At 70.2% G+C, this 112,085-nt stretch carries 103 protein-coding genes; 38 read left to right on the forward strand and 65 right to left on the reverse strand.

Annotation, left to right across the window (positions count from 1 at the left end; genetic code table 11):
• Nucleotides 1-640: 640 nt before the first annotated feature.
• The gene (locus AB0J64_RS17230; protein ID WP_364027496.1) at nucleotides 641-1,084 is read right to left on the reverse strand and encodes a MarR family transcriptional regulator; all 444 of its coding nucleotides are present in this window, start codon (nucleotides 1,082-1,084) and stop codon (nucleotides 641-643) included.
• A gap of 76 nt (nucleotides 1,085-1,160) precedes the next feature.
• On the opposite strand from AB0J64_RS17230, the gene AB0J64_RS17235 reads away from it, so the two are divergent.
• Entirely contained in the window at nucleotides 1,161-1,544 is a 384-nt protein-coding gene (locus tag AB0J64_RS17235) for a PPOX class F420-dependent oxidoreductase (RefSeq protein ID WP_344995007.1), read from the forward strand.
• A gap of 25 nt (nucleotides 1,545-1,569) precedes the next feature.
• Nucleotides 1,570-3,003: a glycosyltransferase family 39 protein gene (locus tag AB0J64_RS17240; RefSeq protein ID WP_364027503.1), complete on the forward strand. Its 1,434-nt coding sequence runs from the start codon at nucleotides 1,570-1,572 to the stop codon at nucleotides 3,001-3,003.
• Nucleotides 3,004-3,050: 47 nt separating this feature from the next.
• On the opposite strand, the gene tyrS is transcribed toward AB0J64_RS17240, so the two are convergent.
• On the reverse strand, nucleotides 3,051-4,316 hold the full coding sequence (gene tyrS / locus AB0J64_RS17245; protein WP_364027506.1) for a tyrosine--tRNA ligase: 1,266 nt from the start codon (nucleotides 4,314-4,316) through the stop codon (nucleotides 3,051-3,053).
• A gap of 92 nt (nucleotides 4,317-4,408) precedes the next feature.
• Between tyrS and AB0J64_RS17250 the strand changes: the two genes are divergently transcribed.
• Nucleotides 4,409-4,810: a PH domain-containing protein gene (locus AB0J64_RS17250; protein ID WP_364027508.1), complete on the forward strand. Its 402-nt coding sequence runs from the start codon at nucleotides 4,409-4,411 to the stop codon at nucleotides 4,808-4,810.
• Here the strand turns inward: AB0J64_RS17250 and AB0J64_RS17255 are convergent.
• The 9 genes from AB0J64_RS17255 to argC all read right to left on the reverse strand — a co-directional run bounded on the left by AB0J64_RS17255 (nucleotide 4,750) and on the right by argC (nucleotide 13,879).
• A complete protein-coding gene (locus AB0J64_RS17255; protein ID WP_364027510.1) occupies nucleotides 4,750-5,505 on the reverse strand; it encodes a DNA-3-methyladenine glycosylase in 756 nt (251 codons plus the stop codon). The two genes, AB0J64_RS17250 and AB0J64_RS17255, sit on opposite strands and share 61 nt — an antisense overlap.
• Nucleotides 5,487-6,908 (reverse strand): argininosuccinate lyase, encoded by a 1,422-nt coding sequence (argH, locus tag AB0J64_RS17260; RefSeq protein ID WP_364027513.1) that lies wholly within the window; start codon nucleotides 6,906-6,908, stop codon nucleotides 5,487-5,489. Before argH ends, AB0J64_RS17255 begins: the two co-directional genes overlap by 19 nt.
• Before the next feature lie 106 nt (nucleotides 6,909-7,014).
• On the reverse strand, nucleotides 7,015-8,214 hold the full coding sequence (locus AB0J64_RS17265) for an argininosuccinate synthase (RefSeq protein WP_364027516.1): 1,200 nt from the start codon (nucleotides 8,212-8,214) through the stop codon (nucleotides 7,015-7,017).
• A 36-nt stretch (nucleotides 8,215-8,250) separates the two neighbouring features.
• Nucleotides 8,251-8,745, reverse strand: coding sequence for an arginine repressor (locus AB0J64_RS17270; RefSeq protein ID WP_357621126.1), 495 nt, complete (start codon nucleotides 8,743-8,745; stop codon nucleotides 8,251-8,253).
• Between the two features lie 8 nt (nucleotides 8,746-8,753).
• Nucleotides 8,754-9,677 (reverse strand): ornithine carbamoyltransferase, encoded by a 924-nt coding sequence (argF, locus tag AB0J64_RS17275; protein WP_364027519.1) that lies wholly within the window; start codon nucleotides 9,675-9,677, stop codon nucleotides 8,754-8,756.
• On the reverse strand, nucleotides 9,674-10,840 hold the full coding sequence (locus AB0J64_RS17280) for an acetylornithine transaminase (RefSeq protein WP_364027522.1): 1,167 nt from the start codon (nucleotides 10,838-10,840) through the stop codon (nucleotides 9,674-9,676). Before AB0J64_RS17280 ends, argF begins: the two co-directional genes overlap by 4 nt.
• Complete coding sequence (gene argB, locus AB0J64_RS17285; protein WP_364027525.1) at nucleotides 10,840-11,712, reverse strand: acetylglutamate kinase; 873 nt, start codon at nucleotides 11,710-11,712, stop codon at nucleotides 10,840-10,842. Before argB ends, AB0J64_RS17280 begins: the two co-directional genes overlap by 1 nt.
• Nucleotides 11,709-12,860 (reverse strand): bifunctional glutamate N-acetyltransferase/amino-acid acetyltransferase ArgJ, encoded by a 1,152-nt coding sequence (gene argJ, locus AB0J64_RS17290; RefSeq protein ID WP_364027528.1) that lies wholly within the window; start codon nucleotides 12,858-12,860, stop codon nucleotides 11,709-11,711. Before argJ ends, argB begins: the two co-directional genes overlap by 4 nt.
• Nucleotides 12,857-13,879 carry an N-acetyl-gamma-glutamyl-phosphate reductase gene (gene argC / locus AB0J64_RS17295; RefSeq protein WP_364027531.1) on the reverse strand — a complete coding sequence of 341 codons (1,023 nt, stop codon included), beginning with the start codon at nucleotides 13,877-13,879 and terminating at the stop codon, nucleotides 12,857-12,859. The genes argJ and argC overlap by 4 nt, the downstream gene beginning before the upstream one ends.
• Nucleotides 13,880-14,025: 146 nt before the next feature.
• Between argC and AB0J64_RS17300 the strand changes: the two genes are divergently transcribed.
• On the forward strand, nucleotides 14,026-14,562 hold the full coding sequence (locus AB0J64_RS17300; RefSeq protein ID WP_364027534.1) for a hypothetical protein: 537 nt from the start codon (nucleotides 14,026-14,028) through the stop codon (nucleotides 14,560-14,562).
• 4 nt (nucleotides 14,563-14,566) lie between these two features.
• Here the strand turns inward: AB0J64_RS17300 and AB0J64_RS17305 are convergent, their stop codons facing one another.
• From AB0J64_RS17305 to AB0J64_RS17325, 5 genes are all read right to left on the reverse strand, one after another.
• Nucleotides 14,567-16,606, reverse strand: coding sequence for a bifunctional aldolase/short-chain dehydrogenase (locus tag AB0J64_RS17305; RefSeq protein WP_364027537.1), 2,040 nt, complete (start codon nucleotides 16,604-16,606; stop codon nucleotides 14,567-14,569).
• 6 nt (nucleotides 16,607-16,612) lie between these two features.
• Complete coding sequence (gene rhaI / locus AB0J64_RS17310) at nucleotides 16,613-17,770, reverse strand: L-rhamnose isomerase (RefSeq protein WP_364027540.1); 1,158 nt, start codon at nucleotides 17,768-17,770, stop codon at nucleotides 16,613-16,615.
• A 10-nt stretch (nucleotides 17,771-17,780) separates the two neighbouring features.
• Nucleotides 17,781-18,098 carry an L-rhamnose mutarotase gene (locus AB0J64_RS17315; RefSeq protein ID WP_364027543.1) on the reverse strand — a complete coding sequence of 106 codons (318 nt, stop codon included), beginning with the start codon at nucleotides 18,096-18,098 and terminating at the stop codon, nucleotides 17,781-17,783.
• 121 nt (nucleotides 18,099-18,219) lie between these two features.
• Nucleotides 18,220-20,916: a twin-arginine translocation signal domain-containing protein gene (locus AB0J64_RS17320; RefSeq protein WP_364027546.1), complete on the reverse strand. Its 2,697-nt coding sequence runs from the start codon at nucleotides 20,914-20,916 to the stop codon at nucleotides 18,220-18,222.
• Nucleotides 20,917-20,987: 71 nt separating this feature from the next.
• A complete protein-coding gene (locus tag AB0J64_RS17325; RefSeq protein ID WP_364027549.1) occupies nucleotides 20,988-22,919 on the reverse strand; it encodes a beta-galactosidase in 1,932 nt (643 codons plus the stop codon).
• A 339-nt stretch (nucleotides 22,920-23,258) separates the two neighbouring features.
• On the opposite strand from AB0J64_RS17325, the gene AB0J64_RS17330 reads away from it, so the two are divergent.
• Genes AB0J64_RS17330 through AB0J64_RS17340 form a run of 3 tightly spaced genes read left to right on the forward strand, consistent with a single transcriptional unit; the run spans nucleotide 23,259 to nucleotide 26,197 of the window.
• The gene (locus AB0J64_RS17330) at nucleotides 23,259-24,260 is read left to right on the forward strand and encodes a substrate-binding domain-containing protein (RefSeq protein ID WP_344994955.1); all 1,002 of its coding nucleotides are present in this window, start codon (nucleotides 23,259-23,261) and stop codon (nucleotides 24,258-24,260) included.
• Nucleotides 24,257-25,675 carry a rhamnulokinase family protein gene (locus AB0J64_RS17335; RefSeq protein ID WP_364027553.1) on the forward strand — a complete coding sequence of 473 codons (1,419 nt, stop codon included), beginning with the start codon at nucleotides 24,257-24,259 and terminating at the stop codon, nucleotides 25,673-25,675. Before AB0J64_RS17330 ends, AB0J64_RS17335 begins: the two co-directional genes overlap by 4 nt.
• Nucleotides 25,676-25,684: 9 nt before the next feature.
• Nucleotides 25,685-26,197, forward strand: coding sequence for an SET domain-containing protein (locus AB0J64_RS17340; protein WP_364027556.1), 513 nt, complete (start codon nucleotides 25,685-25,687; stop codon nucleotides 26,195-26,197).
• A gap of 3 nt (nucleotides 26,198-26,200) precedes the next feature.
• On the opposite strand, the gene AB0J64_RS17345 is transcribed toward AB0J64_RS17340, so the two are convergent.
• Nucleotides 26,201-26,977: a nucleotidyltransferase family protein gene (locus AB0J64_RS17345; RefSeq protein ID WP_364027559.1), complete on the reverse strand. Its 777-nt coding sequence runs from the start codon at nucleotides 26,975-26,977 to the stop codon at nucleotides 26,201-26,203.
• Between the two features lie 94 nt (nucleotides 26,978-27,071).
• Between AB0J64_RS17345 and AB0J64_RS17350 the strand changes: the two genes are divergently transcribed.
• The 3 genes from AB0J64_RS17350 to AB0J64_RS17360 all read left to right on the forward strand — a co-directional run bounded on the left by AB0J64_RS17350 (nucleotide 27,072) and on the right by AB0J64_RS17360 (nucleotide 28,537).
• Nucleotides 27,072-27,362: a hypothetical protein gene (locus tag AB0J64_RS17350; protein WP_364027562.1), complete on the forward strand. Its 291-nt coding sequence runs from the start codon at nucleotides 27,072-27,074 to the stop codon at nucleotides 27,360-27,362.
• Between the two features lie 119 nt (nucleotides 27,363-27,481).
• Nucleotides 27,482-27,919 (forward strand): nuclear transport factor 2 family protein, encoded by a 438-nt coding sequence (locus AB0J64_RS17355; RefSeq protein ID WP_364027565.1) that lies wholly within the window; start codon nucleotides 27,482-27,484, stop codon nucleotides 27,917-27,919.
• An 81-nt stretch (nucleotides 27,920-28,000) separates the two neighbouring features.
• The gene (locus tag AB0J64_RS17360; protein ID WP_364027568.1) at nucleotides 28,001-28,537 is read left to right on the forward strand and encodes an NUDIX hydrolase family protein; all 537 of its coding nucleotides are present in this window, start codon (nucleotides 28,001-28,003) and stop codon (nucleotides 28,535-28,537) included.
• Here the strand turns inward: AB0J64_RS17360 and AB0J64_RS17365 are convergent.
• Genes AB0J64_RS17365 through AB0J64_RS17375 form a run of 3 tightly spaced genes read right to left on the reverse strand, consistent with a single transcriptional unit; the run spans nucleotide 28,434 to nucleotide 31,979 of the window.
• Nucleotides 28,434-30,101, reverse strand: a complete 1,668-nt coding sequence (locus AB0J64_RS17365) for an arylsulfatase (protein ID WP_364027571.1) — start codon at nucleotides 30,099-30,101, stop codon at nucleotides 28,434-28,436. The two genes, AB0J64_RS17360 and AB0J64_RS17365, sit on opposite strands and share 104 nt — an antisense overlap.
• A gap of 55 nt (nucleotides 30,102-30,156) precedes the next feature.
• Nucleotides 30,157-31,038 carry a sulfotransferase gene (locus tag AB0J64_RS17370; protein WP_364027573.1) on the reverse strand — a complete coding sequence of 294 codons (882 nt, stop codon included), beginning with the start codon at nucleotides 31,036-31,038 and terminating at the stop codon, nucleotides 30,157-30,159.
• Between the two features lie 56 nt (nucleotides 31,039-31,094).
• A complete protein-coding gene (locus tag AB0J64_RS17375; RefSeq protein ID WP_364027576.1) occupies nucleotides 31,095-31,979 on the reverse strand; it encodes a MurR/RpiR family transcriptional regulator in 885 nt (294 codons plus the stop codon).
• A gap of 85 nt (nucleotides 31,980-32,064) precedes the next feature.
• Between AB0J64_RS17375 and AB0J64_RS17380 the strand changes: the two genes are divergently transcribed.
• From AB0J64_RS17380 to AB0J64_RS17410, 7 genes are all read left to right on the forward strand, one after another.
• Nucleotides 32,065-33,606 carry an ABC transporter substrate-binding protein gene (locus tag AB0J64_RS17380; protein WP_364027579.1) on the forward strand — a complete coding sequence of 514 codons (1,542 nt, stop codon included), beginning with the start codon at nucleotides 32,065-32,067 and terminating at the stop codon, nucleotides 33,604-33,606.
• The gene (locus AB0J64_RS17385; protein WP_364027582.1) at nucleotides 33,606-34,559 is read left to right on the forward strand and encodes an ABC transporter permease; all 954 of its coding nucleotides are present in this window, start codon (nucleotides 33,606-33,608) and stop codon (nucleotides 34,557-34,559) included. The genes AB0J64_RS17380 and AB0J64_RS17385 overlap by 1 nt, the downstream gene beginning before the upstream one ends.
• Nucleotides 34,556-35,374, forward strand: a complete 819-nt coding sequence (locus AB0J64_RS17390; protein WP_364027585.1) for an ABC transporter permease — start codon at nucleotides 34,556-34,558, stop codon at nucleotides 35,372-35,374. Before AB0J64_RS17385 ends, AB0J64_RS17390 begins: the two co-directional genes overlap by 4 nt.
• A 67-nt stretch (nucleotides 35,375-35,441) precedes the next feature.
• Nucleotides 35,442-36,605, forward strand: a complete 1,164-nt coding sequence (locus tag AB0J64_RS17395) for an anhydro-N-acetylmuramic acid kinase (RefSeq protein WP_364027588.1) — start codon at nucleotides 35,442-35,444, stop codon at nucleotides 36,603-36,605.
• Nucleotides 36,602-37,663 (forward strand): serine hydrolase domain-containing protein, encoded by a 1,062-nt coding sequence (locus tag AB0J64_RS17400; RefSeq protein WP_364027591.1) that lies wholly within the window; start codon nucleotides 36,602-36,604, stop codon nucleotides 37,661-37,663. Before AB0J64_RS17395 ends, AB0J64_RS17400 begins: the two co-directional genes overlap by 4 nt.
• Complete coding sequence (locus AB0J64_RS17405) at nucleotides 37,660-39,249, forward strand: ABC transporter ATP-binding protein (protein ID WP_364027594.1); 1,590 nt, start codon at nucleotides 37,660-37,662, stop codon at nucleotides 39,247-39,249. Before AB0J64_RS17400 ends, AB0J64_RS17405 begins: the two co-directional genes overlap by 4 nt.
• A gap of 31 nt (nucleotides 39,250-39,280) precedes the next feature.
• Entirely contained in the window at nucleotides 39,281-39,709 is a 429-nt protein-coding gene (locus AB0J64_RS17410) for a helix-turn-helix domain-containing protein (RefSeq protein ID WP_364027878.1), read from the forward strand.
• Between the two features lie 140 nt (nucleotides 39,710-39,849).
• Here the strand turns inward: AB0J64_RS17410 and AB0J64_RS17415 are convergent, their stop codons facing one another.
• The 4 genes from AB0J64_RS17415 to AB0J64_RS17430 form a co-directional block, all read right to left on the reverse strand.
• Nucleotides 39,850-43,578 carry a S8 family serine peptidase gene (locus tag AB0J64_RS17415; protein ID WP_364027597.1) on the reverse strand — a complete coding sequence of 1,243 codons (3,729 nt, stop codon included), beginning with the start codon at nucleotides 43,576-43,578 and terminating at the stop codon, nucleotides 39,850-39,852.
• A gap of 146 nt (nucleotides 43,579-43,724) precedes the next feature.
• Nucleotides 43,725-44,822, reverse strand: a complete 1,098-nt coding sequence (locus AB0J64_RS17420) for a right-handed parallel beta-helix repeat-containing protein (RefSeq protein ID WP_364027600.1) — start codon at nucleotides 44,820-44,822, stop codon at nucleotides 43,725-43,727.
• Between the two features lie 138 nt (nucleotides 44,823-44,960).
• Entirely contained in the window at nucleotides 44,961-46,052 is a 1,092-nt protein-coding gene (locus tag AB0J64_RS17425) for a PqqD family protein (protein WP_364027603.1), read from the reverse strand.
• On the reverse strand, nucleotides 46,049-47,098 hold the full coding sequence (locus AB0J64_RS17430; protein WP_364027606.1) for a ThiF family adenylyltransferase: 1,050 nt from the start codon (nucleotides 47,096-47,098) through the stop codon (nucleotides 46,049-46,051). The genes AB0J64_RS17425 and AB0J64_RS17430 overlap by 4 nt, the downstream gene beginning before the upstream one ends.
• Nucleotides 47,099-47,125: 27 nt before the next feature.
• Here AB0J64_RS17430 and AB0J64_RS17435 point away from each other — a divergent pair, with 27 nt between their 5' ends.
• Complete coding sequence (locus AB0J64_RS17435; protein WP_364027609.1) at nucleotides 47,126-47,272, forward strand: hypothetical protein; 147 nt, start codon at nucleotides 47,126-47,128, stop codon at nucleotides 47,270-47,272.
• Between the two features lie 50 nt (nucleotides 47,273-47,322).
• Here AB0J64_RS17435 and AB0J64_RS17440 read toward each other — a convergent pair whose 3' ends face one another.
• Nucleotides 47,323-47,880: a dienelactone hydrolase family protein gene (locus tag AB0J64_RS17440; RefSeq protein ID WP_364027612.1), complete on the reverse strand. Its 558-nt coding sequence runs from the start codon at nucleotides 47,878-47,880 to the stop codon at nucleotides 47,323-47,325.
• 101 nt (nucleotides 47,881-47,981) lie between these two features.
• Between AB0J64_RS17440 and AB0J64_RS17445 the strand changes: the two genes are divergently transcribed.
• The gene (locus tag AB0J64_RS17445; protein ID WP_364027615.1) at nucleotides 47,982-50,963 is read left to right on the forward strand and encodes a glycoside hydrolase family 38 C-terminal domain-containing protein; all 2,982 of its coding nucleotides are present in this window, start codon (nucleotides 47,982-47,984) and stop codon (nucleotides 50,961-50,963) included.
• Here the strand turns inward: AB0J64_RS17445 and AB0J64_RS17450 are convergent.
• Nucleotides 50,960-52,120 carry an ROK family transcriptional regulator gene (locus tag AB0J64_RS17450; RefSeq protein ID WP_364027618.1) on the reverse strand — a complete coding sequence of 387 codons (1,161 nt, stop codon included), beginning with the start codon at nucleotides 52,118-52,120 and terminating at the stop codon, nucleotides 50,960-50,962. The genes AB0J64_RS17445 and AB0J64_RS17450 overlap by 4 nt on opposite strands.
• 88 nt (nucleotides 52,121-52,208) lie before the next feature.
• Here AB0J64_RS17450 and AB0J64_RS17455 point away from each other — a divergent pair, with 88 nt between their 5' ends.
• From AB0J64_RS17455 to AB0J64_RS17465, 3 genes are read left to right on the forward strand one after another with little or no spacing between them, the layout of a single operon-like run.
• Entirely contained in the window at nucleotides 52,209-53,561 is a 1,353-nt protein-coding gene (locus AB0J64_RS17455; protein ID WP_364027621.1) for an extracellular solute-binding protein, read from the forward strand.
• Complete coding sequence (locus AB0J64_RS17460; protein ID WP_364027624.1) at nucleotides 53,558-54,472, forward strand: sugar ABC transporter permease; 915 nt, start codon at nucleotides 53,558-53,560, stop codon at nucleotides 54,470-54,472. The genes AB0J64_RS17455 and AB0J64_RS17460 overlap by 4 nt, the downstream gene beginning before the upstream one ends.
• Entirely contained in the window at nucleotides 54,469-55,290 is an 822-nt protein-coding gene (locus AB0J64_RS17465) for a carbohydrate ABC transporter permease (protein ID WP_364027628.1), read from the forward strand. Before AB0J64_RS17460 ends, AB0J64_RS17465 begins: the two co-directional genes overlap by 4 nt.
• Nucleotides 55,291-55,296: 6 nt before the next feature.
• Here AB0J64_RS17465 and AB0J64_RS17470 read toward each other — a convergent pair whose 3' ends face one another.
• Together AB0J64_RS17470 and AB0J64_RS17475 are read right to left on the reverse strand one after the other, a co-directional pair.
• Complete coding sequence (locus AB0J64_RS17470) at nucleotides 55,297-55,596, reverse strand: hypothetical protein (protein WP_364027631.1); 300 nt, start codon at nucleotides 55,594-55,596, stop codon at nucleotides 55,297-55,299.
• A 142-nt stretch (nucleotides 55,597-55,738) separates the two neighbouring features.
• Entirely contained in the window at nucleotides 55,739-57,355 is a 1,617-nt protein-coding gene (locus tag AB0J64_RS17475) for an endo-1,4-beta-xylanase (protein WP_364027634.1), read from the reverse strand.
• A 286-nt stretch (nucleotides 57,356-57,641) separates the two neighbouring features.
• On the opposite strand from AB0J64_RS17475, the gene AB0J64_RS17480 reads away from it, so the two are divergent.
• From AB0J64_RS17480 to AB0J64_RS17495, 4 genes are all read left to right on the forward strand, one after another.
• Complete coding sequence (locus tag AB0J64_RS17480) at nucleotides 57,642-59,303, forward strand: class I adenylate-forming enzyme family protein (RefSeq protein WP_364027637.1); 1,662 nt, start codon at nucleotides 57,642-57,644, stop codon at nucleotides 59,301-59,303.
• Nucleotides 59,304-59,455: 152 nt separating this feature from the next.
• Complete coding sequence (locus AB0J64_RS17485) at nucleotides 59,456-60,643, forward strand: hypothetical protein (RefSeq protein ID WP_364027640.1); 1,188 nt, start codon at nucleotides 59,456-59,458, stop codon at nucleotides 60,641-60,643.
• A 152-nt stretch (nucleotides 60,644-60,795) separates the two neighbouring features.
• Nucleotides 60,796-61,347 carry a hypothetical protein gene (locus AB0J64_RS17490; protein WP_364027643.1) on the forward strand — a complete coding sequence of 184 codons (552 nt, stop codon included), beginning with the start codon at nucleotides 60,796-60,798 and terminating at the stop codon, nucleotides 61,345-61,347.
• Nucleotides 61,313-61,915, forward strand: coding sequence for a signal peptidase I (locus AB0J64_RS17495; protein ID WP_364027646.1), 603 nt, complete (start codon nucleotides 61,313-61,315; stop codon nucleotides 61,913-61,915). Before AB0J64_RS17490 ends, AB0J64_RS17495 begins: the two co-directional genes overlap by 35 nt.
• A gap of 12 nt (nucleotides 61,916-61,927) precedes the next feature.
• Here the strand turns inward: AB0J64_RS17495 and AB0J64_RS17500 are convergent, their stop codons facing one another.
• On the reverse strand, nucleotides 61,928-62,554 hold the full coding sequence (locus AB0J64_RS17500; protein ID WP_364027649.1) for a TetR/AcrR family transcriptional regulator: 627 nt from the start codon (nucleotides 62,552-62,554) through the stop codon (nucleotides 61,928-61,930).
• Nucleotides 62,555-62,664: 110 nt separating this feature from the next.
• On the opposite strand from AB0J64_RS17500, the gene AB0J64_RS17505 reads away from it, so the two are divergent.
• From AB0J64_RS17505 to AB0J64_RS17520, 4 genes are all read left to right on the forward strand, one after another.
• Entirely contained in the window at nucleotides 62,665-63,663 is a 999-nt protein-coding gene (locus AB0J64_RS17505) for an NADPH:quinone oxidoreductase family protein (RefSeq protein ID WP_364027652.1), read from the forward strand.
• A gap of 118 nt (nucleotides 63,664-63,781) precedes the next feature.
• Entirely contained in the window at nucleotides 63,782-64,192 is a 411-nt protein-coding gene (locus tag AB0J64_RS17510) for a hypothetical protein (protein ID WP_364027655.1), read from the forward strand.
• Nucleotides 64,193-64,237: 45 nt separating this feature from the next.
• Entirely contained in the window at nucleotides 64,238-64,591 is a 354-nt protein-coding gene (locus AB0J64_RS17515) for a nuclear transport factor 2 family protein (RefSeq protein WP_344994864.1), read from the forward strand.
• A 100-nt stretch (nucleotides 64,592-64,691) separates the two neighbouring features.
• A complete protein-coding gene (locus AB0J64_RS17520) occupies nucleotides 64,692-65,981 on the forward strand; it encodes an MFS transporter (protein ID WP_364027658.1) in 1,290 nt (429 codons plus the stop codon).
• 1 nt (nucleotide 65,982) lies between these two features.
• On the opposite strand, the gene AB0J64_RS17525 is transcribed toward AB0J64_RS17520, so the two are convergent.
• Nucleotides 65,983-66,723 (reverse strand): metallophosphoesterase family protein, encoded by a 741-nt coding sequence (locus tag AB0J64_RS17525; RefSeq protein WP_364027661.1) that lies wholly within the window; start codon nucleotides 66,721-66,723, stop codon nucleotides 65,983-65,985.
• 106 nt (nucleotides 66,724-66,829) lie between these two features.
• Here AB0J64_RS17525 and AB0J64_RS17530 point away from each other — a divergent pair, with 106 nt between their 5' ends.
• Complete coding sequence (locus tag AB0J64_RS17530) at nucleotides 66,830-67,435, forward strand: Uma2 family endonuclease (RefSeq protein WP_364027664.1); 606 nt, start codon at nucleotides 66,830-66,832, stop codon at nucleotides 67,433-67,435.
• Between the two features lie 6 nt (nucleotides 67,436-67,441).
• On the opposite strand, the gene AB0J64_RS17535 is transcribed toward AB0J64_RS17530, so the two are convergent.
• Nucleotides 67,442-67,675: a hypothetical protein gene (locus AB0J64_RS17535; RefSeq protein ID WP_364027667.1), complete on the reverse strand. Its 234-nt coding sequence runs from the start codon at nucleotides 67,673-67,675 to the stop codon at nucleotides 67,442-67,444.
• Nucleotides 67,676-67,753: 78 nt separating this feature from the next.
• On the opposite strand from AB0J64_RS17535, the gene AB0J64_RS17540 reads away from it, so the two are divergent.
• Entirely contained in the window at nucleotides 67,754-68,368 is a 615-nt protein-coding gene (locus tag AB0J64_RS17540) for a Uma2 family endonuclease (RefSeq protein ID WP_364027670.1), read from the forward strand.
• 42 nt (nucleotides 68,369-68,410) lie between these two features.
• Here AB0J64_RS17540 and AB0J64_RS17545 read toward each other — a convergent pair whose 3' ends face one another.
• The 7 genes from AB0J64_RS17545 to infC all read right to left on the reverse strand — a co-directional run bounded on the left by AB0J64_RS17545 (nucleotide 68,411) and on the right by infC (nucleotide 75,480).
• Nucleotides 68,411-70,966 (reverse strand): phenylalanine--tRNA ligase subunit beta, encoded by a 2,556-nt coding sequence (locus tag AB0J64_RS17545; RefSeq protein ID WP_364027673.1) that lies wholly within the window; start codon nucleotides 70,964-70,966, stop codon nucleotides 68,411-68,413.
• On the reverse strand, nucleotides 70,966-72,006 hold the full coding sequence (gene pheS / locus AB0J64_RS17550; protein ID WP_344996021.1) for a phenylalanine--tRNA ligase subunit alpha: 1,041 nt from the start codon (nucleotides 72,004-72,006) through the stop codon (nucleotides 70,966-70,968). Before pheS ends, AB0J64_RS17545 begins: the two co-directional genes overlap by 1 nt.
• Nucleotides 72,007-72,135: 129 nt before the next feature.
• Nucleotides 72,136-73,227 (reverse strand): ATP-binding protein, encoded by a 1,092-nt coding sequence (locus AB0J64_RS17555; protein ID WP_364027676.1) that lies wholly within the window; start codon nucleotides 73,225-73,227, stop codon nucleotides 72,136-72,138.
• 49 nt (nucleotides 73,228-73,276) lie between these two features.
• A complete protein-coding gene (locus tag AB0J64_RS17560; RefSeq protein WP_364027882.1) occupies nucleotides 73,277-74,080 on the reverse strand; it encodes an RNA methyltransferase in 804 nt (267 codons plus the stop codon).
• Nucleotides 74,081-74,164: 84 nt separating this feature from the next.
• Nucleotides 74,165-74,548 (reverse strand): 50S ribosomal protein L20, encoded by a 384-nt coding sequence (gene rplT / locus AB0J64_RS17565; protein WP_364027679.1) that lies wholly within the window; start codon nucleotides 74,546-74,548, stop codon nucleotides 74,165-74,167.
• 24 nt (nucleotides 74,549-74,572) lie between these two features.
• Complete coding sequence (gene rpmI / locus AB0J64_RS17570; protein WP_043622108.1) at nucleotides 74,573-74,767, reverse strand: 50S ribosomal protein L35; 195 nt, start codon at nucleotides 74,765-74,767, stop codon at nucleotides 74,573-74,575.
• A 125-nt stretch (nucleotides 74,768-74,892) separates the two neighbouring features.
• Nucleotides 74,893-75,480 (reverse strand): translation initiation factor IF-3, encoded by a 588-nt coding sequence (gene infC / locus AB0J64_RS17575; protein ID WP_364027885.1) that lies wholly within the window; start codon nucleotides 75,478-75,480, stop codon nucleotides 74,893-74,895.
• A 327-nt stretch (nucleotides 75,481-75,807) separates the two neighbouring features.
• Between infC and AB0J64_RS17580 the strand changes: the two genes are divergently transcribed.
• Nucleotides 75,808-76,086 (forward strand): type II toxin-antitoxin system Phd/YefM family antitoxin, encoded by a 279-nt coding sequence (locus AB0J64_RS17580; protein WP_364027682.1) that lies wholly within the window; start codon nucleotides 75,808-75,810, stop codon nucleotides 76,084-76,086.
• Nucleotides 76,083-76,505: a type II toxin-antitoxin system VapC family toxin gene (locus tag AB0J64_RS17585; protein WP_364027685.1), complete on the forward strand. Its 423-nt coding sequence runs from the start codon at nucleotides 76,083-76,085 to the stop codon at nucleotides 76,503-76,505. The genes AB0J64_RS17580 and AB0J64_RS17585 overlap by 4 nt, the downstream gene beginning before the upstream one ends.
• On the opposite strand, the gene AB0J64_RS17590 is transcribed toward AB0J64_RS17585, so the two are convergent.
• From AB0J64_RS17590 to AB0J64_RS17630, 9 genes are all read right to left on the reverse strand, one after another.
• Nucleotides 76,480-77,334 carry a shikimate dehydrogenase gene (locus AB0J64_RS17590; protein WP_364027687.1) on the reverse strand — a complete coding sequence of 285 codons (855 nt, stop codon included), beginning with the start codon at nucleotides 77,332-77,334 and terminating at the stop codon, nucleotides 76,480-76,482. The genes AB0J64_RS17585 and AB0J64_RS17590 overlap by 26 nt on opposite strands.
• Nucleotides 77,335-77,432: 98 nt before the next feature.
• Nucleotides 77,433-78,599, reverse strand: coding sequence for an endolytic transglycosylase MltG (gene mltG / locus AB0J64_RS17595; protein ID WP_364027690.1), 1,167 nt, complete (start codon nucleotides 78,597-78,599; stop codon nucleotides 77,433-77,435).
• A gap of 214 nt (nucleotides 78,600-78,813) precedes the next feature.
• Nucleotides 78,814-80,421, reverse strand: a complete 1,608-nt coding sequence (mltG, locus tag AB0J64_RS17600) for an endolytic transglycosylase MltG (protein WP_364027693.1) — start codon at nucleotides 80,419-80,421, stop codon at nucleotides 78,814-78,816.
• Between the two features lie 142 nt (nucleotides 80,422-80,563).
• Nucleotides 80,564-81,043, reverse strand: a complete 480-nt coding sequence (gene ruvX, locus AB0J64_RS17605; protein WP_364027696.1) for a Holliday junction resolvase RuvX — start codon at nucleotides 81,041-81,043, stop codon at nucleotides 80,564-80,566.
• A gap of 1 nt (nucleotide 81,044) precedes the next feature.
• Entirely contained in the window at nucleotides 81,045-83,717 is a 2,673-nt protein-coding gene (gene alaS / locus AB0J64_RS17610) for an alanine--tRNA ligase (RefSeq protein ID WP_364027699.1), read from the reverse strand.
• A 17-nt stretch (nucleotides 83,718-83,734) separates the two neighbouring features.
• The gene (locus AB0J64_RS17615) at nucleotides 83,735-83,965 is read right to left on the reverse strand and encodes a hypothetical protein (RefSeq protein WP_364027702.1); all 231 of its coding nucleotides are present in this window, start codon (nucleotides 83,963-83,965) and stop codon (nucleotides 83,735-83,737) included.
• Entirely contained in the window at nucleotides 83,962-84,348 is a 387-nt protein-coding gene (locus AB0J64_RS17620) for a DUF948 domain-containing protein (protein WP_364027705.1), read from the reverse strand. The genes AB0J64_RS17615 and AB0J64_RS17620 overlap by 4 nt, the downstream gene beginning before the upstream one ends.
• A 367-nt stretch (nucleotides 84,349-84,715) precedes the next feature.
• Nucleotides 84,716-86,017, reverse strand: a complete 1,302-nt coding sequence (locus AB0J64_RS17625) for a replication-associated recombination protein A (protein WP_364027708.1) — start codon at nucleotides 86,015-86,017, stop codon at nucleotides 84,716-84,718.
• 9 nt (nucleotides 86,018-86,026) lie between these two features.
• Nucleotides 86,027-86,509, reverse strand: a complete 483-nt coding sequence (locus AB0J64_RS17630) for a DUF2231 domain-containing protein (protein WP_364027711.1) — start codon at nucleotides 86,507-86,509, stop codon at nucleotides 86,027-86,029.
• A 168-nt stretch (nucleotides 86,510-86,677) separates the two neighbouring features.
• Here AB0J64_RS17630 and AB0J64_RS17635 point away from each other — a divergent pair, with 168 nt between their 5' ends.
• Nucleotides 86,678-87,580 (forward strand): peptidylprolyl isomerase, encoded by a 903-nt coding sequence (locus AB0J64_RS17635; RefSeq protein WP_364027714.1) that lies wholly within the window; start codon nucleotides 86,678-86,680, stop codon nucleotides 87,578-87,580.
• Nucleotides 87,581-87,642: 62 nt separating this feature from the next.
• Here the strand turns inward: AB0J64_RS17635 and aspS are convergent, their stop codons facing one another.
• The 3 genes from aspS to AB0J64_RS17650 are packed head-to-tail and all read right to left on the reverse strand — an operon-like array spanning nucleotide 87,643 to nucleotide 91,345.
• Entirely contained in the window at nucleotides 87,643-89,412 is a 1,770-nt protein-coding gene (gene aspS / locus AB0J64_RS17640; RefSeq protein WP_364027717.1) for an aspartate--tRNA ligase, read from the reverse strand.
• Nucleotides 89,409-90,665, reverse strand: coding sequence for a histidine--tRNA ligase (hisS, locus tag AB0J64_RS17645; RefSeq protein WP_364027720.1), 1,257 nt, complete (start codon nucleotides 90,663-90,665; stop codon nucleotides 89,409-89,411). The genes aspS and hisS overlap by 4 nt, the downstream gene beginning before the upstream one ends.
• Nucleotides 90,665-91,345 (reverse strand): MBL fold metallo-hydrolase, encoded by a 681-nt coding sequence (locus tag AB0J64_RS17650; protein WP_357605145.1) that lies wholly within the window; start codon nucleotides 91,343-91,345, stop codon nucleotides 90,665-90,667. The genes hisS and AB0J64_RS17650 overlap by 1 nt, the downstream gene beginning before the upstream one ends.
• 138 nt (nucleotides 91,346-91,483) lie before the next feature.
• Between AB0J64_RS17650 and AB0J64_RS17655 the strand changes: the two genes are divergently transcribed.
• The 3 genes from AB0J64_RS17655 to AB0J64_RS17665 all read left to right on the forward strand — a co-directional run bounded on the left by AB0J64_RS17655 (nucleotide 91,484) and on the right by AB0J64_RS17665 (nucleotide 94,995).
• The gene (locus AB0J64_RS17655; RefSeq protein ID WP_364027724.1) at nucleotides 91,484-92,365 is read left to right on the forward strand and encodes a peptidylprolyl isomerase; all 882 of its coding nucleotides are present in this window, start codon (nucleotides 91,484-91,486) and stop codon (nucleotides 92,363-92,365) included.
• A 62-nt stretch (nucleotides 92,366-92,427) separates the two neighbouring features.
• Nucleotides 92,428-93,657, forward strand: a complete 1,230-nt coding sequence (locus tag AB0J64_RS17660; RefSeq protein WP_364027727.1) for a DUF349 domain-containing protein — start codon at nucleotides 92,428-92,430, stop codon at nucleotides 93,655-93,657.
• Nucleotides 93,658-93,903: 246 nt separating this feature from the next.
• Complete coding sequence (locus AB0J64_RS17665; protein WP_364027730.1) at nucleotides 93,904-94,995, forward strand: cupin domain-containing protein; 1,092 nt, start codon at nucleotides 93,904-93,906, stop codon at nucleotides 94,993-94,995.
• Between the two features lie 25 nt (nucleotides 94,996-95,020).
• Here AB0J64_RS17665 and AB0J64_RS17670 read toward each other — a convergent pair whose 3' ends face one another.
• The 15 genes from AB0J64_RS17670 to AB0J64_RS17740 all read right to left on the reverse strand — a co-directional run bounded on the left by AB0J64_RS17670 (nucleotide 95,021) and on the right by AB0J64_RS17740 (nucleotide 111,946).
• Nucleotides 95,021-97,210, reverse strand: a complete 2,190-nt coding sequence (locus AB0J64_RS17670; protein WP_364027733.1) for a bifunctional (p)ppGpp synthetase/guanosine-3',5'-bis(diphosphate) 3'-pyrophosphohydrolase — start codon at nucleotides 97,208-97,210, stop codon at nucleotides 95,021-95,023.
• A 188-nt stretch (nucleotides 97,211-97,398) separates the two neighbouring features.
• Nucleotides 97,399-97,917 (reverse strand): adenine phosphoribosyltransferase, encoded by a 519-nt coding sequence (locus AB0J64_RS17675; RefSeq protein WP_344994779.1) that lies wholly within the window; start codon nucleotides 97,915-97,917, stop codon nucleotides 97,399-97,401.
• Between the two features lie 117 nt (nucleotides 97,918-98,034).
• Nucleotides 98,035-99,033, reverse strand: coding sequence for a protein translocase subunit SecF (secF, locus tag AB0J64_RS17680; RefSeq protein ID WP_364027737.1), 999 nt, complete (start codon nucleotides 99,031-99,033; stop codon nucleotides 98,035-98,037).
• 1 nt (nucleotide 99,034) lies between these two features.
• Nucleotides 99,035-100,840 (reverse strand): protein translocase subunit SecD, encoded by a 1,806-nt coding sequence (secD, locus tag AB0J64_RS17685; RefSeq protein ID WP_364027740.1) that lies wholly within the window; start codon nucleotides 100,838-100,840, stop codon nucleotides 99,035-99,037.
• Between the two features lie 43 nt (nucleotides 100,841-100,883).
• A complete protein-coding gene (gene yajC / locus AB0J64_RS17690) occupies nucleotides 100,884-101,273 on the reverse strand; it encodes a preprotein translocase subunit YajC (RefSeq protein WP_364027743.1) in 390 nt (129 codons plus the stop codon).
• 214 nt (nucleotides 101,274-101,487) lie between these two features.
• The gene (gene ruvB / locus AB0J64_RS17695; protein WP_364027746.1) at nucleotides 101,488-102,519 is read right to left on the reverse strand and encodes a Holliday junction branch migration DNA helicase RuvB; all 1,032 of its coding nucleotides are present in this window, start codon (nucleotides 102,517-102,519) and stop codon (nucleotides 101,488-101,490) included.
• Between the two features lie 165 nt (nucleotides 102,520-102,684).
• Nucleotides 102,685-103,305 carry a Holliday junction branch migration protein RuvA gene (ruvA, locus tag AB0J64_RS17700; RefSeq protein WP_364027749.1) on the reverse strand — a complete coding sequence of 207 codons (621 nt, stop codon included), beginning with the start codon at nucleotides 103,303-103,305 and terminating at the stop codon, nucleotides 102,685-102,687.
• Between the two features lie 175 nt (nucleotides 103,306-103,480).
• Complete coding sequence (gene ruvC / locus AB0J64_RS17705; protein ID WP_364027752.1) at nucleotides 103,481-104,011, reverse strand: crossover junction endodeoxyribonuclease RuvC; 531 nt, start codon at nucleotides 104,009-104,011, stop codon at nucleotides 103,481-103,483.
• A 114-nt stretch (nucleotides 104,012-104,125) separates the two neighbouring features.
• Nucleotides 104,126-105,268: a GNAT family N-acetyltransferase gene (locus AB0J64_RS17710; protein ID WP_364027755.1), complete on the reverse strand. Its 1,143-nt coding sequence runs from the start codon at nucleotides 105,266-105,268 to the stop codon at nucleotides 104,126-104,128.
• 11 nt (nucleotides 105,269-105,279) lie between these two features.
• Nucleotides 105,280-106,977, reverse strand: coding sequence for a hypothetical protein (locus AB0J64_RS17715; protein ID WP_364027758.1), 1,698 nt, complete (start codon nucleotides 106,975-106,977; stop codon nucleotides 105,280-105,282).
• Between the two features lie 159 nt (nucleotides 106,978-107,136).
• A complete protein-coding gene (locus AB0J64_RS17720; RefSeq protein WP_364027761.1) occupies nucleotides 107,137-107,886 on the reverse strand; it encodes a YebC/PmpR family DNA-binding transcriptional regulator in 750 nt (249 codons plus the stop codon).
• Nucleotides 107,887-107,889: 3 nt separating this feature from the next.
• Complete coding sequence (gene pdxT / locus AB0J64_RS17725; protein WP_344994755.1) at nucleotides 107,890-108,468, reverse strand: pyridoxal 5'-phosphate synthase glutaminase subunit PdxT; 579 nt, start codon at nucleotides 108,466-108,468, stop codon at nucleotides 107,890-107,892.
• A gap of 97 nt (nucleotides 108,469-108,565) precedes the next feature.
• Complete coding sequence (locus tag AB0J64_RS17730) at nucleotides 108,566-109,741, reverse strand: MFS transporter (protein ID WP_364027765.1); 1,176 nt, start codon at nucleotides 109,739-109,741, stop codon at nucleotides 108,566-108,568.
• A 41-nt stretch (nucleotides 109,742-109,782) separates the two neighbouring features.
• Nucleotides 109,783-110,211: a MarR family transcriptional regulator gene (locus AB0J64_RS17735; RefSeq protein ID WP_357605189.1), complete on the reverse strand. Its 429-nt coding sequence runs from the start codon at nucleotides 110,209-110,211 to the stop codon at nucleotides 109,783-109,785.
• 85 nt (nucleotides 110,212-110,296) lie between these two features.
• Nucleotides 110,297-111,946, reverse strand: a complete 1,650-nt coding sequence (locus AB0J64_RS17740; protein ID WP_364027769.1) for an alkaline phosphatase D family protein — start codon at nucleotides 111,944-111,946, stop codon at nucleotides 110,297-110,299.
• Between the last annotated feature and the right edge of the window lie 139 nt (nucleotides 111,947-112,085).

A 112,085-nucleotide genomic window follows, 5' to 3' on the forward strand; every position in this document is an offset into this window, starting at 1 on the left:
CAAGCAATATCCGTCAATCATGACGGGGTCATGCATGTGTATCTCATGCACTGGCTTTTAACACACTGTTGAGTTCTCAAGAAACGGACGCGTACATCCTTGCTCAAGCCTGCTGGCCTTCGCTCGGAGGCGTACCGTTCGTTTTCCTAAACTTTACCCAGTTTGCCGACTGCCTGTCAAATCCGAGGATTTGCTAGGAGCTGGTCATACCGGGCTAGGATGTTGCACCCCGTTTCCGGGGCAACCCTCACAACTTACCGTGTCATCCAGAGCTTGTCGAATCAACCGATTTTCCGGTGACTTCGGCACGCCCGACGATGACCTCGATGCCAGAGCACGCCGAAGCTGCTCCGCCGAGTGGCTCGTTATTTCAAAGGGCTTGCGCGGGGGCCCGTCCGCCTGAGCGGCGTCCGGCTCACTCCCGGCGCGAACAGAAACATTAGGTCGCGATCCGCGACACGTCAAATCGCCTCGACAAGCGGCCCGTCACCGCCCGGCTGAGGGCCGTCCGTCCACCCGAGCAGACGGGCAGGCGCCCTGAAGCGGACAGGCAGCAGGCACGCCGGACAGGCGGCTGGCAAATCGCGCAGATCAGGCAGAGTGCACCGGGCGGGGCACGCTGTGCGGACGGGCCGGCACGTCACAGCTCTCGGGCGACGCGGGCAATCGCCTCGCCGCACCGGGCCAGCAGGTGCCGCAGCGTCTCCCGCTCCTCCGCGCTGAACTCGGCCGCGATCGCCCGCTCGACCACCACGGCCCGCTCGTCCGCCGCCTCCAGCGCCGCACGCCCCGCCTCGGTCAGCCGGGCCTCCAGGACCTTGCGGTGCCAAGGGTGCGGTGAGCGCGTGATGAGCCCCTGCTCCTCCAGGTTCTTCAGCACGACGGTCATGGCCTGGGGCGTGACCAGGCACGCCCGCGCCAGCGCCGCGCCCGAGATCCCGGGGCTGCCGGCCAGCGCGAACAGTGCCGCGTACTGGGGAACAGTCAACCCCGCAGGCCGGATGGCGGCCTGTTTCGCGGCGATCAAGGCCTGCTCGGCACGCTTGATGTCCAGTCCGAGGCGTTCCTCCGCAGGCATCCCCATGTCGGGAATCGTACAACATTGATAGATATCAAGGTTTTGATATGTTGACGGCAATCGTTGTCGAGAAGGAGACGTGATGATTCCCGAGAGCCACTTGGACCTGCTGCAGCGGCCGCTGTTCGCCCACCTGGCGACGATCGGACCGGACGGAGCACCCAACGTGAATCCGGTCTGGACGATCTGGGACGGAGAGTACTTGCGGTTCACGACCACGACGGACCGCCGCAAGTACCGAAATGTCGTGGAAAATCCGCAGGTGGCGGTCTCCATCAACGATCCGGAGAAGCCGTACCGCTATGTGGAGATCCGTGGCGTGGTCGAGCGGGTCGACCCCGACCCCTCGGGCGACTTCTTCGACGTCCTGGCCAACCGCTACGGCCTGGAGTACGAGCGCCCGGTCGGCGACGCCGAGCGGCGGGTGGTGATCGTTATGAAGCCGACGCGCACCACCCAGCAGTAGCCCGCCGAACGCGTATCCTGCCCCGGTGACCACTGCCGCCACACTCGCTCCCCCAGCCCGTCCCGCCGAACGGCTCCGCACGTCCACCCCGTGGTGGATGGCATTGATCGCAGGGGCCGCGGCGTTCACGGGGACGGGTTCCGCCACCCTGAACGGCGACGAGCTGGCCACCATCAGCGCCGCCTCCCGGTCACTGCCGGGCATGTGGGAGCTGGCACGTCACATCGACGGGCACTTCCTCCCGTACTACCTGTTCATGCACCTCTGGGTGAAGGCGGGCACGGCGGAGCTGTGGCTGCGGCTGCCGTCGGCGGTGGGGATCGGCGTGGCGGCCTGGTTCCTGGTCGACCTGGGCCGGCGGCTGCACAGCACCCGGGCCGGGGTGATCGCCGCCGCGGTCTTCGCGATCCTGCCGTCGGTGGCCTACTTCGGGGCCTTCGCCAGGCCGTACGCGTTCGCCGCGGCCGCCGTCGTGTTCTCGTTCTGGGCGCTGCATCGGGCGATCGAGCGGCCGGATGGAAGAGGGTGGGTGGTGTACGGGGTGGCGGTCGCGCTCGTGTGCTGCACCCACCTCTTCGCCGTCCTGGTGCTCCCCGCCCAGCTGGCGCTGGCGCGCCGGGGCCGGGTGGTGCCGATGCTGGTGGCGCTCGCGGTCGGCTGCCTGCCCGCTGTCGTGCTGGGGCTGGTGGGGTTCGGGGAGCGGCACGCGATCAGCTGGATCCCGCAGCGCGGGCCCGAGGTGTGGCTGAAGTTTCCCAAGATGGCGGCTGGGGCGACCGGGCTCGGGGTGATGTTGTTCGCGATGGCTCTGGCCGGCGCGGTGCTGCTGTGGAGAGCGTCGCGCGACGACCGGCGGGCGTGGGTGTTCGCGCTGGCCGGATGGCTGGTCCTGCCTCCGGTGCTGCTGCTCGCGGTGTCGCGGCTCGTGACGCCCGTCTATGTGGATCGGTACCTCTTCGTGACCGCCCCCGCGCTCGCGCTGCTGGCCGGGCTGGCCCTGGCGTCCCTCCCCCGGCTCCACGTGGTGGCCGGGGTGGTGGTCGTGCTGCTGGGATGCGCACTCTCGTTCCAGGAGCATGTGACGGTACGCGAGGAGAACGGGCGGTTCGAGAACATCCCCTGGGCGCTGCGCGTCATCAAGGCCGAGCCCGATGACGCGATCGTCTACGGGCAGAGCCAGCTCCGCATCGGCTTCGAGTACTACGCCGACTCGCTGATGCCCGTCGACGTGCTCAAGGCAGGCGACGCGCCCTCGCCCGACGGGTTCGGGTATCCCGAGCGGTCCGATGTGGACGCCGCGTTGAAGGGGCGCGAACGGGTGTGGGTGGTCTGGCGCGGGAGCAAAGAGTCGGCGATCCCGCGGGCGGGGGACGTGGAGAAGGCGGAGTTCGAGCTCAGCGTGGCCAAGCACTCCACCGACCTGCCGGGGCTGACGGTGGCGCTGTTCACCCGCCGCTGAACGCGGAAGCGGGCCCCTCCGCTGGAAGAGCCCGCTGAGACGCGAAGTCAGCCGACCTCGACGCCGCCGATCGACTTCTTGCCGCGCCGGAGCACCATGTAGCGCCCCTGCAGCAGGTCGTCGGAGGTCGGAACGTACGCCTCGTCGGTGATCTTGACGTTGTTCAGGTAGGCCCCGCCCTCCTTCACGGCACGCCGGGCCGCCGACTTCGACTCCACCAGCCCGCTGTCGGCCATGAGGTCCACGAGCGGCGTCCCGAGTGCGGGAATCGTGGCCTTGGGCACCTCGGCCAGCGCGGCTCCGAGCGTCGAGGCGGGCAGGTCTTCCAGCGCGCCCTGGCCGAAGAGCGCCTTGGAGGCGGCCACGACCGCGTCGAGCTCCTGCTTCCCGTGCAGCAACTCGGTGAGGTCCTCGGCCAGCGTCCGCTGCGCCTCGCGGGCGAAGGGCCGCTCGGCGACGGCCTTCTCCAGGGCCTCGATCTCCTCGCGGCTCTTGAACGTGAACACCTTGAGGTAGTGGATCACGTCGCGGTCGTCGGAGTTGAGGAAGTACTGGTAGAAGGCGTAGGGCGAGGTCATCTCGGGGTCGAGCCAGAGCGCGCCGCCCGCCGTCTTGCCGAACTTGGTGCCGTCGGCCTTGGTGATCAGCGGCAGGGTGAGCGCGTGCACGTGCGCGCCCTCGATGCGGCGCACCAGGTCGGCTCCCGCCGTGATGTTGCCCCACTGGTCGCTGCCGCCGATCTGCAGCGTGCAGTTGTAGCGGCGGTGCAGCTCCAGGTAGTCGTTGGCCTGGAGGATCTGGTAGCTGAACTCGGTGTAGCTCAGCCCCTCGCCCTGCAGCCGCGCGGAGACCGACTCCCTGGCCAGCATGCGGTTGACCGGGAAGTGCTTGCCGATGTCGCGCAGGAAGTCGATGGCGCTCAGCTCTCCGGTCCAGTCGAGGTTGCTGACCATGAGGGCGGCGTTCGGCTGAGCATCGAAATCGAGGAAACGACCGACCTGCCCGCGCAGGCGCTCCACCCATTCGGCCACGACCTCGCTGGCGTTGAGCGAGCGCTCGGTGTTGCGTCCGCTCGGGTCGCCGATCAGGCCGGTGGCGCCGCCGACCAGGCCGATCGGGCGGTGCCCGGCCAGTTGCAGGCGGCGCAGCGTCAGCAGGGGTACGAAGTGGCCGACATGTAGAGAAGGGGCGGTCGGGTCGAAACCGGAATAGACCGTGATCGGTCCCTTGGCCATGGACGCGCGCAGGGCGTCGAGGTCGGTGGACTGAGCGATCAGCCCTCGCCACGCGAGGTCATCGAGAATGTCGGTCACGGTGCCGGCTTTCCATTGAGACGTTGGACATTAAGTATGACAAGCGTGCCCGATCGCCTGGGTTGACCGCCACTTGGATACGCTCTGTCTCCATGTGGAAGGTCCGTCGCGAGCTGGCCGTTTTCAAGATCTTAGGGGCTGTTGTGTGTGCCGGGCTCGCCGTCTACTGGTGGCTCGAGAGCGACCTGCGCGGCGTGATCCTGGCCGTTCCCGCGGCCGTGCTGGTCGGCGGGATGGGGCTGCGCGACCTCATCGCCCCCGTACGGCTGGCCGCCGACGAGAGCGGGATCACCGTGGTGCACGGGTTCGCGGGCAGGCGGCACGTGCCCTGGGAGGCGATCCAGGACGTCAAGGTGGACGTGCGCAGGCACTGGGGGCTGCGGAGCGAGATGCTCGAGATCGACACCGGCGACTATCTGCACATCTTCAGTCCTCACGAGCTGGGTGCCTCTCCCACGGAGGTGGCCGCGGCGTTGCGGCGGCGCGGGACGTGAGGGCGGTACGGCGACACGGTCGGGTCGCCGTCGATCCAGAACCGCCAAGGGGTGTCCTTGGCCGTCGAGATGCCGGTACGCGGGCCTGACCTGATCGACGCCGGGTCGGCCGGCAGGCCCTCCAGGACGGCGGCCGCCCCGTGGGGCACGCCGGTCAGCCGGCGGCCGACCGCGAAGGGCGCGTCGCCGGGGAGCGCCCGCGAGGAGTCCACGATCGCGTCGAGGCCGTTGTGCTCGCGGAGCAGGCCGAGGACGACGGCCAGCCTGGCGGGGCCGCGCCCGAGGTCCCGGTCGGGAATGGTCCTGCCGCGCGCCCCAGTGCCGTTGCCCGTGGCGGAGCGCCGGGCGCGGGCCTCCTCGAGGCCCGCCACCACCTCGCCCGCCCGCAGCAGCACGGCCGAGCCGAAGCCTTCGGGCAGGCAGACGAGGTTCGCGCAGAAGTGCATGCCGTACGTGAAGTACACGTACAGGTGTCCCGGCGGGCCGAACATGACGGCGTTGCGCGGCGTCTTGCCCCGGTAGGTGTGCGCCGCCGGGTCCTCGCCGGGGCCGCCGTACGCCTCGACCTCGGTCAGGCGTACGGCGACGGGACCGTGCACGAGCACGCGCCCGAGCAGGTCGGGTGCCACCTCGTGCGACGGCCGGTCGAAGAAGCTCCGCGGCAGCGCGGCGGGGCTCAGCTCCCCGCTGCCCATGCCGCCTGTGCGTCGACCGCTTCCCTGAGCGCGACGAGCTGGTCGCGTACGCGGTCGGGGGCGGTGCCTCCGTGGGCCTTGCGGGCGGCCAGGGCGCCGGGCACGCTGAGCACGCCGCGGACGTCGGGCGTCAGGTGCGGCGACACCTTGGCGAGCTCGTCGTCCGTGAGCTCGCCCAGGTCCTTGTCATTGACCTGGCACCACACCACGAGGTGGCCGACCGCCTCGTGGGCCTCACGGAAGGCGACCCCGCGGCGTACGAGCAGCTCGGCCAGGTCGGTGGCCAGCGCGAACCCGTCGGGGGCCGAGGCCTCCATGCGGGCGGTGTTGACCCGCATGGTCGCGACCAGCCCCGCCATCGCGGGCAGGACCAGCAGCAGGGTGTCGACCGCGTCGAAGACGGGCTCCTTGTCCTCCTGCAGGTCGCGGTTGTAGGTCAGCGGCAGGCCCTTGAGCGTGGTCAGCAGCGACATCAGGTTGCCGATCAGGCGGCCGGACTTGCCGCGGGCCAGCTCGGCGACGTCGGGGTTCTTCTTCTGGGGCATGATCGACGAGCCGGTGGAGTAGGCGTCGTCCATCTCGATCCAGCGGAACTCCTGCGAGGCCCACAGGACGATCTCCTCGCCCAGCCGCGACAGGTGCACGCCGATCATGGCCGCGTCGAACAGGAACTCCGCCGCGAAGTCGCGGTCGGCGACGGCGTCCATCGAGTTGGGCGCGGGGGCCGAGAAGCCCAGCTCCTCCGCCACGGCCTGCGGGTCGAGCGGCAGCGACGAGCCCGCGAGCGCGCCCGCGCCGAGCGGGGAGATCGCGGCGCGCTTGTCCCAGTCGGTGATCCGGTCGATGTCGCGGGTGAAGGCGTGGACGTGGGCCAGCAGCTGGTGGCCGAAGGACACCGGCTGAGCGTGCTGCAGGTGCGTCATGCCGGGCGCGGCCGTGTCGGCGTGCTGCTCGGCCTGGGACATGAGCGCGGTCTCCAGCTCGACCAGGCGGGAGACGACCGTGCGGGCGTGGTCGCGCAGGTAGAGGCGCAGGTCGGTGGCGATCTGGTCGTTGCGCGAACGCCCCGCGCGCAGCTTTCCGCCGAGCGAGCCGAGCCGCTCCAGCAGGCCGCGCTCCAGCGCGGTGTGCACGTCCTCGTCGGCGACCGTCGGCCGGAACTCGCCCTCCTTGCAGGCGCGCTCCAGGTCGTCGAGCGCGCCGATCATGCGCTCGAGCTCGTCGTCGCTCAGCAGCTCCGCCCTGTGCAGCACACGCGCGTGCGCCCTGGACGCGGCCAGGTCGTACGGCACGAGCCGCCAGTCGAAATGCACGCTCACCGACAGCCGGGCCAGCGCGTCGGACGGACCGCCTTCGAAGCGTCCGCCCCACAGCCGCATCGGCTTACCATCACTCACCGTCATCTCCTTTGTTACCGTTCCAATGGTCGCACCCGCTTCGGGACTCGTTGGCATCGTTCCTCGCTCTCTCCCCCCGAGCTCCTGTGCTCCGGCGCGACCATAGTGCACGTCACCCCTTCTTGGCGTCCCGCGCGGCGGCGATCTTAGCCGGTAGCGAGAAGAGCTGGACGAACCCCTTGGCCAGGGACTGGTCGAACGTGTCGCCGCTGTCGTACGTGGCCAGCGAGAAGTCGTACAGGGACTGCTCGGACCGGCGGCCGGTGACGGTGGCCTTGCCGGCGTGCAGAGTCATGCGGATGTCGCCGGAGACGTGCTGCTGCGCGTCGGCGATGAGCGCGTCGAGGGCGCTCCTGAGCGGCGAGAACCACAGGCCGTCGTAGACCAGCTCGCTCCACCGCTGGTCCACGCCGCGCTTGAAGCGGGCCAGGTCGCGCTCGACGGTGACGTTCTCCAGCTCCATGTGCGCGGTGATGAGCGCGATGGCGCCGGGCGCCTCGTACACCTCCCGCGACTTGATCCCGACGAGGCGGTCCTCGACCATGTCGATCCGGCCGACGCCCTGCGCGCCCGCGCGCCTGTTGAGCTCGTCGATGATCTGGTACGGCGTCAGCGCACGGTCGTCGATCTTGACGGGTACGCCCTGCTCGAAGGTGATGACGAGCTCGTCGGCGGCGCGCGGCTGGGACGGGTCGGCCGTGTAGGAGTAGACCTCCTCGGTGGGGCCGTTCCAGATGTCCTCGAGGAAGCCGGTCTCGACGGCGCGGCCCCAGAGGTTCTGGTCGATCGAGAACGGGTTCTTCTTCGACGTCTCGATGGGCAGGCCCTTGGCCTCGGCGTACTCGATGGCCTTGTCGCGCGTCCAGGCGAAGTCGCGGGCGGGCGCGACGACCCTGAGGCCGGGGGCGAGGGCGGCCAGGCCGGCCTCGAAGCGGACCTGGTCGTTGCCCTTGCCGGTGCAGCCGTGGGAGACGACCGTGCCGCCGAACCGCTTGGCCGCCGAAACCAGGTGCTTGACGATGAGCGGGCGCGACAGCGAGGAGACCAGCGGGTAGCGGTCCATGTAGAGGGCGTTGGCCCGCAGGGCGGGCACGCAGAAGTCGGCGGCGAACTCCTCCTTGGCGTCCACCACGATCGACTCGGCCGCGCCGCAGTCCATCGCCCGCTTCTGGATCGCCTCCATGTCCTCGCCGCCCTGGCCCAGGTCCACGGCGACGCAGATCACCTCGGCGTCCATCTTCTCGGCGAGGTACGGGATGGCGACCGAGGTGTCCAGGCCGCCGGAGTACGCGAGAACCACTCGTTCCGGCATTTCACTATCTCCAGGTACAAATCTCGATGCGGGGCGTTAACCGCGCCGGTCGGCCACCTTCAGCAGCGCCTCCGCGACGGCCTGGCCGCCTGTCGGATCGCGGCTGATGACGAGGATCGTGTCGTCGCCGGCGACCGTGCCGAGGATCGACTCCCAGTCGGCGTGGTCGATGGCGGAGGCCAGGAACTGGGCCGCGCCCGGAGGGGTGCGCACGATGACCAGGTTGGCCGAGGCTTCGGCGCCGACCAGCAGCTCCTCGGCGATGCGGTGCAGCCGCGCCGCCGGGGACTCGCCGGTGCCCAGCCTGGTGAGCGGGATCCGGCCGCCGCCCTCGCCGGGCAGCGCGTACACCAGGGACCCGTCGTCGGCGCGCAGCTTGAGCGCGCCCAGCTCGTCGAGGTCGCGCGAGAGCGTGGCCTGGGTGACCTCGACGCCGCTCTCGGCGAGCAGCTTGGCGAGCTCCGGCTGGGAGCGCACGGCCTTCCGCATCAGCAGGTCGGTGATCTTCGCCTGCCTTGCGGCCTTGGTCATCGGGATGGTCACCGGCGTGTCACCAGCCAATGGAGGAGTGCCTTCTGGGCGTGCAGCCGGTTCTCCGCCTGGTCCCAGACGACGCTCTTCGGGCCTTCGAGCACCTCTTCGGTGATCTCGTAGCCGCGGTAGGCCGGTAGGCAGTGCAGCACGATCGCGTCCGGTGCGGCGTGCTCGAGCAGCTCGGAGTTGACCTGGTACGGCTTGAGCACGGCCACCCGCTGCTCCTTGCCGTCCTGGCCCATCGACACCCAGGTGTCGGTGGCGATCACGTGCGCCCCCTGGACGGCGGCGACCGGGTCGGACAGCGCGATCACCGAGCCGCCGGTCCTGGCCGCGATGGCGGCCGCCTGGTCGAGGATGACCGCGTCCGGCTGGTAGCCGGCCGGGGCGGCGATGCGCACGTGCATGCCCGCGGTGGCGCCGCCGAGCAGGTAGGAGTGGGCCATGTTGTTGGCGCCGTCGCCCAGGTACGTGAGCGTGACCCCGGCGGTCCTGCCCAGCTTCTCCTGGACGGTCTGCAGGTCGGCGAGGATCTGGCAGGGGTGGAACTCGTCGGTGAGGGCGTTCACGACGGGCACCCGGGAGTGGGCGGCCATCTCGTCGATGAGCTCCTGCCCGGTGGTCCGCCAGACGATGGCGGCGACCTGCCGGTCGAGCACCCTGGCGAGGTCGGCGGTGGGCTCGCCGCGGCCCATGAGGACCGAGACGTTGTCCACGATCAGCGGCAGCCCGCCGAGCTCGCCGATGCCGGTGTGGAAGGAGAGGCGGGTGCGGGCCGACGGCTTGTCGAACAGGACGGCGACGCTCTGCGGGCCCTCGAACGGGCGGTAGCCGAAGCGGTCCTTCTTCATGGCCGCGGCGAGGTCGAGGACCTCGGCCTGCTCGGCGGGCGTGAGGTCGTCGTCCCTCAGGAAGTGCCTGGTGGTCATTTGGCCGCCTCCGTGAGGATCGACGGGTACGCGGCCACGAAGGCGTCGATCTCCTCCGCCGTGACGACGAGCGGCGGCGCGAGGCGCACCGCGTCCGGCTGGAGGGCGTTGACCAGGAAGCCGGCGCTCTGGGCGGCCTTCTGGACCTGCGCCGCGCGGGGCTCGGTCAGCACGGTGGCCAGCCACAGCCCGCGCCCGCGTACGCCCTTCAGCAGCGGATGACCGACCGACTCCAGGCCGGCGCGCAGCCGCGCGGAGGCCGATCTGACGTGGTCGAGGTCGAGGTTGTCGAGCACGGCCAGCGCCGCGGCGCACGCCACCGGGTTGCCGCCGAACGTCGAGCCGTGGTCGCCCTTGGCGAACAGCTTGCCCGCGTCGCCGAACCCGATGCACGCGCCGATCGGCAGCCCGCCGCCCAGCCCCTTGGCCAGGGTCAGGATGTCGGGGGTCACGCCGTCGGCCTGGTGGGCGAACCAGTGACCGGTACGGCCGATCGCGGACTGGATCTCGTCGGCCACCAGCAGGGCGCCGGTCGAGTCGCAGATCTCGCGGGCCGCCTCGAAGTAGCCGTCGGGCGGCGGCACGACACCGGCCTCGCCCTGGGTGGGCTCCAGGAACACCGCGATGCAGTCGCCGGTCACGGCGTCCTTGAGCGCGTCGGCGTCGCCGTACGGGACGAAGCGGACGTCGATCGGGAACGGGCCGAACTGGTCGCGGATGGACGCCTTGCCGGTCAGTGACAGGGCGCCGATCGTGCGGCCGTGGAAGCCGTTCTCGGCGGCGACGAAGTAGGAGCGGCCCTCGCGCTTGCCGTACTTGACGGCGAGCTTGTACGCGGCCTCGTTGGCCTCGGTGCCGGAGTTGGCGAAGAAGATCTTGGCCGGGGAGTTCAGCAGCGCGAGGAGCTTCTCGGCGAGCAGCACCTCCGGCTCGTGCAGGAACAGGTTGCTGGTGTGCGCGATCTTGGCGACCTGCGTGGAGACGGCCTCGACCAGGGCGGGGTGGGCGTGACCGAGCGAGCTGGTCGCGATGCCGCCGATGAAGTCGAGATACTGCCTGCCGTCCACGTCCCAGACGCGGGTGCCCTCGCCTCGTGCCAGCGCGACCGGCGGGACGCCGTAGTTGGGCATGAAGGCTTGCTCGAACCTGTCGAAAAGGCTCATCAGGGCATCACCATCGTTCCGATTCCCTCATTGGTGAAGATTTCCAGCAGCAGTGAGTGTGGCACGCGGCCGTCGAGCACGTGGGCCTGCGGGACGCCGCCCTGGACCGCGGTCAGGCAGGCCTCCATCTTGGGGACCATGCCGCTCGACAGCGTGGGCATGAGCGTCTCCAGCTCGTCGGCGGAGAGCAGGTCGATCACGTCGGTGTCGTCGGGCCAGTTGGCGTACAGGCCCTCGACGTCGGTGAGGACGATCAGCTTCTGCGCCTCGAGCGCCACGGCCAGCGCGGCGGCGGCGGTGTCGGCGTTCACGTTGTAGATCTCCCCGTCGTCTCCGCGCGCCACGCTGGAGATGACCGGGATGCGGCCGTCGTCGATGAGCGCACGCACGGCGCCGGGCTCGACCTTGATGATCTCGCCGACCTGGCCGATGTCCACGGGCTCGCCGTCCACGATCGCCTGCTTGCGCACGGCGGTGAACAGGTGGGCGTCCTCGCCGGACATGCCGACGGCGAACGGGCCGTGCCGGTTGACCAGGCCCACGATGTCGCGGTTGACCTGGCCGGTGAGCACCATCCTGACGACCTGCATGGCCTCCGGCGTGGTGACCCGCAGCCCGGCGGTGAACGTGGACTCGATGCCCAGCTTGTCGAGCGCGCTGCTGATCTGCGGGCCGCCGCCGTGCACGACGACCGGGCGCAGGCCCGCGTGGCGCAGGAAGACGATGTCCTCGGCGAAGCCCTCCTTGAGCGACTCGTCGATCATGGCGTTGCCGCCGTACTTGATGACGACGGTCGCGCCGTGGAAGCGGGTCAGCCAGGGCAGCGCCTCGATCAGCGCGCCGGCCTTGGCCTGTGCGGTGGTGGCCCTCATGAGGAGTACGCCGAGTTCTCGTGGACGTACTCGGCCGTCAGGTCCGTGGTGTGGACGGTCGCGGTGTGCGGGCCGGCCGACAGGTCGATGGTGATCGTCACGTCTCTGGGGCGCATGTCGACCTTGGAGCGGTCGTCGCCGACCGCGCCGCCGCGGCAGATCCAGATGCCGTTGATGGCCACGTTCAGGCGGTCGGGCTCGAACACCGCGTCGGTGGTGCCGACGGCGGCCAGGACGCGGCCCCAGTTGGGGTCCTCGCCGTGGATGGCGCACTTGAGCAGGTTGGAACGGGCGACCGTGCGGCCGACCTTGACCGCGTCGTCCTCCGAGGCGGCGCCGATCACCTCGATGGCGATGGCCTTGGAGGCGCCCTCGGCGTCCACCAGGAGCTGCCTGGCCAGGTCGGCGCAGACCTCCTGGACCCTCTGCTCGAACTCGGCGAGGTCCGGCTTGACCCCGGCGGCCCCGCTGGCCAGCAGGAGCACCGTGTCGTTGGTGGACATGCAGCCGTCGGTGTCGAGGCGGTCGAACGTCGTGGCGGTGGCCTTGCGCAGCGCGGCGTCGAGCTCCTCGTCGGTCAGCTCGGCGTCGGTGGTGATCACGCAGAGCATGGTGGCCAGGGCCGGGGCGAGCATGCCGGCGCCCTTGGCCATCCCGCCCACCATGTAGCCGCTGCCCCGCCGGAACGAGATCTTGGAGACGGTGTCCGTGGTGCGGATGGCGTCGGCGGCGGCCAGGCCGCCGTCGCGGGAGAGCTGGGTCGAGGCCGTCTCGACACCGGACAGCAGCGCGTCCATGGGCAGCCGCTCGCCGATCAGGCCGGTCGAGCAGACCGCGACCTCGCCCGCGGAGTCCTGGAGCACCTCGGCCACCTTCTCGGCGGTGGCGTGGGTGTCCTGGAAGCCCTCGGGACCGGTGCAGGCGTTGGCGCCGCCGGAGTTGAGCACCACGGCTCGCAACCGCCCGCCCGCCAGGACCTGCTGCGACCAGAGCACGGGGGCGGCCTTCACGCGGTTGGCGGTGAAGACGCCCGCGGCGGCCCTGCTGGGCCCGTCGTTGACGACGAGGGCGAGGTCGCGGGCGCCGCCGGACTTGATCCCGGCGGCGACGCCCGCGGCCCTGAAACCGAGTGGAGCAGTAACACTCACGGAGAGACTCCTGTCATGGGGAGGCCGAGCTCTTCGGGGAGGCCGAGTGCGAGGTTCACGCTCTGGACGGCGCCTCCGGCCGTGCCTTTGGTGAGGTTGTCGATGGCGATGACGGCGACCACGCGCCCCGCGCGCTCGTCGAGCGTCACCTGCAGGGCGGCGGTGTTGGCGCCGTAGGTCATGGAGGTGGCCGGCCAGACGCCCTCGGGCAGGAGCTTGACGAACGGCTCCTCCTTCAGCGCGACCTCGTACGCCGTGCGCAGCGACTCCTTGGTGACGCCCGGCGCGGCGGGAGCGCTGCAGGTGGCGAGGATGCCGCGGCTCATGGGGGCCAGCGTCGGCGTGAACGAGACGCGCACGGGGGTCCCGGCGACGGCCGACAGGCCCTGCTCCATCTCGGGGGTGTGCCGGTGGACGCCGCCCACGCCGTACGCGCTGACGGAGCCCATGACCTCGCTGCCGAGCAGGTTGGGCTTGAGCGACTTGCCGGCGCCGCTGGTGCCGCTGGCGGCCACCACGACCACCTCCGGCTCGGCCAGCCCCGCGGCGAAGGCGGGCGACAGGGCGAGCAGGACGGAGGTCGGGTAGCAGCCGGGCACCGCGATGCGGGTGGCCGCCCTGAGGATCTCCCGCTGACCGGGCAGCTCGGGCAGGCCGTAGGGCCATGAGCCGGCGTGCTCGCCGCCGTAGAACTCCTGCCAGGCCGCTGGGTCGATGAGCCGGTGGTCGGCGCCGCAGTCGACCACCACCGTCTCATCGCCCAGCTGGGCGGCGACGGCGGCCGAGTGGCCGTGCGGCAGGGCCAGGAAGACGACGTCGTGGCCGGCCAGCGTGTCGGCGGAGGTGTCCTCGATGACCCGGTCGGCCAGCTGCGGCAGGTGGGGCTGGTGGCTGCCGAGACGGCTGCCCGCGCTCGATGCCGCGGTGAGCGCGCCGATCTCGAACTCGGGGTGGCCGAGCAGGATGCGCAGCAACTCACCGCCTGCGTAGCCGCTGGCTCCCGCGATCGCTGCCCTCATCAAACCCCTCCTGCATGTTCATGCATCACATCTCATGACCTTGCTGTTGAAGATAATGCACTGCAGAGGATGAACATGCAAGTCAGGGTGCACTACCCCCAGTCCGTTGCAAGTGAACGACAAAGGGGCTGGGACAGGATCGGCGCATGACCGAATACGTGCCCGATCTCTCATTCGTGACCCCTGACAGAAGGGGTCGCGGCCCCGGACCGGTGGGCCGGGTCGTCCTGGTGCTGCTCTGGCTGGCGATCGGCGTGCTGCCGTCGGTCCTCGCGGTCCCGGACCTCCGGCTCGCCACCGGCCGGACGGGGACGCCGGGCACGTTGCGGGTCGTCTCGTGTGCGGATCTGGGCCAGGGCCGGTACGACTGCAGGGGACGGTTCACGCCCGACTCGGGCGGGCCGGTCGTGGAGGTGGCGGCCTCGCCCGACTCCGACGCGGGCGACGTGACGCGGGCCCGGCTCACGCCGGAGGGCGACCGCGCGGTACCGGCCGGGACGAAGGGGGTGCTGGCGGCCCTGACGTTGCCGGCGGTCGGGTTCGGCGGGCTGGGATTCCTGCCGTACGTGATCATGTACTGGGCGGGCGCGCGCAGGCGGCGGGCCGCCGTGACCGGGGGTGTCCTGGTCACGGCGGCCGGAGCCGCGCTGGCGGTGATCGGGATGGTGGCGGCCTACTCCTGAGTTGTCAGCGCAGGAACGCCGCGGCGACACCCGCGTCCACGGGGATGTGCAGGCCCGTGGTGTGGGTGAGGTCGCTGCCGGTGAGGGCGAAGACGGCGGCGGCCACGTGCTCGGGCAGGACCTCGCGCTTGAGCAGGGTGCGCTGCGCGTAGAACTCGCCGAGCTTCTCCTCCTCCACCCCGTAGACGGCCGCCCGGTTGGCGCCCCAGCCGGAGGCGAAGATGCCGGAGCCGCGTACGACGCCGTCGGGGTTGATGCCGTTGACGCGGACGCCGTGCGGACCGAGCTCGGCGGCCAGCAGCCGCACCTGGTGCGCCTGGTCGGCCTTGGCGGCGCCGTAGGCGACGTTGTTCGGGCCGGCGAAGACGGCGTTCTTGGAGGAGATGTAGACGATGTCGCCGCCCATGCCCTGGTTGATCAGCACCCGGGCCGTCTCGCGCGCGACCAGGAACGAGCCCCTGGCCATCACGTCGTGCTGCAGGTCCCAGTCGTCGAGCGTGGTCTCGAGCAGCGAGCGGGACAGCGACAGGCCGGCGTTGTTGACGACCAGGTCGACGCCGCCGAACGCCAGCACCGCCGCGCGTACCGCCTCGGCGATCTGCTCCTCCGAGGTGACGTCCACGCCGACCGCCACCGCGACGTCCGACACGCGGTACGCGGCCGCGCCGATCTCCGCGGCGATCTTCTCCGCGGCGGCCACGTCGCGGTCGGCGACCACCACGCAGGCGCCCTCGGCGGCCAGGCGGCGGGCGGTGGCCGCGCCGATGCCCGAGCCGCCGCCGGTCACCAGCGCGACGCGGGTCGCGAGGGGCTTGGGCTTGGGCATGCGGCGGAGCTTGGCCTCCTCCAGCTCCCAGTACTCGATGCGGAACTTCTCCGACTCGGGGATGGGCGCGTAGGTGGAGACCGACTCGGCGCCGCGCATGACGTTGATGGCGTTGACGTAGAACTCGCCGGCCACGCGGGCGGTCTGCTTGTCCTTGCCGAACGAGAACATGCCGACGCCCGGCACCAGCACGATCGCCGGGTCGGCGCCCCGGATGGCCGGGGAGTCGGGGGTGGCGTGCCGGTTGTAGTAGGCGGTGTAGTCCTCGCGGTAGGCGGCGTGCAGCTCGCGGAGCCGTTCGACGGCCTGCTCCACGGGCGCGTCCGGCGGCAGGTCGAGCACCAGCGGCGCGACCTTGGTCCGCAGGAAGTGGTCGGGGCAGGACGTGCCCAGGGCCGCCAGGCGCGGGTGCTCGGCGCGGGAGACGAAGTCCAGCACCTCCGGCGTGTCGGTGTAGTGGCCGACGACGCGGACGTCGGTGGAGGCCAGGCCCCTGATGTAGGGGAACAGGGCGGCGGCGCGCTCGCGGCGCTCCGCCTCCGGCAGGGTCTCGTAGATCACCGAGCCGAACGGGTCGGGGCGGCCGTGCTCGGCCAGGTACGCCTCCGCGGCGCGGATGATCTCCAGCGAGCGCGACTCGCACTCCTCCGACGTGGCGCCCCAGGCGGTGATGCCGTGACCGCCGAGGATACAGCCGATGGCCTGCGGGTTGGCCTCCTTGATGGCGGCGATGTCCAGGCCGAGCTGGAACCCGGGCCGCCGCCACGGCACCCACACCACCCGGTCGCCGAAGACGCGCCTGGTCAGCTCCTCGCCGTCGGCCGCGGTCGCGAGCGCGATCCCGGCGTCCGGGTGCAGGTGGTCGACGTGCCCGGCCTCGACCAGGCCGTGCATGGCGGTGTCGATCGACGGCGCGGCCCCGCCCTTGCCGTGCAGGCAGTAGTCGAACGCAGCGACCATCTCGTCCTCGCGCTCCACGCCCGGGTAGACGCCCTTGAGCGCGCGCAGCCGGTCGAGGCGGAGCACGGCGAGCCCCGACTCCTTCAGCGTGCCGAGGTCGCCGCCGGAGCCCTTGACCCAGAGCAGCTCGACCTCCTCGCCGGTGACCGGGTCGGGCGCGGCGCCCTTGGCCGAGGTGTTGCCGCCCGCGTAGTTGGTGTTGCGCGGGTCGGCGCCCAGGCGGTGCGAGCGTTCCAGCAGTTCCCTGATGACTTCCATGATTGCTCAGGCCCCCCAGCCGGCCTGGTTGCCGCCGACGCGCTCGGCGGCGATCTTCTCGAAATATCCGGACTTGGCGTACGCGGCCATCGGGTCGGGCGCCAGGCCCGACTCCTCACGCAGCTCGGCGAGGAGCGGCCGCACGTCGGTGTTGAAGGCGTCCATGAACACGGCGTTCGCGCCCAGCACGTCGCCCTCGGACTGCGCAGCGGCCAGCGCCTCGCGGTCCACGAGCAGGGCCTTGGCGGTGGCCTCCTGGACGTTCATGACGGAGCGGATCTGGCCCGGGATCTTGGGCTCGATGTTGTGGCACTGGTCCAGCATGAACGCCACACCGGTCTCGGGGTCGAGGCCGCCGCCGCGTACCACCTCGAACATGATGCGGAAGAGCTGGAACGGGTCCGCCGCCCCCACCATGAGGTCGTCGTCGGCGTAGAAGCGGGAGTTGAAGTCGAACCCGCCGAGCTTGCCCTCGCGCAGCAGGAACGCCACGATGAACTCGATGTTGGTGCCCGGCGCGTGGTGCCCGGTGTCCACCACGACCTGCGCCTTGGGGCCGAGCTTGACGCAGTGGGCGTACGCGGTGCCCCAGTCGGGCACGTCGGTGGCGTAGAAGGCGGGCTCGAAGAGCTTGTACTCCAGCAGGAAGCGCTGGCCCTCGCCGAGCCGGTCGTACACCTCGGCCAGCGACTCGGCCAGGCGGTCCTGGCGGGACCTGATGTCGTCCTGGCCCGGGTAGTTGATGCCGTCCGAGAACCAGAGCTTGAGCGTGTCGGAGCCGGTGGCGTCCATGATGTCCACGCACTCCAGCAGGTGGTCGGTCGCCTTGCGGCGCACCCGCGCGGAGGGGTTGGTGACGCTGCCGAGCATGTAGTCGTCGTCCTGGAAGACGTTGGAGTTGATGGCTCCGATGCCCACTCCCAGGTCACGGGCGTGCCTGGCCAGGTCGGCGTAGTCGTCCACCTTGTCCCACGGGATGTGCAAAGCGACCGTGGGGGCGATGCCGGTGAAGGCGTGCACCTGAGCGGCGTCGGCAAGCTTCTCGTACGGGTCGCGCGGCACACCCTGCTGCGTGAACACCTTGAACCTCGTGCCGCTGTTGCCGTACGCCCAGGACGGCGTCTCGATGTGCTGCGCCCGCAGCGCGGCCTTGATGTCAGTCATTACTCCCCGTTCAGTCCAGGTGGAAAACTTCGTCCAGCGGGTGCATGCCCTCGTCGGGCCGCCCGTCGAGGCTCTCGAAGAACGGCGCCATCTCGGCCTGCCAGCGGGCGTTGACCTCGGTCTCGGCCATCGCCTTCTTGGCGGCCTCGAAGTCCTCGGTCTCCAGGTAGCCGACGAGGAGGCCGTCGTCCCTGAGGAAGAGTGAGTAGTTGTGCCAGCCGGTACGCGCGAGCGCCTCTCGCATCTCCGGCCAGACGTCTCGGTGGCGTTCGCGGTACTCCGCCAGCCGCTCTGGGCGGACTTTCAGCAGGAAGCAGACGCGTTGCACTGACACTCCCTTCAAAACGTTTTAATCCTTCGTGCAGGAAACTACGATTACTGGTGCTCGCTGTCAATGCGCCGCCGGGTCCCCGTACGGGGTGGTGATCGCCTGGTTACGGTGACACGTTTTAATCCGGGAGCTTGTCGCCGACGAGGGCGAGGTTCTGGATGGCGGCCAGGCCGTACAGGGCCGTGGTGTTGGTGGAGACCCAGGACGCCTCGTCCGTCGGGTTGAGCGTCGTCGTGACCTTCTCCGACTTCCACGGCAGGGAGGGCGCGTACCCGTCCCCTGTGGCGAACTCCGTCCAGGCCCGGGACGCGAGGTCGTCGCGCTTGAGCCGGACCGCCGCGTACGCCGTCAGCCTGGAGTGCCCCTGCTTGAGTATGAGGTTGCCGAAGTCGGCGCCCGTCTCGGCGGCCTGCTCGGCCTTGGTGGCGTTGAACAGGCGGCAGTACTGGAGCCAGGCCCGCTCGAAGTCGGGCATGTCCACGAGGTCGATGAGCTCGGCGCAGATCTCGACCTGGCCGAACATGGCCGACAGATGCGACACCGACACCTTGCGGGCGGCCGGGGCGAACTCGCCGGTGTTGATGTTGTAGAGGCCCTCCCCGGTGACGAAGCCGTTGGGCATCGCGGCGATGGTCCGCATGGTGGCCTTGAGCTTCTTCTCCGCCACCGGGTCGCCGCCGCGTTCCCACTCGGTCAGCCAGGCGGCGGCCAGGCCGCTCCAGTCGGTGCCCAGCCCGATCGCGAGGGCCGTGGGGTCCGGCGTGTACGGCTCCGTGCGGATCTTGCGGAGCGGGTCGATGGCCAGGAACGTCTTGTCGGAGTCCACCAGCGCCCGCATGAGGTCCCCGGTGCGCTCGTCGGCCGTCAGGAAGTAGAAGAACCGGCGGTAGACGGCGGTCGAGATGCGCTGCTGCTTGGCGCTGCACCCCCAGTGCTGCACGTTGTGCCTGCTGCCGAGCCCGGCCCACGGCCCGAGGTGGTAGACGTCCACCTCGCCGGTGTGCCGGGTCATCGCCTCCGCGAACCTGAAGATGTCGGAGCGCCCCGAGCGCAGGTACGCGTACCAGAGCCACAGGTCCGGCGACAGCTCCGAGTTGTCCCAGGCATAGCCCCCGACGTCGTAGCGCCACACATGCCGGTCCTCGTCGAAGGTGTGCATGATGTCGCCGTAGTCCCAGAAGCCGTACCAGTGACGCTGCTCGACCTGCTTCCTGTAGTAGTCGAAGAGGAAGTCGAGATGGTCCTCGATGGTCTTCTGCTGCGGTGTCGAGCGGTCGACCGGGCTGAACAGGCCGCCGAACACCTTGGCCGCCGCCAGGTGCGCGGGCGGCGCGACGATCAGCGGCGGCGTGCGCACGGCGTCCGCCATCGCCCCGAGCCGGGCGGCGTCAGGGGTGGCGGCCAGCGCCCAGAACGTCAGCTCCGTGGTGCGCGCGATGCCGAGGGGCGTGCCGAAGCCCGGCTCGTAGTCCTCGTACGTGATGTTGAGGCCCTCGAGCTGCTCCGGGTAGGTGTCCTGGCCCATGCCGTCGTGGTAGAAGCGGGTGTCCATCGGCCCGGCCTCCGGCGACCAGAGCCAGACCGTGACCTCGGCCTCGTCCGAGGCGGCGCCCCTGATGTCGAGCTGGGTGGGGTGCCGCTGCCAGAAGTCGCGCATGCCGAACGCGAGGCCGCCGCTCGCTCCGCCGACGTACCCGAAGCCGGAGGCCCGCCTGCCCTGGTCGACGGCGACCCAGCCGTACCCTTTCTTGGTGCGCTTCTTGAGCGTGAAGCCCTCCGAGGAGAGCTGGGCGAGCGTGTAGTCGCCCCAGTCGGGGATGAGGTGGACGCGGCTGCTGACGCGGATGTCCCAGGTGGCGATGTCCGGCAGCCGCTGCCCGGCCACCTGCGCCTTGCGCACGGCCGCGCCCGGGTCGCGGCGCAGCCCCGTGATGCCCTTGACGGCCTCGGCGAGCAGGCCGTGCCCGTCACCGACGAACCGGATGTGCCGGTTGTACGGCTCGTCCCGCATGGGGACGCGGAAGCGCACGCCCAGCCCGGCGACGAAGTCGTGCTGCCCGTCGCGGTCGAACACGAACGTGTGGACCATCCGCACGTTCTCCGCCCCGGCGTAGAAGTAGAGCCGGATCGTGAACGGCAGCCACGACTTGCCCTTCTTCGAGGTGTGGCGGCCCTCGACGCGGACGACCGCCCGCACCGGTCCTGACTGCTCCACCTCCACCTTGGAGATGTCACTGAGGTAGGAGTCGATCTCGACGGTCCGGTCGTCACCGTCGTCGATCTTGCCCTGCCGGAGGCTGACGAGCTGCCCCTTGCGGGCGATCTCGGTCTCGCCGCGCCAGATCTGGCTGATCAGCTCGCTGCCGCTCTTGCGTACGCGGGCGCGGATCACGCCGGTGTCCACGTCCACGTACTGCTTCTCGTCCTTGACCGTGACCGGCCTGGCGGGAGCGGCCGTCGTACCCGCCCGCAGCGTGTAGGTCTCCGCCGCGGGCGTCTGGGGGCCGAGCGCGTGGGCCGTCCACTTCAGCGTCCCGTCCGGCCAGTACGCCAGCGGCCACGTCTGCACCGGCACGGCCGTGCCGTCGGCCGCCGTGAGCGCGAACGCCTGCTCCTTGGCCACCGCGCCCTTGGGCCACGGCACACCCCAGGTGGTGCCGGGGACCTCGGCGGGCTTGTCCTCGAGCCAGCGCAGAGTGACGTCGGGGACGGCCAGGGCCGCCACAGCCGGCGAGTCCAGCACCGAAGCCAGCGGGACGGCGGCTCCTGCCGCGGCTAACCCCTTCAACGCGTCGCGTCGTGATATCTCGGACATGGTGTGCTGCACCTCCGTGCGGAGATCGGGGGGTGACGGAGTGGTACTGCTTTCCTAATAGCTGGGGCGCGTCAGGCGGGGATCACGCGGACGTCGCCCGCCGCCACCGTGACGGGCTCGCCCCCGGGCGGGGTCACGACAGCGTCCTCGCCCGTGTGGTTGATGGCGAACAGGTAGGAGCGGCCGTCCGTGTGCGAGCGCCGTACGACCTCCACCCCCGCAGGGGCGTCGGCGGCGGGCCCGACCCCGGCCTCGGCTGTCACGGCGGCGATGACCTCGGCCAGGCCGTCGTCGTCGAGCCTGGTGGTGAGGTAGTGCGCGAACCCCTCGCCCCACTCGTTGCGGGTCCAGGCGGGCTCCCCGGTGGCGTACGCGTCGAGCACCTTCGCGCCGGTGGCCTGCGCCACCTCGCTCCACACGCTCCCCGACCAGCCCGAGGCCAGCCGGATCGGCCCGTCGAGGGGGAAGAACTCCTCGACGCTCACCCCCAGCAGGTCGCGCCACGCCCCGGGGTAGCCCCCGAGCCGCACCCGGTCGTGCTCGTCCACGATCCCGCTGTACGGGCCCACGAGCGCGACCCCGCCCCGCTCCACGAACCGGACGAGGTTGGCCGCCCCCGCGTCGCTCACCAGGTAGAGCGCGGGCACCAGCACGAGGCGGTAGCCGGTCAGGTCGCCCTCCGGGTGGGCCAGGTCGCAGGTGACGCCGGCCCGCCAGAGCGCGGCGTGCCAGCGCTTGGCCTCCTCCACCGGGTCCAGCTCGGTGCTGGGCTGTGCGGGGTGGTCCTGGGCCCACACGCTGGAGTGGTCGACGAGGATCGCGACGTCGGCCTCGACCGTGCTGCCCGTCACGCCCTCCAGCCCGGCCAGCTCGGCGCCGAGCGCGCGCACCTCGCGCCAGACCTTGGTGTTCGTGCCCGCGTGGGGCACCATCGCCGAGTGCCACTTCTCCGCGCCCGCGCGGGAGGCCCGCCACTGGAAGAACATGATCCCGTCCGCTCCCCTGGCCAGGTGGGACAGGGAGTTGCGGCGCAGCTCGCCGGGCTTCTTGGCGAGGTTGCGCGGCTGCTGCCAGTTGACCGCGCTGGTCGAGTGCTCCATCAGCAGCCAGGGCCGGCCGCCGTTGAGCGAGCGGGCGTAGTCGGCGGCGAAGGCCAGGTCGATGTGCGGCTCCGCGCGGGCGCCCATCAGGTAGTGGTCGGTGGAGACGACGTCCATCTCGGCGGCGAAGGCCCAGCAGTCCATGTCCCAGTGCGCGCCCGCCATCAGGTTCGTGGTCGCGGGCACGTCGGGGGTGATCTTCTTGAGCAGGTCGCGCTCGGCGATGTAGAGCTCGATCAGCGCGTCGGAGCTGAAGCGCCGGTAGTCGAGCTGCTGGCCCGGGTTCGGGAAGGTGGGGGTGGCGCGCGGCGGCAGGATCTGGGCCCACTCGCTGTAGCGCTGGGACCAGAACGCGGTGCCCCACGCCTCGTTGAGCGCGTCGAGCGAGGAGTAGTGCGAGCGCAGCCAGGCGCGGAAGGCCGCGGCCGAGGTGTCGCAGTAGCAGCGCGCGTTGTGGCAGCCGTACTCGTTGTGCACGTGCCACAGGGCCAGCGCCGGGTGGTCGCGGTAGCGCGTGGCCATCTGCTCGGCGACGCGCAGCGCCTTCTCGCGGTAGATCGGCGAGCTGGGGCAGAAGCCCTGCCTGCTGCCGTGGTACAGCCGCCGCCCGTCGGCGTCCACCGGCAGCGCCTCCGGGTACGTGTCCCCGAACCAGGGCGGCGGTGCGGCGGTCGGCGTGGCCAGGTTGGCCTTGATCCCGTTCGCGGCCAGCAGGTCCATCACGCGGTCGAACCAGCCGAACTCGAACACGCCCTCCACCGGCTCGAGCAGCGACCAGGAGAAGATGCCGACGCTGACCCGGTTGACGCCGGCCTCGCGCATCAGCGCGACATCCTGCTCCCACGTCTCCTCGGGCCACTGCTCGGGACTCCAGTCCCCGCCGTAGGCGATGACGTCCGGCATGAAGCCTGCCTTTCGATTAACTGTTAGCGCTCACAGCGTGTCACGCCTGCGTTCACGGGGGATTAAAACGTTCCTCAACAGCGTCGCACAAGGCCTTTCATGCTGCCGCGGGCGGGTTCGCGCTGATCAACAAGGGTGATTGCCCAGGCAGGCAGGGCGAATCGAGGGGCGACCCGTGATCCTGCCGTTATTCGAACGTTATGAAACCAGAGGATTTGCGCGCACGTGCGATGGCGGATACAAACGTTTTACTAACTGCGCCGCGCCGGGCCGCCCCACTCGCGGCTCCACCCCTGCACGACTGGCACAAACGTGGTTTGTACGTTTTAATAGATCCTCATGGCCCTGGTCAGCATCAAGGACGTCGCCGCGCACGCCGGCGTCTCCCCAGGCACGGTCTCCAACGTACTCAACCGGCCCGGCAAAGTCGCACCCGCCACCCGGGAGCGCGTGGAGGCGGCGATCAGCGAGCTGGGGTTCGTCCGCCACGGCTCGGCCTCGACGCTGCGCGCCGGGCACAGCAGGACGATCGGCCTGAGCGTGATCGACATCGGCAACCCGTTCTTCACCGAGGTCGCGGCCGGGGTCGAGGACGTGGCCAGCGAGCTGGGCTACGCGGTGATCCTGGGCAACTCGGCGGGCTCGCAGGACAAGGAGGACCGCAACCTGCGGGTGCTGGCCGAGCACCGGGTGCGCGGCGTCCTGATCACGCCGTCCGGCGAGGACCCCGGCAGGCTCGACCGGCTGCGCGAGCGCGGCATCAGCGTGGTGCTGGTCGACCATCCGGCGCACCGGCCCGACCAGTGCGCGGTGGCCGTGGACGACGTCGCCGGCGGCCGGGCCGCCGTCACGCACCTGCTGGCCAAGGGCGCGCGCAGCGTCGCCTACGTGACGGGGCCGCTGACGATCAGGCAGTGCGTCGAGCGCCGGGAGGGCGCGAAGGGCGCGATGCGGGCGGCCGGGCTCGACCCCGACGACCTGAAGGTCGCCGAGGCCGCCACGATGACGGCCCGCGCGGGCGAGAAGGCCGCCGCCGACCTGATCGCGGGCGGCCTGCCCGAGGCGGTGTTCTGCGCCAACGACCTGCTCGCGCTCGGCGTGCTGCGCGCGCTGCTGCGGTCCGGCGTTCGGGTTCCTGAGGACGTGGCGCTGATGGGGTACGACGACATCGACTTCGCCGCCGCCTCCACCGTGTCGCTCAGCTCGATGCGGCAGCCGACGTACCAGCTCGGCCGGATCGCCACCGAGCTGCTGCTGGACGAGTGCGACAACCCGGACACGCACGCGCACCAGCACATCATGTTCCAGCCGGAGCTCGTCGCCAGGGAGTCCACTGAATGAGCCGCCGTTTCGCCGCCGTCGACCTCGGAGCCTCCAGCGGCCGGGTGATGCTGGCCGATCTGTCCGACGGCCTGGAGCTGACCGAGGTCCGCCGCTTCCCCAACGGGCCGATCGAGCAGGCGGGCCGCCTCTACTGGAACATCACCGAGCTCTACGGGGAGATCATCGCCGGCCTGCGCGGCGCGGGCCCGGTGTCGTCCATCGGCGTGGACTCGTGGGCGGTCGACTACGGGCTGCTCGACGAGTCGTACGGCCTGCTGGGCAACCCGGTGCACTACCGCGACGACCGCACGCAAGGGGTGTCCGAGCGGGTGGCCGAGCAGGTCGGGGCGGAAGCGCTCTACGACGTGTCCGGGCTGCAGGTGCTGCCGTTCAACACGATCTACCAGCTGCTGGCCGACGACCGGCTCGGCGAGGCGAAGACGATGCTGCTGATCCCCGACCTGATCGGCTACTGGCTCACCGGAGAGGTGGGCGCGGAGGTGACCAACGCCTCGACGACGGGACTGCTCGACGTACGCACCAGGTCGTGGGCGTTCCCCCTGATCGAGCAGCTCGGGCTGCCCGCCGGGCTCTTCCCGCCGCTGCGGCAGCCCGGCGAGGCGGTCGGCAAGCTGCGGCGGGACGTGTCCGACGTGGTCGGCGGGTGGTCCGCGCCCGTCATGGCAGTGGGCTCGCACGACACCGCCTCGGCCGTGGCCGCCGTTCCCGCGTCCGGTCCCGCGTTCGCCTACATCTCGTGCGGCACGTGGTCGCTGGCCGGTGTGGAGCTGCCGGAGCCGGTGCTGACACCCGAGAGCCGGGCCGCGAACTTCACCAACGAGGCGGGCATCGACGGCACCGTCCGCTATCTGCGCAACGTCATGGGGCTGTGGCTGCTGCAGGAGTGCCTGCGCGCCTGGCCCGGCTCCGACCTGGGCGAGCTGCTGAAGGCCGCGGCGGGCGAACGGCCGTTCGCGGCCGTGGTCAACCCGGACGAGCCCGCGTTCCTGCCGCCGGGTGACATGCCGGCCAGGATCGCCGCCGAGTGCCGCCGCACTGGCCAGGAGCCTCCGGCGTCCCCGGCCGCGTACGTGCGGTGCGTGCTGGAGAGCCTGGCGCTCGGGCACCGGCTGGCGGTGCGGCAGGCGATGGAGCTGTCGGGGCGCGACGTCGAGGTCGTCCACCTGGTGGGCGGCGGCTCGCGTAACGAGCTGCTGTGTCAGCTGACCGCCGACGCCTGCGGGCTGCCGGTGGTGGCCGGGCCCGGGGAGGCGACCGCGCTCGGCAACGTGCTCGTGCAGGCACGGGCGGCAGGTCTCGTCTCGGACCTGGAGGAGATGCGCGCGCTGGTCGCCTCCTCCCAGCCGCTGCGCCGCTACGAACCGTCCGGTGACTCCCAGGCGTGGGCAGCGGCGGCCGCCCGCATCCTCTGACCTCCCTCCATGATGACCTCGACTTACCGGCCTGAATGCTGGCTCACCCCAAGCGCTGAGCCTCGCCTCTCCCCGATCGAGGGCACCGGCCTGTTCGCCATCGAGCGGATCCGCCAGGACGAGGTCGTGATGCGGTTCGGCGGACGGGTCATCAGCGACGAGGCTCTGGCGCGCCTCACCCCGCCCTACAGCAGCCTCACCGTCGAGGAAGGCGTCCACCTGCTTCTCGACCCCGCTCACCCGGTGCGCTACGGCAACCATTCCTGCGACCCCAACCTCTGGCACCGCGACGCGACAACGGTGATCGCACGACGCGACATCGGCCCAGGCGAGGAACTCACCATCGACTACGCCACGCTCACCGGCGTCGAAGCCTGGTCGATGGCCTGCCGTTGTGACACGCCTGTCTGCCGTCGCGTCGTCACCGGCAACGACTGGCGACTGTCACGACTGCAGGCCACCTACGGCACCCACTGGAGCCCGCCCCTGCTCGAGCGCATCAAAGCCGCCGTACGTGAGTGATGGTCAGGGCGTCGTGTCCGTCATGCGGAAGGCGGCCAGTTCCTTGGCGGCCTCGTTCAGGTCCTTGGCGGTGTCGATGGCTCGCCAGTACACCCCTTGCGGCAACTCGTAACCCGCCAGGCGGCGCTGGCGCGCCAGGCGGGGGAACGTGCTGCGCTCGTGGTCGCCGAGATCCGGGAGCATCGCGGCGAACGGGGCGGAGAAGACGTAGACACCGGCATTCACCGGATAGGGCGACGGCGGAGCCTCGACGAAGTCCAGGACGTTGCCGAAACGGTCGACGTCGACGGTCCCCCAGGGGAGTCGAGGGCGAGCCAGGGCGAGGGTGGCATGGGCGTCACGCGCATGGTGGAAGTCCGCCATGGCGCGCAGGCTGAAGCGGGTCCAGATGTCGCCGTTGGTGGCGTACCAGGGCTCGCTCGGGCGGGGCAGTGAGGCGGCGGCGAACTTCAGCCCGCCACCGCGTCCGAGCGCTTCGGCCTCGACCACCGGGACCACTTTGAGCGGCAGGTGTGCCGTGCTCAGCCAGTCGAGCACCACCTCGGAGAGGTAGCCGCAGGAGATGACGGCGTCGGTGACTCCCTCCGCCGCCAGCCATTCCAACTGGTGACCGATGATGGGAAGGCCGGTGCCCGGGATCTCGACCATCGGCTTGGGCCGGGTGTCGGTGTAGGGGCGCAGGCGTGATCCGTGCCCGCCGGCGAGGATGACGGCCTGGGTCACCGGCCGCGATACCGGCGGCGACTCACCAGCGGACGGAATGAGATCGTCGGAAGTCATGTCCGCAATCTAGACGCGGACGAGCCAGGCACCGAATCCGCCCGGCGGTTAAACCGGTGGCTCGAACCCTGCCGTGGTCCTTACTGTTCCCCGCATGCCCTCCTACGTTCATCCGCTGGCCTGGCTCCTGGCACTCGAAGGCGTGGCGCTGCTGCGGACCCAGGCCGGTGATCTCGGCGACGAGGAGTACGTGGCGCGGCGGATCGCCGAGATCCGCAGGCTGACCGCCGACCGGGACCTGGCCTGCCACGAACCCCGGTGGGGCGAGGTGTCCGGCGGGCACGGCGGCCCGCTCGCCCAGCGATGGTGCCCCGAGGCGGCCGCGGCCGCCTACCACGACACCCCTGCCGTGATCATCTGGCATCTCCGCCGCCCCCAACGCTGAGGTTTCAGGCGGGCGCACCTCATGCGCGGGTCGATTACGTGTGAGGTAATCGCCGCGGCACAGGAGGCGCTGGCAAGGTGGGTCCGTCCAATCCGGTTGTGGGTCTGAGGAGGCCGGCCATGTCGGTGGTTGCCACGTCTATGAGCACGCGTGCTGTGGTGGAGGAGTTGCTGCGCCGGATCGGTGAAGGCGACCCGGAACAGATCGCTGAGATGTACGCCGAGCACAGCGACTGGAAGCTGGACTGGCCCGAGGCGGAGCACGGCCGCGCCGCCACACCGTGGATCCGGCACCGGTCCAGCCGTGCTGATGCCGCTGCCCACTACCGGGAGATCGCCGAGCATCACGTTCCTGAGCAGGTGGACACTCAGGTCGAGCGCATTCTGGTCGACGGTGATGACGCGGTCGTGCTGGGTGAGATTCGGCAGACCGCCCGATCCACCGGGCGCGCCTATCGCGCCCGGTTCGCCTTGCATCTCAGCGTCGAGAACGGTCTCGTCACACGGCACCACGTCTATGAAGACAGTCTTGCCGTCGCCCAGGCCTTCGCGCACTGATCATTCGATGGAACGCGCCCTGCCACAGCTCGCGGGCGGGACGGTTCCGGGGCGCGGGCCCCGGGGACGTACGATCGGCAGATGACCGAAAAGACCGAAACCACGCCTGGGTGGCTCTCGCCGGAAGAACTCGAATCGGTGCGGGGCCAGCTGCCGATCCTCTACGTCGACGCCGTGCCGGTGCGGGTCGACGACACCGGCGTGGTCACCCGCGTCGGCCTGCTGCTGCGCATCTTGTCGGACGGCACGGTCAGCCGGGCGCTGGTCTCGGGGCGGGTGCTCCACCACGAGCGCATCCGCGACGCGCTCCTGCGCCACCTTGAGAAGGATCTCGGGCCCGTGGCGCTTCCGCGCATCCCGGCCTCGCCGCAGCCTTTCACCGTGGCCGAGTACTTCCCCACTCCGGGGGTGACCCCGTACCACGATCCGCGCCAGCACGCGGTCTCCCTGGCCTACATCGTGCCGGTCGCGGGTGACTGCCGGCCCCGGCAGGACGCCCTTGACCTGGAGTGGTTCACGCCTGAGGACGCCCTGTCGCCGTCGGTGCAGCAGGAGATGTCGGGCGGGCACGGCGTGCTGGTGAAGCAGGCCCTCGCCCACGTGGGCCGCCTGCCCTGACGCGGAAGTCATGCGGGCGGCCGCCGGCCGCGAAGCGGGCGCGGGCCGTGATCGGGACCGCGCCCGGGAGCGGGAAGCCCACGGTGATCGACCTTCCCGGGTCCACCACCGGCACGGTGCGGGCCCGGGCGCCGTTCAAGCTCAGCCGGACCTTGCGCCACGGCACCGGCGAGCCGTTGTGCAGGGTGACCAGGACCCGGCCGCCGGTGAGCTCGGTCTTCAGCCCGTACGGGACGCGCGGGTCGGCGCCGATGGAGTCGTCGAGCAGGGCCGTCAGCTCGCCGGCCAGCTCGACCCTGGTGGCGGCCAGGTCGCGGCGCTCCCCCGGGTCGGCGGCCAGGTCGTACAGCTCGATCCGGCCCCCTGGCCCGGCGCCCGCGATGTGCGGGGCGAACCGGAGCAGCTTCCACCGGCCCCGGCGGATCGCCTGCATCTTGCGTGGCCGGTTCCACACGAGATGGTCGTGCTCGGGCGCGCCGTCGCCGGTGAGCAGGCCGCGGAAGGACAGGCCGTCGAGGTGGGCGGGCACCGGCACCCCGGCCAGGTCGGCCAGCGTCGGCAGCACGTCCCACGACGCCACCGGCTGCTCGACCACGCGCGGGCGTAACCGCGGCGACCAGGCGATCAGCGGCACGCGGATGCCGCCCTCGTACAGGTTGCGCTTGACGCCCCGTAAGGGCCCGTTGGAGTCGAACAGCTCCGGCGTCACGCCCTTCTCGTGGTGGGGGCCGTTGTCGCTGGTGAACAGCACGAGCGTGCGCTCGGCGACGCCCGCCCCGCGCAGCGCGCGCACCAGCGCGGCCACGTCGGAGTCGAGCCGGGACACCTGCGCCGCGTGCCGCCGGTTCGGACCGCTCCAGGGCCGCCGCTCGTACGGCCCCGCGTCGCCGGGGAGGACGCTCGGCGAGTGGGGCAGGTTGGTCGGGAAGTAGAGCAGGAACGGGTCGTCGCCGGCCTGCCGGATGAACTCGATCGCCCGCCGGCGGAACAGGTCCGGCGCGTACGACCTGCCGCCGAGCCACACCTTGGCGCCGTTGTGCCACAGGTACCCGGGGAAGTACTGGTGGGCGTGGGCGTGGCCGATGTAGCCGAAGAACTCGTCGAAGCCGCGCTCGTTCGGATGGGACGCCTGCCCCGGCCGGTCGGGGCCGAAGCCCCACTTGCCGATGCAGGCCGTGCGGTAGCCGGACAGCCGCAGCAGCTCGGCAAAGGTGAGGTCGGCGTCGGTGAGCGAGTGCTGCGGCCCGCCCTCCGGGTTCTCGCGTACGGTGCCGTGGCCGGCGTGCAGCCCCGTGAGCAGCGCGCAGCGCGACGGGGCGCAGAGCGGCGCCCCCGAGTACGCCGTCTCGAAGCGCACGCCCTCGGCCGCCAGCCGGTCCAGGTTCGGCGTGCTGATCAGGCGCTGCCCCTGGCTGCCGATCTCGCCCCAACCGAGGTCGTCGGCCAGGATCACGACGATGTTGGGGCGGCCCGGTAAGCCCGTGGCGGCATCAGCGGGTGCGGGCAGGGCGAGGCCGGCGAGGGTTCCGGCGAGCATGGTACGGCGCGAAGGCCCGTCGATCACGAACCGCAACCTATCGGAGGCTCCGGCGAATGGCGGGCAAACCACCGGCGAACTATCAGTAGCCCCACAGACCGCACATCTCGCGCAGCTCGGCGGGCACCTCGTCCGCCGACGGGAGGGGACGGCCCTGGACGACCGTGCCGGCGCGGATCTTGTCGCGCCAGTCGCCGATGCCCTTGACGAAGGCGCCGTGGTCCTTCTCGCCGTAGTTCAGCATGACCGGCTCGAACTCCAGGCCCAGGAAGAGGCAGAGCCGCCGCAGCTCCCGCTCGGGCTCGGCCACCAGCTCCTCATAGCGCATGGTCAGCCCGTCGAGGTGGGTGCGGGCCTCCTCCAGGTAGGTCATGTAGCTCAGCGTGCGCGGCACGGCCTCCTCCATGGGCCGCCTGTCGGGGTCGGCCTCGTGCCAGGACTGCACGATGGACATGGGGTGGCGCAGCAGGAAGACGAAGCGCGCGTCCGGCCAGCAGGCGGAGATGCGCCGCCAGGCGAACACGTTGCTCGGCGTCTTCTCGACCAGGATCGGCTTGCCGCTGCGGGTCAGCTCGCGGTGGAGCAGCCGGTCCCACACGATGTGCTCGATGTCGCTGTGGGTGTGGCCGAGGGCCTCCATGGCCTGCCGTACGGGTTCGGTGCCGAGCCCGGCGCTGACCCGCCTGAAGTGCGTCTCGATGGGTGAGTGCACCCGGGAGTGGCTGTTGAGCATGACCCGCAGCAGCGTGGAGCCCGACCGGACGGACGACAGCAGGAAGACCGGCTCGCGCAGCAGCCGGTCGTGCGCGGGATCGACGGGCGGCCGCACCACGTCGCCGGGCAGCCGCTGGAGCACCAGCGGCGGCGGTGGCGGCGGCTTCGGCGGCTCCTTCCGCGGCCGCCGCGTCAACGTGTATCCCGTCAGGCCCTCCAGCGTCGTGTTGGCCCGGTACCTCCAGCTCATGGGCCTACAAGGTAGACACAGCCCGTGAACCCCAGGTGAATCCCGCCTGTGAACCTTTACCCGCGCTTGTGGACGACGCGTTCGTGCACGGCCGCGTACGTGTTGCGCAGCGCCGCCATCGACTCGTCGTAGGACGCCTGCGCGACCCCCGTGAACAGGCAGTCGACCACCATGAGCTGCGCGATGCGGCTGCCCAGCGCACCCGAGCGGAACTTCGTCTCCCTGGCGGCCGTCGTGAGCACCACGTCGGCCGCGCGGGCCAGCGGCGAGTCGCGGAAGTTCGTGATCGCCACGGTGGCGGCGCCGGACTTGCGGGCGATCGACAGGAATTCGACGCTGTCCACGGTGGCGCCGGTGTGTGAGACGGCCACGGCCACGCAGGCGGAGTCGAGCGTGGCCGCCGACGTCCAGGCCGAGTGGGAGTCGTGCCAGTTGATGGCGGTACGACCGATGCGCGACAGCTTCTGCTGCAGGTCGAGCCCCACGAGGGAGCTCGCGCCCACGCCGAAGCTGTCGATCCTGCGGGCGCCGAGCAGCAGCGAGACGGCGGCGCCGAGCGCCTCCATGTCCAGTGCGCGGGCCGTGTCGGCGATGGACAGCGTCTCGTTCGTCGCCACCTTGGAGACGATGCCCTCCAGGCTGTCGTCGCGGTCGATGTCGCCGGACGCCTCCGGCAGGCTCGACGTGGTCAGCTCCTCGCGCGCCACGGCCCTGGCCAGGTCGATCCTGAGATCCTTGTAGTGGGCGTACCCCATGCGCTGGTAGAAGCGCACCACCGAGGTCGTCGAGGTCGCGCAGCGGACGGCCAGCTCGGCGATGGACAGGTTGGCCGCGCCGGCGGGGTCGCCGACGAACTCCTCCGCGATCCGCCGCTCCGACGGCCGCAGCGCGGGCATGGCGGCCCGGATGCGGATCAGTATGGTGCCGTCGTCCTCGGCCATCCCCGCCCATCCCCGCAAAGGAAAAGAAAGTACCTCGGTGGTAAGGTCTGCGTAATTTTATGACCCACACCCCCGAGGAGACCACATGCCCCGTGGCGCCCTCTCCGCAGCCGGCGTCGCCGCCGTGCTGTCCATCGCACTCACCAGTTGCTCCTCATCCTCCGGTCCGGCCCCGAGCACCGGCGGCGCCGCCTCCGGCAAGACCCTCGTGGTCGGCGTGACCTCCGACCCGGACACGCTCTTCCCCTGGAAGGCCACCCAGTTCCAGGCCGTGAACGTGCTGCAGAACCTGTACGGGACGCTCACCGAGTTCGACAAGGACCTGAACGTGGTGCCCGGCCTGGCCGAGTCGTGGCAGACCTCGGACGACGGCAAGAAACTCACACTCAAGCTCCGGCAGGGCGTCACGTTCGCCGACGGCAGCGCGTTCGACTCCAAGGACGTCAAGTCGTCCCTGGACAAGATCATGGACGAGAAGACGGCGGCCGTGGCCCGGGCGTCGCTGTCGTCGGTGAAGTCGGTCGAGGCTCCCGACGCGGGCACCGTGGTGCTGGAGCTGACCGGCCCCGACGCCGCCCTGCCCGCGAACCTGGCCACGGTCAACATGGCGATGCTCTCCTCCGACGACACCGAGGACAAGCTCAACACGACCCCGAACGGCACGGGCCCGTTCAAGCTCAAGAACCGCGTGGCGAGCCAGTCGATCACGCTGGCCGCGAACGACGCGTACTGGGGCGAGAAGCCGAAGGCACCGGCGGTCGAGTTCCGGGTCATCCCCGACGAGTCGTCCATCGTGTCGGCCATGCAGTCGGGCAACGTGCAGCTGGCGGTCTTCAACGACCCGCTCGTCGCGCAGACCGCGCAGGGCGGCGGCACGATCACCGTGGCCAAGACGCCGCAGCTCAACTACCACGTGCTGCAGCTCAACGCGCAGCACGGCGACCTCAAGGACGTCAACGTGCGGCTGGCGATCCAGTGCGCGATCGACCGCAAGCAGGTGCTCGACACCGCCGCGCTGGGTGAGGGCGAGGTGACCGGGCCGATCACCGCCCCGCTGTTCAAGTCGGACCCGAACAAGCGCCCCTGCCCGGCCCGTGACCTGGCCAAAGCGGCCGAGTACCTGGGCAAGGCGGGCAAGTCCGGCGGGGTGACCGTCAAGACGATCGTCTCCCAGGGCGAGTACGCGACCTCGGTCAACGAGGCCCAGAACCTCAAGGCCCAGCTCGCCGAGGCCAAGATCAACCTGGACCTGGAGGTGCTGGAGTCGGGCGCGTTCGTGGACCGCTGGGTGGCCGCCGACTTCGACGCCGCCGTCGCGCTCAACGGCGGACGTCCCGACCCCGACGGCTCCTACGGCCGCTACTTCACCAGCAAGGGCAACCTGAACAAGGTCGCCGGCTACAGCTCGCCCGAGCTGGACAAGCTCTTCGCCGAGGGCAAGGCCACCACCGACCAGGCCGCGCGCAAGGCGATCTACGACCAGGTCTCGGCCGAGCTGGAGGAGAACGCCCCCTGGATCTGGCTGTTCTCCGGCTACACCTACACTGCCACGACGGCAGGTGTGCAGGGGTTCGTGCCGATGGCCAGCGGCTCGCTGCAGTTCCTGCGGACCACCTCCGTCAGCTGATGAGGCGTACGCGCAACCGCGTCATCAGCACGGTGGGCACCCTGTTCGGGGTGGCCGTGCTCGTGTTCGTCATGCTCAGGGCGATCCCCGGCAGCCAGATCACGGCGGGGCTCGGCACCGAGGCCGCGGCGCTCACCCCCGCCCAGCGGCAGGCCCTGGAGCAGTACTACGGGCTCGACCAGCCGCTGGTCACGCAGTTCTTCTCGTGGCTCGGCAACATGGTCACGGGGAACCTCGGCTACTCGGCCCGCCAGCAGCAGAGCGTGCTCGACCTGACCCTGCACTCGCTGCCGGTGACGGTCGAGCTGGCGGTGCTCTCGATCGTGCTGGCGCTGCTGATCGGGGTGCCGCTCGGCATGCTGGCGGCCTCCAGGACCAACTCGCCCAGGGACGCCCTCGGCCAGCTGGTGAGCCTGGCGGGGCTGTCGGTCCCGGCGTTCCTGCTGGCCACCACCCTGCTGTCGGTCTTCGCGGCGTCGTTCGGCTTCAACCCCAACGGGCAGGGCTTCGCCACGCTCTTCGAGGACCCGCTGCTCAACCTGGAGCAGATGCTCCTGCCCGCGCTGGTGCTGGGCTTCGGCATCGCGGCGCCGATCCTGCGCACCACCCGCACGGCGGTGCTGGAGGTCCGCTCGAACGACTTCGTCCGCACCGCCCGCGCCAAGGGCGTGCCGGAGCGGCGGCTGCAGGTCAAGCACGTGCTCGGCAACGCGCTCGTGCCGATCGTGACCATGACGGGCCTGCAGTTCGGCTACCTGCTGGGCGGCGCGGTCGTGGTGGAGCAGATCTTCTCCGTGCCGGGGATCGGCAGGCAGGTGCTGCTGGGCATCCAGCAGAAGGAGTACGCGGTGGTGCAGAGCACGGTCCTGGTGATCGCGCTGGCGTTCGTGCTGGTGAACCTGCTGACGGACGTGCTCTACCGGATCATCGACCCGCGGGTGAGGGCGTCGTGAGGCGAAGTCCGGCCCTGCTGACGGGAGCGGCGATCCTCCTGCTGCTGGCCGTCGTGGCGGCGCTGTCTTACGCCGGGCTGCTGCCGTACGACCCGATCGCGCAGCACCCGCCGTCGCGGTTCATGGCGCCCTCGGGCGCGCACCTGTTCGGCACCGACCAGTTCGGCCGGGACGTCTTCTCGCGGGTGGCGGCCGGGGTGGGCAACTCGGCGCTCATCGCGGTCGTCGCGGTGGCGTTCGCGACCGTGGTGGGCACGCTGGGCGGGCTCGTGTCCGGCTTCTACCGCGGCTTGGCCGACGGGGCGATCGGCGGGGTGACGAACGTGCTGTTCGCGTTCCCGCCGCTGCTGCTGGCGCTGTCGCTGGCGTCGGTGCTGGACCGCAACTGGTTCACGATCGCCGTGGCCATCGCCATCGTGTACGTGCCCATCTTCATCCGCGTCACCCGGGGCCCGGTGCTGTCGCTCAGGGAGATCGAGTACGTCAGGGCGGCCGTCTCGACCGGCATGAGCCGCTGGCAGATCATGCTCCGGCACGTCCTGCCGAACATCACCTCGATCGTCGTCATCCAGATCGCGCTGTCGCTGTCCTGGGCGGTGCTGACCGAGGCGTCGCTGAGCTTCCTCGGCCTGGGCACGCCGCCGCCCGCGCCGTCGCTCGGCTCGATGATCTTCGAGGCGCGCAGCCTGGTCCTCATCGCCCCGTGGACGCTGATCGCGCCGGGCGCGGTCGTCGTCCTGCTGGTCGTGGGCCTGAACCTGCTCGGCGACGGCCTGCGTGACACTCTCGACCCACGGAACCGAGGCAGGCGGTGAATCTCATTCTGGTGGCTCAGGCGCGGACGGGCAGCAGGCTACGGGGGACGGCTTCCGGGGAGTGGGCATGAGAGTTCTGGGGATGATCTCCGGCACGTCGCACGACGGGATCGACGTGGCCGTGGTGGACTTCCGCCTCGTCGGCGGCCTGCTCGAAGGCCGCGTCGGCCACACGGCGAGCACGCCGTACCCGGCGGAGCTGCGGGCCCGGCTGATCGCGGCGCTGCCGCCCGCGCGGACGACGCTGGCCGAGGTGTGCGTGCTCGACACGCTCATCGGGCAGAGCTTCGCCGACGCCGCGGCCTCGGCCGTCGCGCTGGGCGGTCCCGTCGACCTGATCGTCTCGCACGGGCAGACCGTCTACCACTGGGTGGAGGGCACGCACGCGCTCGGCACGCTGCAGATCGGGCAGCCCGCGTGGATCGCCGAGCGGACCGGCGTCCCCGTGCTGTCGGATGTGCGCATCAGGGACATCACGGCCGGCGGACACGGGGCGCCGCTGGTGTCGGTGCTGGACGGGCTGCTGCTCGGCGCGCACCAGGGCGGCGCGGCGGCGCTCAACCTGGGCGGCATCGCGAACATGACCGTGGTCAGCGGCGGCGAGCTGTACGCCTACGACATCGGGCCCGCGAACGCGCTGATCGACGCGGTGGTGACGAGCCGGGGGCTGAACGAGCGCGGCTTCGACGAGGACGGCCGGATCGCGGCCTCGGGACGGGTGGCCGAGCGGCTGCTGGAGGTGCTGCTGGACGAGCCGTACTACGGGCTGGCCGCGCCGAAGAGCACCGGCAAGGAGCTGTTCCACCTCGGGTACGTGGAGGCCGCCCTGGCTGCAGCGGGGCACGAGGTGTCCGACGCCGACCTGGTGGCCACGCTCACCGAGCTGACCGTGCGCACGGTCGCCAGGGACGTGCGGGCCGCCGGAGTGGGCGCGCTGGTCGTCTCGGGCGGCGGCTGCCGCAACCCCGTGATCATGGACGGGCTGCGGGCGGCGCTGCCCGGCGTGGACGTGGCGCCGTCCGACGACTACGGCGCCCCCTCCGACGACAAGGAGGCCATCGCGTTCGCGCTGATCGGCTGGCTGACCGCGCACGGGCTGCCGGGCACCGTGCCGGGCGGGACGGGCGCCCGGGCCGCCCGCATCCTCGGCACGCTGACGCCGGGCGCGGGCCCGCTCGTCCTGCCGGCGCCGGTGGCCGAGCCGCCGCGCTCGCTGGTGCTCACGCGATGAACGCGCCGGAGGATGCTCAGGCGGTGAACGCGCCCGCCGGGGTGGTCATGGCCGCGCGGACGCCGTGGTTCGACCTGACCGAGTGCACCGGCCACCGGACCGTGCGCTGGGAGGGCGGCGAGCGCGTCGGCGAGGCGCCGATGACCCTGGAGACCTTTCACGACCTGGCCTCGGTCACGAAGGTCGTCGCCACCACGACGGCGCTCATCCGGCTGGTGTCCGACCGGCTCGTGGACCTGGACGCGCCGCTGAACACGTACGTGTCGCGCTCGTACGAGGCGATCACGGTGCGGGACCTGCTCCTGCACCGGGGCGGGCTGTGGGAGTGGTGGCCGCTCTACATCCAGGCGGACCCGCCACCGCCGCGCTACCGGCCCGGGCGCGCACGCCACTACTCCGACCTGGGCTTCGTCATGCTCGGCCGGATCGTCGCGGCCGTCACCGGGCTGAGCCTGGACCAGGCCGTGGCCGAGCTGGTCACCGGGCCGCTCGGCCTCACGTCCACCACGTACGCCCGCCCCGCGGGCCCGGAGGTGGCCATGAGCGCCCTGGACGACCAGGTCGAGATGACCATGCTCGACACCGGCCGGCCGTACCCCGTCCCGTACCGCAGCTCCGACTTCGCGGGCTGGCGGCGCGAGCCCATGCTCGGCGAGGTCGCCGACGGCAACGCCTATCACGCCTTCGGCGGGGTGTCCGGGCACGCCGGGCTCTTCTCGACCGTGCCGGACCTGCTCGCGTACGGCCTGGCGATGTCCCGGTACGAGGAGCACGACCGGCTGTGGCGGCCCGAGATCGCCCGGGAGTTCTTCACCCCTGGGCCGGACGCCGGGCAGGCCCTGGGGTTCCGTACGTACGAGCTGAGGCTGTGGGACGAGACCGTGACCGTGCTCGGCCACCCCGGCTACGTGGGCTGCGCGGTCGGCTTCGTCCCCGGCCGCGACATCGCCCTGGCCCTGGCGAGCAACCGCCTGCTCGTCCGGGGCGAGCCCACCCCCACCGACGCCCTCTGGGACGACCTCCTCCAGGCCACCACGCAACGATCGAGGACAGCATGACGCCCCTCCTGGAGATCCGTGACCTCTCGGTCGCCTTCCGCACCCGCAAGCAGGACGTCACGGTCGTCAAGGACGTCTCGATGGAGATCCTGCCCGGCCAGACCGTCGCGGTGGTCGGCGAGTCCGGCTCCGGCAAGACCACCACGGCGGCGGCGGTCAACCGGCTGCTGCCCGACAACGGCCGCATCACCGGCGGCCAGGTGCTGTTCGACGGCCGCGACCTGGCCCGGGCGAGCGAGCGCGAGATGACCGCGATCCGCGGCGCCGGCATCGGCCTGGTCCCGCAGGACCCCATGTCGAACCTCAACCCGCTCATGCGCATCGGCGACCAGATCGCCGAGGCGCTCGAGGTGCACGGCGTCGCCACCGGCAAGGCGGCCAGGGAACGCGTGCTCGAGCTGCTCGACCTCGTCGGCATCCCCGACCCGGCGCGGCGGATCGGGCAGTACCCGCACGAGTTCTCCGGTGGCATGCGGCAGCGCGCGCTGATCGCGATGGGGCTGGCCTGCCGGCCGAAGCTGCTCATCGCCGACGAGCCCACCTCCGCGCTGGACGTGACCGTGCAGCGGCGCATCCTCGACCAGCTGGAGCAGCTCACCGCCGAGATGGGCACGGCCGTCCTGCTGATCACGCACGACCTGGCGCTGGCGGCGGAGCGGGCCGACGTGGTGGCCGTCATGCACGACGGCCGGATCGTGGAGACCGGGCGGGCGGCCGAGATCCTGGCAGAGCCGGGGCACGACTACACCAGGCGGCTGCTCAAGGCCGTGCCGAGCCTGTCGTCGGTACGGGTCGCGGAACCTCCCCGGGAGGCCGAGGACCTGGTGGTCGTGGAGGGTTTGCGCAAGGTGTTCCCGATCAGGGGCACCGGCGAGGAGCTGACCGCCGTGGACGCGGTCTCGTTCCGCATCCCGCGGGGCCGTACCGTGTCGATCGTGGGCGAGTCGGGCTCGGGCAAGTCGACCACCGCGAACCTGCTGCTCGGCCTCGACGAGGCCACCTCCGGCAGCATCCGCTTCGACGGCACGGACCTGGCGGGGCTCGGCAGGCGGGAGCTGTTCGCGTTCCGCAGGCGGGTGCAGCCCGTCTTCCAGAACCCGTACGCCTCGCTCGACCCCCGCTACCCGGTCGGGAAGTCGATCGCCGAGCCGCTGCGCGTGCACCGCGTCGGTAGCGCGGCGGAACGCAAGAAAGCCGCGGCCGAACTGCTGGAGAAGGTGGCGCTGCCCGCGTCCATGGCCGAGCGGCTGCCGCACGAGCTGTCCGGCGGCCAGCGCCAGCGGGTGGCCATCGCCAGGGCGCTGGCCCTCTCGCCCGATCTGGTGGTGCTGGACGAGGCCGTCTCCGCGCTGGACGTGCTGGTGCAGGCGCAGATCCTGGAGCTGCTCGCCGAGCTGCAGCGGGAGCTGGGGCTCAGCTACCTGTTCATCAGCCACGACCTGGCCGTGGTGCGGATGATCTCGCACGAGGTGCACGTCATGCGCGACGGCCGGATCGTGGAGAGCGGCACCTCCGAGGACATCTTCGACCACCCCTCGGAGGGCTACACCCGCGAGCTGCTCGCGGCGATCCCCGGCAGCAGGTAAGTTGGAATTCCGAACGCTCTCGGAGGTGACGATGCCCAGGGAATGCTCGATCGCCAACGCGCTGGCGGTCGTCGGCGAGCGGTGGAGCCTGCTGGCCATGCGGGAGATCACCTTGGGCGTACGCCGCTTCGACCAGATCGCCCGCAACACCGGCGCCAGCCGCGACATCCTCACCGCCCGGCTGCGCAAGCTGGAGGAGCTCGGGCTGCTGGAGCGCGAGCTGTACGAGGAGCACCCGCCGCGCCACGAGTACGTGCTGACCGAGGCCGGCCAGGCGCTGCACACGGTGCTGCTGTCGCTCATGGACTGGGGCGACCGCTACGTCACGCCGGGCGAGCCGCCGACGGTGTGGCGGCACAGCTGCGGCGAGACGCTGGAGCCGGTCATGGTGTGCGCGCACTGCCGCGAGCCCGTGCGTCAGGAGGACATGGCCGTGATCCGCGTGCACCAGCCACAGTAGAAAGCAGCCTGCCCGCGCCGGCCGGTCATCGGCCAGCGGGCGTATCTCGCGCTGCTGGGGGAGGCCGCGCACGGCTCTCCCCCAGCTTCAGATCCTGACGCGCCGGCCACGAAGGTGCTCGACACCCTCATGCACGGCGTTCAGCGCACCGCGTAAGCGCGGATCACCTCCTGCGAGAGGGTGTTGCCGTTGACGTCGGTGGCGTTCAGCCGCAGCGAGACGAACCCGGACGGCGAGCGGCCGAGCGTGGTCTCGTAGGACCGCTCGCCCTTGGCACGAAGGCGTGCCTTCGTCCAGGTGGTGCCGTCGTCGTACGACACCTCCAGCGAGACGTCCTTGACCGCGCTCTGCTCCGCGCCCTCCTGGTGGTAGAGCGACAGGCCGAGCCGGTGCGACGTGGCCTGGTTCTTCAGGTCCACGGGCGCGTCGAACGAGGCCAGCAGCAGCGGCACCACCGTCGTCTCCGTGGTGTGCTCCGAGCCGAACGTCCACACCGCTTTCGTACGCGTTGACAGCTTCGCCCACTCGGCCTCGTTGGCGAGGTCGTACTCGATCCGGTACGTGGCCCGCTCCGGCGGGAGCATGCCCGACCCCGAGGGCAGGTAGTTCGTCTGCAGCAGCAGCTTGTCGCCCTGGTAGAGCCGGAAGTCGGACTTCAGGCCATGCTCGAACATGCTGGTGTACCCGTCACCGTAGTTCCGGTCGGCGTCCACGAAGCCCTGCATCGAGATGCGCAGCCGGTCGCCGTCCCGGCGCAGCGGGTTGCGCGGGTTGATGCCGGGCATCAGCGGCTGCTTGAACAGCGTCCGGCTGACCCGCTCCCCCACCTTGTAGGGGCGGAACTCCGGCGACGACATCAAGATGCGCGGCGTGTCGGGGTGCGGCCACATGTTGTTGTAGGGCCGCTCCGGGCTGCCCGCCGACGAGCTCCACTTCAGCTCGGGGTCGGGGGTGACGTAGTCGGTGCGGGTACGCGGCGTCTTGGCCAGGGGGAGGTTCGTGGAGATGGACGAGGTGTCCCACGGCTCGAAGACGAACCTGGCCTCGTTCATCATCACGTCGTCGGACAGCTGGCTGTGGTAGCCGGTCTCGATCCTGGCCAGCGACTTCGACCGCACCGTGTACGTGAGCGAGTCGCGTACCCGGCCCTTCTCGCGCAGGTACAGGTCGTAGACGTACGGGCTGGCGACGATGCCCTTGGCCAGGACCGGCACCGGCAGGCGGCGCAGCCGCTCCACCAGCTTCAGCCCTTCCTCGTGCGTCAGCCGCACGGTCGGGACGGCGAGCTTGACCTTGTTGCCGCCGGTGGTGACGTCGGCGCCCGGCTGGTCGCTGTAGACGGCGACCATCTTGGCCCCGGCGGCCGCGGCCGCATTCGACTGCGTGGAGACGGGCACTCCGTCGGTGCGCCGGATGACGGCGAGCTTGCCGCGCAGGTCGCGGGCCTTGATCTCCTCGGCGCTGCCCCGGCCCACGTCCACGGCCATGAGGAGCCGGGTTCCGTCCAGGCGCGGGTACTCGGTGGCGAAGTCGCTGAACTGGACGGGGTCGACGTACTGCGGGTCGAGCTCCAGGCCGGGCGTCGACAGGGTGATCTCGGGGGCGGTCAGCCGCCAGCGGGTGGCGACGATGAACGTGCCCTTGGTGACCTTCCTGGTCGGCTGGACGAACAGCCGCTCCTCGATCTGCCCGCCGGGCGAGATCGTGGTGCCGCCGCGCAGCGCGGTGTCGGTCTTGCTCGAGCGGTACCACATGAGGGCGGCGGCGGCCCCGGTGTTCCGCTTGGTCGTGTGGTCGGGCGTCTCGACCTTGACCTCCACGGCCTTGCGGGCGTCCAGCACGACCTCGGTGTTCCCGGTGATCTCCATTTCCGGGTCGCCGACCAGGCTCTCGTTGAGCGGCTTGCCGCCGGTGGTGCTGTCCTGCGTGGCGGGCATGGTGAAGATGTGGCCGAGCACGGAGTAGGTGCCGGGCTTGACGAGCAGGCAGGTGCCGCTGCCGTACTTCTGGTCGGTGCAGGGCTGGGACGGGTCGCCGGGGAGCAGGCGGCCGACCAGGGTGCCTTCGTCGAGGTTGAGCACGGTGAAGCCGCCGCGGGCGGTGCGGCCGTCCCTGGCGATGCCGCGTACGCGTAGCTCGACCCGCTTCTCGTCGACACTGCCCGTCAGCAGCGTGCGTACCGTGGCGCCACCAGTGACGGCAGCCGTCAGCTCCTGGCGCAGCAGGCCGGCCTGGTCCGCCTTGGCGGTGACCTTCACCTCGGCCGTCCCTCCGGCGGGCACCGTGAGCTTCGACGGCTCGACGGTGAACGCGTCGCCGGTCGAAAGGCTCAGCTCGGCGGGGGTTCGGCCGAGGTTGTGGTAGCCGACGGTGAGGCTCTTCTGCTCGCCGGTGGTCAGCTTGCCGAAGCCGGCCGAGCCCGTCGAGGCCACGACCGTGTCCTTGAGCGCGGCGGCCACGTCGACGCGGCCCGCGCCCTGGGCGTCCACGTCGATGTCCTGGCCCGGCCTGGCACTGGCCATGAGCAGCGACTTCAGCTCGTTGCCGGCGATCCCCGGGCGGGCCTGCCGCAGCAGCGCCGCCGCGCCCGCCACGTGCGGGGTCGCCATCGAGGTGCCGGAGAGCGTGAGGCTGCCGCCGCCCGTCTTTGCGGCGGTGATGTCCACGCCGGGGGCGGTGATGTCGGGCTTGACGGCCAGGTCGGCGGTGATCGGGCCCCGGCTGGAGAACGGCGCCAGCTCGTCCTGTTTGTCCACCGCGCCGACGGTCAGCGCCTCGGGGGTGTCGCCTGGGGAGCCCACGCACTGGTCGCAGCCGTCGTTGCCGGCCGCAACCACGAAGAGCGTGCCGTACTGCTTGCTGAGCCGCGTCGCGGCCGCGGTGAGCGGGCCGCCCGGCTCGCGGCTGGCGAGGCTCATGTTGACGATCTCGGCGTGCTTCTCGCCGGCCGCCCACTCCATGCCATCGATGATCCAGGACAGCTGGCCGTAGCCGTCGGCGTCGAGCACGCGGCCGTTGAGCAGCTTCGCTCCGGGCGCGACGCCCTTGCCGATGCCGCCCGCTCCCGTGCCCGCGATGGTGCTGGCCACGTGGGTGCCGTGTCCTTGGGGGTCGCCCGTGACGCTCTGGCCGGTGAAGTCGCGCTGGTCGGCGACCTTGCCCGCGAGGTCGGGGTGCGTGGCGTCCACGCCGGTGTCGAGGACGGCCACGGTCGTGCCGGTGCCGTCGTACCCGGCGGCCCACGCCTCGGGCGCGCCGATCTGCGGCACGCTCTGCTCCAGCGCCGGCTTCACCTTGCGGTCGAGCCAGATCTTCGCCACGCCCGCCAGCGGCCCGGCGGCGCGCAGGTTCGGGACGGACCCCAGCTTGGCCAGCTCCGCCCCGAACTGCGCCGCGTCCCGCTTGTCCACCTGGACGGCCGCGCCGCCGATGCTCTCCAGCGTCCGGACCTGCTTCGCGGCGGGGATGGCGGCCTTCGTGGTGTTGCCCGCGTACGTGAGGATGAGCGGGATGGCGGCACCGAAGCCCTGCTCGGCTAACTCGGTCACGTTGAACAGCGCAGTGTCGAGCCGCTCGGGTACCAGGGCCGCGACGTCGTCGGGAATGACGGTCACGCCGCCCTCCGACTCCAGCACCTGGAACGTCGGGACGGACCCGTCCGCCCGCGGCGCCGGGGTGACCGTCACCGCGTGGTGCTCGCCGTCCACGGCCCGCACCTGCACCTGGTCGCCGGTGATCAGCGTGATCTCGTCGCTCGGCGGGGCGTTGGTGAACGACCCGGGCAATACGGTGTCCGCGTGCGCGCCGGGAGCCGCGAGCACCGATGCGACCATGACCATGGAGACGGCCGCAGCCCCCCATCGCCCCATGGACGACCTCCAGAAAATCGGTAAGCACGAATACCGCATTCCTAGTCATCCGGATAGGGCGCTGTCTATGAGGCAGGTGTGGCCACTTCCCGACTTGTCGGGAATCCGCCACCGTGAGGGCGCGGCCGTCTCCGAGAGCCGCAGTACTAGAAGCAGGTGAGGTCCGGGTTGGGAGTGGGCTCACATGGGCCCTGGTTGCCGCCGCCGTCGGTGACCTGGCCGGGCGGCGCCCAGATGAGCGGCCCGTCGTTGCCGTGACCCACGTTCCCCTTCAACGTGATCTGACCCGGTGGCGTGGTCACCGATCGCAGATGCAACCCGCCGCGCACGACGTTGCCCGCGCCGTCGATGATCCCGCTCGGGGAACGCCCGTTGAAGGTGAAGACGTTGCCGGCCACCGGGTCGGGGCTCGCGATCGCGAGGGAGTTCTCCACCAGCATGCCCACCGTGCGATTGCCGTTGAACACGTTGTTGCGCACCACGACGTTGCGGAAGTGCTGCCGGGCACGCAGGCCGATGTCATTTCCCAGGAAAACGTTCCGCTCGACGGTGCCGGCATTCGCCGGCGTGGTCATGGCATCGACGTCCAGTGCCGTGGCCGCGTTCTTGAACAGGTTGTACCGGAAAATGCTGTGCCGGCATTCGAAGCCCAGCGAGACCGGGAAATCGTCGAAGACGTTGCCGGAATAGACGCCGTTGTCGGACTGGAAGATGTCCAGGGAGCCACCGGCCAGCTTGCTGTCCTTGATCCGCAGCGCGCCGCCGTGCATGGAGAAGACACTGACCGTGCCGTGCACGACGCAGTGATCGACGGTCAACTCGTCCCCGTCCTTGGCGAAGAGCCCGTCAATGACGCAGTTGGCCGGAGTGCCGCTGACGTGCAGGTTCGACCAGCTCCCCCGCACCGCCGCGGCCTTGGCGTCCACCAGGTCGACGGTGGCGGAGAAGGCGTCGACGCCCCTGGTGAAGCCGGTGATGGCGCCGTCCTTGACGACGACTCCCGTGTGGTTGGAGACCCTGATGCCGACTCCCGTACCGGCACCGGTGATGGTGTGGCCCGCCAGGTCGACGGTGACGCCGTCGGCGTCGACGGTCAGCCCGTCGCCCGCGCAGTTCAGGTCGGCGCTGAGTGTGACGCCGGCGGTCAGCACGTCGCCGCAGGCCACCGTGTCCGCCCTGGCGGGCCCCGCCGCCAGGGCGATGGATAAGACCACCGCCATGGCCAACGCGTGAATTCTTGACATGTTCCGCTCCCTTTCGAGACAGCGTGATCAGCATGCGCGACAATCACGTACCGGAAAAGTCACGGCACCGGCGCTGCCCCGACCGGAAAACCTCACCGAAGTGAGCTCTTCTCCATTCCCCCGAAAAGCACGACCGTCTCAGCGGCGGCTTCGCCGAAGCGCTCCGCTCCTCGCTAAGGCGATCAGCCGGCGGCCGAGCAGGGCGAGGTAGAGCAGCCATCCGGCGGCCACCAGGCCGAGCGCGGCGACGGGCTGCCAGCCGGGCAGCTCCGCGACCGACCGCCGCACCACCGCGACCGTGATCGGCACCGTGTAGAGGGCGAAGAACCCCAGCCCGAGCACCCGCCCCACCGCCAGGAACCACGCGTAGACGCGGACGCTGCGGCGGGCCTGCCGCGCCCTGCCCGCGAGCACGGCACGCAGATACGCCTGCGCGTCCGCCATGAGGTTCTTGTTCCCGCTGGCGTTGGCGAAGGCGTAGTAGACGTCGGTACGCATGAAGAACAGGAACTGCCAGGCGATCTGCGACAGGCAGATGACCATGACCAGCCGCACGACGGCGAGGTCGACGACGTACAGAACGCACGCCCCCGCGCAGACCAGGAACCAGTCGACCCGCATGCCCGCCAGGTACGCGCGGTAGCGGGCCCTTCTGGGCACGCCCCAGATCCCGGTGATCCTGGTCTGCACGACCAGGAACTGCAGCCGGGTGCCGAGCGACAGCTCCGCCCGCACGTTCAGGGACCTCGCGGCGGCGACGTGGCCGAGCTCGTGCGCCAGCACGAGGATCCACGAGCCGGCCGCGAAGGCGACCGTGAACGTGAGGCTGTCGGACCACACCAGCGACGAGAGGCCGGGCAGGATCCGCGGCCTGGCGACGGCGGCGGCCACCGCGGCCACGCTCAGCAGGGCCAGCACGGCGTGGGCGGACCGGGAGAAGAGCCAGGCCACGTGGCGGGGGCGGATCCGGTCCCAGAGGTTCGGCGGGCGGCTCGGCCGGCTGAGCAGGCCCGCCCCCTCGAGGCCGGTGACGAACTCGGCCACGTCCACGTCCACGCCGTGCTCGGCCAGCACCCGGGCGCGGGCCTCATCGGCCGTCCTGCTGCCGTCGAGTGCCGCGATCACGGCCGCCGCCACTCCCGGCACGTTGACGAACGTCTCGCCGTTGCCGATCACGTAGTCGTCCGGCCCGTCGGCGACGACGGTGAGGAACGACAGATCGGTCCTCACGCGCAGACCTCGCAGTCGTCCGCCCGGTCGAAGTCGCGGGCGGTGGTGGTGAGCGTGAGCAGATCCAGCCAGACGCTCCTGCCCTCGATCGCGGGCGTGCCGGTCCCGGTCAGGTGGCGGATCACCTCCGAGGCGAGCATCCCGGACACGATCCCGCACAAGGGCCCGAACGACGGGATCATCCGGCCGGGGTTGTCGCTGACCGGCAACGTGGCGGCGCCGTAGCGCTCGGCGAGCGCGCGTTCCTGGCAGGCCAGGCAGCCGGTCTTGCCGGGCACGACCAGCGGCCCGACCAGGCCGACGTGCTGGTTGAAGCCGCCGGTGACGAACGGCGTGCCCGCCTCGACGCAGGCCTGGTTGACCCAGCGGCGGATGTGCGGCTGCGGCGTGTCCACGGTGTTCACCACGAGGTCGGCGTCGGTGATCACGTCCTCGGGGCCGGTGATGCGCCGCTCGATCTGCCTGACCTCCAGGTCCGGGCAGTGCTCGAGGAGGGTGCGGGCGGCGGCGGCCGTCTTGGGCTCGCCGAGGTCGCGCACGGTGTAGAGGTGCTGGCGGTGCAGGTTGCTGAGCTCCACCCGGTCGTCGTCCAGGATCGTCAGCCGGCCCACGCCCGAGGTGGCGAGCTGGAGCGCGACGTGCCCGCCGATGGCGCCCGCGCCGAGCACCGCGACGTGCGTGCGCGACAGGTCCGCGATCGCCGCGGCGGCCTGCTCCGCGGGGTGGAACATGGACAGCCACCGTCCGAACCGGGACAGCCTGGCCTCGCCGGCCAGCAGGTCCAGCTCGGCGTCCGTGACGAGAATCCGCGCGGCCAGGAGTTGCTCGACCGCCGCGTCGATATCCTCCGGATCGACGCCGTCGATGAGGGTGTGCAATGCGCTCTGCTCGACGGGCGACTCGGCGCAGAGCCGGATCAGGCGGCGCAGTGGCGGCGGGGCGGGATCCAGTATTTGACCGGTCGGCGGGAAATCGCCGAGCCGTACCCGCTCATGTGCCTCGTCGATGAAAAGGGGAAACGCCGGATTCACTTGAATCCTGGGCATGGAGGCGGCTCCAGGGCAGGTCGAGAGGTGAGCCTCCTGCGGATGGGGGCTTCCGCAGGAGGCCGCGAAAGCGGTCAGCAGCTGTTGCTGTTGCCCGTCGTCTCGACTTCTTCGACCTTCTTGATCTCGATCGTCATGCGCGATCCCTCCGTCGATCTCGATTGGTCGATGTGATCGTAAATAAAACGCCAGAGAAAGGGGAGGCCCAATTTGCGGAAATCGCGTTATGTCCGGCTGAGAAAGGCGAGCGATCGCTTCCACATGAGCGCCGCCGACTCTTCCGAGTAGCCGGGCAGCCCGGGATCGGCGAACAGATGCCGATCACCCGGATAGACGAAGCACTCGAATCCCGCCCCCACCGCCGTTGCGAGCCTGGCGATCTCCTCCTTGTCCAGCCACGGATCGTGCTCGGCGTAGTGCACCTGCACGGGAACGCCGTCGGGCCACTCGCCCTCGGGAGCCACCCCTCCGTGGAAGAGCAGCGCGCCCCTCGCCATCGGGTGCGTCGCGGCGAGCAGCTGCGCCCCGTACGCCCCCAGCGAGAACCCGGCGAACACCGTCGGCCCCGTCACCTCCTCCCCGATCCGGCGGAAGCGGCGGGCGAGCTCGTCGGGGCCGAGCGCGTCACGCTTGCGCAGACCCGGCTCGATGTCGGCGAAGACCTCGCCGTCGTAGTAGTCGGGCGTGCGCACGACGTGCCCGCCCGACCGCAGAACCTCCGCCGCCACGCCCACCCCCGGGCGCAGGCCCTGTGCGGAGTGCAAGAGGACGATCTCTGCCATGACGACTGTGTACCACCGGGGCGGGAGGTGGACCAGCGCGATCAGGTTGCTTAACGTGCTTAAGGCTGATTTATCACCTTTTTCATGGGGAGCCCCCTGACATGCATGATGACCGCAATCTGGTCGAGGCCCGCCTGAAGCGCGTGCTCGAGGAGCGCATCCGCCCGGCCGTCCACCCCGAGTCGGTGCCGCTGGACGTGGCCGTCTGGCACGCGCCGGGCGAGCCCGTACCGGTCGCGGAGGGGCTGGCGGCGACTCCCGAGCCGATCGCGCCGGGCGCCGCATGGGGTGCGCCGTGGGGCACGAGCTGGTTCACGGTCACCGCCACCGTGCCGGCCGAGTGGGCGGGCAGGACCGTGGAGGCCCTGCTCGATCTGGGCTTCGACGCGAACATGCCGGGTTTCCAGTCCGAGGGCCTCGTCTACCGCCCTGACGGCTCCCCGGTGAAGGGCCTCAACCCCCTCAACCAGTGGGTACGGGTCGGCTCCCCGGTCGAGGGCGGTGAGCGGGTGCGCCTGCACGTCGAGGCCGCCTCCAACCCGGTCATCCTCGGCGTCCCGCCCTTCCAGCCGACGCAGCTGGGTGACAAGGAGACGGCGGGCACCGCCCCGCTGTACCGGCTGGGCCGCATGGACCTGGCCGTCTTCGACGAGACCGTGTGGCAGCTCGTGATGGACCTGGAGGTGCTGGGCGAGCTGATGGCGGAGCTGCCCGCCGACGGCACCCGCCGCTGGGAGCTGCTGCGGGCCGTGGAGCGGGCGCTGGACGCCGTGGATCTCCAGGATGTCAACGGTACGGCGGCCGCCGCCAGGGCGGAGCTGACCGGTGTGCTGTCGTCCCCGGCGGTGCCGTCGGCGCACCGGATCAGCGCGGTCGGCCACGCCCACATCGACTCGGCCTGGCTCTGGCCGCTGCGCGAGACCGTGCGCAAGGTGGCCCGCACCGCCTCGAACATGACCGCGCTGCTGGAGGACGAGCCGGACTTCGTGTTCGCGATGTCGCAGGCGCAGCAGTGGGCGTGGATCAAGGAGCACCGGCCCGAGGTGTGGGCGAGGGTGGTCAAGGCGGTGGCCACGGGCCGGTTCGTGCCCGCGGGCGGCATGTGGGTGGAGTCCGACACGAACATGCCCGGCTCGGAGGCGATGGCCAGGCAGTTCGTGCACGGCAAGCGGTTCTTCATCGACGAGTTCGGCATCGACAACGAGGAGGCGTGGCTGCCGGACACGTTCGGGTTCGCGGCGGGCCTGCCGCAGATCATCAGGGCGGCGGGGTCGAAGCGGCTGCTCACGCAGAAGATCTCGTGGAGCCAGACGAACACGTTCCCGCACCACACGTTCCTGTGGGAGGGGCTCGACGGGACGCGGATCTTCACGCACTTCCCGCCGGTGGACACGTACAACTGCTCGATGAGCGGCCGTGAGCTGGCGCACGCGGAGCGCAACTTCAAGGACAAGGGGGCCGCGCGGCACTCGCTCGCGCCGACGGGCTGGGGCGACGGCGGCGGCGGCACGACGCGCGAGATGGTCGCCAAGGCGGCCAGGGTGCGCGACCTGGAGGGCTCGCCGGCCGTCACGTGGGAGACGCCCGCTGACTTCTTCGCCAAGGCCGAGGCCGAATACCCGAACCCGCCGGTCTGGGTGGGCGAGCTCTACCTCGAGCTGCACCGCGCCACGCTCACCAGTCAGGCCAAGACCAAGCAGGGCAACCGGCGCAGCGAGTCCCTGCTGAGGGAGGCCGAGCTGTGGGCGGCGACCGCGGCCGTGCGCACGGGCGCTCCGTACCCGTACGAGCAGCTTGACCGGCTCTGGAAGACGGTGCTGCTGCACCAGTTCCACGACATCCTGCCGGGCTCCTCGATCGCCTGGGTGCATCGGGAGGCGCGCAGGACGTACGAGAGGGTGGCGGAGGAGCTGAACGGCATCATCGACGCGGCCCAGCGCGCCCTGGCGGGCGACGGCGATCGCACGGTGGTCTTCAACGGAGCCCCGCACACCCGCCACGGCGTGCCCGGAGGCGGCGCACGGGCCGTGTCCGGCGTGCGGTGGACGGAGGCGCGCGACCGCGACGGCGGCGGATTCGTGCTGGAGAACGATCTGCTCAGGGTGGAGATCGACGCCCGCGGCCTGGTCGTGTCCGCCTACGACCTGACGGCGGGCCGGGAGACCGTCCCGCCCGGCCAGGCCGCGAACCTCCTCCAACTCCATCCCGACTTCCCGAACAAGTGGGACGCCTGGGACGTGGACGAGTTCTACCGCAACACGGTCACCGACCTCACGGAAGCCGACGAGGTGAGCCTCGACGGCGGCGGGGTGCGCGTCCGGCGCTCGTTCGGGTCGTCCACCGTGACGCAGGTGCTCACGCTCGACGGCGGGCGGCTCGACATCCTCACCGAGGTCGACTGGCACGAGACGGAGAAGTTCCTCAAGCTGGCGTTCCCGCTGGACGTGCGCGCCGACCGGTACGCCTCGGAGAGCCAGTACGGCCACACCTTCCGCGCCACCCACACCAACACGAGCTGGGAGGCCGCCAAGTTCGAGGCCTGCAACCACCGCTTCGTGCACGTGGAGGAGCCCGGCTGGGGCGTCGCGCTGGTCACCGACTCGACCTACGGCCACGACGTCACCCGAACCGTCGGCGACTCGGGCACCACCACGACGCTGCGCGTCTCCCTGCTGCGTGCCCCGCGCTTCCCCGACCCGGAGACCGACCAGGGAGCGCACCGCTTCCGCCACGCGCTCGTGCCGGGCGCGACGATCGGCGACGCGGTGCGCGAGGGCTACTTCGTCAACCTGCCCGAGCGTCCCGTGACGGGCGCCGGGGCGGCGGAGGTGGAGCCGTTGATCATGGTGGACGACGACGCGGTGGTGGTGACCGCCGTCAAGCTGGCCGACGACGGGAGCGGCGACGTGATCGTACGCTTCCACGAGTCCAGGGGCGGCCGGGCCCGCGCCACGCTCACGCCGGGCTTCCCCGTCGCGGAGGTCGTGGCCACCGACCTGCTGGAACGCCCGACGGGTGAGGGGACGCTGTCGGTGTCGCTGCGCCCGTTCGAGCTGGTCACCCTGAGGCTGAAGCGCGCCTAGTCACCCAGGCGGGGCGCGTACGTGCGGTGGAAGACCAGGGAGGCCGCGCCGATCGCGGCGGCGTCGGCCGCGATCGGCGAGGTCTCCACGCGCACGGCGTGCAACCGCCTGGCCAGCGGCCTGCTCGACACGGCCCGCGCGATCACCTCGCGATAGATCTCCCCGGCCTCCCTGAGCGCGGGCCCGCCGAGCACGAGCAGGTCGATGTCCAGCATGTTCACCACGCTCACGGCGGCGTCGGCCAGCCGCCCTGCCACGCGTTCGATGACCTGCCGCGCCTCGGGCTCGCCCGAGGCGGCGGCCACGCAGATCGCGGCATACGGGACCTCTCCCCCGAAGGCGGCCTCGATGGCGCTCGGGCAGCACACCGCCTCCACGCATCCCCGGTTGCCGCAGTAGCACTCGGGCCCGTCGGGCTCGACCGTGATGTGCCCGAACTCGCCCGCGTTCTGCGACCGCCCCCGATACATCTGGTCGTCCAGGAACATCCCGCCGCCGATGCCCGTCCCCAGGTAGAGGTAGGCGAAGCTGCGCGTGGTACGGGCGATCCCCGCCCACCGCTCCCCGATCGCCGCCGCCGTCGCGTCGTTGTCCACGGTCACGGGGAAGCGCGTGTGCTCGTGCAGCAGCGCCCTGACCGGCACCCGGTCCCACTCGGGCAGGCGGGGCGGGCAGACCATCACGCCGTCCCGGTCGAGCGGCCCCGGGCAGGCCAGGCCCACGCCGAGCACCTTGCCGTCGGCCACCCCGGCCTCCCGCAGGATCCGCCGCGCCGCCCTGGCCATCTGCCGGACCACCGACTCGGGCTCCAGCCCCGGCCGTACGGGCAGGTGCAGCCGCGCGACCGGCCGCCCCGCCAGGTCGGCGAGCACGCACGAGATCTCCTTGGGGTCGAAGTGCACCCCGACGGCGTACCCGGCGCCGGGGTCCACGCGCAGGATCGTGCGCGGCTTGCCGCCGCGTGACGGCACGGACCCGTCCTCCACGACGAGCCCGTCCTCCAGCAGCCTGCGCACGATCACGGAGACGGTCTGCGCGGTCAGCCTGGTGCGGGCGGCGATCTGCACCCGGCTGATGCCGTCGGACGCCTGGATCGCCTCCAGGACCACGGCCCGGTTGTAGCTCCCCACTTCCGGCAGATTCGTGCCGCGTCGCATGTGAGCCATGTCACCACAGAGTGTTGACTAAGTAAATCAAATTGATTTACGTTCACGGGCAAACCCAAGGCAACACGGGGAGACCGTGATGAAACGTGCGCTGGCCGGTTCCCTCCTCCTCTTGACCGCCGTCGCCGGGTGCGGTGCCGCACAGGAAACCTCCAGTAGCGGCAAGGAACTCGAGGTCCTCTACAAGGTCGAGCCGACGTGGCCGTATCTGGAGAAGATGCTCGGCAACGCGAAGAAGCAGTACGAAGCCGCCCACCCGGGCGTCAAGATCAAGCTCACGCCCGTCCAGGGCAACAACGAGGCGTACTACACGAAGCTCGCACTCCTCAACCGCTCCCCTGACTCGGCGCCCGACCTCTACTACCACGACACGTTCCAGGTCAACGCGGACGTCGCGGCCGGCAAGCTGGCCCCCCTCGACGACTACCTGGCCAAGTGGCCCGACTGGAACACGCAGTTCCCCGACTCGGTCAAGCAGGCCGCCAAGGGCGGCGACGGCAAGATCTACGGCGTGCCGATCAGCACGGACACGCGCGGCCTCTGGTACCAGAAGGACGTCTTCGCCAAGGCCGGACTCCCGGTCCCGTGGGAGCCGAAGACCTGGAACGACGTCCTGACGGCGGCCCGCACGATCAAGCAGAAGCTCCCCGGCGTCATCCCCTTCAGCATGTACTCCACCAAGATCCACGGTGAGGCGTCCACCATGCAGGGCTTCGAGATGCTCCTGTACGGCACGCCCGGCGGCACCCTCTACGACGAGACGCAGAAGAAGTGGGTGGCCGGCGGGAAGAACTTCACCGACGCCCTGACCTTCGTCAACACGATCTACCGCGAGGAGCTGGGGCCGAAGCAGGCCGACGCCCACAACGCCAAGCTCGGCGACAAGGTGACTCTCGAATGGTTCCCCGGCGCCAAGCTCGGCATCTCCCTCGACGGCGCGTGGGCCAGCTCGGCCTGGAAGCCGGCCGGCACCAAACCGTGGGCCGAATGGACGCAGAAGATCGGCTGGACGCCCATGCCGACGCAGAACGGCGAGGCGCCGGGCGCGGTCAGCATGTCGGGCGGCTGGGTCATGGCGATGAGCGCTTACACCAAGCACAAGCAGGAGGCGTTCGACTTCATCACGACGGCCACGAACAAGGAGAACTCGATGGCGTACTCGGTCGGCACAGGTGACCTGGCCGCCCGCAAGGACGTGGCCGCCGACCCGAAGTACAGCGCCGACAACCCGAGCGTCAAGTTCTGGACCGACCTGGCCTCCGTCACCCACTACCGGCCGGCCTTCGAGGCGTACCCGAAGGTGTCCGCCCAGGTCCAGGAGGCCATGGAGGCGGTCACGACGGGCTCACGGACCCCTGAGGAAGCCACCGCGAGCTATGCCAAGGCGCTGCCCGCCGCGGTCGGCGGCCCCGACAAGGTCCTGGCCCGATGACGATCGTCACGGCCCCGTCCCCGTCCGTGACGAGCCGCCCGGTACGCGGCTCGTCACGGCGGGGCGTCCTGCGCTGGCTCATCCCCCTGGGCCCGGCCCTCGTGCTCCTGGCGCTCTTCCTGGTGGGGCCGATCCTCTGGAGCGTCTACATCGCCTTCACCAACGAGACGCTCACGGGGTCGGCCTCGGTTCATTCGCGTTTCGTCGGCGTGGCCAATTTCGTCAAGCTCTTCGGCGACCCGAACTTCCTCAATTCGTTCCTGCTCACGTTCGTGTTCGTCATCGGCTCGGCGGTCATCGGCCAGAACACCCTGGGCCTGATCATCGCGCTGCTCCAGCGCGGCCGCGGCCGCGTGACGCGCAGCGTCGTCAACGGCGTGGTGATAGCCGCCTGGGTGGTGCCGGAGGTCGTGGCCGCGGCGTGCTGGTTCTCCTTCCTGGCCGAGGAGGGCACCTTGAACACGGTGCTCGGCATCTCCCAGGAATGGCTCTACACCGCCCCCATGCTGGCGGTGATCCTGGCGAACATCTGGCGCGGCACGGCCTTCTCGATGCTCGTCTACTCGGCCGCCCTCTCGGAGGTCCCCGCCGACCTGCTGGAATCCGCCGCCGTGGACGGCGCGGGGCCGGGCCGCCGCCTCCTCCACATCACGCTCCCGCTGATCCGCCGCTCCATCATGGCGAACCTCATGCTGATCACGTTGCAGACCCTGGCCAGCTTCGGCCTCATCTACGCCCTGACGGGCGGCGGCCCGGGCACGGCCAGCCAGACGACGCCGCTGTACATGTACGAGCAGGCGTTCCGCTATTTCGAGATCGGCTACGGCTCGGCGATCGCGCTGGTCATGCTCGTGATCGGCGCGCTGTTCTCGCTGATCTACCTGCGCCTGATCAAGGTGGAGGACGCATGACGCGGCTCGCCGCGCGCGGCGCCGCCTGGCTCGCGCTCGCGCTCATCGCGCTGGCCTTCCTGGGCCCGTTCCTCTGGGTGCTGATCGCCTCGCTCGAGCCCGAAGCCACGCTGGCCGCCCAGCCCACGCTCTCCTTCTCGCTGGACAACTTCAAGGCCGTGCTGACCTGGGACACGATCATCCTGCCCCTGATCAACTCGATCGTCATCTCGGGCTCGACGGCGCTGCTGACGGTCCTGGTGGCGGGACTGGCCGCGTATCCGCTGTCGCGTTACCAGCTCCGCTACCGCCGCCACTTCATGCTGACCCTCCTGTTCACCACGGGCCTGCCGGTGACGGCCATCCTCGTGCCGGTCTACGCGATGTTCTTCCGCTTCAACCTGTACGGCTCGGTGCCGGCGATGGTGCTGTTCCTGACGGCGAGCTCGCTGCCGTTCTCCATCTGGATGATGAAGAACTTCATGGACGGCGTGCCGGTGAATCTGGAGGAGGCGGCCTGGGTGGACGGCGCCGGCTGGGTCCGCTCGCTGACGGCGGTGGTCGGCCCGCTGATGGCCCCCGGGATAGCCGTGGTCGCCATCTTCGTGTTCGTCGGGCAGTGGGGGAACTTCTTCGCCCCGTTCGTGCTGCTGGACACCCCCGAGAAGCAGCCGGCCGCCGTGACCGTCTACACGTTCTTCTCCCAGTACGGGCAGGTGGCCTACGGTCAGCTGGCCGCTTTCTCGATCCTGTACACGGCGCCGGCCGTGGTCCTGTACGTGGCGGTCAACAAGTACCTGGCGAGCTCGTTCAGCTTCGCCGGCTCGGTGAAGGGCTAGGACGGGCTAGGACCCGTCCTCCAGGCCACCGGGTCCTGCGCCCGGACCGCCGGCTCCTCCGACTTCCCAGGGGGCCGTGTCCTCGTGGCCTCCTGGGCCGCCACCGCCGTGGCGGGTCCGTTTCCTGGCGTGGCAGCCGGCGGGGTCCTTGGCATGCCTGCACGGCACCGTGGAGGAGATCGTCTCCGTGGTGGCCTGCCGGGCCGTGGGCGTGGCGCCGGCGGGCCCGGCCGCCGCCGTCACCGGGGCGACGAGGGCCGACGCCGTCATCGCGCAGGCCGCGAGGGCATTGCGGCTCTTCATCATGAGAGATCACCTCTTGCCTGTCGTGGACTCCGGGTGACATCTCTTTTCACGCTAGGCGCGGGGATGGCCGGCGGAGGCAAAGGTCAGTCCCGGATGAAAGAGATTCCCCTGGACAGACGCCAGGGGAATCTCCAAGGAAACCTCAGGCGCAGGTGTAACCGGAAGGCGTCTGCGTGGTGCCGCTCGGCCGGCTCACCTGGAAGCCGAAGGTGGTGCTGGCGTTCGGGGCCAGGGTGCCGTTGTAGCCGAGGTTCTTGGCGGTGACGGTCTGCCCGCTGACGGTGAGGGTCGCGTTCCACGAGCCGGTCAGCGTGTGGCCGGCGGGCAGGGTGAAGGTGACGGTCCAGCCGCTGATGCCGGCGGTGCCGGTGTTGGTGACGGTCACGGGCTGGACGACGTACCCGGTGCTCCACTGCGTCTGGACGGTGCCGGTGGCCGTGCAGCCACCGCCGCCGCCGGGGCCGGCCGTCGTGGTGAAGGTGCCCAGGGCGGAGTCGGCCGACACGTTCCCGGCTCCGTCACGTGCCCGTACGTACACCTGGTACTGGGTGGAGGGGCTCAGCCCGGTCAGCGCCAGCGAGTTGGTCGTGGACTGGCCGAGCAGCTGATCGGTCGCGCCCTGCTCGCGGTAGACGTCGTACCCGGCGAGCCCGCTGCCGCCGCTGTCGGTGGAGGCGGTCCAGGTGAGCGTGGCCGAGTTCGAGGTCACGTTGGCCGCCGAGGGCGTGCCGGGCGTGGTCGGCGGGGTGGGGTCGGTGGTCGAGCCGCCGGCCAGCGCGTCGTGCACAGCGGTGTACGACGGCTTCTTCTGGTAGTTCTCGTCGTAGATCAGAGCCGCGCCCTGCCCGGAGAACGTGTCAGGCACCCAGGAGTACTTGTCGGTGAAGCCCCAGATCGTCACGCCCGCGCAGGCGGTCACCGCCAGGCAGGCGTTGACGACGTTGCGGTAGTAGGTGGCCTGCGTCGCGTCCTTGGTGGCGTCCCTGGGCATCACCATGCGCACGTCCAGCTCGGTGATCCGCACCTGGACGCCGAGGGCGGCGAAGCGCTGCAGGTTCTGCTGGAAGTCGCTGGGGAAGCCGTACTGGATCGCGAGGTGCGACTGGAAGCCCACGCAGTCGACCGGCACGCCCTGCTGGCGCAGCGACGAGACGAGGTTGTAGATCGCCGTGCTCTTGGCGTTGATCCCCTCGGTGTTGTAGTCGTTGATGCACAGCTTCGCGTCGGGGTCGGCGGCGCGGGCGGCGCGGAAGGCGTCGGCGATGTAGCTCTGGCCGAGCGTGTTGTACCAGAACGACGTGCGCAGGTTGCCGCTGTCGTCGAAGACCTCGTTCACCACGTCCCAGGAGACCACGGCCGGGTTGTTCGCGTAGTGGCCGACGACCTGGCTGATGTGGTTCTGCATGGCCGCGCGCATGGCGCTGGCGCCGAGGCTCTGGACCCAGCCGGGCGTCTGGTTGTGCCAGACGAGCGTGTGGCCGTGGACCTGCATGTTGTTCTCGGTGGCGAAGGCGACGATCGCGTCGGCGCCGGAGAAGTTGAACTGGCCCTGGCTGGGCTCGGTGGAGTCCCACTTCATCGCGTTCTCGGGCGTGACCTGGCTGAACTCCGTGGCCGCGGTGTTGCGGTACGTGGCCTCGTTGGCGAGCTGGCTGGTGGCGAGCGCCGCCCCGATGAACTTGCCCCGGGCGGCCGCGTGCGTGCGCAGGGGCGCGGAGGCGTCGGCCGAGGTGGCCGGGAGGAGGAAGGCTGCGAGCATCCCCACCAAGGTGAGGACTCTGATGAGTAAGGACGAATGCACGGACATCTACCTCCGGAGGCAGGCACTCGGTTCCGAAAGTTTTCGATCACCGTCTGATCGCAGTGCAGACGGTATTGACATGCGAGAGAAGGGTCAATGCCGGGCACGTACAGCCACCAAAGCAGCAGATGGACGGCAGAAACTATCGGGTGATAAGTGAAACTTTCACAGCTAGCGGGACGTACCTACCGGTCGGTACTGTGATTTATCCAGAATAATCGTCCACCAGCCAGGAGTTCGGCGCATGTCCCTTTCGCACGCCCAGGTCCAGGCCCAGCTCACCGGCCCCGGCCAGCTGTTCGAGATGGAGGAGATCGGCGACACCGGGATACGTACGTGGAAGCACGCGCCGGCTCACTTCCGGGCGCTGCTGGAGATGAGCAGGTTCCACGGCGAGAAGGTCTTCCTCGTGTACGAGGACGAGCACATCACGTTCGAGGACCACTTCCGCCGCGCCGCCACCCTGGCGGGCCGCCTCATCGAGGAGTACGGCGTACGCAAGGGCGACCGGGTGGGCGTGGCCATGCGCAACTACCCCGAATGGGTGGTCTCGCTGTCGGCCGCGCTGGCGGCGGGGGCCGTCGCCGTACCGCTCAATGCCTGGTGGACGGAGGCCGAGCTGGCCTACGCCGTGAACGACTCGGGCATCAAGGTGCTGATCGCGGACGGCGAGCGTGCCGCCAGGCTGGCCTCGACGGGCGTCCCGCTGATCGTCACCCGGGGCGAGGCACCGGCGGGCGCGCGCGGGTTCGGCGACGCGATGGGCGAGGTCGCCGCCGATGTCCGGCTCCCCGACGTCGAGCTGTCCCCGGAGGACCCCGCGACGATCTTCTACACCTCCGGCACGACCGGCAACCCCAAGGGCGCGCTGGGCAGCCACCGCAACCTGGGCCAGTCCCCCATGACCGTCGCCTACGGCCTCATGCGGGCGGTGGCGATGGCGGGCAAGGACGTCGCGGCCGCGGCCGGCACCCGCAGGGTGACCCTGCTGACCGTTCCCCTGTTCCACGTCACGGGCTGCTTCTCGGCCCTGACCACCAGCATGTTCGGCGGCGGCGGGCTGGTGCTCATGTACAAGTGGGACCCCGAGCAGGCGCTGCGCCTGATCGAGCGCGAGCGCGTGACCGCCATGATCGGCGTGCCCACGAACGCCTGGCAGCTCATGTCCCACCCCGACTTCGGCAAGTACGACCTGTCGTCCCTGAGCACCCTCGGCTACGGCGGCGCCCCCGCCCCGCCCAAGCTCCTGGAGCGCATCACCCGGAACCTCCCCGACCGCGCCCCCTCCAACGGTTACGGCATGACCGAGACGACCGCCCTGGCCATCGGCAACGGCGGCGCCGACTACCAGGCCAGGCCCGACAGCATCGGCCTGCCCTCGCCCGTGGTGGACGTGCGCGTGGTGGACCCGATGGGCGAGGAGCTGCCGCCCGGCGAGGTGGGCGAGCTCTGCGTACGCGGCCCCAACGTCATCATGGGCTACTGGAACAAGCCGGAGGCCACGGCGCAGACCTTCGTGGACGGCTGGCTGCACACCGGCGACCTGGCCAAGATCGACGACGAGGGCTTCGTCTACATCGTCGACCGGGCCAAGGACATGGTGATCAGGGGCGGCGAGAACGTCTACTGCGCGGAGGTGGAGGCGGCCCTGTTCGAGCACCCCGCGGTGGACGACGCGGCGGTGATCGGCGTGCCGCACGAGGAGCTCGGGGAGGAGGTGGGCGCGGTCATCCGGCTGGCGCCGGGCGCCTCGGTCGCCACGGAGGAGCTCCAGTCGTTCCTCAAGGACCGGATCGCCAAGTTCAAGATCCCCGCCTACTTCTGGTTCCGGGAGGGCGAGCTGCCCCGCAACCCCGGCGGCAAGATCCTCAAGACCCACCTCCGCAGGGAGGTCCTGGGCGCGTAGCCCCATGAAATAGGTCGCCAGAATTCGGGGGAATTCTGGTGCGACATGCTGTATTTATGCCACGCCCGTCGATTACCTGGATGGCCTGCTATTGTGACGCACGGCGCCAATGGGGTGGCGTTCTCTGCGTGGAAATTCGGGGATAGTTGGCAATGCGCTGGCTCATTGGTGTGGTTGCTTGCGCGGTCCTGGCCGGGGTGCTGTCCGTGGAGAAAGGCTTCGCGGCTTTCCGCGCGACCACATCTTCCACAGGTACATGGGCTTCTGCCGCGAGTTATTCGAATGGCAACCTGACGTCCTGGGGTCAGAACAGCTCCGGGCAGCTCGGCATCGGCAACACGGTCGACAAGTCCAGCCCCGTGAACGTCGGGTCCGTCACCACATGGGCCAGGCCCGCCGCCGGCGGCGCGTTCGCCTGCGCCGTACGTACGGGCGGCACGCTGTGGTGCTGGGGCGACAACTCCAGCGGCCAGCTCGGGCTCGGCGACCTCGTCAACCGCACCGCTCCCGCCCAGGTCGGCACCGCCACCACCTGGTCCCTGGTGTCGGCGGGCGGCAAATTCGCCTGTGCCGTCCGCACCGACGGCACACTGTGGTGCTGGGGCGACAACTCCAGCGGCCAGCTCGGGCTCGGCGACCTCGTCAACCGCACCAGTCCGGCCCAGGTCGGTACCTTCACCACCTGGCAGTCGGTCACGACGGGAAAGGCTCACGCCTGCGGCTGGCGCACCGGTAACACGCTGTTCTGCTGGGGCGACAACTCCAGCGGCCAGCTCGGACTCGGCAACGCCATCAACCGCAGACTACCGGCCCAGGTCGGCGTGGTCGGTCCGTCGGAGTCGATCAGCGCGGGTGGTGCGCACACCTGTGCCGTACGCGTCAGCAGGACCCTGTGGTGCTGGGGCAACAACTCCAGCGGCCAGCTCGGGCTCGGCGACACCGGCAACCGCCTCAGCCCGGTCCAGGTCGGCAGCCTCGAGACGTGGGAGGAATCCCCGGCGTTGGGTGGGGCGCACACGTGCGCCCGGCAGGCCGGCACCAACCTGTGGTGCTGGGGGGACAACTCCAGCGGCCAGCTCGGGCTCGGCGACACCACCAACCGCACCAGCCCTGTGCAGGTCACGACGCCGAACACCTGGTCGTCCGTAACAGCGGGCGCCGCCCACACGTGCGGCAAGGGGACCACCGGCGGCACGGTGTGGTGCTGGGGGAACAACACCTACGGACAGCTCGGGCTGGGCGACCATGTCAACCGCAAGACCCCGGCGCAGCTGAGCGGGTTCTCGTCCGTCTCGGTCGTCACCGGACCGACCGCGTTCATGACGCTGGCCACCTCTTGATCGGAAATAGGCATTGTCTTGCACGATCCTCCCGTTCACCGTCATTTCCGCATGGGGAAAATGCCGGAACGAGAGCGATCAACTATGACGATTGAGAGGCGCATGTGGCGATAAAAGCGGACAAATTGAGAAGTGCATCCCGATTTCTGGCGATGCCCGTCGGGCTGATGCTCAGCGGGGTGCTCGTATGGCAGGCATCGAACGCGACTTTCGTCGGCAGCACCGCCAACACGGGCAACAACTGGACGGCCGGAACCGTCGGATTGACGAACGACAGCGGCGGCGTCCCGATGTTCCAGATCACCAACATGGTCCCGGGTGACTCCGGGTCCCACTGCATCAAGATCACCTCCAGCGCCAGCGTGCCCAGCACGGTCAAGCTCTACTCCGACGTGTCCGCCGTGCCGACCAACAACATCAGTTCGTACATCAACCTCACCATTGAGGAGGGCAACGGCGGCACGTACGCCAGCTGCGCGGCGTTCACGCCGGTGGGCGGGGCCGCGTACACCGGCACCCTCGCCAACTTCACCTCGACCAAGACGAGCTTCGCCAACGGAGTCGGGCCATGGTCGCTGACGGGGAACCCGCCGGAGAACCTGTCCTACCGCATTTCCTGGTCGTTCGACTCGTCCGCCCCCAACTCGACCGAGGACGGCTCCACGCCGCATGTCTCTTTCATCTGGGAAGCACAGAACAGCTGATCACGAGATCGGCCTGAGGGCGCGGCGTGCGGCGTTCGCGATCCGGCTCATCGGATTCACGGCGGCGCGCGCCGCGCTCGGCGTGCTCATCGGCCTGCTGACGTGGTCGCAACTGCCTGCCCTGCTTCCCGCGTGGCAGGCGGCCGTGATCCTCACCGGCTCCATGGGGCCGCGGATCATGCCGGGCGACGTGGTGGTCTACCAGCACGTGCCCGTGCATACGCTCAAGCCGGGTCAGGTGGTGCTCGTCCGTGACCACTCCCAGCCGACGCAGCTGCTGACGCATCGGGTGCACAAGATGCTGGCCAACGGCCACATCCTCACCTCGGGCGACGCGAACCTGACGCCCGACTCCACCTCCACGCCACCCGAGCAGGTCCTCGGGCTGGGACGGATCCACGTTCCCTGGATCGGCCTGCCCGTTCTCTGGTGGTATCGGGCGCGGTACTGGACGATGGCCCTCGGCGCGCTGGGCCTGGCTGTCCTCACGTATCTCGCCGCAACCCCGCGCCCACGTGGTGATGGAACGCGACCTCCAGCGGAGGGCATGTCCGAGGCCCCCGGTTGAGCAGCCTGGCGTCTACTTCATCGGGTGTGACGGCGCGGAGGTGAGCGGGTCCCAGGCGGCCATCGCGCAGGTGATGACCGCTTCCAGCTCGGCGCGGTCGGCGCCGTCGCGGGCTTGTACGGACAGGCCTTGCACCACGGTGGTGTAGTAGCGGGCGATGGCGTCGAGGCCGGCGGGCGGCGCGGTGAGGTCGCCGTCGGCGACGCCGCGGGCGAGCCGGTCCTTGACGGTGTTGAGCATGTCACGCCGGAGGTCGGCCAGGAACTCCCGGATCGCGTGGTTCTCCACGGCGCCGGTGGGCGCGGCCAGGATGAGCATGCAGTGGTGCGGCGTGTCCGGGCCGGTGATCACATCGGCGGTGGCGCGCAGCATGGCGTGGATCGCGGCGCGCGCGGTCGGCTGTTCGCGCAGCGCGCGCCTGGGCGGCTCGCCTGAGGTCGTGCCGTAGAGGGCCATGACCTTGCGGAACAGGTCCTGCTTGCTGCCGAAGCAGGCGTAGATGCTGGCCGAGGCGATCCCCATGGCCTGGGCCAGGTCGTTGAGCGAGGTGCCCTCGTAGCCGCGTTCCCAGAACAGGTCCAGCGCCGTGCGCAGGGCGGTGTCCGGGTCGAATGTGCGCGGCCTGCCGCGAGCAGCCATCCGCCGTCCCTCCAGATTTCTTTGTCGTTCGATCAACTTTACCTTGACCTGTGCCACAGCGTGCTGCACGATTTGTTGGTCGTTCGATAAATAATAGAAAGCCGGTCGTCATGAGCATCCCCTCCACCATGCGCGCGCTGCGGCAGACGTCACTGAGCGGCCCGCAGGACCTCCGCCTGATCACCGACGCGCCGGTACCGAGCCCGGGCCCGGGCGAGGTCCTGATCCGGGTCACCGCCGCCGGCGTCAACTTCGTCGACCTCTCCCAGGCCCGCGGCACATTCGCGGGCGGCCCGCGGCCGCCGTATCTGGCGGGCATCGAAGGCGCCGGCGAAATCGTCGCCGTTGGCGAGGGGGTGACCGACCTGCAGCCCGGCGCCCATGTCATCGGCGTCGGCGTCCACGGCGGCGCCTTCGCCGAGTACATGGTGCTGCCGGCGGCCGGCGCGGTCCCGGTGCCGGCGGGCTGGGCCGACGAGCAGGCCCTGGGCCTGGTCGTGAACTGGCCGACCGCGCTGGCGGCGCTCAAGCCGCTGGGCGGCCTCACCGCAGGGGAGACCGTGGTGATCCACGCCGCGGCCGGCGGGACCGGCCAGGCCGCGGTGAAGATGGCCAAGCACTACGGCGCGACGGTGATCGCCACGGCCTCGCCGGACAAGCACGAGGTGGTACGGGCGCTGGGCGCCGACCACGTCCTCGACTCCCGCGGCACCGACATCGCCGCCGAGGTCCTGGCCCTGACCGGCGGCGCGGGCGCCGACCTGGTCCTGGAGTCGGTCGGCGGCGCCACCCTCGACGCCAGCCTGGCCGCGACCAGGAGGGTCACCGGCCGGGTCGTCGTCTACGGCCTGGCCGGCGGCGAAGCCGCGATCACCAACTGGGAACTGGTCTACAAGCACCAGATCCACCTCATCGGCCTGAACATCGGCACCCTGATCCAGGCCGCACCGCAGATCTTCGGCGAGGTCATGGGCCGGTTGTCCGGACTACTCGCGGCCGGCGTGCTCGGCCCCGGCCGGCCCACCGTGCACGATCTGGCCGAGGGACCCAAAGCACTCGCGGAACTGGAAGCGCGGGCCACCGTGGGCAAGCTGGCACTACGGCCCTGAACAGACCCGAGTCCTGCTCGGAAGCCGCCCTCCATTACGTCACGGGTAATCGCGCTCCCTACGTCCCGGCTGGCATCGTTCAGGTGTCGCAAGAAACCGCCACAAAGGGGAGCCCGACATGACCACCGCCCTGACCGTCACCGCCGATCGGACGAAGTTCCTGCGCCTCGCGCTGGCCGCCGACGCCGTCGTCACCGGCGTCAACGGGCTGGTCTACCTCGCCTTCGCGGCCCCGGTGAGCGATCTGCTCGGCCCCGGCGCGGGCCTCCTGCGCGAGATCGGCGCCTTCCTCCTCGTGTACGGCGCCGCGGTCGGCCTCCTGGCCACCCGCCGCGCGATCAGCCCGGCCGCCACCAGAGCGGTCATCGCGCTGAACATCATCTGGACCCTGGGCAGCGTCGCCGCCGTCGTCACCGGCGTCGCCGGACTCACCACGGTCGGCGCGATCTGGACCATCGCCCAGGCCCTGGTGGTCGGAGTGTTCGCCGAACTTCAGATCACCGGCCTCCGCAAGACCCGCAACAACTGATGAACCGCAATAACTAAGACCCGATTGAAAGCAGAGGAAATGACCATGAGCCTCATCGACCGCTACATCGCCGCCTGGAACGAGACCGACGCCGAGGCCCGCGCCAAGGCCGTGGCCGAGCTGTGGACCGAGGACGCCACCTACACCGACCCGCTGGCCGACGTGAGCGGCCACGCCGGAATCGCCGCGGTGATCGAGGGCGCCCAGGGCATGTTCCCCGGCCTGGTGTTCAGCCCGGGCGAGGTGTACGACGCCCACCACCACATCGCCCGCTTCACCTGGCACCTCGGCCCTGAGGGCGGGGAGCCGGTCGCGGTCGGGTTCGACGTGGTGGAGCTGGCCGAGGACGGCCGGATCCGCTCGGTCCTCGGCTTCCTGGACAAGGTCCCGGCCGCCTGAACATCCCCCTCTCGAGGCCCCCGCTCCCTGCGGGGGCCTTCGGCTTTCCGGCTGAAAACGATTTGCCCAGATCACCTTCCACATCGGACAATTGACCCTCGTGCCCGATGGACTGAAGCGCCTGCTGCGCCAGCTCTCCATAGACCTGAGCCCGCTCCGCGACTCCCGCGACTACCGCCTCCTGTTCGGCTCAGGCGTCGTCACGATGTTCGGCACGTTGATCACCATGGTCGCGGTGCCGTACCAGATGAAGCAGCTCACGGACTCCTACCTGGCGGTCGGCCTGGTGAGCCTCGCGGAGTTCGTCCCGATGGTGGTGTGCGGCCTGTGGGGCGGGGCGATCGCCGACGCGCTCGACCGCCGCAAGATCATCTTCCTGAGCGAGCTGGGCCTGCTCGTCACCTCGGCCGCCCTCATGGTGAACGCGCTGCTCCCGAACCCCCAGGTCTGGATCCTGTACGTGATGGGCGCCATCTCCACGGGCATTTCCTGCCTGCAGCGGCCGAGCCTGGAGGCCGTCTTCCAGCAGGTGGTCAAGCACGAGCAGCAGGGCGCGGCGGCGGTGCTGTCGAGCATGCGCTGGAACTTCGGCGCCATCCTGGCCCCGGCCCTGGGCGGCCTGCTGGTGACGGCCTACGGCCCGGCGGCGGCGTACGGCATCGACACGCTGAGCTTCGTGCTGTCGCTGGTCCTGCTGTGGCGGATCAGGTCACTGCCGCCCGCTGAGAACGCCGCCCCGGCGTCGCTGAAGTCGCTGGTCGAGGGCGTGCGGTACGCGATGAGCCGCAGCGACCTGATGGGGACGTACCTGGTGGACATCGCCGCCATGGTGTTCGCGATGGCGACGTCGCTGTTCCCGTTCCTGGCCGACGAGCTGCGCGCCCCGCAGGCGCTGGGGCTGCTGTACTCGGCGGCGGCGGTGGGCGCGCTGATCGCCTCGCTCACCGGCGCCTGGACGGCCCGGGTCCAGCGCCAGGGCCTCGGCGTGATCGTGGCGGCGACCGTGTGGGGCGCGGGGGTGGCCCTGTGCGCGCTGGCCCCGAACGTCTGGGTCCTGGTCGTCTGCATCGCGCTCGCGGGCGCTGCCGACATGGTCAGCGGCATGCTCCGCATGACCATGTGGAACCAGACCATCCCGCAGGAGCTGCGCGGCCGCCTGGCCGGGATCGAGCTCCTGTCGTACGCGTCCGGCCCGATGCTGGGCAACGCCCGGGCCAGCCTGATGGCCAACATCGGCGGCACCCGCTTCTCCCTGGGATCGGGCGGCCTGCTCTGCGTGGCCGCCGTCCTCGGCCTGGCCGCCGCGCTGCCGAAGTTCCGCAGGTACGACGCCAGAACGGACGAGCACGCCCTGGCGGAGAAGGCCCGCAGGGAGGCGGCCGCCGCCTAGCTCACCGGTTCTCCGACTCGGCGAACGCCCGCAGCGCCTCGGCATCGGAGTAAACGCTGGTCACGTAGGCCGCCACCCACTCCTCGATCCCGTCGAACCCGCTCTCCCTGACCAGCCGCTCCCCCACCCGGGCCGCGTCGAGCGGGGTCCGGCGCAGGGTCACGGCCCCGGTCTCGCCGTCGAGCAGCGCCCAGTGCGCCCCATCCTTCCCGTACGGCATGCCGACGGACCCGGGGTTGACGACCAGCACCCGGTCGGCCAGCCGTACGAACGGCATGTGCGTGTTCCCCACCACCACGGTGTCGGCGCCCTCCCCCGCCAGCACTTCCGCCCACCGCTCCAGCGAACTGTCCACGAGGATCATCTCATCATCCCTGCGCGGCGTCGCGTGCACGAACAACGTGCTCCCCAGCCGCCCCAGCTCGACCACCTGCCGATCGGGCAGCCCGGCCAGCAACTCGACCTGATCGTCCCGCAGCTGCTCGGCCGCCCACTGCGACACGGGATACGGGCACTCCTTCCCCCGGACCGCCTCCACCAGCTCCCTGTCGGCGTTCCCGTTGACCCACAACGCCCGCTCACCCAGCGAGACGAGCACGTCGAGCGTCTCGACCGGCATCGGCCCCGCGGCCATGTCCCCGGTCAACACGATCAGATCGGCCCCGGCCACCTCGGGCTCGTCCAGCACGGCCTCGAGCGCGGGCAGCACTCCATGGATGTCGGACAACACAGCGATACGCATACGACCACTCTCCTACGCCCTGGAGCCTGTTCACGTCAACGAACGCTCATGCTGCGTATGTATCTATTCACAGTGCGTGAGCCCATGAGATTGGTAGCGTTGCACCATGACGGCCGAAGCGGTGACCCAGGAGAGGACGCATCCCTCGCTCCCGGACTGGGTGTTTCCTCCGCCGCAAGGGTTCGTCGCAGAAGATCTCGATCACCTTCCGGATTCTCCTGCGCACACAGAGTTGATTGATGGAAGCTTGGTCTTCGTGAGCCCCCAAGCCTCCTTCCATGCACTCATGGTCGATCTCCTCGTCGGCGCCCTGCGCCAAGCCACCCCGAAGGACTTCCGGGTGCGACGCGACATGAGCGTCATCCTGGGCCCACGCCAGCGCCCGGAGCCTGACGTGATGGTGATCAAGGCCGAAGCCGTGCGCGACGGCGACGAGACCTCCTACGAGGCTCGAGATGTGGTCCTCGTCATTGAGGTCGTCTGTCCCGCGTCCGAGGTCCGCGACCGTCACCGTAAACCGCAGCTCTACGCCAAAGCCGCAATTCAACACTTGTGGCGGATCGAGAAGAACGCAGGCAAGCCCGTGGTCTACGTCTACGAGCTGGACCCGGCAGCCAACACATACGTCACTACCGGCATTCACCGCGACGCTCTGAAGGTATCCGTGCCCTTCGAGCTGGCCATCGACCTCACCGAGATCGACCAGCTCTGAGCCGGCTCACCCCGCCTCGCGCCACCCCTCATACCGCTCCACCAGCTCATCCACCTTGGCCAGCGCACCCTCGTCAAGCCCTTCGACGACGACCAGCCACTGCGCGTCCTCGGCGTCGTCCTCCCCGGCAAGCGCCTCTCGCACCACCCGCGGCACCCCGAGCGCCGGGAACCACTCCTCGAGCGTCTCCGCCACCTCCTCGGCGTCATCCCGCTCGGCGAACACCAGAAACTGCCTCATCTTCCTCCCGCCTTCACATCCGCAAGCGTATGCAGTCGTTTACCTGGCGTGAACGCAATACATTGGTAGCGTTGGATCGTGACTGCCGAAGCGGTGATCGAAAAGATGACGCCTCCCTCGATGCCCGACTGGATCATCCCGCCGCCAGAGGGCTTCGTAGCAGAAGACCTCGATCACATTCCGGATTTGCCTGCGCACACAGAGTTGATTGATGGAAGCTTGGTCTTCGTGAGCCCCCAGCGACACTTCCACCAATTGGTCATCCGCCGGCTGTGCAACGCACTGGAAGATTTCATGCCAGCAGGCCACGAAGTGGTCCAGGAGATGAGCGTCAAGCTGGCTCGGCAGCAGCGCCCGGAGCCTGACCTGATCGTCGTGGGCCCCAACGCGATCATCGACGACAAGGTCGTATGCTTCCAGGCCGACGACGTCATCCTGGCTGTAGAGGTGGTCTCACCCGACTCCGAAGCGCGTGACAGAGAGCGCAAGCCCCTCCTCTACGCGAAGGCAGGGATTCCCCACTTCTGGCGAATTGAGAACGTCGACGGCAAGCCGGTTGTCTTCGTCTTCGAGCTCATTCCCGGCACACAGACCTACGCACCGGGTGGCGTCCACCACGACAGACTCAAGGTCACGGTTCCGTTCGACATCGACATCGATCTCACGAATCTGTACAAGGCAAGAACCCGCTAAGGGCTGGCACGGCACCAGCCGTACCAGCCCCATGGAAGCAGCTCAGGCGCTGCGCAGCTGAGCCCCCACGCGGTCGGCCGCCATGGCCACCGCCGCGTCGCGAGCCGCCGTCGTCTCCTCCACCGTCAGCGTCCGGTCCGCGGCCCGGAAGCGCATCGTGTACGCGAGCGACTTGTTGCCCGCGCCCACCTGCTCCCCCACGTACACGTCGAACAGCCGGATCGACTCCAGCAGTTCGCCCGCCCCGTCGCGCAGGGCGGCCTCCACGTCGGCGACCGGCGTGAAGTCGGGGACGATCAGCGCGACGTCCTGCGTGGCCACCGGGTAGGCCGACACCGCAGGCGTCTGGACCGGCCCGGGCATGGCGGCCTCCAGGCGGGAGATCTCCAGCTCCATGGCCACGGTCCGCTTGGGCAGCCCATACGCCTCGATGACGCGCGGGTGCAGCTCGCCCGCGTGTCCCACCAGCGTGTCGCCCACGTAGAGGGCGGCGCAGCGGCCGGGGTGCCAGGGCTCGTGCTGGTCGGCGCTGATCGACAGCTCCAGCCGGGCCTCGCCCGCGACCGCCCGGGCGGCCTGCACCGCGTCGGCCCAGGAGGCCTCGCGCCCGCCGCCCCACCAGCCGGACCGCTCGAACTCGCCGGCCAGCACCACCGCGACCCGCAGCGGCTGGTCGGGCAGGGCCGCCTCGATCGAGGCCAGCTCCTCGGCGGTCGGCCGGCGCTCGACCCCGAGCACCGGCGCCACCTCGGGAGCGCCCTCGCGCGGCCGATAGACCGGCCCCGTCTCGAACAGCGCCACGTCCGAGAAGCCGCGGCCGACGTTGCGCACCAGGGTCTTGAGCAGCCCTGGCAGCAGCGTCGTGCGCATCAGCGGCTCGTCCTCCGACAGCGGGTTGGCCAGCCGCATGGCGTGGCGGCGCGCGTCGTCGGCGGGCAGCAGCAGCCGGTCGAAGTCGTCGGGGCTGATGAACGGGTAGTTGAGCACCTCGACGTAGCCGCCCTCGGCCAGCGCCCGGCCGATCCGCCTGCGCAGCCGCTGCCCCTCGGTGAGGCCCGCGCCGGCGGGGGCGGACGGCAGCACCGACGGCAGGCTCTCGTAGCCCTCCAGCCGGATGACCTCTTCGGCCAGGTCGTTGGGGTCGGTGAGGTCGGGACGCCACGACGGCGGCGTCACCGTGATCATGTCGTCGCCGGTGACGGCCAGCTTGGCCGCCAGCGCGCCGCCGGTGACCACGCCGGTCGGGTCGACGCCGCCCTTGCGCACGGCCGGGTCGCTGCCGGGCGTCACGACGCAGCCGACCTGCTCCAGCCGGGCGATCACGGTGTCGCGGGAGTAGTCGACGCCCGCGACGGTGCCGGGGTAGCCGGACGGGATCGCGATGCGCGGCGGCGACACCTCGACCTCGGCGTGCGTGACCCCGGGCTGGATGGTGGCGCCGCCCAGCTCGGCCAGCAGCTGCACGGCCCGCCACGAGGCGACGAGCGGCAGCTCCCGGTCGACGCCGCGCTCGAACCGCTTGGACGCCTCCGACACCAGCCCGTGCCTGCGCGACTCGCGCGAGATGCCGGTCGCGGAGAAGTGGGCGGCCTCGATGACGATGTCGGTCGAGCCGTCGGAGATCTCGGTCTCGAGCCCGCCCATGGTGCCGGCCATCGAGATCGGCCCCGACTGGTCGGTGATGAGGATGTCGTCGGGGTCGAGCTCGCGTACGACGTGGTCGAGCGTCTCCAGGCGCTCGCCCGCCCCGGCCCGGCGCACGACGATCTCGCCCGTCAGCTTGTCGCGGTCGAACGCGTGCAGCGGCTGGCCCAGCTCCAGCATCAGGTAGTTGGTGATGTCAACGGCCAGCGACACGGGCCGCATGCCGGCGCGTGTGAGGCGTACCCGCATCCAGAGCGGGCTCTGGGCGGCCGGGTCGAAGCCGCGGACCTCGCGCAGCACGAACCTGTCGCAGGCGGTCGGGTCGGCGATCGAGGCCGGCCACGACGGGCCGGTCTCGGCGGGCGGCTCGACGCCGGCGGGGTCGCGGAACTCCACCCCGAACGCGGTCGCCACCTCGCGCGCGACGCCCCTGATCGACAGCGCGTAGCCGATGTCGGGCGTGATCTCCAGCTCGATGACCTCGTCACGCAGGCCGAGCAGCTCGACCACGTCCGCGCCGATCGGGGTGCCGGGCGGCAGCACCATGATGCCGCCGTGATCGTCACCGAGCCCGAGCTCGCGCTCGGAGCAGATCATGCCCTCCGACATGCGCCCGTACGTCTTGCGCGCCCCGACCTCGAACCCGCCGGGCAGCACGCCGCCGGGCAGCACGACGGGCACGCGGTCGCCGACGACGAAGTTGGTGGCGCCACAGACGATCTCGCGTGGCGTCGCCTCGCCCGTCTCGACCTTGCAGTGCCTGATCGGCTTCTTGAAGCCGGTCAGCTCCTCGATCTCGAGCACCTCGCCGACGACGACGTTCTTGACGTCGTGGCCGTGCGAGGAGATCGACTCCAGCTTGAGCCCGGCGGCGGTGAGCTTGTCGGCCACCTCGTGGGCGGTGGCCGCCGGGAGATCGACATACTCCCGCAGCCAGGAAAGCGGGACCTTCATCAGATCTCCATTCCGAACGGGAGGGTGAAGCGCACGTCCCCCTCGACCATGTCACGCATGTCCTCGGCGTTGTGGCGGAACATCAGCGTACGCTCGATGCCCATGCCGAACGCGAACCCCGAATACCGCGACGGATCGACCCCGCAGGCGACCAGCACGCGCGGGTTGACCATGCCGCAGCCGCCCCACTCGATCCAGCCCTCCGACTTGCAGGTGCGGCAGGGCGGGTTGCCGGGGACGGCCGAGGCGCCGCGGCAGACGAAGCACTTGAGGTCCATCTCGGCGGACGGCTCGGTGAACGGGAAGTAGTTGGGCCGGAACCGGGTCGTGATGCCCTTGCCGAACATCACCTCGGCGAAGCGGTCGAGCGTCCCCTTCAGGTGGGCCATGGTCAGGCCCTCGTCCACGGCCAGCCCCTCGGTCTGGTGGAAGACCGGCGTGTGGGTGGCGTCGAGCTCGTCGGTGCGGAACGTCTTGCCCGGCGAGATCACGTAGACCGGCAGCTCGCGCTGGAGCAGCGCGCGGATCTGCACCGGCGAGGTCTGCGTGCGCAGCACCATGCCGGAGTCGGTCGACCCCACGAAGAACGTGTCGTGGTCGGAACGGGCCGGGTGGTCCTTCGCGATGTTGAGAGCGTCGAAGTTGAACCACTCGCCTTCGAGGTCGGGCCCCTCGGCCACCTCGTATCCCATGGCGACGAACGCGTCGGCGATGCGCTCCTGCAGCGTGGTCAGCGGGTGGCGGGCACCGCGCGGCCGCCGGTCCCACGGCAGGGTGACGTCGACGCTCTCCTCGACGAGCACCCGCGCGTCACGCTCGGCCTCCAGCTCGGCCTGGCGGCCGGCGAGCGCCTCGTTGATCGCCTTGCGGGCGGTGCCGACGCGCTTGCCGGCCTCGGCGCGGGCGGCCGGCGGCAGGGCGCCGATCTCACGGTTGGCCAGGGCGATGGGCGAGCGGTCGCCGGCATGCGCCAGCCTGGCCTGCTTGAGTGCGTCGAGGCTGTCGGCCGCCTTGATCGCCGCGATGGCGTCGGCCTCCATGCGCGACACCTCGTCGGCATGCAACGGTGTCACCTCGACGGGGTCGTAGTCAGACAAGAGTGAGCTCCGTATCCAGGGCTTGAGCGGAAAAGAGTCTAGTGGGCCCGCCCACCGGGGCCGACTCGATCGCTACGGGGTGGCGAAGTCGGGCGTGCCGGTGGGCACGGTAAATCGAAACTCCGCCCCGCCCTCGGGCGCGCGCTGCACGGTGATCGTGCCGCCGTGCGCCTCGACCAGGCCCTTGACGATGAAGAGGCCGAGCCCGGTGCCGCCGCGCCTGCGGCTGTTGCCACCGCGCCAGAACTGCCTGAAGACGCGCGGGGCCAGCTCGGGCTCGATGCCCTCGCCCTCATCGCGCACCGACACGGCAACTCCCCATCCGACGGACTCGATCTCTATTGTCACAGTGCCACGCCCGTGACGCAGCGCGTTCTCCACCAGGTTACCCAGGATCTGGTCGATCTTGTCCTGGTCGAGCCACATTTCCGGCAGGTCATCGCCGACCACCAGACGGAAACGGTCCTCGGCCTCCCCTGCCGCGACCCGCCCGGCGACGAGCCGGCGCGCCCTGGCGGGGACGTCGACGACCTGGCGGCGCACCTCCAGCCGGCCCGACTCGATGCGCGAGACGTCGAGCAGCTCGGTGATGAGCCGGGTGACGCGGTCGGCGTCGTTGTTGACGGTCTCGAGCATGACCCGCTTCTGCTCGTCGGTGAAGCGGGACCACTTGGCCAGCATGGTCGCGGTGAACCCCTTGACGCTGGTCAGCGGCGAGCGCAGCTCGTGGGCCACGGTGGAGACCAGGTCGGCGCGGCTGCGCTCCAGCCGGGCACGGGCGCCGCCGTCGCGCAGGGTGATCGTGACGCGCTCGACCTCGCCGCAGCGCTCGGGCTCGCGTACGAGTCTGGCCGCGACGTAGAGCTCCTGGCCGCCGGGCAGGTGCAGCGGCCGCTCCGGCACCCTGCTCCTGATGGGCAGCCCGCCCTCGGGGTCGAGCGCCTTCCACCAGTCGCGCCCGTCGTGATCGCGGAAGGGGAACACGTCGTTCATGTGCCTGCCGACGGCGCGCTCCACGGCCACGCCGGTGAGCCTGGCGGCGGCCCGGTTGACGGCCAGCACACAGCCATATCGGTCAGTCACGATGAGGCCGTCGGGAAGGTCGTCGATGGCTATCGTGCACGCGGCGGCCACTACTCGCCCGTCGGTGTCTGCGCCGTGCACGACCTGCCTCCTCCGCCTACAACGCCGACAATAGCGGGTTTCCCGCCGCCTAGGGCACTCGCTGCGCCCTAGCAGAGGAGTAAAGGCATACCGCCGCGGCGGCGGCCAGGTTCAGGCTTTCAGCCTGTCCGTAGATGGGCACTCTGACCACATCGTCCGCCTCGGACAGTATCTCCTCCGGCAGCCCCCAAGCCTCGTTGCCGAAGATCCACGCGGTGGGTCCCGTGAGATCGACATCGTCGAGCGTGTGCTTGCCCGCGCCGTCAGCCGCCAGCACGCGCAGGCCCCGCTCCTTCAGTTGACGCACGGCGGCGCTCACCGGTGCACCGATGACGACGGGCAAGTGGAACAGGCTGCCGGCGCTGGCGCGCACACATTTCCCGTTGTACGGGTCGACGGAGGCGTCGGTGAAGATCACGGCGTCGGCGCCGGCCGCGTCGGCGGCCCGCATGACGGTGCCGGCGTTGCCGGGGTCGCGCACGTGGGCGAGCACGGCCACCAGGCGGGGCGTGCCTTTCAGGGCTTCGTCCAGGGACACGTGCACGAGCTTGCAGACGGCCACCAGCCCCTGCGGGGTCACGGTCTGGGACAGCTCCGCCATGACCTCGCCGCTGGCCCGGTGCACGGGCACGCCCTTGAGCGTGGCCTCGGTGATCAGCTCGGGGTGGCGCAGCTCGGCGTCGGCCGTGCTGAACAGCTCCAGCGGCACGCCCTCGAGCTTGAGCGCCTCGCGCACCGCCTGCGGCCCCTCGGCCAGGAACCTGCGGTCCTGATCTCTGAAGGCCCGCTTGGTGAGCCGCCTGGCCGCTTTCACCCGCGGCGACTTCACGTTGGTCAGCTCGGACCCGGCCATGGTCTCCCCCGTCGCATACAGCACTGTCGCATACAGCAAAGGGCCCACCGGCATCGGTGGGCCCCTCTGGTTAAAGCAATTGCCTCAGCTCGCGGCCGGAGCGTTCACGTTCGCCGGCAGCGCCTTCTTGGCGGCCTCGACGAGCGCGGCAAAGGTCTGGGCGTCGTTGACCGCGAGATCGGCGAGGATCTTGCGGTCGACCTCGACGCCGGCCAGGCGCAGACCCTGGATCAGACGGTTGTAGGTCATGCCGTTCTGGCGGGCAGCGGCGTTGATCCGCTGGATCCACAGACGGCGGAACGCACCCTTACGGTCCTTGCGGTCCCGGTAGGCGTACGTCATCGAGTGGAGCATCTGCTCCTTGGCCTTGCGGTAAAGACGTGACCGCTGGCCACGGTAACCGCTCGCCCTCTCGAGGACGACCCTGCGCTTCTTCTTGGCGTTGAGCGCCCGCTTCACGCGTGCCATGTTTCTTCTCCCCGGGGAATCGCGCTACTTGGCGAGCAGTTTCTTGATCTTCTTGGAATCGGCGTCGGAAAGGACGACCTCGTTCTTGAGACGGCGCGTCAGCGTGGATGACTTCCACTCGTTGTAGTGCGCGCGGTTGGCACGGCGACGCTTGATCTTGCCGGTGCCGGTAAGCCGGAACCGCTTCTTCGCACCGCTGTGCGTCTTCATCTTCGGCATGTCGCCGTCTCTCCTCGTTTCGGTCGTGCCTGGGGCCGGGCCGGTGCTGGGCCGACCCGGTCGCGGCGTCTTCGTCTGCTGGTGGCTGAATCGGGGCGCTCTGTAAGGCTAACCCCAACCGCAGGTCATCCTTCCTGTGGGGAAGGTTCCTCGCTGCCACGCTGCGCCTTGGCGGCGGCCTTTTCGGCCTTGGCCTCGGCCTTCTTCTTGTGCGGACCGATCACCATGATCATGTTACGGCCGTCCTGCTTGGCGTGGGACTCCACGAACCCCAGCTCCTGGACGTCGTCCGCCAGCCGCTGCAGCAGCCGGAAGCCGAGCTCCGGCCTGGACTGCTCGCGACCACGGAACATGATCGTGACTTTGACCTTGTCCCCCGCCTTGAGGAACCGCACCACGTGACCCTTCTTGGTCTCGTAGTCGTGCGGGTCGATCTTCGGCCGGAGCTTGATCTCCTTGATGATCGTGTGCGCCTGATTCTTGCGCGCCTCGCGCGCCTTCATCGCGGACTCGTACTTGAACTTGCCGTAGTCCATGAGCTTGCACACGGGCGGTCGAGCCGTGGCCGCGACCTCGACGAGGTCAAGGTCGGCCTCCTGGGCGAGCTTCAGGGCGTCGTGAATCGAGACGATGCCTACCTGCTCGCCGTTCGGGCCCACGAGGCGAACCTCGGGAACTCGGATACGCTCGTTGATGCGGGGCTCAGTGCTGATGGGGCCTCCTAGGTTGCGATCCCTACGTGCTCGTCGTGGCGGGGGCTCCTCGCTGAACGCGAAAAGCCCCGCACGTCGCGCATGCGGGGCCACTGAGCTCTTTGGCTTCGTGGCCTTGAGCTCCCCGGAGTAGTCCGGCGTGATCCTGGACCCGGACGCCTTTTCGGCGACTCAGGTGGGAGGGAGACCTCCGCTTGCGCGTCCAGCAAGGCATGCCGGACCGATCAGAGAGCTACATTACCACAACCACCAGAGTCTCTCGAATCATCCCGCCTGGCCAAGACCCTCACGATAGGCTTCTGTCCAGACTAGACAGAAAGGGGTCTCATGACCGCAATCCAGGCAGAGGTGACTAAATGGCAGCTACAAGAGGCCAAGCAGCACTTCAGTGAAGTCGTGAGGAAGGCCCACGACGAAGGCCCGCAGATCGTCACGCGGCATGGGAAGGAAGTGGCGGTGATCCTTGACATGGAGGAATACCGTCGTCTCAAGGCTGCCAAGCAGCCGGACTTCAGAAAGTTCCTGCTCGATGATCCGGACTGGCCGGACGATCTGGAGTTCCCACGCGACAAGGGTCTCCCGCGCGAAGTGGACCTCGGCTGGTGAGCGTCGGCTACATTCTCGACACCAACATCATCTCCGAGGTGCGCAAGCCACACGGCAACGTGCAGGTCAAGGGGTGGGTTGACGCATCTCTGGGAGCGACTCTCTACCTCAGTGTCATGTCGATCGGTGAGATCCGCTGGGGAATCGAGCAGCGACGCAAGAGCGATCCCCAGCAGGCTTTGGTGCTCGAAAGGTGGCTCGCCCGGCTCTTCCGCTCCTTCCAGGATCGGATCATCCCGATCACCAGCGAGGTCGCAGAGGAGTGGGGGCGCATGCGCTCCATGCGCACTCTCCCCGTCTCCGACGCGTTAATCGCGGCAACGGCCCGGATTCACGGCTGGAGCGTGGTCACCCGCAATGTGAAGGACTTCACGGATACCGGCGTGACCGTCATCAACCCGTTCGAGATGACCGTCTGACGAGCTCGGCCTCGCCGGCCGCGCGCATGGCCTCCACCGGCACGTCCGTACGGCCCGTCATCAGCTCCACCTGCCGCACCGCCTGGTGGAGCAGCATCGAGAACCCCCCGACCACGGCGCCGCCCGCGGCCTGGACCGCCGCCGCCGCGCTGGTCGGCCAGGGCGAGTAGACCACGTCGAAGAGCGCGGGCACCCGCGCCAGCCGGTCGGCGAACGCGTCAGCCGCCCCGCCGGGCAGCGTCGACACCACCAGGTCCACCCGGGTCAGTGCGTCGAGCTTGTCGAACGTCTCCACCGCCAGCGCCACACCCAGCCGCTCGGCCACCTCCACCGTCTCACCCGCCCGCGCGGGGTCGCGCACCAGCAGCGTCGCGGAGAACAGCCCGAGGTTGCGCAGCGCCGCCAGCGCCGAGGCCGCCGTGGCCCCTCCGCCCAGCACGGTCGCCGAGCGCGGCGCGGGCACCCCGGCCTCGGCCAGCGCCTGCTCGATGCCGTGGACGTCAGTGTTGTGGCCGTGCCGCAGCCCGTCGCGGAACACCACGGTGTTGGCGCCGCCGACCTCCAGGGCGAGCTCGGACACGGTGTCGAGCAAGGGCAGCACGGCCCGCTTGAGCGGCATGGTCAGCGACAGCCCCGCCCAGGCGTCCTCGTCGCCGGCCTGCTTGCCGCGCACCGGCGCCAGCTCACCCAGCAGTCCGGGCAGCCGCGCCTCATCGCACTCGAACGCCTCGTAGCTCCACCCGTCGAGCCCCATCGCCTCGTACGCGGCCCGATGCAGGTAGGGCGAGAGGGAATGACCGATGGGCGAGCCCATCACCGCAGCCCGCATGCACACTCCTTCCGAACATGCACGACCCTATCGCGGGCGCCTCTCACGACGCCCCGGATGGGCCCGCCCACGACGGTGCGGTGGGCGGGCGCCGGAGGTCAGCCGCCGCAGCCGCCGTTCCTGGTGCACTTGGCCAGCAGCGCCTGACGCTCGGCCTCGGTCGTCGCGAACTCAGTGACGCCGCCGCCATTGGGGTCGGTGGCCACGAAGAACAGCCAGGGGCCCTTTGCCGGGTTGAGCGCGGCCTCGATGGCGTGGTCGCCGGGGTTGGAGATCGGGCCGGGCGGCAGCCCCGCGTACTTGTAGGTGTTGTAGCGGGACGGGGTCTCCAGCTCGGCGTGGGTGGCGTAGGTGCGGTACTTGCCGAGGGCGTACATGACCGTGCTGTCCATCTTCAGGTTCATCGGCGGCTTGAGCTCGAGCCGGTTGTAGATGACGCGGGCGATCTTCGGCATGTCCTCGGCCCGGCCGGCTTCGGCCTGCACGATGCTCGCGATGGTCATGATTTGGTGCGGCGTGTAGCCGAGCGCCTTGGCGCCGCCCGCGAGGTCCATGGTCTCGGCGGTCTGGTTGAACCGCTTGACCATGGCCGCCAGCATCTGCGTGGGCGTGGTCTTGGGCTGGAACTCGTACGTGGCCGGGAAGGCGTAGCCCTCGAGGTTTTTCTTGGCGTACGGCGGCAGGTCGAGGTCGCCGACGTCCTTGGCCGCGGCGGTGAACTCCTTGACAGGCTTGCCCGTCGCCTTGGCGAGCGTGTTCAGGGTGTCGGAAAGGCGCAGGCCCTCCTTGATCGTCACCCTGGCCAGCAGCCGGTTCTCCGGGCCGAGCATCGACACGGCCTGCGCGGCCGCCATCCGCTTGCGCAACTTGTACGAGCCGGGCTGCAGCGAGCCGCTCTTGTTGGCGTTGCCGATCGCGTTGATGAACGCCTTGGCGCTGGCCACGACCCCTTGGCGCTCCAGCTCCTGCGCCACCTCGGATGCGCTCTGGCCGTCCTTGATCTCCACGACGACCTCGCCGCTGCCCTGACCGGTGTAGTCGTCGGGCACGAGCGCGTCACTGAGCCACAGGTAGCCGTAGTATCCGCCGCCGCCGATGATGCCCGCCAGCACGACGAAGGCGAGCAGCGGCGCTATGAAGCCGCCCCGGTTGCGGCGCCTGCGCCGCCGGCGCCCGCCACGCTTACTGGAACCGCGAGGACGGCGCCGGGCACGACCCTCGTCGTCCTCGGCGCCGAGCAGAGTGTTCAGATCGAGATCGTTCATAGGTGCGCTGGCCAATCTCCCGGTACGGCCAGCCAGGCGTCAAGCGAAACTGCTGAACCGGCTGGTGTCGTCACCGAGCGGAACGGGGGGATCCGCCGGACATGCTCCCACGACCAGCGGAGAGCACTCTGAGTAGCCATGCTAAAGGATGGAAAGAGGGCGCATGTCCAGTTTGGTGCTATTTGCGCCGGAACGGGGGGAGTTCCGTCGAACATCAGTTCGTCCCGAGGTTCTTTTTCAACTCTTCTCGGTATCTCACGAACTCGCTCTCTTTGTTAGTGAATTTGGTGATTCTATGCGCGGGATCCGTCGTGACAAACCAGTGCCAATCGCCACTTGCCGGGTTCAGGGCCGCTAGCAGCGCCTTCTCCCCCGGATTCGCGATGGGTCCCGGCGGCAGTCCCTTGTGACGATACGTGTTGTACGGGGAGTCGACCTTGGTGTCGCTCTCCGTGATCCTCAGGCTCCGGCGGTTCTGGGCGTACAACACGGTGCTGTCGATCTCCAGCTTGGTGCCCTTCTGGAGGCGGTTGTAGATCACTCTGGAGATCTTCGGGTAGTCCGCGTCCGTCCCGCCCTCGGCCTGGATCATGCTGGCCACCGTGACCGCCTCCAGCGGGGTCAGGTGCCTGCGCGCCGCCTGCTCCTCCAGGCCCACCTGCCGCGCGGCGACCCCGAACCGCTCCACCATCGCCGCCAGCACGTCCACGGCCTTGTCGCCGGGCTCGATCTCGTACGTCGCCGGGAACAGGAATCCTTCGAGCCCCGGGGCGTATTTGGGCAGCCCGACGAGGCCCTTGTCGACGCTCTGCAGCTCCTTGAGCGGCAGCCCGGTCTGCTTGGCCACCCGGGCGAGCACCTCGGACGTCCGCATGCCCTCGGGGATCGTGACCCGCCGCACGACCCTGGAGGCCGGGGCGAGGAGCAGGTCGAGCGCCGCCCCGGCCTCCATGCCCTTACGCAGCCGATAGTGTCCCGGCTGCAGCCGGTTGGCGACCGCGCGCTCCTCCGCCACCCGCACGAACGACCGCGCGCTGGCCACCACTCCGGCGTCGGCCAGCGTGGAGCCGACGTCCTCCGCGCTGGAGCCCGGCGCGATCCGCACCGTCACGACGCCGCTGCCGGGCCCGTCGAAGTCGTCGGGGCTGAGGTACGGCTTGAGCACCACGATCGCTCCCGCCCCCAGCGCCACCAGGCCCGCGACCAGGCCCGCGGAGACGATCCCGGCCTTGCGGAGGGCCTGCCTGCGGCGTGCCGGCACGGTCATGGTCTCCGCCGGCCCTGCCTCAGCTCGAAACCCGGGCTCCGGCGCCACCGCCCGCGGCTCGCGCTCCGCCCGAGGCTCCGGCCCTGTCCCCGGCTCGTGCTCCCGCTCCGGCGCCGGCTCCGGTACGGTCCCTGCGCCCGGTGCGGTTTCTGCACCCAATGCGGTCCCTGCGCCCGGTGCGGCTCCTGCCCCGAACTCGACCCCCGCCTCCGGCGGGGTCGCTGCTTGGGGTGCCGCCGCTGCCTCGGGCGCCGCCGCTGCATCGGGCGCCGCCGCTGTTTCGGGCGCCGCCGCTGCATCGGGCGCGGTATCCGTCTCCGGCACGGTCCCCGCCACCGGCGTGGCGGCTGCCTCGGACTCGGCCGCCGCCTCGGGCTCACCCTCCGACTGGAGATCGGCCACTCCGGGCTCCGGCTCCGACTGGAGATCGGCACGCGACTCGAGACCAGACTCGGCCTCGAGCTGCGGCGGCTCCGGTTCCTCCGTCGTGGAGTCGTCGGAGCTGAACGGGATCACATCGCCGACGTCGTACTCGTCCTCAGGCGGCCGGTTCACGCGACCACCCCGCAGTCTCCCTGCCGGGACGCCGCAGAGCGGAACTCCGGTGAGAGCCGTACGGACCGGGGTCCCACCGCAGCCTCCGACGGCCCGCATGGGCACGCCTTCGGCGCGGGTGCGACCCCCGGGACGCGCGCGCTCATGAGGCAGGTCCGTCGGCCGCTGGGGGCGGTGCGACGGGCCTGCCTGGGGGTCTTTCCGTGGCACGCTCGGAGTCGAGCGCGTCCTGCAGCAGCACGACCGCGGCCGCCTGGTCGATGACGCCGCGCTGCTTCTTGGCCTTCACGCCGCTGGCCCGCAGCCCCTGCGTCGCGGCGACCGTGGTCAGCCGCTCGTCGAACAACCGCACGGGCGTGGGCGCGAGCCGGACCGCGAGGTCGGCGGCGAACTGGCGGGCCAGCGCGGCCGCCTGCCCCTCGCGTCCGGACAGCGAGGTGGGCAGCCCCACGATCACCTCGATCGCCTCGTACTCGGAGACGATCGCGGCGATGCGGGTGAGGTCGCCCTTGCCCCGCTTGACGGTCTCGACCGGCGTGGCCAGCAGCCCGGAAGGGTCACTACGGGCCACGCCGATGCGTACGGAACCGACGTCCACGCCGATCCGTGTGCCGAACCTCATGTCAGCCGAGCTGATCGGCGATGGCCTGCTCGACCTGCTGCAGCGCCTCGCCGATCCCCTCCGGTCGTGTGCCGCCACCCTGCGCGACATCATCCTTGCCGCCACCGCCACCCCCAAGAGCCTTGGCGGCGACGCCGACCAGCCGTCCGGCCTTGAGCCCCCGCTCGCGCCCCGCCTCGTTGACCGCGGCAACCACCACTGGACGGTCGGAGGGGACGCCGGCGATCACGATGACCGCCGGCCGGTCGGCCGGGAACCTGCCACGCACGTCAAGCGCGAGCTTACGCAGATCGTCGGCACCGGTGCCATCAGGCGCGCGGTGTGTCACAACGGAGACTTCCCGCAGGTCACGGGCCTTGGCCGCCAAATCACCCGCAACCTGGAGCACTTGCGCGGAGCGGATCTTCTCCAGCTCCTTCTCCGCCGTGCGCAGCCGGGTGACGATGCCGTCGATGCGCTCGGGCAGCTCCTCGCGGCGCGCCTTGAGCTGCTCGGTGAGCTGCGCGACCAGCACGCTCTCGCGGGCCAGGAAGCGGAAGGCGTCGATGCCGACGAGCGCCTCGACGCGGCGCACGCCCGCGCCGACCGACTGCTCGCCCAGCACCTTGACCAGGCCGAGCTGGCCGGAGCTGTGGACGTGGGTGCCACCGCACAGCTCGCGCGAGTAGTCGCCGATCTCGACCACGCGGACCTCGTCGCCGTACTTCTCGCCGAACATCGCCAGCGCGCCCATCGCCCTGGCCTCCGCCTGCGAGGTGACGAAGGCGTTGACCTGGAGGTCGTTGATGAGCACGGCGTTGACCTCGTCCTCGACATCACGCAGCACGCTCTGCGGCACCGCGCCCGCCGCGGTGAAGTCGAAGCGGAAGCGGCCGGGAGAGTTCTCCGAGCCCGCCTGCGCGGCCGTCTCGCCCAGCGCGTTCTTGAAGCCGCGGTGGACGAGGTGGGTCGCGCTGTGGCTGCGCGAGATCGCGCGGCGGCGCTCGACGTCGATCTCCGCCTGCGCCTCGTCGCCGACCTTGACCTCGCCGCTGCGGACCTTGCCCCGGTGGACGACGAGGCCCGCGAGCGGCGACTGCACGTCGACGATCTCGATCTCGCCGCCACTCGTGCGGATCACGCCCTGGTCGGCGAGCTGGCCGCCGCCCTCGGCGTAGAACGGGGTGCGCGCCAGCACGACCTCCACGGTCGTCCCCGCGCCCACCACCGGCACGGACACGCCGTCGACGAGGATGCCGAGCACGCTCGTGTCGGCCTCGGTCTGGTCGTAGCCGAGGAACTCGACCTTGCCCGCCTTCTCCAGCAGCTGCCCGAAGACGGAGATGTCGGCGTTGCCGGTCTTCTTCGCCGCGGCGTCGGCCTTGGCCGCCGCCTTCTGCTCCTTCATGAGCCGGCGGAAGCCCTCCTCGTCGACCTGGAGCCCCTGCTCGGCCGCCATCTCGAGGGTGAGGTCGATCGGGAAGCCGTAGGTGTCGTGGAGCTTGAACGCCTGGTCGCCCGAGAGCGTGGTGCCGGACTTGCGCTTGGTCTCCTCGACCGCCACGTCGAAGATCGCGGTGCCGGTGCGGAGCGTGCCGAGGAAGGACGACTCCTCCGCGTCGATGATGCCGTGGATCTGCGGGGCGTCGGTCTTGAGCTCGGGGTACTGCTCGCCCATGACGTTGATCGCGACGTCGGTCAGCTCGTGCATGTAGCGGTCGTCGCCGGAGCCGAGCAGGCGCAGGTTGCGTACGGTCCTGCGCAGGATGCGGCGCAGCACGTAGCCGCGGCCCTCGTTGCTGGGCAGCACGCCGTCGGCGACCAGCATGGTGCCGGTGCGTACGTGGTCGGCGATCACGCGCAGGCTGACGTCGGCGCGGTGGTCGCGCCCGTAGCGGGTCTTGGTGAGCTCGGCCGCCTTGTCGAGGATCTTGTACGTGGTGTCGATCTCGTAGAGGTTGTCGACGCCCTGCAGGATCGTCGCCATGCGCTCGAGGCCCATGCCGGTGTCGATGTTCTTCGCCGGCAGCTCGCCCGCCACGTCGAAGTCGACCTTGGTGCGGACCGTGCTGAGCTGGTACTGCATGAAGACGAGGTTCCACACCTCGAGGTAGCGGTCCTCGTCCGCGACGGGGCCGCCCTCCTTGCCGTATTCGGCGCCGCGGTCGTAGTAGATCTCCGAGCAGGGGCCGCCGGGGCCGGGCACGCCCATGTGCCAGTAGTTGTCCTCCAGGCCGCGCCGCTGGATGCGCTGCTCGGGCAGGCCGACCTTGTTACGCCAGAGGTCGAACGCCTCGTCGTCGTCCTGGTAGACGGTCGCCCAGAGCCGCTCCTCGGGGAAGCCGAAGCCGCCGTCGGACTCGGAGCGGGTGAGCAGCTCCCACGCGAACGGGATCACTTCGGACTTGAAGTAGTCGCCGAAGGAGAAGTTGCCCAGCATCTGGAAGAACGTGGCGTGCCGCGTGGTCTTGCCGACCTCTTCGATGTCGGGGGTGCGCACGCACTTCTGCGCGGTGGCCAGCCGTGACGCCGGAGGCTTACGCTGCCCCAGGAAGTACGGCTTGAACGGCACCATACCGGCAGGAACCAGGAGTAGCGTGGGGTCTTCGGCGATCAGGCTGGCCGAGGGCACTACCTTGTGCCCACGCTCCTCGAAGAAGCGCAGGAAGCGGCGGGCGATCTCTGCCGACTCCATGTTGGCCATCCTTTGCGTTAGTTGTTTTCTTCAGCCTTGTCGAGCCCGAAGCGGGCTCGCAACTCGGTTTCGCGCTCCGCGGCCTCGCCGAGCGCGTCGACAGTAAAGTCTCTCACCTGCCGGAGCATCCCCGCGGCGCTGTCGGCCGTCCTGCGCGCGACGTGGTTGGGGTGGAGCGCCTGCAGTCTGCGCATCACCCAGAAGGTGATGAACGCGCCCAGCGACAGGTAGAACAGCCGCCTGATCATCGTGTCCGCCTCGGCGCGGCCTTGAGCCTGGGCGCCCGGCGGGCCTCGATGGCGCGCCGCACGCCGTATGCGAGCGATGACACCTTGACCAGCGGGCCGGTGAAGATGGTCTGGGTGACCGCGCTGAGCTTGGCGGCGTGCCCGCTGACCTGCTTGACGTCCTTGGCGATGGCCTCGACGGCGACCAGCTGCCTGTTGGTCTCGTTGACCGTGACGCTCATGTCGTCGAGCAGCGGCATCAGGCGTTCGTTCAGGTCGGAGACCGCCTTGGTGGTCTCGGTGAGCAGCCTGGCGAGCTTGACGAGCACCATGGCGAGAACGCAGACCAGGACTATCCAGCCGGTGGCCGCGATCAGCCCGGCGAGCTCTCCAGCGGTAAGCATCCGCTCATCTCCCTCGTACGCTGGGCCGGAACGGCAAGACCCTATCGCGTCACGGCGACAACCTTGGTGAGGTCGCCGACCGTGATCGGCACACCGCGTCGGACGCCGGCACTCCCGCGACACCCTGCCCGCCGCGCCCGTCCGGCCTCGCGAGCCGCTCCGGACCGCATGAGCCTGAGGCCGCGCGCCGCCCTGACACCCTGCGCCGCGAGTCGAGCGGGGCCAGGCCGCGCCCGGCACACCCAAACTTACGCCATCCCGAACCCCGGCCCGCCGCCCGTGTGCGGTGATCCCGTCAGACACGTGACGCCGATGGTCCAGTGGCGGACCATCGGCCACGCCTTTACAGTGTAGATCAAAAATCGGGTCAGGATCCCCGGAGAAAGTCGCGGATCTTGGCCCAGCGGTCGGCCACCGGAGCCTCCGCGCCGTGGCGGGTCGGCTCGTAGTAACGCCGGTCGCGCACCTGCTCCGGCGCGTACTCCTGCCGCACCAGCCCGTGCTCGAAGTCGTGCGGGTACTTGTAGCCGTCACCGTGGCCGAGCTTGGCCGCGCCCGGGTAGTGGGCGTCGCGGAGATGGCCGGGCACCTGGCCGATCAGGCCGCGCCGGACGTCGCCGACGGCCGCCCCGATGGCCTTGACCACGGCGTTGGACTTGGGCGCCATGGCGCAGTGGATGACCGCGTGCGCCAGGTTGATCTGCCCCTCGGGCAGCCCGATGAGCTGCACCGCCTGGGCGACCGCCACCGCGGTCTGCAGGCACGTGGGGTCGGCCATGCCCACGTCCTCGGAGGCGAAGATGACGATGCGGCGGGCGATGAAGCGCGGATCCTCGCCCGCCTCGATCATGCGGGCCAGGTAGTGGAGCGCCGCGTCGGCGTCGGAGCCGCGCATCGACTTGATGAACGCGCTGATCACGTCGTAGTGCTGGTCGCCCTGCCGGTCATAACGTACGGCGGCCTTGTCGACGGCCTTCTCCACCACCTCCACGGTGATGTCGTCGGCCAGCAGCGCGGCGGCCTCCAGGTACGTCAGCGACCTGCGCGCGTCACCGCCCGCCAGGCGTACCAGATGATCGAGAGCCTGGGGCGCGAGCGTGGCACGCCCGCCGAGGCCGCGCGGGTCGGAGACGGCGCGCTCCAGCACGGCGCGCACGTCGTCGTCGGACAGCGACTCCAGGGTGAGCAGCAGCGAGCGCGACAGCAGCGGCGAGATGACCGAGAAGAACGGGTTTTCGGTGGTGGCGCCGATGAAGGTGACCCAGCGGTTCTCGACGGCGGGCAGCAGCGCGTCCTGCTGGGCCTTGTTGAAGCGGTGCACCTCGTCCACGAACAGCACGGTCTGGCGGCCCGTCATGCCCAGCTCGCGCCGCGCGCTGTCGATGGCGGCCCGCACGTCCTTGACGCCGGCGGAGACGGCGGAGACCTCGACGAAGCGGCGCTTGGTGACGTTGGAGACGACGTAGGCGAGCGTGGTCTTGCCGGTGCCCGGCGGGCCCCACAGGAACAGCGACATGGGAGCCTCGCTCTCGACCAGGCGTCGCAGCGGGGTGCCGGAGCCGAGCAGGTGCCGCTGGCCGATCACCTCGTCGAGCGTGCGCGGGCGCATCCGCACCGCGAGGGGCTGCGGGGTGGCCTCTTCGGCCGCCGAATCGAACAGGCTATCCACAACGCGAGATTACATGCCCCACACGGCTCTCGCTCCAGAGTCGCCGGCGCGGAAGACGTAGTAGCCGGCGACTCCGGCCAGCACCAGCGTCACCGCCGACAGGGCCAGCGTGGTGGGCCGGCCGAACCTGTCGCGGCCGACCGAGTCGCGGGCGGGGCGGGTCGCGTACACGAGCAGGAGGGCCGAAGCGGCAAGCCCGAGCACCGACAGCAGCAGCGGGTCGGCGAAGCTCTCGTGTGTCGAGATGCGGCCCCCGAGCTCGCCGTCCGCCGTGGCGAAGCGGGCTTCCTTGAGGCGCTCACCGCTCTCCTTCGCCGCGAATACCGTCACGGGCGCCGCCAGGGAGAGCAGGACCACCGCCCACCCCGCGTAGGTACGCCAGCGGGGCACGAGGGCGTAGACGGCGGCGGTGGCGACCAGCAGCGGGGTCAGCACCACGGCGAAGTGGATGATCAGGGGATGAGCCGGCAGGCCCAGGATCTGGTCGAACACGAGTGGCTCCTTAGTTCTCATTTCAACTACGAATCCGAGCACCATACGGTTCGCGACCTCAGCTGTCGCAAGAGCGGCTTTCGCCACTTACGTCCGGCACATATCGGAGGCCGGTAGCATGCGCGGAAGCTGTTTGGTCATGCACTGGCAAAATGAGAGGACATAGCGGTGAGCGGCGACGACCGCCAGAACGAGGAAGACCGCCAGAAAGAGCTGGCGCGGGAGCACAAGGAACGGCAGGCGCAGCGCGCCGCCGCCCAGACCGCCAAGGCGAGGCGGAACACCTTCATCGGCGCCGGCGTGGCCGTCGTGGTGGTCGCGGGCGGCGTCTTCGCCGCGACCACGCTGGTCAACAGGGACACCCCGAGCGAGGTGGCCGCCAAGAGCAGCGCCTCACCGAGCGCCAGCACGAGCGCCTTCCCGAGTGAGACGCCGTCGGCCAAGACGGGCCCGGTGACCTGCACCTACAAGCGGGACAACTCGGTGCCGAACAAGTTCGTCGGCCTGCCCGGCAAGAAGCCCGACATGAAGCTGAAGAAGATGACGATGGTCACCAACCGCGGCACGGTCGTCGTCGACCTCATGACCGACGCGGCGCCGTGCTCGATCAACTCGCTCAGATACCTGGCGAAGAAGAAGTTCTACACCAACATGAAGTGCCACCGCCTGGTCACGCCCGACGTGGCCGCCGGCGCGCACATGCTGCAGTGCGGCGACCCGCTGGCCAAGGCCGACGGCAAGAACCCGACCGACGGGCAGGGCACCGCCGGATACGTCTACGCCGACGAGAACGCCGACATCCCCATCTCCAAGGGCGTGGTGTTCATGACCCAGCCGTCCGAGGCGGCGGGCCAGAACAACAGCCAGTTCGCCATCTCGCTGTCGGACTATAACGCCCAGATCGGCGCGGGCTACAACGTCATCGGCATGGTCAGCGAGGGCATGGACATGCTGTTGGGACTGGCCACCAGCGGCAAGGACCTGATCGTCAACCAGGCCGACATCATGGGCGACGGCGGCACCACCGTGCCCAAGAAGCCGGTGATCATCAAGAGCATCACGTTCAAGTAGGGCGACACGACAACGGCGGGCACCGTGGCCGGTGCCCGCCGTTGTCACATGCCTGGACCTGCCTAGACCTCGGCCTTGGGCTGGGCGTCGGCCTTGGGCTGGGCGTCGACGCCCGCCTCCTTGCGCTGCTCGGCCGTGATCGGCGTGGGCGCGCCCGTGAGCGGGTCGAAGCCGGAGGCGGTCTTCGGGAACGCGATCACGTCGCGGATCGACTCGCCGCCGGACAGCAGCATGCAGATGCGGTCCCAGCCGTAGGCGATGCCGCCGTGCGGCGGGGGCCCGTACTTGAACGCCTCCAGCAGGAAGCCGAACTTGCTCTCCGCCTCCTCCTTGGAGATGCCCAGCACGTCGAAGACGCGCTGCTGCATCTCAGCCCGGTGGATACGGATCGAGCCGCCGCCGATCTCCATGCCGTTGCAGACCATGTCGTACGCGTACGCCAGCGCCTCGCCCGGGTGGTCCTGGAAGTTGTCGGCCCACTCCGGCTTGGGTCCGGTGAACGGGTGGTGCACGGCCGTCCAGCCGATCTCGCGGCCCACCTCGTCGTGCACGGGCTCGAACATGGGGGCGTCGACGACCCACAGGAACGCCCACGCGGACTCGTCGATCAGACCGCAGCGGCGGCCGATCTCCAGGCGGGCGGCGCCGAGCAGCTCGCGCGAGGCGTGCTGCAGACCGGCCGCGAAGAAGATCGCGTCGCCCGGCTCGGCACCGACCTTGGCCGCGAGCCCGGAGAGCTCCTCCTCCGAGAGGTTCTTGGCCACCGGGCCGCCCAGCGTGCCGTCCTCCTGGACGAGCACGTAGGCCAGGCCCCTGGCGCCGCGGCTGCGGGCCCACTCCTGCCAGGCGTCGAGCTCCTTGCGCGTCTGGGAGCCGCCGCCGGGCATGACCACGGCGCCGACGTACTCGGCCTGGAAGACGCGGAAGGAGGTGTTGGCGAAGTAGCCGGTCATCTCGACCAGCTCCTGGCCGAAGCGCAGGTCGGGCTTGTCGGAGCCGTAGCGGGCCATGGCGTCGGCGTACGTCATGCGCGGCAGCGGCGTCGGCAGGTCGTAGCCGACGGTCTCCTTCCACAGCCGGCTGATCAGCTTCTCGCCGACCGCGATGACGTCCTCCTGGTCCACGAACGACATCTCGACGTCGATCTGCGTGAACTCCGGCTGCCGGTCGGCGCGCAGGTCCTCGTCGCGGTAGCACTTGGCGAGCTGGTAGTAGCGCTCGAGGCCGGCGACCTGGAGCAGCTGCTTGAACAGCTGGGGCGACTGGGGCAGGGCGTACCAGCTGCCGGGCTGCAGGCGTACCGGGACCAGGAAGTCGCGCGCGCCCTCGGGCGTGGAGCGGGTCAGGGTCGGCGTCTCGACGTAGACGAAGCCGAGCTCGTGCATCACCTCGTGGGCGAGGTAGGTGGCCTTGGAGCGGGTACGCATCGCGTTGGCCACCTGCTGGCGGCGGATGTCGAGGTAGCGGTACTTGAGCCGGGCCTCCTCCGACACGCCCACGTTGCCCTCGATGGGGAACGGCAGCGGCGCGGACTCGCTCAGCACCTCCACCCGCTCGGCCACGACCTCGATCGCGCCGGTGGGCAGGTCGGGGTTCTCGTTGCCCTCGGGGCGCACCCTGACCTGGCCGACGACCTTCACGCAGTATTCGGCCCGCAGGTCGTGGGCGTGGTCCTCCTCGCGGAAGACCACCTGCGCCGAGCCGGAGGCGTCGCGCAGGTCGATGAAGACCACGCCGCCGTGGTCACGGCGGCGGGCCACCCATCCTGCGAGCGTCACCTGCTGCCCGGCGTGCTCCTCGCGGAGCGACCCGGCCTGATGCGTGCGGATCACTGCACTTTCCCTTTCAAAACGTCGACGACCTCGGCCAAGGGCACCTCGGTCTGCTCAGCGGTGGTCAGGTCCTTCACTTGCACGGCCTCGGCCGCCAGGTCACGCTCGCCCAGGATCAGCGCGAAGCGGGCACCGGAACGATCGGCCCCCTTCATCGCCCCCTTGAGCCCCTTGCCGCCGAAGGACATGTCGGCGGCGACACCGGCCGCGCGCAGCTCGCTCACGAGCTTGAACATGGCCCGCGCCGCCTCGTCGCCCAGCGCCACACCGTACACCTCGCAACGGGCCCGGGTGGCGAGCTCGATGCCTTCGCGCTCAAGGGCGATGACGGTGCGGTCGAGGCCGAGCCCGAAGCCGATGCCGGGCAACGCGGGACCGCCGATGGCCTCGGAGAGCCCGTCGTAGCGGCCGCCGCCGCCGATGCCGGACTGCGCGCCCAGCAGCGGGTGGTCGAACTCGAAGGTGGTGCGGGTGTAGTAGTCGAGCCCGCGCACCAGCTTGGGCGTGTCCTCCCACGGGATGCCGAGGTCGGCCAGGAGCTGCTTGACCCGGTCGTGGTAGGCCTTGCAGTCGGCGCACAGGTGGTCGCCGATGAGCGGCGCGTTCTCGAGCTGCGCGCGCACCTCGGGACGCCTGTCGTCGAGCACGCGCAACGGATTGATCTCGATCCGCGCCCTGGTGGCCTCGTCGAGGTCGAGCCCGCGCAGGAACTCCTGCAGCCGCGCACGGTAGATCGGCCGGCACTCCTTGCAGCCCAGCGAGTTGAGCAGCAGCCGGACCTGGGTGAGGCCGAGCGCGGTGTACCACTGCCAGGCCAGCGCGATGGTCTCGGCGTCGACCGCCGGGTCCTCGCTGCCGATGGCCTCCAGGTCGAGCTGGTAGAACTGCCGGTAGCGGCCCTCCTGCGGGGCCTCGGCGCGGAAGACCGGGCCGTCGGTCCAGACCTTCACGGGGAGCTGACCGCGGTGCAGGCCGTACTCCAGGACCGCGCGCAGCACGCCGGCGGTGAACTCCGGGCGCAGCGTCAGCGACCTGCCGCCGCGGTCGGTGAAGGTGTACATCTCCTTGCTCACGACGTCGGTGGACTCTCCGACGCCGCGCGCGAACAGCTGGGTGTCCTCGAAGACCGCGGTCTCGAGGTAGGCGTATCCCGCGCGCCTGGCCGTCTCCGCGAACGCTCCGCGGATCGCGTAGAACGTCGAGGCCTGCGGTGGAACGTATTCCTTGACCCCTTTAGGTGCTTGGAAGCTCATTAGATCCCTCGTGTGGGACCGGCTTGCGGCGCCGCTTCTTTCAAGTATGGATTGGTAGCGCGCTCGCGGCCGATCGTGGTCTGTGGTCCGTGGCCCGGCAGGACGACCGTATCGTCAGGCAGCGGCAGACACTTGGTGGCCAGGCTGCTCAGGATGGTCGCGTAGTCGCCGCCGGGGAGGTCGGTGCGGCCGATGGAGCCGGCGAACAGCAGGTCGCCCGAGAACATGATCTCGTCACCGGGCAGCCGGAAGCTCACCGACCCCCTGGTATGGCCGGGCGTGTGGTCGACCACGAGCTCGAGGCCGGCGAGCTCGAGCACGGCGCCGTCGGACAGCTCGCGCACGTCGTCGGGCTCGCTCAGCTCCAGCCCGCCGAAGAGCGAGGCGCTCGTGCCGGACCAGCCCGCGGCCGGATCGCTCAGCAGGTGGCGGTCGTCGGGGTGGATCCACGCGGGGACGTCGCGCGCGCCGCAGACCGGGGCGACCGACCAGACGTGATCGAGGTGGCCGTGGGTGAGCAGGACCGCGACCGGCTTGAGCCGGTGCTCGCGCAGCAGCTCGTCGACGCCTTCTGTCGCGTCCTGACCTGGGTCGACGATCACGCATTCCTCGCCGGGGGCAGGCGCGACAACGTAACAATTGGTCTGGAAGGCCCCTGCGGGGAAGCCGGCGATGAGCATCTGCCTCAGGTGATCTCGTCGAAAAGCCAATGGGAATGTAACCGAAGGGTACCGGTGCGGGTCGCCGGGCTGCGAATCATTACCCGTTGGCCGATACGATTCGCCCACCTCAGTTGATTGACTATGGGAGGCAAAGCGGTGGCCACGGGGAAGGACCGGCAGAAGCAGCTGGCGCGTGAGCACTACGAGCGGCAGATGCAGCGCCGGCTCGAGCGCGAGCAGAAGGCCAAGCGCACGGCGATCATCGGCTCCACTGTGGGCGTCGTGATCGTCGTCGGCGGCATCGTGGCCGCGGTCGCGCTGTTGGGCGGCAACAGCACGGGGACCGACGCGGCCTCCTCGCCCACAGCGTCCGCCGCCGACACCGCCACGGCGGCGCCGAGCGCGAGCGCGAACACGGGGCCCAAGCCGTATGACGCGGCCACGGGCACCTGCGACTACGTCAAGGACACCGCCGGCGGGAAGATCAAGGACGTCGGCATGCCGCCGAAGAAGGTCAAGACCACTCCGGCGACGAAGACGATGACGTTCAAGACGAACCTGGGCGACATCGTGGTCGAGCTCAACAACGCCAAGGCGCCCTGCACGACCAACTCGCTGGAGTACCTGGCGAAGAAGAAGTACTACGACGGCAGCAAGTGCCACCGGCTCGGCAGCGACAAGTTCCCGATGCTGCAGTGCGGCGACCCGTCGGCCAAGGCCGACGGCAAGAGCCAGGACGGCTCCGGCGGCCCCGGCTACGTCATGGCCGAGGAGAACCTCCAGGGCGCCCAGTACAAGCGCGGCGTGATGGCGATGGCCAAAACGCAGGCCCCGGGGAGCACGGGCAGCCAGTTCTTCCTCGTTTACGGAGACATCGGACTCACCCCGGATTACACGCCGGTGGGTACGATCACCAAGGGGCTCGACATCCTGGACAAGGTGAACAAAGCGGGCGTCATCGGGGACGCGGGTGACGGGACGGGAGCACCGAAGCAAACCGTCGAAATCAAAGACGTGACAATCGCCAGCAAGAGCTGACGTAATACAAACTAGGGACGAAGTAGTCCCGAAGGGTCTGATGGAAAGTGCGGGAGGACACGGTGAGCACCGACCCGTGGGGCCGGGTAGACGACGACGGCACCGTCTACGTGCGTACGGCTGAGGGAGAGCGGGCCGTCGGCTCCTGGCAGGCCGGTGAACCCGAAGAGGCACTGGCCTACTTCCATCGCAAGTACGACGAGCTGGCCGGTCAGGTACAGCTGCTGGAGCAGCGCGTCAAGGGCACGGACCTGGCTCCGGCCCAGGCTGAGGCGAGCATCGCCAAGCTGCGGGAGGCCGTCGCAGAAGCCCACGCCGTCGGCGACCTGGCCGCGCTGACGGCCCGGCTCGACGGCCTGACGGAGCTGGTCGCCCAGCGCCGCGAGGAGGTCAAGGCCGCGCGCGAGCACGCGCGCGCCGAGGCCAGGGCGGTCAAGGAGCGCATCGTCGCCGAGGCCGAGCGCATCGCCGACGAGACCACTCACTGGAAGTCGGGCGGCGAACGCCTGCGCCAGCTCGTCGAGGAGTGGAAGGCCGCCGACCGCATCGACAGGGTCACCGAGGCCGCGCTGTGGAAGCGGCTGTCGGCGGCGCGCACGGCGTTCGCCAAGCGGCGCAAGGCGTACTTCGCGGGGCTGGACGAGCAGCGCGAAGGCGTTCGCGCGGCCAAGGAGCGCATCGTCGCCGAGGCCGAGGCGCTGGCCGACTCGACCGACTGGGGCCAGACCGCGGCCGTCTACCGCGAGCTGATGCAGCAGTGGAAGAACGCCGGGCGGGCCTCGCGCGAGGTCGAGGACGAGCTGTGGGCCCGCTTCAAGGGCGCCCAGGACCAGTTCTTCCAGGCCCGTTCGGCCGTCTTCGCCGAGCGTGACGCCTCGCTGGCCGCCAACGCGGAGGTCAAGGAGGTGCTGCTCGCCGAGGCCGAGAAGATCCTCCCGGTCACGGACGTGCGTACGGCCCGCGGGGCGCTGCGGAGCATCCTGGAGCGCTGGGAGGCGGCCGGCCCGGTGCCGCGCGAGCAGCGCGACCGGCTGGAGGGCGGCCTGCGCAAGGTCGACGAGGCCGTGCGCAAGGCCGAGGACGCGGAGTGGAAGCGGTCCAACCCTGAGGCCAGGGCCCGGGCGCAGAGCACCGTCGACCAGTTGCGCACCTCGATCGAGCAGCTGGAGAAGCGGCTGGCCAAGGCGCAGGACGCCGGTCGCGCCAAGGACATCAAGGAGACCGAGGAGGCGCTGACCGCCCGCCGTTCGTGGCTGGAGGAGGCCGAGCGCACGCTCGCCGAGTTCAGCTGACCCGGTGGAGGCCCTTCACGGCCTCCACCGGCCCACGGCGGCCCCGGCGCACGCGCCCAGCTCCCGGGGGATGGCATGTGCGCGTCCGGCACGTGCCCCGACACGTCCCGTCCTGCTGCCTGCCACGGTCCTGGAGCGCCGGCTCAACGGCGCGGCCACCTGACGATGACGTGGGGGACGGCGCGAGCGGGGCCGGTGCGGGAAATGGGGCAACGGCGGAGGGGGCGGAGACCTAGGCTGGCGGGCATGGATCCGGTCAGCGCCGCGCGTGCCCTCGTCGAGGACATGTTCCCGGGAGCCCTGTACGCCTTCGTCGGCGGCAGCGCGCTCACCGAGCACCGCACCAGCACCTCCGACCTCGACGTCGTGGTGGTGCTCGACGGTCTGCCCACCCCCTATCGCGAGTCCCTGCGCTGGCACGAGTGGCCCGTCGAGCTGTTCGTGCACAGCGAGACCAGCCTGCACGCCTACCTCGACAAGGACTTCGACCGGCGCCAGCCGAGCCTGGCCCGCATGTGCGCCGAGGGCGCGGTGGTGACCGACCGGACGAGCGGCCGGGCCAGCGACCTCCAGGCGGCGCTGAGCGAGCGCCTGGCGGCCGGACCGGGCGGGCTGACCAGCTCGCAGGCCGAACGGTCCAGATACGCCCTCTCGGACCTCCTGGACGACCTTTCGGGGGCCACGGATCCGGGCGAGCAGACGTTCATCCGCTGGCAGGTGGTGCAGGAGACGGCCAGGATGGCGCTCGGCCTGGGGCGCAGGTGGCAAGGGAGCGGCAAGTGGCTGCTGCGCGAGCTGCGCGCCCACGACCCGGAGCTGGCCGAGAAGCTGCTCGCCGCCCACGACGACTCCCTACGGCTGTCCGGCGTGGCCTCGGACGTGCTGGAACGCGCTGGAGGGCGCCTCTGGGAGGGTTACCGGGCCGAGGGGGACCCCTTCCACCAGCCGCTGCGTCACGTGCCCTCTGGGGAGCTCTCAGGCGAAACGGCGCAGAGCTCCGGCATGCGCCGGCTGGCCGCGATCAGCGGCGCCACGGCCGGGTCCTCGCGCCTGTGGATGGGCCAGACCCACGTCGCCCCCGCCACCCGCTCGTCCGACCACCATCACGGGGCCTCGGAGACGGCCATTTACGTGGTCAGCGGCACGCCGTCGTTCGTGTTCCTGGAGGACGACCGGGAGGTGCGCCTGGACACGAAGCCCGGCGACTACATCTTCGTGCCGCCGTACGTGCCTCATCGCGAGGAAAACCCCGATCCGTCCCAGGAAGCCGTGGTGGTCATCGCCCGCAGCACCCAGGAGGCCATCGTGGTCAACCTCCCCGACCTCCGCCCTCGCTGAGCCGACAGTCGCAGCGGGGAGCGGGTCAGCTGCCCGCGCCGCTGACCCGGTAGACGTCGAACACGCCCTGGATGCTGCGCACCGCCTTGAGCACGTGCCCCAGGTGCTTGGGGTCCCCCATCTCGAACGTGAACTTGCTGATCGCCACCCGGTCCCGCGACGTCGTCACGGACGCGCTCAGGATGTTGACGTGCTGGTCGGACAGCGTACGCGTGACGTCCGACAGCAGCCGCGGCCGATCCAGCGCCTCCACCTGGATCGCCACCAGGAAGACGCTGTCGTCACTCGGCGACCAGCTCACCTCGACCAGCCGGTCCGGCTGCGACTTGAGCTGCTGCACGTTGGTGCAGTCGGCCCGGTGCACGGACACCCCGTGCCCTCGGGTGACGAAACCGACGATCTCGTCGCCGGGCACCGGGGTGCAGCACTTCGACAGGCGTACCCAGACGTCGGCGTCGCCCGCCACGACCACGCCCGCGCCGCCGCCGCGCGGGCGGCCGCGGAGCCGGGTGGGCAGGGAGGTCTCGGCGATGTCCTCCTCGGCGCTGTCGACGCCGCCGATCGAGGCCACGAGCTTCTGCACGACGGCCTGGGCCGCGATGTGCCCCTCCCCCACGGCCGCGTACAGGGCGGACACGTCGGGATAGCGCAGGTCGCGGGCGAGCGCGAGCAGCGCCTCGCCGGACATCAGCCGCTGCAGCGGCAGGCCCTGCTTGCGCATGGCCCGCCCGATGGCCTCCTTGCCCGCCTCGATCGCGGTCTCGCGGCGCTCCTTGGAGAACCACTGCCGGATCTTGTTACGGGCCCGGCCCGACTTGACGAACTTCAGCCAGTCACGCGAGGGCCCGGCGTCGGGCGACTTGGAGGTGAAGATCTCGACCGTGTCGCCGTTGCCGAGCCGGGACTCCAGCGGCACCAGCCGCCCGTTGACCCGCGCGCCGATGCAGCGGTGGCCCACCTCGGTGTGCACGGCGTACGCGAAGTCGACCGGCGTGCCCCCCTCGGGCAGCGCGATGACCTGCCCCTTCGGGGTGAACACGTAGACCTCGGAGACCGACAGGTCGAAGCGGAGCGACTCCAGGAACTCGCCCGGGTCGGAGGTCTCCTTCTGCCAGTCGAGGAGCTGGCGCAGCCAGGCCATGTCGCTGCCCGGCTTGACCTTGCCCGTGGGACCGGCGGAGCCGACCTCCTCCTTGTACTTCCAGTGGGCGGCCACGCCGTACTCGGCCCTGTGGTGCATCGCGTGGGTGCGGATCTGCAGCTCCACCGGCTTGCCCTCGGGACCGATCACCGTCGTGTGCAGCGACTGGTACATGTTGAACTTGGGCATCGCTATGTAGTCTTTGAACCGCCCCGGCACCGGGTTCCACCGGGCGTGGATGGTGCCGAGCGCGGCGTAGCAGTCGCGCACGCTGTCGACCAGCACGCGGATGCCCACCAGGTCGTAGATGTCGTCGAACGCCACGTCGCGGGCGATCATCTTCTGGTAGACCGAGTAGTAGTGCTTGGGCCGGCCCTTGACCACAGCGCGGATCTTGGCCTCGCGCAGGTCGCCGGAGACCTTCTCGATGACCTCCTGCAGGAACAGGTCGCGGCGCGGCGCGCGCTCCGACACCATGCGGGCGATCTCGTCGTAGCGCTTGGGGTAGAGCATCGCGAAGGCGAGGTCCTCGAGCTCCCACTTGATCGTGTTCATGCCCAGGCGGTGGGCCAGCGGGGCGAAGATCTCGAGGGTCTCGCGGGACTTCTGGTGGCGCTTGTGCTCGGGCAGGTAGCGCATGGTGCGCATGTTGTGGAGCCGGTCGGCGAGCTTGATGATCAGCACGCGGATGTCGCGCGACATGGCCACGACCATCTTGCGCACGGTCTCGGCCTGGGCGGCGTCGCCGAACTTCACCTTGTCCAGCTTGGTCACGCCGTCGACCAGGGACCCGATCGTGTCGCCGAAGTCGCCGCGCAGCTCGTCGAGGCTGTAGGCGGTGTCCTCCACCGTGTCGTGCAGCAGCGCGGCGCACAGGGTCTCGTCGTCGGTGCCGAGCTCGGCCAGGATCGTGGCCACGGCCAGCGGGTGCGTGATGTAAGGGTCGCCGGACTTCCGCTTCTGGTCGCGGTGGTGGTAGGCGGCGACGTCGTACGCACGCTCGATCAGGCGCAGGTCAGCCTTGGGGTGGGTGGCGCGGACCGTGCGGAACAGCGGCTCCAGCACCGGATTCATGGCCCCACCCCCAAACCGCCTTCGACGCACCGCCGGAACGCCGGGCGCCTCGGCACCACCGGCGTCGGTTACGTCGGATGCGACCACGTCACGGGGCACACAGACTCCTCACGCAATGGCTCCTCACGTTCGAGTCCAGGCTCCCCAGTGTATCCAGGCGGCGAACCTGGACCGTCGCGGGCCTCGGCTCAGACGATCACGAGGGAGTGCAGCTCCACTCCCGGCAGACGCTCGCGTCCCTTGAGAAAGGCCAGCTCCATGAGCACGGCGATGCCGACGACCTCGCCTCCGGCCCTCTTCACCAGCTCCACCGCCGCCTTCGCGGTGCCGCCCGTCGCCAGCACGTCGTCGACCACGAGAACGCGGTCGCCGGGCCTGAACGCGTCACGGTGGACCTCGATGGTGGCGGAGCCGTACTCCAGATCGTAGGACTCTTCCAGGGTCGCGGCGGGCAGTTTCCCCTTCTTGCGCACGGGCACGAACCCGGCCGCCGCCCGGTACGCCACCGGTGCCGCGAGGATGAACCCGCGCGCCTCGATCCCCACGATCTTGTCCACCTCGGCGAGGCCGGCCAGCTCCTCCACCACGGCCGCCATGGCGACCGGGTCGGCCAGCAGCGGGGTGATGTCCTTGAACAGCACGCCCGGCTTGGGGTAGTCGGGCACGTCCCTGATCTTCTCCAGGATCATCGTGCTGAGCTCGGTCATGACATTTCCTCGCAATTCTCCACCGGCGGTGTGCCGGGCTCCATGATGGTGCATTCCGCCCGCACACGACGACGCCCCCGGCCGGTGAAGACCGAGGGCGTCGTACGTGTGCTCTGGCTACCCCTTGGCTACCGCTGCGCTTTTGGGGCCCTTCGGGCCCTTGCCCCCTCCCGTGGAGGCGAGCCGCTTGGCGATGGCCTGGTACTTCGGCTCCCGCTCCTTCAGCGTCACCAGCAGCGGCGTGGCGACGCAGAGCGAGGAGTACGTACCGACGATCATGCCGACGAACAATGCCAGCGACAGGTCCTTCAGCACGCCCGCGCCGAGCAGCGTGGTGCCGATGAACAGGATCGCCGCCACCGGCAGGATGGCGACCAGCGAGGTGTTCAGCGACCGGATCAGCGTGTGGTTGAGCGCGTTGTTGGCCGCCATCGAGTACGTCATCTTCGACGTGTGGCCCAGCTTGGCCGTGACCTCCTTGATCATGTCGAACACCACGACCGCGTCGTAGAGCGAGTAACCGAGGATGGTCAGGAAGCCCAGCAGGGTCGCCGGCGTGACCTCGAAGCCCGACCACGCGTAGATGCCGGCCGTGATGACGAGGTCGTGGACGAGCGCGACGATGGCGGCCAGCGCCATCTTCGGCTCGAACGCCATCGACAGGTACAGGATGATCGCCAGCATGAACACGCCCAGGCCGATCCAGGCCTTCTGGCCCACCTCACCGCCCCAGGAGGCGCCGATCGAGTCGACGCTGACCTCGCTGGCGGGCACCTTGAGGTCCTTGGCGATCGCAGACTGCACCTGGCTGAGAGTGCCCTCCTGCAGAGTCTCGGTGGTGACCCGCCAGCCGCCCCCGGTCCCGGTGGTCTGCACGATCGGCTGATGCACCCCCTCTGCGGTCAACGTGTCGCGGACCTGCTCGATGGTGGCGGTCGGCGCCTTGAAGGAGAGGACCGTGCCGCCCTTGAACTCCACGCCCAGGTTGAGGCCGTTGATGAGCAGTCCGACCAGCGAGACGAGGAGGAGGAGGCCGGACAGGCTGTACCAGAGCCTCCATTTGCCGACGAAGTCAACGTCGATCTCGCCGCGATAGAGGCGTCGCGCGAGTCCCATCTCAGGCCTCCTGCGGTTTGGTCGGGCGGCTGGACGTGTGCGCCTCGCTCATGCGCTCGGCGTCGAGGCCGGACAGCGGGTGCCCCTTGGCGAAGAACTTCAGCCTCGCCAGCAGGGCGATGAACGGCTTCGTGAACAGGAACACCACCACGATGTCGATCAGCGTGGTGAGGCCCATCGCGAACGCGAACCCGGCCACACCGCCCACCGCCAGGAAGTACAGCACGATCGCGGCGATGAACATGACGGCGTCGGCGATCAGGATCGTGCGCCTGGCACGGACCCAGGCCACCTCGACTGCCGACCGGAGTGTCCGGTGCCCCTCCTTCATCTCGTCGCGTATGCGTTCGAAGTACACGATGAAGGAGTCGGCGGTGATGCCGATCGAGACCACGAGGCCGATGATGTGCGGCAACGAGAGCCGGAAGTTGGCGTTGTGGCCGAGCACGACCACCGCCGTGTAGGTGAGGATCGTGGCGACCACGAGGCTCAGCACCGCCACGATGCCCAGGCCCCGGTAGTAGAGCATCGAGTAGACGACCACGAGCGCGAGGCCGATGGCACCCGCGATCAGGCCGCCCTCGAGCTGGTCCTGGCCCAGGGTCGAGGAGACCGTGACAATGGAACTGCGCTTGAACTTCAGCGGCAGCGCACCATACTTCAGCTGGTCGGCCAGCTGGGTGGCGCTGGTCTGGTCGAAGTTGCCGGTGATCTGGGCCTTGCCGCCCGGGATGGGGCCCTGGATGTTGGGGGCGGTGATGACGACGCCGTCGAGCACGACCGCGACCTGGTTACGCGGCGGCTGGGCGCTGTAGGCCTCCTGGGTGAGCTTGGCCCACGCGTCCGCGCCCTTGCTCTTGAAGTTGAGCTCGACGGCCCAGTTGACGCTGCTCTGGGGGATGCCCGCGGAGGCCGAGTCGATGTCCGTGCCGACGACCTTGGCGACGTCCAGCACGTACTTGTAGCTGCCGTCGCTCTCACAGGCGGCGTACTGCTTCGCCGGGTCGTCCTGGACGCCCTGGCCGCGGTTCTCCGGCTTGGTGCAGTCGAGCTTGTTGAACTGGGCGAGCACCGCGGGGTCGATGCCCTGGGTGTTGATGCCCTGGTCCTGCGCGGTCGGCGTGCTGGGCTGGGCGCTCGGCGCCGCCGTCGGCGTGGCCTTGGCGTTCTGGCCCTTCTTCGACTGCTGCTGGGGGCTCTGCGTCGCAGGGGCCTCCGTGCTGGCGGAGGGCGCCTCCGCCGACGCGCTGGGGGTCGGCGCGGTCAGCGCTGACGACAGCGCCTTGCCCGTCGGGGACGTGCTGGGCTTGGGGGTGGAGACCTGGCTGGACTTGCCGGACTTACCCGACTTGGGGGTGGCGGTCGGGCTCGCCGAGGCCGACGGGGCCGGCGTCGGCGCGTTGGTGGCCAGGTCCTGCGGCGCCTGGGTGGCCGCGCTGGCGAGCACCTGGCGGAAGCGCATCTCCGCTGTGGTGGCGACCAGCTTGAGGGCCTCGCTCTGTCCGACGCCCGGGATCGAGATGACGATGTTGGGGCCGGACTTGGCAACCTCCGCGTCGGAGATGCCGCGTCCGTTGACTCGTTCGCGGATGATGCTGACCGCGCGGTCGAGGATCTCGTCCGGCGGTGCCGCGTTGTTGAGAGTCACAGGGGACAGAGTCATCGTCGTGCCGCCGGCGAGGTCAAGCCCCAGCTTCGGCGTGAACGCCTTCTGCAGGAGCATCGTCCCGCCCAGGGCGAAGATGAGCGCCAGCAGCACCAGGAGCGTGCGCCCCGGTCTGCTGTGGCGGCTTGTCGGTCGGGCCACTGGTCGTCAGTTCTTTCGGGTAGAGGTTTGTCGCAGAGCTTAGTCAGGACTGCTTGGTGCTGGAATCCTGGCCGCCTTCGCGCTCAACGGTGGCTTCGGACTCGTTCTTGCCCTCCTCGCCGGTCTCGCCCTCCTCAGCAGGGGACTCGTCGGACTCGGCAGCGTCGCCCGGCGTGACGACGCGGCCGATCGCGGCCTTCACCCAGCGGGTCTCGATCCCGGGCGCCACCTCGAGGATCACGTCCTCATTCTCCACCGCCACAACGGTGCCGAACAGCCCGGTCGTGGTCATGACCCGGGCGCCGGGCGTCAAGGAGTTCTGCATCTGCGCCGCCTCTTGCTGGCGCTTGCGCTGCGGGCGGATCAGCAGGAAGTAGAAGACCACCACCAGAAGAATCAGCGGCAGGATACTTCCGAGTTGTCCCATGTCCATAAGGGGCACACCCTTCATTGTCGTACAAGGAAGTTGACACCGGCCTCGCGCCGGAAATTCCGTGCGTTGCGTCGGGCCGCGCCGCATCAGCCCGTCAGCCTACACAGCCAGCCAAGCCACGGAGTGTAGGCGCTTGTTGCGAAACGCGGCAACGAAGCAGCGTTTCGGCGCGCGGGGAAGTTCCCATTGTGAAACGGTTGCAACCGTTCTGTGATCAGTCGGAAAGGGATGCTCCGAACGCGTCGGGGGGCGGGGTCATGCCGAGATGGCTCCAGGCGGCCGCGGTCGCGACCCGGCCGCGCGGGGTTCTGGCCAGCAGGCCCTGGCGTACGAGGAACGGCTCGGCCACCACTTCGACGGTCTCCGGCTCCTCCCCCACGGCCACGGCGAGGGTGGACAGCCCGACCGGGCCGCCGCCGAACTTCTTCAGCAGCACGCCGAGCACCGCCCGGTCGAGCCGGTCGAGCCCTTCGGCGTCGACCTCGTACAGATTGAGCGCCGCCGCGGCGATTTCCCGATTTATCACCCCATCGGCTCTTACATCCGCAAAATCCCGCACCCGCCGGAGCAGCCGATTCGCGATTCGCGGCGTCCCCCGGGAACGCCTGGCGATTTCGTGCGACCCTTCTTCCGGCAGCGTGACGCCGAGCAGCGTGGCCGAGCGGTAGAGCACCTGTTCGAGCTCGCCGACCTCGTAGAAGTCCATGTGAGCGGTGAACCCGAACCGGTCGCGCAGCGGCGCCGGCAGCAGCCCTGCTCGGGTGGTGGCGCCGACGAGCGTGAACGGCGCGATGTCCAGCGGGATCGCCGTGGCACCCGGCCCCTTGCCGACGACGATGTCGACCCGGAAGTCCTCCATGGCGAGGTAGAGCATCTCTTCGGCGGGCCTGGCCATCCGGTGGATCTCGTCGATGAACAGCACCTCGCCCTCGGTGAGCGTGGAGAGAATGGCGGCGAGGTCGCCGGCCCGCTCCAGCGCGGGCCCGGAGGTGATCCTGAGCGGCGCGTTGAGCTCCGCCGCGATGATCATGGCCAAGGTGGTCTTGCCCAGCCCCGGCGACCCGCTCATCAGCACGTGATCGGGCGGCCGCTGCCTGCGCAGCGCGCTCTCGAGCACGAGGGAGAGCTGCTCGCGCACGCGGCCCTGGCCGATGAACTCGCTCAGCCGCTTGGGCCGGAGCGCCGCCTCGATCTGCAGCTCGTCGCCGCCGGTGTCGGGCGACACCAGCTCCCGGTCAACCCCCACGTCCCCACCTCCTCCAGGCACCGTCGGCACCGCCGTGAGGGCGAGCGGCGGGCACGGTCACGTTGGCACCGCTGCCAGAAAAAGCGGCGGGTACGGACGCGTCAGCACTGCCGTGAGAACGAGCGGTCGCATCGGCCCCGTCGTGGGAGCGGGGGTCGCGGGCGGTCATCGCAGGCTCAGCGATTGGAGCGCGGCCTTCAGGAGCGCGGCGACCTGGGGCTGACGGCCGGCGGCGAGGTCGGCGTCGGCGCGCGGCTCCACGGTGGCCACGGCTTCGTCGGCGTCCTTGCTGGAGTAGCCCAGCCCCACCAGCCCCGAGTGGACCTGCTCGCGCCAGGCCGCCACCCGCCGCTCCCCGTTGAGCGCGGCGTTGACGGTCTCCTCGGGCGTGCCGAGCCGGTCCTTCAGCTCCAGCACGATCCGCTGCGCCCCCTTCTGCCCGATCCCCGGCACCTGCGTGAGGGCCTTGAGGTCGGCGCCGGCGACGGCGACGCGCAGGGCGTTGGGCGTGTGCACGGCGAGCATCGCCAGGGCCAGCTTGGGACCGACCCCGCTGGCCGTCTGGAGCAGCTCGAACACGGCCCGCTCGTCATCCGTGGCGAACCCGTAGAGGGTGAGCGACTCCTCCCGCACCACCAGCGACGTGGCCAGGCGCGCCTCCTCGCCGATCCGCAGCGTGGCGAGCGTGCCGGGGGTGCAGTGAGTGAGGATGCCGACGCCACCGACCTCGATCACGGCTCCGTCGGGAGCGATCGCGGTCACCTTGCCCGCCACCGACGCGATCACAGCCCACCATCCTTCCATGCCGCCACGGCCCGCACGCCGCCGCCGAGAGTCCCGGCAAGAGACCCGCCAAGAGTCCCGGGAAGAGTCACAGCCCGACATCCTCTCGCATGACCGGCGACGACGCGCCGCGGGCACGCGGTGCGGCGGCGCATCGCATCGCCCGTCTCCCGGAAGGTCACGACCTGGCGTCCTTCCTGGTGGCCCTGGCCAGGGCCGCGGCGAGGCGGTGCTGGGCGCCGCCGCGCCAGACGTGGCAGATGGCCAGGGCGAGGGCGTCGGCCGCGTCGGCGGGCTTGGGCATCTCCGTCAGGCGCAGCAGCCGCGTGACCATGGCGCCGATCTGCTTCTTGTCGGCCGTGCCGCTGCCGGTGATGGCCGCCTTGACCTCGGACGGCGTGTGCAGCGCCACCGGCAGCCCGCGCCTGGCCGCGCAGAGCACGGCGATCCCGGCGGCCTGGGCGGTGCCCATGACGGTGCGTACGTTGTGCTGGCTGAAGACGCGCTCGACCGCCACCGCGTCGGGCCGTACGTCGTCGAGCCACTGCTCGATCCCGGCCTCGATGCCGACGAGCCGGGTGCCGAGCTCCTCATCGGCTCCCGTGCGCACCACCCCGACGGCCACCAGTTGCAACGGCGCGCCAGGACGCCCCTCCACGGCGCCCACGCCGCACCGGGTCAGCCCCGGATCGACGCCCATCACCCGCACCGGCCCACCCCTTACGCGCTGCCGAACACCTGTTCGGCACGAGACTCTACCCCGGCGGAGGTGCCCACGCACCGTGAATCGCCCGGACACCAGGCCCCGTACGCCCAGGGCGGATCAGAAGGAGTCCAGCATGTACGGCTTGGCGGCGAAGGCAGTGTCGAGGGCCTCGTCGTACCGTTCGTCGCCGGACATGAGCCCGCACATCCGCAGCGTGGCCGTCGGAACCCCGGCGTACAGCGCCGAGAACCCGTTCACGCTGAGCACGGCCCCGGCCTCGGAGACCTCGGTGGCCGAGCCCGAGCCGCCCGCGAACTCCAGCCGCCACGTCCCCCCGCTCCCCAGCGGGTCCTCCACGGTGACGACGGCGTCGCAGGCCACGTACGCCGGATAGCCCCGGCGCTCGACGGCGGCGGCCACGTCCAGCACCCTGAACATCCACCGGGCCTGCGTCACCTTCTCCTTGGACCGCTCCCGCAGCAGCCACAGCACCGGGTCGTCCGGCGCCACGGAGGCGACGACGTCGCGCGCGACCGAGGAGGCGCTGCCCACCACGGACCACAGGGCCCTGGCGGTCTCGCCGGAGCCGGCGACGAGGTTCTCGACCGAGATGGCGTCGCCGTGCCACCGGTAGACGGCGAAGCCGTCCTCGGCGAGGTAGAGGAAGTCGTCCGGGTTCCCCAGCCACAGGCTCCAGGTGGCCTCGTCCCAGGAGATGGGCCCGCTGGAGCGGGCGGCGGCGTGGACGCGGTGGAGCACGGAGACGACCTCGGCCGCGTCTCCCGGGCCCATCCTGCGCAGCTTGACCTGCCCGGACGGCCGGATCCCGCGCAGCGACTCGGCGGGGAGCGTCACGGTGTGCTGGGCACCGGCGTGTTCGTAGCCGATCGAGCGGTAGACGGGCGTGGTCGCCGGGAAGAGGGCGGAGACCGCGTCGCCGAGCGCGGTGGCCCGTTCGACGACGGCCCGCATGAGCTGCGAGCCGAGGCCGCGGCCGCGGTCCTCGGGGCTGATGGTGACCCCGGCGACGCCCGCCATCGGCTGGGGCCTGCCGTGCCACCACTGGGTGAACCGGCGCAGCCGGGCGGCGCCGGTGAGCCGGGAGCCGTCGAACGCGCCGAGGTAGCGGCCCTCGCCGAGCGCCGGGTGCACCGCCTGGCGCCACCTGTCGCGATCGCTCGCGGGGCTCGGGCCGAACGAGCGCTTGCGGAGGTCGAATACGTCGTCCAGGTCTTCAGGAGTCAGGTCGCGGATTTCCACGAGGACCAAACCTATGCGGCGGGGGCAGGCGGTCGCGAACCCTTTGTCGTGATGACGAGCCTGTCGAGGTAGAGCAGCTGAGCGGCCGCGACGGCGATCAGCGCGAGGGCGACGACGATCAGCGGCGTGGCGGCGCCGACGTCGGGGCCGGCGGCGGAGAAGCCGCCCAGCTGGACCAGTTGCGCGACCTGCGAGGTGTACAGGGCCGGCTTCTGGGCCACGAGCAGCGGCCAGAGGAGGTCCTGGGCGTTCACCAGGGCGACGGCTCCGGCGAGGATGCCCGCCATGGGGAGCGACGGGATGAGGACGCCGCCGAAGAAGTCCTTGTCGGTGCGCTCGGCGAGCCCCTTGCAGAGCAGGGTGAGCACCAGCAGCGCGGGGACGCTGACCAGGAGGGGCGGGAAGAGGGCCAGGAAGGAGTCGATGAGGCCGATGTTGCGGACGGTCTGCCAGTTCGCGACGCCCAGCGGCCCCGGGCCGACGAACAGCCACGGCGCGAACACCAGCAGCAGCCACTCGCTCCCCCGCCCGAGCGGCCGCAGGCCGCCGATGCCGAGCGCGGCCAGATAGGCGACGCCGACCGAGACGATCGCACCGGCGACCGCGGGCACCCAGGTGTTCACCTGGGCGCGGAAAGCTCCCGCCGGGCTGTCGGGCGAGGCGAGCACGCCGTCGATCCACGGCCAGGCGCACACGAGGGCGACCGCCACGAAGACGACCAGCGCCGCCACCCCGACGGCCACGCCGACGGGGCCGGACCCGCGCTCGGCGGCGGCCTCTCCGTCGCCTTCCCCTGCCGCCGGCGTGACGCGCGGCGTCAGCGTGATGCTCAGCCGGGAGACCACCACGATGACGATCGCGACGATGCCCAGCACGCCGAGGATCACCCCTGTGAGGGTCGCAATGGACGCGCCAGGGCCGAACTCGGCCATCCTGAAGGCGTGGTCGTACTCGAGGCCCGCGAGCGTCTCTGTGGAGCGCTCAGGGCCGCCTCTGGTGAGCACGAGCCCCATCGAGAACGCCTGGAGCCCGACGGCGACCATGGTGATCGCGAGGAGTGTCCCCACGACCAGCATCCCGGACGCCACACCACCACCACGCGAACCGGGGGCACCCTGAACGATCCCGCCGTACGGGACAGAGCCGTCGTATGCGACGGACCCGGCGCGCAAAGCGGGCAGGAACGCCATGACCGCCAGCGCGCACACCACCCCGAACGTGGCCGCGGCGACGATCAATCGGAGCGCTCCAGGGGCGGTCGCCGGCTCGCGCAGCCCCTGGGCCAGGCCGGCCAGGCCCGAGGCGTCCGGCAGCAGCCCGCGCATCCACGCCGCCGCCACCCCCACCGGCGAGAACGTGACGACGGCCAGCGACAGCGCGATCCGCCCGGCCTGCCGCGGCCACTCGCCCGCCCGGTCGAGCGCGATCGCCAGCAGCGGCGCCACCACCACGGCCACCAGCAGCGGCACCACGGCCAGCGACAACGTGAACCACAGCGCCCGCCAGACCTCCCCCGTCCTCGCCAGCTCGTGGTAGTTGTCGACCCCCACGAAGTGGCTCTCCGTCAGGACGCCGCCGCTCTGGAAGCTGAGCCAGATCGTCTGGACGGTCGGCAGCACGAGCGTGATGAGGGTGCCGAACAGCGCGGGCACGGCCAGCAGCCAGCCGAGCGCTCGAGAAGGTGCCTGTGTCGGGGTGGGGGAAGTCACGTCGCCCGACCCTACGCTGCCCCGCCGCGTTCGCGCATCCGAAGAGCGCTCGGGTCCCGGCCCGAGCCCCGCCGGGGCTCCTTCAGGCCGGCTCACGAGGCCGTGTACGCAAGAGCAAGGGCCCGGCAACGAGCCGGGCCCTCGACCAGATCGGCCGCGCTAGTCCAGCGCCGCCAGCACCTCGTCCGGGACGTCGAAGTTGGCGAAGACGTTCTGCACGTCGTCGCTGTCCTCCAGCGCGTCGATGAGGCGGAACACCTTCTTGGCCCCCTCCTCGTCCAGCGGCACGCTCATCGTCGGCAGGAAGCTCGACTCCGCGGAGTCGTAGTCGATCCCCGCCTCCTGCAGCGCCTTGCGCACCGGCACGAGGTCACCGGCCTCGCAGACGACCTCGAAGGAGTCGCCGATGTCGTTGACCTCCTCGGCGCCCGCGTCGAGCACGGCCATCAGCACGGTGTCCTCGTCGAGCCCGTTCTTGGGGACGATCACGACGCCCTTGCGGTTGAACATGTAGGAGACCGAGCCCGGGTCGGCCAGCGAGCCGCCGTTGCGGGTCAGCGCCACGCGCACCTCGGAGGCGGCGCGGTTGCGGTTGTCGGTGAGGCACTCGATGAGCACCGCGACGCCGCCGGGCGCGTAGCCCTCGTACATGATCGTCTGCCAGTCGGCGCCGCCGGCCTCAAGGCCGCCGCCTCGCTTGCGGGCCCGCTCGATGTTGTCGTTGGGCACGGAGTTCTTCTTCGCCTTGAAGATGGCGTCGAAGAGGGTGGGGTTGGCGTCCGGGTCAGGGCCACCGGTCCGTGCCGCCACCTCGATGTTCTTGATGAGCTTCGCGAACAGCTTGCCCCGCTTGGCGTCGAGCGCGGCCTTCTTGTGCTTCGTCGTCGCCCATTTGGAGTGGCCGGACATTACCTAGAGCTCCCTCACCATGTCTACGAAGTAACGGTGCACGCGCGTGTCCCCGGTCAGCTCAGGGTGGAACGACGTCGCGAGCAGCGGCCCTTGACGGACCGCGACGATCCTATCCCCAGGCTCGCACCGGCCCAGCACTTCGACGTCGTCGCCGAGGGATTCGACCCAGGGCGCGCGGATGAACACGGCGTGCACCCGCTCCCCCGCGAAGTCCAGATCGGACTCGAACGAGTCGACCTGGCGGCCGAACGCGTTACGCCTGACCACCATGTCGATGCCGCCGATGGTCTGCTGGCCGGCGATGCCGTCCTCGATCCTGTCGGCCAGCATGATCATGCCGGCGCAGGAGCCGTAGGCGGGCATGCCTTCCTTGACCCGCATCCGCAGCGGCTCGAGCATGTCGAACGTCTCGGCGAGCTTCCACATGGTGGTCGACTCCCCGCCGGGGATGACGAGCCCGTCGACCGCGTCCAGCTCGGCCGGCCGGCGCACGGCGGTCGCCGAGGCGCCTGCCTCCTGAAGCATGCGCACATGCTCGCGCACGTCTCCCTGGAGAGCGAGTACACCGATCGTGGGCACAGTCGATCCTTCCGTCTGGGTGCGGGTTCAGACCATTCAACACCAGGATGGCCTGGGATCTTCCTACTGGACCGTCTTGAGGCTACTGGCGCGCTGGTCAGTACGTCGCGACCGTCGCGGCGTCGTGCACCGTGTGGTCGTCGTCCACCCGGGACAGCGCGCGCAGGTGGTGGCGCCTGACGTACAGGATGGCCATGCCGACGAGGCAGCAGACGGCGCCGAGCGCGTACGGGACGGCGACGCCGATCTCCTCGCCCAGCTTGGTGGCGATGAACGGGGCCAGCGCGCCGCCCATCCAGCGCACGAAGTTGTAGCCGGCGGAGGCGACGGGCCTGGGCGCGTCGGAGACCTCCATGGCCGCCTCGGTGAAGACGGTGTTGTTGAGGCCGATGGGGATGCCGGACAGGACGGTGAACACGATGATCCCGGCGTGTCCGGACAGGGCGATGCCGATCTGGAACACGGCGAGCAGCGCCAGCGCCAGGTGGAGCACGTTCACCGAGCCGATCCTGCGCTGCAGCGGCGGCGCGGCGAACACCGAGGACAGCGCCACGCAGACGCCCCAGCCGAAGAAGACGGCGCCGATGCCGTAGGGGGACATGTTCAGGATGAACGGGGTGAAGGCCAGCACCGTGAAGAACGCGAAGTTGTAGAAGAGCGCGGTGAAGGCGGTGGTGGACAGGCCGCCGTGGGCGAGCGCCCTGATGGGGGCGGTGAGGCCGGTCCTGGCCGCCGGCCTGGCCGGCGCCTTGAGCAGGGTGACGATCAGTACGAGGCCGACGGCCATGAGGGTGGCGGTGCCGAAGAACGGGGCCCGCCAGTTCCAGTCGCCGAGCAGGGCGCCCACCAGGGGACCGGCGGAGATGCCCAGGCCGAGCGCGGCCTCGTACAGGATGATCGCCGACTCCGCGCCGCCGCTGGCCGCGCCCACGATGACCGCCAGCGCGGTGGCCACGAACAGCGCGTTGCCGAGGCCCCAGCCGGCGCGGAAGCCGACGAGCTCGGCGACGCTGGTGGAGGTGCCGGCGAGCGCGGCGAACACGATCACCAGCGCCAGCCCGGCCAGCAGCGTCCGCTTGCCGCCGATGCGGCTGGAGACCCAGCCGGTGATCAGCATGGCCACCGCCGTCACCAGGAAGTAGCTGGTGAACAGCAGCGAGACCTGGCTGGGCGTGGCCTTCAGGCCCTGGGCGATGGAGGGGAGGATGGGGTCGACGAGACCGATGCCCATGAACGCCACGACCGCCGCGAACGCGGTGGCCCAGACGGACATGGGCTGGCGAAGGATTCCGCCGCCGGATTGCATGGTGCTCCTTACCGGGGGTTGCTGCCGAGCTTGGCCAGGACCGGCAGCGCCGCCGCGAGCGTGGCGCGCTCGTCGTCGGTGAGGGCGGCCAGTTCCTGGCTGAGATGGGCGATCCTGGCCCGCCGCACGGCGAGCAGCCGGTCGCGGCCCTCGCCGGTCAGCTCGACCGTCCTGACGCGCGCGTCGGCCGGGTCGGAGCCGCGTGCCACCAGGCCGGCGTCCTCCAGCCGGTTGATCTGCACGGTCATGGTGGGGAGCTGGACGGCGTGCTCCTCGGCCAGCTCGGTCATGCGGCGCGGGCCGTGTTCGAGCGAGCCGAGCACGGCGTACTGCTGGCTGGTGACGGGCTGGCCGGCGACGGTGCGCCGGAGCAGGAGGACCAGGTGGCGCAGCACCGTGGAGACCTGCTCGGCCAGGCGGGTGGGATCGTCCCTCATACTTAGCCCAACTAACTTAGCCTGGCTAATATTCCACTCGGAGAAAGGGCGGCACCCCTGGTGGGGATGCCGCCCTCTGCGGAGGTTACGGGCGCTCGGTCTCCCAGCGGACCGTGTCCTCCACCGTCATGTCCTGCGCGGCGCGCAGCGACGGGTCCATCGGCCGCAGGTACGTCTGCTGCACCCCCGGCACCCGGTCCTCCACGACGAACGTGGCCCGCGTGTAGACCTCGGCCCCGGTCTCCTGCACCCGCGGCACCACCCTGAAGTCCGCCGTCATCTGCTCTCGCTCGATCTTGGTCAGCACGTAGCCGCGCTGGTTGTTGTAGAACTTCAGATGCGGATTGATCTTCAGGAACGGATGCGTGGCCGGGTCCGAGTCGGCGCCGTCGCCGCCGGTCGAGATCGAGGTGGCCACCAGCTCGGACCCCACCGAGGGCCCGGTCGGGTCGTCGTAGTCCAGCTTGAGGTCGCTGGCCCAGTGCGCGTGCACGTCGCCGGTCAGCACCACCGCGTTGCGCACCTTGGCGTCCACCCAGCCCTGCGTGATGCGCTGCCGGGAGGCCACGTAGCCGTCCCAGGCGTCCATGCTGGTGACCTTGGCGGGGCCGGCGTTGTTGTCACGCTGGGCGAAGAACACCTGCTGGCCGATGATGTCCCACTGCGCCCGCGACTTGTGGAAGCCGTCCACCAGCCACGCCTCCTGCTCCGACCCCGTGATCGAGCGCGCCGGGTCCACGGCGGCCGGGCAGTCGCGGTAGCCGTCGCCGCAGCCCTGGTCGTCGCGGTACTGGCGGGTGTCGAGCATGTGGAACGTGGCCAGGCGCCCCCACCGGATGCGCCGGTAGAGCTGCATGTCGATGCCCCGCGGGATGGAGGTGCGGCGCAGCGGCATGTTCTCGTAGTAGGCGCGGAAGGCGGCCTCGCGCCTGGCCAGGAAGTTCGGCTGGGGGACCTCGGGCTTCTCGGGGATCTCGTCGGCCCAGTTGTTGTCGACCTCGTGGTCGTCCCACACCACCAGCCACGGCGCGGCGGCGTGCGCGGCCTGGAGGTCGGGGTCGGCCTTGTACTGGGCGTGGCGCTGGCGGTAGTTCGCCAGGGTCTCCGTCTCGGGGCCCTCGTGGTCGCGGACGTTGCCGCCGGGGATGGTGTAGGTGTCCTTGGTGTACTCGTACTGGTAGTCGCCCAGGTGCAGGACGAGGTCCGGGTGGTCCTCGGCCAGCCTGCGGTACGAGGTGAAGTAGCCGTGCTCGTACTGGGCGCACGAGACGAACGCCATGGCCAGCGGGCCCCCGTACGAGAGCGGGTGCGGGGCGGTGCGGGCGCGCCCGACCGGCGAAACGTACCTGCCGACGCGGAAGCGGTACCAGTAATCGCGGTCGGAGCTCAGCCGGTCGACCTCGACGTGCACGCTGTGGCCCCACTCGGGAGTGGCCACGCTGACGCCCGAGCGAACGATGCGGCGGCAGTGCTCGTCGGCGTAGACCTGCCACTGCACCGTGAACGGCCGCTGCGGCATGCCGCCGAACCCGTCCTCGGCCAGCGGCTGCTGGGCGAGCCTGGTCCACAGCACGAAGCCCTCGTGGTCGGGGTCCCCGGAGGCGACGCCCAGCGTGAACGGGTCGGTGGTCAGGTCGCGGGAGGCGGCGGCGTACGCGGCGGTGGCGGGGATGGTCGCGGCCGCGCCTGCGGCTAACCCCGTGACGAGGAAGTGCCGGCGGTTCAGCTTGGACATGGTGCTCCTGTGACGCTCGAGGGTGAGGGGGACGCCGGGTAGCTTTACTGAGGATCATGACTGCGGGGTGAACATCACACAACACGAAAAAGGCGACATCCTTCGTGGATGTCGCCTCTTCCGGCAATTTTCACCGTCG

It is taken from the genome of Nonomuraea sp. NPDC049695, assembly GCF_040674955.1.
Classification (GTDB): domain Bacteria; phylum Actinomycetota; class Actinomycetes; order Streptosporangiales; family Streptosporangiaceae; genus Nonomuraea; species Nonomuraea helvata.

What these genes read in the sequence shown, in the direction of transcription:
- AB0J64_RS17230 (WP_364027496.1), bottom strand. Translation starts at nt 1,084, where the DNA reads ATGGGGATGCCTGCGGAGGAACGCCTCGGACTGGACATCAAGCGTGCC.
- AB0J64_RS17235 (WP_344995007.1), top strand. Translation starts at nt 1,161, where the DNA reads ATGATTCCCGAGAGCCACTTGGACCTGCTGCAGCGGCCGCTGTTCGCC.
- AB0J64_RS17250 (WP_364027508.1), top strand. Translation starts at nt 4,409, where the DNA reads ATGTGGAAGGTCCGTCGCGAGCTGGCCGTTTTCAAGATCTTAGGGGCT.
- AB0J64_RS17255 (WP_364027510.1), bottom strand. Translation starts at nt 5,505, where the DNA reads ATGGGCAGCGGGGAGCTGAGCCCCGCCGCGCTGCCGCGGAGCTTCTTC.
- argH (WP_364027513.1), bottom strand. Translation starts at nt 6,908, where the DNA reads ATGACGGTGAGTGATGGTAAGCCGATGCGGCTGTGGGGCGGACGCTTC.
- AB0J64_RS17265 (WP_364027516.1), bottom strand. Translation starts at nt 8,214, where the DNA reads ATGCCGGAACGAGTGGTTCTCGCGTACTCCGGCGGCCTGGACACCTCG.
- AB0J64_RS17270 (WP_357621126.1), bottom strand. Translation starts at nt 8,745, where the DNA reads ATGACCAAGGCCGCAAGGCAGGCGAAGATCACCGACCTGCTGATGCGG.
- argF (WP_364027519.1), bottom strand. Translation starts at nt 9,677, where the DNA reads ATGACCACCAGGCACTTCCTGAGGGACGACGACCTCACGCCCGCCGAG.
- AB0J64_RS17280 (WP_364027522.1), bottom strand. Translation starts at nt 10,840, where the DNA reads ATGAGCCTTTTCGACAGGTTCGAGCAAGCCTTCATGCCCAACTACGGC.
- argB (WP_364027525.1), bottom strand. Translation starts at nt 11,712, where the DNA reads ATGAGGGCCACCACCGCACAGGCCAAGGCCGGCGCGCTGATCGAGGCG.
- argC (WP_364027531.1), bottom strand. Translation starts at nt 13,879, where the DNA reads ATGAGGGCAGCGATCGCGGGAGCCAGCGGCTACGCAGGCGGTGAGTTG.
- AB0J64_RS17300 (WP_364027534.1), top strand. Translation starts at nt 14,026, where the DNA reads ATGACCGAATACGTGCCCGATCTCTCATTCGTGACCCCTGACAGAAGG.
- AB0J64_RS17305 (WP_364027537.1), bottom strand. Translation starts at nt 16,606, where the DNA reads ATGGAAGTCATCAGGGAACTGCTGGAACGCTCGCACCGCCTGGGCGCC.
- rhaI (WP_364027540.1), bottom strand. Translation starts at nt 17,770, where the DNA reads ATGACTGACATCAAGGCCGCGCTGCGGGCGCAGCACATCGAGACGCCG.
- AB0J64_RS17320 (WP_364027546.1), bottom strand. Translation starts at nt 20,916, where the DNA reads ATGTCCGAGATATCACGACGCGACGCGTTGAAGGGGTTAGCCGCGGCA.
- AB0J64_RS17325 (WP_364027549.1), bottom strand. Translation starts at nt 22,919, where the DNA reads ATGCCGGACGTCATCGCCTACGGCGGGGACTGGAGTCCCGAGCAGTGG.
- AB0J64_RS17330 (WP_344994955.1), top strand. Translation starts at nt 23,259, where the DNA reads ATGGCCCTGGTCAGCATCAAGGACGTCGCCGCGCACGCCGGCGTCTCC.
- AB0J64_RS17335 (WP_364027553.1), top strand. Translation starts at nt 24,257, where the DNA reads ATGAGCCGCCGTTTCGCCGCCGTCGACCTCGGAGCCTCCAGCGGCCGG.
- AB0J64_RS17340 (WP_364027556.1), top strand. Translation starts at nt 25,685, where the DNA reads ATGATGACCTCGACTTACCGGCCTGAATGCTGGCTCACCCCAAGCGCT.
- AB0J64_RS17345 (WP_364027559.1), bottom strand. Translation starts at nt 26,977, where the DNA reads ATGACTTCCGACGATCTCATTCCGTCCGCTGGTGAGTCGCCGCCGGTA.
- AB0J64_RS17350 (WP_364027562.1), top strand. Translation starts at nt 27,072, where the DNA reads ATGCCCTCCTACGTTCATCCGCTGGCCTGGCTCCTGGCACTCGAAGGC.
- AB0J64_RS17355 (WP_364027565.1), top strand. Translation starts at nt 27,482, where the DNA reads ATGTCGGTGGTTGCCACGTCTATGAGCACGCGTGCTGTGGTGGAGGAG.
- AB0J64_RS17360 (WP_364027568.1), top strand. Translation starts at nt 28,001, where the DNA reads ATGACCGAAAAGACCGAAACCACGCCTGGGTGGCTCTCGCCGGAAGAA.
- AB0J64_RS17370 (WP_364027573.1), bottom strand. Translation starts at nt 31,038, where the DNA reads ATGAGCTGGAGGTACCGGGCCAACACGACGCTGGAGGGCCTGACGGGA.
- AB0J64_RS17375 (WP_364027576.1), bottom strand. Translation starts at nt 31,979, where the DNA reads ATGGCCGAGGACGACGGCACCATACTGATCCGCATCCGGGCCGCCATG.
- AB0J64_RS17380 (WP_364027579.1), top strand. Translation starts at nt 32,065, where the DNA reads ATGCCCCGTGGCGCCCTCTCCGCAGCCGGCGTCGCCGCCGTGCTGTCC.
- AB0J64_RS17385 (WP_364027582.1), top strand. Translation starts at nt 33,606, where the DNA reads ATGAGGCGTACGCGCAACCGCGTCATCAGCACGGTGGGCACCCTGTTC.
- AB0J64_RS17395 (WP_364027588.1), top strand. Translation starts at nt 35,442, where the DNA reads ATGAGAGTTCTGGGGATGATCTCCGGCACGTCGCACGACGGGATCGAC.
- AB0J64_RS17400 (WP_364027591.1), top strand. Translation starts at nt 36,602, where the DNA reads ATGAACGCGCCGGAGGATGCTCAGGCGGTGAACGCGCCCGCCGGGGTG.
- AB0J64_RS17405 (WP_364027594.1), top strand. Translation starts at nt 37,660, where the DNA reads ATGACGCCCCTCCTGGAGATCCGTGACCTCTCGGTCGCCTTCCGCACC.
- AB0J64_RS17410 (WP_364027878.1), top strand. Translation starts at nt 39,281, where the DNA reads ATGCCCAGGGAATGCTCGATCGCCAACGCGCTGGCGGTCGTCGGCGAG.
- AB0J64_RS17415 (WP_364027597.1), bottom strand. Translation starts at nt 43,578, where the DNA reads ATGGGGCGATGGGGGGCTGCGGCCGTCTCCATGGTCATGGTCGCATCG.
- AB0J64_RS17420 (WP_364027600.1), bottom strand. Translation starts at nt 44,822, where the DNA reads ATGTCAAGAATTCACGCGTTGGCCATGGCGGTGGTCTTATCCATCGCC.
- AB0J64_RS17430 (WP_364027606.1), bottom strand. Translation starts at nt 47,098, where the DNA reads ATGCCCAGGATTCAAGTGAATCCGGCGTTTCCCCTTTTCATCGACGAG.
- AB0J64_RS17440 (WP_364027612.1), bottom strand. Translation starts at nt 47,880, where the DNA reads ATGGCAGAGATCGTCCTCTTGCACTCCGCACAGGGCCTGCGCCCGGGG.
- AB0J64_RS17445 (WP_364027615.1), top strand. Translation starts at nt 47,982, where the DNA reads ATGCATGATGACCGCAATCTGGTCGAGGCCCGCCTGAAGCGCGTGCTC.
- AB0J64_RS17450 (WP_364027618.1), bottom strand. Translation starts at nt 52,120, where the DNA reads ATGCGACGCGGCACGAATCTGCCGGAAGTGGGGAGCTACAACCGGGCC.
- AB0J64_RS17455 (WP_364027621.1), top strand. Translation starts at nt 52,209, where the DNA reads ATGAAACGTGCGCTGGCCGGTTCCCTCCTCCTCTTGACCGCCGTCGCC.
- AB0J64_RS17460 (WP_364027624.1), top strand. Translation starts at nt 53,558, where the DNA reads ATGACGATCGTCACGGCCCCGTCCCCGTCCGTGACGAGCCGCCCGGTA.
- AB0J64_RS17465 (WP_364027628.1), top strand. Translation starts at nt 54,469, where the DNA reads ATGACGCGGCTCGCCGCGCGCGGCGCCGCCTGGCTCGCGCTCGCGCTC.
- AB0J64_RS17470 (WP_364027631.1), bottom strand. Translation starts at nt 55,596, where the DNA reads ATGATGAAGAGCCGCAATGCCCTCGCGGCCTGCGCGATGACGGCGTCG.
- AB0J64_RS17475 (WP_364027634.1), bottom strand. Translation starts at nt 57,355, where the DNA reads ATGCTCGCAGCCTTCCTCCTCCCGGCCACCTCGGCCGACGCCTCCGCG.
- AB0J64_RS17480 (WP_364027637.1), top strand. Translation starts at nt 57,642, where the DNA reads ATGTCCCTTTCGCACGCCCAGGTCCAGGCCCAGCTCACCGGCCCCGGC.
- AB0J64_RS17485 (WP_364027640.1), top strand. Translation starts at nt 59,456, where the DNA reads ATGCGCTGGCTCATTGGTGTGGTTGCTTGCGCGGTCCTGGCCGGGGTG.
- AB0J64_RS17490 (WP_364027643.1), top strand. Translation starts at nt 60,796, where the DNA reads ATGCCCGTCGGGCTGATGCTCAGCGGGGTGCTCGTATGGCAGGCATCG.
- AB0J64_RS17495 (WP_364027646.1), top strand. Translation starts at nt 61,313, where the DNA reads ATGTCTCTTTCATCTGGGAAGCACAGAACAGCTGATCACGAGATCGGC.
- AB0J64_RS17500 (WP_364027649.1), bottom strand. Translation starts at nt 62,554, where the DNA reads ATGGCTGCTCGCGGCAGGCCGCGCACATTCGACCCGGACACCGCCCTG.
- AB0J64_RS17505 (WP_364027652.1), top strand. Translation starts at nt 62,665, where the DNA reads ATGAGCATCCCCTCCACCATGCGCGCGCTGCGGCAGACGTCACTGAGC.
- AB0J64_RS17510 (WP_364027655.1), top strand. Translation starts at nt 63,782, where the DNA reads ATGACCACCGCCCTGACCGTCACCGCCGATCGGACGAAGTTCCTGCGC.
- AB0J64_RS17515 (WP_344994864.1), top strand. Translation starts at nt 64,238, where the DNA reads ATGAGCCTCATCGACCGCTACATCGCCGCCTGGAACGAGACCGACGCC.
- AB0J64_RS17525 (WP_364027661.1), bottom strand. Translation starts at nt 66,723, where the DNA reads ATGCGTATCGCTGTGTTGTCCGACATCCATGGAGTGCTGCCCGCGCTC.
- AB0J64_RS17530 (WP_364027664.1), top strand. Translation starts at nt 66,830, where the DNA reads ATGACGGCCGAAGCGGTGACCCAGGAGAGGACGCATCCCTCGCTCCCG.
- AB0J64_RS17535 (WP_364027667.1), bottom strand. Translation starts at nt 67,675, where the DNA reads ATGAGGCAGTTTCTGGTGTTCGCCGAGCGGGATGACGCCGAGGAGGTG.
- AB0J64_RS17545 (WP_364027673.1), bottom strand. Translation starts at nt 70,966, where the DNA reads ATGAAGGTCCCGCTTTCCTGGCTGCGGGAGTATGTCGATCTCCCGGCG.
- pheS (WP_344996021.1), bottom strand. Translation starts at nt 72,006, where the DNA reads ATGGAGGCCGACGCCATCGCGGCGATCAAGGCGGCCGACAGCCTCGAC.
- AB0J64_RS17560 (WP_364027882.1), bottom strand. Translation starts at nt 74,080, where the DNA reads ATGGCCGGGTCCGAGCTGACCAACGTGAAGTCGCCGCGGGTGAAAGCG.
- rplT (WP_364027679.1), bottom strand. Translation starts at nt 74,548, where the DNA reads ATGGCACGCGTGAAGCGGGCGCTCAACGCCAAGAAGAAGCGCAGGGTC.
- rpmI (WP_043622108.1), bottom strand. Translation starts at nt 74,767, where the DNA reads ATGCCGAAGATGAAGACGCACAGCGGTGCGAAGAAGCGGTTCCGGCTT.
- AB0J64_RS17580 (WP_364027682.1), top strand. Translation starts at nt 75,808, where the DNA reads ATGACCGCAATCCAGGCAGAGGTGACTAAATGGCAGCTACAAGAGGCC.
- AB0J64_RS17590 (WP_364027687.1), bottom strand. Translation starts at nt 77,334, where the DNA reads ATGCGGGCTGCGGTGATGGGCTCGCCCATCGGTCATTCCCTCTCGCCC.
- mltG (WP_364027690.1), bottom strand. Translation starts at nt 78,599, where the DNA reads ATGAACGATCTCGATCTGAACACTCTGCTCGGCGCCGAGGACGACGAG.
- ruvX (WP_364027696.1), bottom strand. Translation starts at nt 81,043, where the DNA reads ATGAGGTTCGGCACACGGATCGGCGTGGACGTCGGTTCCGTACGCATC.
- alaS (WP_364027699.1), bottom strand. Translation starts at nt 83,717, where the DNA reads ATGGAGTCGGCAGAGATCGCCCGCCGCTTCCTGCGCTTCTTCGAGGAG.
- AB0J64_RS17615 (WP_364027702.1), bottom strand. Translation starts at nt 83,965, where the DNA reads ATGATCAGGCGGCTGTTCTACCTGTCGCTGGGCGCGTTCATCACCTTC.
- AB0J64_RS17620 (WP_364027705.1), bottom strand. Translation starts at nt 84,348, where the DNA reads ATGCTTACCGCTGGAGAGCTCGCCGGGCTGATCGCGGCCACCGGCTGG.
- hisS (WP_364027720.1), bottom strand. Translation starts at nt 90,665, where the DNA reads ATGAGCTTCCAAGCACCTAAAGGGGTCAAGGAATACGTTCCACCGCAG.
- AB0J64_RS17650 (WP_357605145.1), bottom strand. Translation starts at nt 91,345, where the DNA reads ATGCTCATCGCCGGCTTCCCCGCAGGGGCCTTCCAGACCAATTGTTAC.
- AB0J64_RS17665 (WP_364027730.1), top strand. Translation starts at nt 93,904, where the DNA reads ATGGATCCGGTCAGCGCCGCGCGTGCCCTCGTCGAGGACATGTTCCCG.
- AB0J64_RS17670 (WP_364027733.1), bottom strand. Translation starts at nt 97,210, where the DNA reads ATGAATCCGGTGCTGGAGCCGCTGTTCCGCACGGTCCGCGCCACCCAC.
- AB0J64_RS17675 (WP_344994779.1), bottom strand. Translation starts at nt 97,917, where the DNA reads ATGACCGAGCTCAGCACGATGATCCTGGAGAAGATCAGGGACGTGCCC.
- secF (WP_364027737.1), bottom strand. Translation starts at nt 99,033, where the DNA reads ATGGGACTCGCGCGACGCCTCTATCGCGGCGAGATCGACGTTGACTTC.
- yajC (WP_364027743.1), bottom strand. Translation starts at nt 101,273, where the DNA reads ATGGACATGGGACAACTCGGAAGTATCCTGCCGCTGATTCTTCTGGTG.
- AB0J64_RS17720 (WP_364027761.1), bottom strand. Translation starts at nt 107,886, where the DNA reads ATGTCCGGCCACTCCAAATGGGCGACGACGAAGCACAAGAAGGCCGCG.
- AB0J64_RS17730 (WP_364027765.1), bottom strand. Translation starts at nt 109,741, where the DNA reads ATGTCCGTCTGGGCCACCGCGTTCGCGGCGGTCGTGGCGTTCATGGGC.
- AB0J64_RS17735 (WP_357605189.1), bottom strand. Translation starts at nt 110,211, where the DNA reads ATGAGGGACGATCCCACCCGCCTGGCCGAGCAGGTCTCCACGGTGCTG.
- AB0J64_RS17740 (WP_364027769.1), bottom strand. Translation starts at nt 111,946, where the DNA reads ATGTCCAAGCTGAACCGCCGGCACTTCCTCGTCACGGGGTTAGCCGCA.